Annotated in this window: 104 protein-coding genes (2 of these 104 only partly in view); 65 read left to right on the top strand and 39 right to left on the bottom strand. The window is 58.1% G+C overall.

Annotated features, from left to right (window positions below):
- The 9 genes from AOC04_RS03995 to AOC04_RS04030 all read left to right on the top strand — a co-directional run.
- Positions 1–1,670 carry the 3' portion of a type VI secretion system Vgr family protein gene (locus AOC04_RS03995; RefSeq protein ID WP_060691252.1) on the top strand. The gene continues 415 nt to the left of window position 1, outside the view, so the window shows 1,670 of its 2,085 coding nt (coding positions 416–2,085); the start codon falls outside the window, past its left edge; its stop codon occupies positions 1,668–1,670.
- Entirely contained in the window at positions 1,654–2,190 is a 537-nt protein-coding gene (gene tssJ, locus AOC04_RS04000; RefSeq protein WP_205891782.1) for a type VI secretion system lipoprotein TssJ, read from the top strand. Before AOC04_RS03995 ends, tssJ begins: the two co-directional genes overlap by 17 nt.
- A complete protein-coding gene (gene tssK / locus AOC04_RS04005; protein ID WP_060691254.1) occupies positions 2,177–3,517 on the top strand; it encodes a type VI secretion system baseplate subunit TssK in 1,341 nt (446 codons plus the stop codon). Before tssJ ends, tssK begins: the two co-directional genes overlap by 14 nt.
- A 41-nt stretch (positions 3,518–3,558) precedes the next feature.
- Positions 3,559–4,209: a type IVB secretion system protein IcmH/DotU gene (gene icmH / locus AOC04_RS24015; protein WP_205891784.1), complete on the top strand. Its 651-nt coding sequence runs from the start codon at positions 3,559–3,561 to the stop codon at positions 4,207–4,209.
- Positions 4,191–4,718, top strand: a complete 528-nt coding sequence (locus AOC04_RS24020; protein WP_237178921.1) for an OmpA/MotB family protein — start codon at positions 4,191–4,193, stop codon at positions 4,716–4,718. The genes icmH and AOC04_RS24020 overlap by 19 nt, the downstream gene beginning before the upstream one ends.
- 45 nt (positions 4,719–4,763) lie before the next feature.
- Positions 4,764–8,036 carry a type VI secretion system membrane subunit TssM gene (gene tssM / locus AOC04_RS04015; RefSeq protein WP_060691255.1) on the top strand — a complete coding sequence of 1,091 codons (3,273 nt, stop codon included), beginning with the start codon at positions 4,764–4,766 and terminating at the stop codon, positions 8,034–8,036.
- 607 nt (positions 8,037–8,643) lie between these two features.
- On the top strand, positions 8,644–9,342 hold the full coding sequence (locus AOC04_RS04020; RefSeq protein WP_060691256.1) for a response regulator: 699 nt from the start codon (positions 8,644–8,646) through the stop codon (positions 9,340–9,342).
- 205 nt (positions 9,343–9,547) lie between these two features.
- Positions 9,548–9,766: a hypothetical protein gene (locus AOC04_RS04025; RefSeq protein ID WP_171970600.1), complete on the top strand. Its 219-nt coding sequence runs from the start codon at positions 9,548–9,550 to the stop codon at positions 9,764–9,766.
- Positions 9,767–9,874: 108 nt separating this feature from the next.
- Positions 9,875–12,232, top strand: coding sequence for an ATP-binding protein (locus AOC04_RS04030; RefSeq protein ID WP_237178891.1), 2,358 nt, complete (start codon positions 9,875–9,877; stop codon positions 12,230–12,232).
- 5 nt (positions 12,233–12,237) lie between these two features.
- On the opposite strand, the gene AOC04_RS04035 is transcribed toward AOC04_RS04030, so the two are convergent.
- Together AOC04_RS04035 and AOC04_RS04040 are read right to left on the bottom strand one after the other, a co-directional pair.
- On the bottom strand, positions 12,238–14,610 hold the full coding sequence (locus tag AOC04_RS04035) for an ATP-binding protein (protein WP_060691258.1): 2,373 nt from the start codon (positions 14,608–14,610) through the stop codon (positions 12,238–12,240).
- Between the two features lies 1 nt (position 14,611).
- Positions 14,612–15,307, bottom strand: coding sequence for a response regulator (locus tag AOC04_RS04040; RefSeq protein WP_060691259.1), 696 nt, complete (start codon positions 15,305–15,307; stop codon positions 14,612–14,614).
- Between the two features lie 575 nt (positions 15,308–15,882).
- Here AOC04_RS04040 and AOC04_RS04045 point away from each other — a divergent pair.
- The gene (locus tag AOC04_RS04045; protein WP_060691260.1) at positions 15,883–16,578 is read left to right on the top strand and encodes a response regulator transcription factor; all 696 of its coding nucleotides are present in this window, start codon (positions 15,883–15,885) and stop codon (positions 16,576–16,578) included.
- Positions 16,579–16,704: 126 nt separating this feature from the next.
- Here the strand turns inward: AOC04_RS04045 and map are convergent, their stop codons facing one another.
- Positions 16,705–17,493, bottom strand: a complete 789-nt coding sequence (map, locus tag AOC04_RS04050; protein WP_060691261.1) for a type I methionyl aminopeptidase — start codon at positions 17,491–17,493, stop codon at positions 16,705–16,707.
- Positions 17,490–17,732, bottom strand: a complete 243-nt coding sequence (locus tag AOC04_RS04055; protein ID WP_060691262.1) for a ParD-like family protein — start codon at positions 17,730–17,732, stop codon at positions 17,490–17,492. Before AOC04_RS04055 ends, map begins: the two co-directional genes overlap by 4 nt.
- Positions 17,733–17,959: 227 nt before the next feature.
- Here AOC04_RS04055 and AOC04_RS04060 point away from each other — a divergent pair, with 227 nt between their 5' ends.
- Genes AOC04_RS04060 through AOC04_RS04070 form a run of 3 tightly spaced genes read left to right on the top strand, consistent with a single transcriptional unit; the run spans position 17,960 to position 21,561 of the window.
- Positions 17,960–18,496 carry a sugar dehydrogenase complex small subunit gene (locus tag AOC04_RS04060; RefSeq protein WP_171970601.1) on the top strand — a complete coding sequence of 179 codons (537 nt, stop codon included), beginning with the start codon at positions 17,960–17,962 and terminating at the stop codon, positions 18,494–18,496.
- 14 nt (positions 18,497–18,510) lie between these two features.
- Positions 18,511–20,100: a GMC family oxidoreductase gene (locus AOC04_RS04065; RefSeq protein WP_060691264.1), complete on the top strand. Its 1,590-nt coding sequence runs from the start codon at positions 18,511–18,513 to the stop codon at positions 20,098–20,100.
- A gap of 3 nt (positions 20,101–20,103) precedes the next feature.
- Positions 20,104–21,561 carry a cytochrome c gene (locus tag AOC04_RS04070; RefSeq protein WP_060691265.1) on the top strand — a complete coding sequence of 486 codons (1,458 nt, stop codon included), beginning with the start codon at positions 20,104–20,106 and terminating at the stop codon, positions 21,559–21,561.
- Between the two features lie 100 nt (positions 21,562–21,661).
- Here the strand turns inward: AOC04_RS04070 and poxB are convergent, their stop codons facing one another.
- Positions 21,662–23,383, bottom strand: coding sequence for a ubiquinone-dependent pyruvate dehydrogenase (gene poxB, locus AOC04_RS04075; RefSeq protein ID WP_060691266.1), 1,722 nt, complete (start codon positions 23,381–23,383; stop codon positions 21,662–21,664).
- Between the two features lie 166 nt (positions 23,384–23,549).
- On the opposite strand from poxB, the gene AOC04_RS04080 reads away from it, so the two are divergent.
- The 3 genes from AOC04_RS04080 (at position 23,550) to AOC04_RS04090 (ending at position 27,341) form a co-directional block, all read left to right on the top strand.
- The gene (locus AOC04_RS04080; RefSeq protein WP_060691267.1) at positions 23,550–24,737 is read left to right on the top strand and encodes a low temperature requirement protein A; all 1,188 of its coding nucleotides are present in this window, start codon (positions 23,550–23,552) and stop codon (positions 24,735–24,737) included.
- 363 nt (positions 24,738–25,100) lie between these two features.
- On the top strand, positions 25,101–26,480 hold the full coding sequence (locus AOC04_RS04085; protein ID WP_060691268.1) for a glutamine synthetase family protein: 1,380 nt from the start codon (positions 25,101–25,103) through the stop codon (positions 26,478–26,480).
- Between the two features lie 213 nt (positions 26,481–26,693).
- Positions 26,694–27,341: a class I SAM-dependent methyltransferase gene (locus AOC04_RS04090; RefSeq protein ID WP_060691269.1), complete on the top strand. Its 648-nt coding sequence runs from the start codon at positions 26,694–26,696 to the stop codon at positions 27,339–27,341.
- A 12-nt stretch (positions 27,342–27,353) separates the two neighbouring features.
- Here the strand turns inward: AOC04_RS04090 and ampC are convergent, their stop codons facing one another.
- Positions 27,354–28,514 carry a class C beta-lactamase gene (gene ampC, locus AOC04_RS04095; RefSeq protein ID WP_060691270.1) on the bottom strand — a complete coding sequence of 387 codons (1,161 nt, stop codon included), beginning with the start codon at positions 28,512–28,514 and terminating at the stop codon, positions 27,354–27,356.
- A gap of 288 nt (positions 28,515–28,802) precedes the next feature.
- Between ampC and rnd the strand changes: the two genes are divergently transcribed.
- From rnd to AOC04_RS04110, 3 genes are all read left to right on the top strand, one after another.
- Positions 28,803–29,936 (top strand): ribonuclease D, encoded by a 1,134-nt coding sequence (gene rnd, locus AOC04_RS04100; protein ID WP_060691271.1) that lies wholly within the window; start codon positions 28,803–28,805, stop codon positions 29,934–29,936.
- Positions 29,933–30,226 carry a YcgL domain-containing protein gene (locus AOC04_RS04105; RefSeq protein WP_060691272.1) on the top strand — a complete coding sequence of 98 codons (294 nt, stop codon included), beginning with the start codon at positions 29,933–29,935 and terminating at the stop codon, positions 30,224–30,226. Before rnd ends, AOC04_RS04105 begins: the two co-directional genes overlap by 4 nt.
- Positions 30,227–30,344: 118 nt before the next feature.
- Positions 30,345–31,277: a D-2-hydroxyacid dehydrogenase gene (locus AOC04_RS04110; protein ID WP_060691273.1), complete on the top strand. Its 933-nt coding sequence runs from the start codon at positions 30,345–30,347 to the stop codon at positions 31,275–31,277.
- Positions 31,278–31,389: 112 nt separating this feature from the next.
- Here the strand turns inward: AOC04_RS04110 and AOC04_RS04115 are convergent, their stop codons facing one another.
- Positions 31,390–31,983 (bottom strand): nitroreductase family protein, encoded by a 594-nt coding sequence (locus AOC04_RS04115; protein ID WP_060691274.1) that lies wholly within the window; start codon positions 31,981–31,983, stop codon positions 31,390–31,392.
- Between the two features lie 155 nt (positions 31,984–32,138).
- Between AOC04_RS04115 and AOC04_RS04120 the strand changes: the two genes are divergently transcribed.
- From AOC04_RS04120 to AOC04_RS04155, 8 genes are all read left to right on the top strand, one after another.
- Positions 32,139–32,588 (top strand): YcgN family cysteine cluster protein, encoded by a 450-nt coding sequence (locus AOC04_RS04120; protein ID WP_060691275.1) that lies wholly within the window; start codon positions 32,139–32,141, stop codon positions 32,586–32,588.
- Positions 32,589–32,616: 28 nt separating this feature from the next.
- Positions 32,617–33,846: a hypothetical protein gene (locus tag AOC04_RS04125; protein ID WP_060691276.1), complete on the top strand. Its 1,230-nt coding sequence runs from the start codon at positions 32,617–32,619 to the stop codon at positions 33,844–33,846.
- A 210-nt stretch (positions 33,847–34,056) separates the two neighbouring features.
- A complete protein-coding gene (gene kdpF / locus AOC04_RS04130; RefSeq protein ID WP_060691277.1) occupies positions 34,057–34,146 on the top strand; it encodes a K(+)-transporting ATPase subunit F in 90 nt (29 codons plus the stop codon).
- 8 nt (positions 34,147–34,154) lie between these two features.
- Entirely contained in the window at positions 34,155–35,849 is a 1,695-nt protein-coding gene (gene kdpA, locus AOC04_RS04135; RefSeq protein ID WP_060691278.1) for a potassium-transporting ATPase subunit KdpA, read from the top strand.
- A 10-nt stretch (positions 35,850–35,859) separates the two neighbouring features.
- Entirely contained in the window at positions 35,860–37,932 is a 2,073-nt protein-coding gene (gene kdpB / locus AOC04_RS04140) for a potassium-transporting ATPase subunit KdpB (RefSeq protein WP_060691279.1), read from the top strand.
- Between the two features lie 21 nt (positions 37,933–37,953).
- Positions 37,954–38,505: a potassium-transporting ATPase subunit KdpC gene (gene kdpC / locus AOC04_RS04145; RefSeq protein ID WP_060691280.1), complete on the top strand. Its 552-nt coding sequence runs from the start codon at positions 37,954–37,956 to the stop codon at positions 38,503–38,505.
- A 71-nt stretch (positions 38,506–38,576) separates the two neighbouring features.
- A complete protein-coding gene (locus AOC04_RS04150) occupies positions 38,577–41,243 on the top strand; it encodes a sensor histidine kinase (RefSeq protein WP_060691281.1) in 2,667 nt (888 codons plus the stop codon).
- Between the two features lie 36 nt (positions 41,244–41,279).
- Positions 41,280–41,966: a response regulator gene (locus AOC04_RS04155; protein WP_060691282.1), complete on the top strand. Its 687-nt coding sequence runs from the start codon at positions 41,280–41,282 to the stop codon at positions 41,964–41,966.
- Between the two features lie 6 nt (positions 41,967–41,972).
- Here the strand turns inward: AOC04_RS04155 and AOC04_RS04160 are convergent, their stop codons facing one another.
- Positions 41,973–43,010 carry a patatin-like phospholipase family protein gene (locus AOC04_RS04160; protein ID WP_060691283.1) on the bottom strand — a complete coding sequence of 346 codons (1,038 nt, stop codon included), beginning with the start codon at positions 43,008–43,010 and terminating at the stop codon, positions 41,973–41,975.
- Positions 43,011–43,261: 251 nt separating this feature from the next.
- Between AOC04_RS04160 and AOC04_RS04165 the strand changes: the two genes are divergently transcribed.
- The 3 genes from AOC04_RS04165 (at position 43,262) to AOC04_RS04175 (ending at position 45,225) form a co-directional block, all read left to right on the top strand.
- Positions 43,262–43,543 carry a hypothetical protein gene (locus tag AOC04_RS04165; RefSeq protein WP_003446784.1) on the top strand — a complete coding sequence of 94 codons (282 nt, stop codon included), beginning with the start codon at positions 43,262–43,264 and terminating at the stop codon, positions 43,541–43,543.
- A 28-nt stretch (positions 43,544–43,571) separates the two neighbouring features.
- Entirely contained in the window at positions 43,572–44,336 is a 765-nt protein-coding gene (locus tag AOC04_RS04170) for a CHAD domain-containing protein (RefSeq protein ID WP_060691284.1), read from the top strand.
- 91 nt (positions 44,337–44,427) lie between these two features.
- Positions 44,428–45,225, top strand: coding sequence for an acyl-CoA thioesterase (locus AOC04_RS04175; protein WP_060691285.1), 798 nt, complete (start codon positions 44,428–44,430; stop codon positions 45,223–45,225).
- On the opposite strand, the gene AOC04_RS04180 is transcribed toward AOC04_RS04175, so the two are convergent.
- The 3 genes from AOC04_RS04180 to AOC04_RS04190 form a co-directional block, all read right to left on the bottom strand.
- Positions 45,226–45,486, bottom strand: coding sequence for a hypothetical protein (locus AOC04_RS04180; RefSeq protein ID WP_060691286.1), 261 nt, complete (start codon positions 45,484–45,486; stop codon positions 45,226–45,228).
- 118 nt (positions 45,487–45,604) lie between these two features.
- Positions 45,605–47,062, bottom strand: a complete 1,458-nt coding sequence (locus AOC04_RS04185) for a methyl-accepting chemotaxis protein (RefSeq protein ID WP_060691287.1) — start codon at positions 47,060–47,062, stop codon at positions 45,605–45,607.
- Between the two features lie 262 nt (positions 47,063–47,324).
- Entirely contained in the window at positions 47,325–48,125 is an 801-nt protein-coding gene (locus AOC04_RS04190; RefSeq protein ID WP_060691288.1) for a TatD family hydrolase, read from the bottom strand.
- A gap of 237 nt (positions 48,126–48,362) precedes the next feature.
- Between AOC04_RS04190 and AOC04_RS04195 the strand changes: the two genes are divergently transcribed.
- The 3 genes from AOC04_RS04195 (at position 48,363) to AOC04_RS04205 (ending at position 50,870) form a co-directional block, all read left to right on the top strand.
- Positions 48,363–49,781, top strand: a complete 1,419-nt coding sequence (locus tag AOC04_RS04195) for an MltF family protein (RefSeq protein ID WP_060691289.1) — start codon at positions 48,363–48,365, stop codon at positions 49,779–49,781.
- Positions 49,782–49,883: 102 nt separating this feature from the next.
- Positions 49,884–50,318: a DoxX family protein gene (locus AOC04_RS04200; protein ID WP_060691290.1), complete on the top strand. Its 435-nt coding sequence runs from the start codon at positions 49,884–49,886 to the stop codon at positions 50,316–50,318.
- Positions 50,319–50,561: 243 nt separating this feature from the next.
- On the top strand, positions 50,562–50,870 hold the full coding sequence (locus tag AOC04_RS04205; RefSeq protein WP_060691291.1) for a hypothetical protein: 309 nt from the start codon (positions 50,562–50,564) through the stop codon (positions 50,868–50,870).
- A 2-nt stretch (positions 50,871–50,872) separates the two neighbouring features.
- Here AOC04_RS04205 and greB read toward each other — a convergent pair whose 3' ends face one another.
- The 3 genes from greB to AOC04_RS04220 are packed head-to-tail and all read right to left on the bottom strand — an operon-like array spanning position 50,873 to position 54,592.
- Entirely contained in the window at positions 50,873–51,370 is a 498-nt protein-coding gene (gene greB / locus AOC04_RS04210) for a transcription elongation factor GreB (RefSeq protein ID WP_060691292.1), read from the bottom strand.
- Between the two features lie 34 nt (positions 51,371–51,404).
- Positions 51,405–53,909 carry an ABC transporter permease gene (locus tag AOC04_RS04215; protein ID WP_060691293.1) on the bottom strand — a complete coding sequence of 835 codons (2,505 nt, stop codon included), beginning with the start codon at positions 53,907–53,909 and terminating at the stop codon, positions 51,405–51,407.
- A complete protein-coding gene (locus AOC04_RS04220) occupies positions 53,909–54,592 on the bottom strand; it encodes an ABC transporter ATP-binding protein (RefSeq protein WP_060691294.1) in 684 nt (227 codons plus the stop codon). The genes AOC04_RS04215 and AOC04_RS04220 overlap by 1 nt, the downstream gene beginning before the upstream one ends.
- Positions 54,593–54,602: 10 nt before the next feature.
- On the opposite strand from AOC04_RS04220, the gene AOC04_RS04225 reads away from it, so the two are divergent.
- The 3 genes from AOC04_RS04225 to AOC04_RS04235 all read left to right on the top strand — a co-directional run bounded on the left by AOC04_RS04225 (position 54,603) and on the right by AOC04_RS04235 (position 56,685).
- Positions 54,603–55,208 (top strand): arylesterase, encoded by a 606-nt coding sequence (locus AOC04_RS04225; RefSeq protein ID WP_060691295.1) that lies wholly within the window; start codon positions 54,603–54,605, stop codon positions 55,206–55,208.
- Between the two features lie 58 nt (positions 55,209–55,266).
- On the top strand, positions 55,267–55,560 hold the full coding sequence (locus tag AOC04_RS04230) for a hypothetical protein (RefSeq protein WP_003446817.1): 294 nt from the start codon (positions 55,267–55,269) through the stop codon (positions 55,558–55,560).
- 96 nt (positions 55,561–55,656) lie between these two features.
- Complete coding sequence (locus AOC04_RS04235; protein ID WP_060691296.1) at positions 55,657–56,685, top strand: L,D-transpeptidase family protein; 1,029 nt, start codon at positions 55,657–55,659, stop codon at positions 56,683–56,685.
- 121 nt (positions 56,686–56,806) lie between these two features.
- Here AOC04_RS04235 and oprI read toward each other — a convergent pair whose 3' ends face one another.
- On the bottom strand, positions 56,807–57,058 hold the full coding sequence (oprI, locus tag AOC04_RS04240) for an outer membrane lipoprotei OprI (protein WP_003172710.1): 252 nt from the start codon (positions 57,056–57,058) through the stop codon (positions 56,807–56,809).
- A 405-nt stretch (positions 57,059–57,463) separates the two neighbouring features.
- Here oprI and AOC04_RS04245 point away from each other — a divergent pair, with 405 nt between their 5' ends.
- A complete protein-coding gene (locus tag AOC04_RS04245) occupies positions 57,464–57,745 on the top strand; it encodes a GNAT family N-acetyltransferase (protein ID WP_060691297.1) in 282 nt (93 codons plus the stop codon).
- 111 nt (positions 57,746–57,856) lie between these two features.
- On the opposite strand, the gene AOC04_RS04250 is transcribed toward AOC04_RS04245, so the two are convergent.
- The 3 genes from AOC04_RS04250 to AOC04_RS04260 form a co-directional block, all read right to left on the bottom strand.
- Entirely contained in the window at positions 57,857–58,966 is a 1,110-nt protein-coding gene (locus AOC04_RS04250; RefSeq protein WP_060691298.1) for a DUF2817 domain-containing protein, read from the bottom strand.
- A gap of 199 nt (positions 58,967–59,165) precedes the next feature.
- Positions 59,166–60,242, bottom strand: a complete 1,077-nt coding sequence (locus AOC04_RS04255) for a 3-deoxy-7-phosphoheptulonate synthase (protein ID WP_060696869.1) — start codon at positions 60,240–60,242, stop codon at positions 59,166–59,168.
- A 131-nt stretch (positions 60,243–60,373) separates the two neighbouring features.
- Entirely contained in the window at positions 60,374–60,820 is a 447-nt protein-coding gene (locus AOC04_RS04260; RefSeq protein ID WP_060691299.1) for a PilZ domain-containing protein, read from the bottom strand.
- Here AOC04_RS04260 and AOC04_RS04265 point away from each other — a divergent pair.
- The 4 genes from AOC04_RS04265 to cysB all read left to right on the top strand — a co-directional run bounded on the left by AOC04_RS04265 (position 60,819) and on the right by cysB (position 63,843).
- Positions 60,819–61,205 (top strand): YbbN family protein, encoded by a 387-nt coding sequence (locus AOC04_RS04265; RefSeq protein WP_060691300.1) that lies wholly within the window; start codon positions 60,819–60,821, stop codon positions 61,203–61,205. The two genes, AOC04_RS04260 and AOC04_RS04265, sit on opposite strands and share 2 nt — an antisense overlap.
- A gap of 38 nt (positions 61,206–61,243) precedes the next feature.
- On the top strand, positions 61,244–62,161 hold the full coding sequence (locus AOC04_RS04270) for a 5'-nucleotidase (protein WP_060691301.1): 918 nt from the start codon (positions 61,244–61,246) through the stop codon (positions 62,159–62,161).
- Between the two features lie 94 nt (positions 62,162–62,255).
- Complete coding sequence (locus AOC04_RS04275; RefSeq protein WP_060691302.1) at positions 62,256–62,756, top strand: universal stress protein; 501 nt, start codon at positions 62,256–62,258, stop codon at positions 62,754–62,756.
- Between the two features lie 112 nt (positions 62,757–62,868).
- Positions 62,869–63,843 carry an HTH-type transcriptional regulator CysB gene (cysB, locus tag AOC04_RS04280; RefSeq protein ID WP_060691303.1) on the top strand — a complete coding sequence of 325 codons (975 nt, stop codon included), beginning with the start codon at positions 62,869–62,871 and terminating at the stop codon, positions 63,841–63,843.
- Between the two features lie 62 nt (positions 63,844–63,905).
- On the opposite strand, the gene AOC04_RS04285 is transcribed toward cysB, so the two are convergent.
- Positions 63,906–65,042, bottom strand: a complete 1,137-nt coding sequence (locus AOC04_RS04285; RefSeq protein ID WP_060691304.1) for a catalase family protein — start codon at positions 65,040–65,042, stop codon at positions 63,906–63,908.
- Positions 65,043–65,085: 43 nt separating this feature from the next.
- On the bottom strand, positions 65,086–66,900 hold the full coding sequence (locus tag AOC04_RS04290; RefSeq protein WP_060691305.1) for a c-type cytochrome: 1,815 nt from the start codon (positions 66,898–66,900) through the stop codon (positions 65,086–65,088).
- Positions 66,901–67,179: 279 nt separating this feature from the next.
- On the opposite strand from AOC04_RS04290, the gene AOC04_RS04295 reads away from it, so the two are divergent.
- The 4 genes from AOC04_RS04295 to AOC04_RS04310 all read left to right on the top strand — a co-directional run bounded on the left by AOC04_RS04295 (position 67,180) and on the right by AOC04_RS04310 (position 69,486).
- Positions 67,180–67,899 (top strand): FKBP-type peptidyl-prolyl cis-trans isomerase, encoded by a 720-nt coding sequence (locus AOC04_RS04295; protein ID WP_060691306.1) that lies wholly within the window; start codon positions 67,180–67,182, stop codon positions 67,897–67,899.
- A 415-nt stretch (positions 67,900–68,314) separates the two neighbouring features.
- On the top strand, positions 68,315–68,674 hold the full coding sequence (locus AOC04_RS04300) for a helix-turn-helix domain-containing protein (RefSeq protein WP_060691307.1): 360 nt from the start codon (positions 68,315–68,317) through the stop codon (positions 68,672–68,674).
- Positions 68,671–69,039 carry a hypothetical protein gene (locus AOC04_RS04305; RefSeq protein ID WP_060691308.1) on the top strand — a complete coding sequence of 123 codons (369 nt, stop codon included), beginning with the start codon at positions 68,671–68,673 and terminating at the stop codon, positions 69,037–69,039. Before AOC04_RS04300 ends, AOC04_RS04305 begins: the two co-directional genes overlap by 4 nt.
- Complete coding sequence (locus AOC04_RS04310) at positions 69,040–69,486, top strand: tetratricopeptide repeat protein (protein ID WP_060691309.1); 447 nt, start codon at positions 69,040–69,042, stop codon at positions 69,484–69,486. It begins immediately after the preceding gene.
- A 136-nt stretch (positions 69,487–69,622) separates the two neighbouring features.
- Here the strand turns inward: AOC04_RS04310 and AOC04_RS04315 are convergent, their stop codons facing one another.
- On the bottom strand, positions 69,623–71,704 hold the full coding sequence (locus AOC04_RS04315) for a carboxy terminal-processing peptidase (protein WP_171970602.1): 2,082 nt from the start codon (positions 71,702–71,704) through the stop codon (positions 69,623–69,625).
- 139 nt (positions 71,705–71,843) lie between these two features.
- Here AOC04_RS04315 and AOC04_RS04320 point away from each other — a divergent pair, with 139 nt between their 5' ends.
- Positions 71,844–72,806 (top strand): NAD(P)H-quinone oxidoreductase, encoded by a 963-nt coding sequence (locus AOC04_RS04320; RefSeq protein WP_060691311.1) that lies wholly within the window; start codon positions 71,844–71,846, stop codon positions 72,804–72,806.
- Positions 72,807–72,924: 118 nt separating this feature from the next.
- On the opposite strand, the gene AOC04_RS04325 is transcribed toward AOC04_RS04320, so the two are convergent.
- The 6 genes from AOC04_RS04325 to AOC04_RS04350 all read right to left on the bottom strand — a co-directional run bounded on the left by AOC04_RS04325 (position 72,925) and on the right by AOC04_RS04350 (position 78,227).
- The gene (locus AOC04_RS04325) at positions 72,925–73,578 is read right to left on the bottom strand and encodes an HAD family hydrolase (protein ID WP_060691312.1); all 654 of its coding nucleotides are present in this window, start codon (positions 73,576–73,578) and stop codon (positions 72,925–72,927) included.
- Between the two features lie 34 nt (positions 73,579–73,612).
- A complete protein-coding gene (locus tag AOC04_RS04330; protein WP_060691313.1) occupies positions 73,613–74,602 on the bottom strand; it encodes an ABC transporter ATP-binding protein in 990 nt (329 codons plus the stop codon).
- The gene (locus AOC04_RS04335; protein ID WP_060691314.1) at positions 74,599–75,399 is read right to left on the bottom strand and encodes an ABC transporter permease; all 801 of its coding nucleotides are present in this window, start codon (positions 75,397–75,399) and stop codon (positions 74,599–74,601) included. The genes AOC04_RS04330 and AOC04_RS04335 overlap by 4 nt, the downstream gene beginning before the upstream one ends.
- Positions 75,386–76,222, bottom strand: a complete 837-nt coding sequence (locus AOC04_RS04340; RefSeq protein ID WP_060691315.1) for an ABC transporter permease — start codon at positions 76,220–76,222, stop codon at positions 75,386–75,388. Before AOC04_RS04340 ends, AOC04_RS04335 begins: the two co-directional genes overlap by 14 nt.
- Positions 76,219–77,034, bottom strand: a complete 816-nt coding sequence (locus tag AOC04_RS04345; RefSeq protein WP_060691316.1) for an alkaline phosphatase family protein — start codon at positions 77,032–77,034, stop codon at positions 76,219–76,221. Before AOC04_RS04345 ends, AOC04_RS04340 begins: the two co-directional genes overlap by 4 nt.
- A gap of 125 nt (positions 77,035–77,159) precedes the next feature.
- Positions 77,160–78,227, bottom strand: coding sequence for an ABC transporter substrate-binding protein (locus AOC04_RS04350; protein ID WP_060691317.1), 1,068 nt, complete (start codon positions 78,225–78,227; stop codon positions 77,160–77,162).
- A gap of 335 nt (positions 78,228–78,562) precedes the next feature.
- Here AOC04_RS04350 and AOC04_RS04355 point away from each other — a divergent pair, with 335 nt between their 5' ends.
- A complete protein-coding gene (locus AOC04_RS04355) occupies positions 78,563–79,282 on the top strand; it encodes a UTRA domain-containing protein (RefSeq protein ID WP_060691318.1) in 720 nt (239 codons plus the stop codon).
- Between the two features lie 121 nt (positions 79,283–79,403).
- Here the strand turns inward: AOC04_RS04355 and AOC04_RS04360 are convergent, their stop codons facing one another.
- The 7 genes from AOC04_RS04360 to minC form a co-directional block, all read right to left on the bottom strand.
- Positions 79,404–81,563 (bottom strand): mechanosensitive ion channel family protein, encoded by a 2,160-nt coding sequence (locus tag AOC04_RS04360; protein WP_060691319.1) that lies wholly within the window; start codon positions 81,561–81,563, stop codon positions 79,404–79,406.
- 99 nt (positions 81,564–81,662) lie between these two features.
- Positions 81,663–81,854, bottom strand: coding sequence for a hypothetical protein (locus tag AOC04_RS04365; protein ID WP_003446877.1), 192 nt, complete (start codon positions 81,852–81,854; stop codon positions 81,663–81,665).
- A 157-nt stretch (positions 81,855–82,011) separates the two neighbouring features.
- Complete coding sequence (locus tag AOC04_RS04370; protein WP_060691320.1) at positions 82,012–83,301, bottom strand: M18 family aminopeptidase; 1,290 nt, start codon at positions 83,299–83,301, stop codon at positions 82,012–82,014.
- A 237-nt stretch (positions 83,302–83,538) separates the two neighbouring features.
- A complete protein-coding gene (locus AOC04_RS04375; protein WP_003446879.1) occupies positions 83,539–84,174 on the bottom strand; it encodes an RluA family pseudouridine synthase in 636 nt (211 codons plus the stop codon).
- 90 nt (positions 84,175–84,264) lie between these two features.
- Complete coding sequence (gene minE / locus AOC04_RS04380; protein WP_003446880.1) at positions 84,265–84,519, bottom strand: cell division topological specificity factor MinE; 255 nt, start codon at positions 84,517–84,519, stop codon at positions 84,265–84,267.
- 3 nt (positions 84,520–84,522) lie between these two features.
- Entirely contained in the window at positions 84,523–85,335 is an 813-nt protein-coding gene (gene minD, locus AOC04_RS04385) for a septum site-determining protein MinD (protein ID WP_060691321.1), read from the bottom strand.
- Positions 85,336–85,535: 200 nt separating this feature from the next.
- Positions 85,536–86,273: a septum site-determining protein MinC gene (minC, locus tag AOC04_RS04390; protein WP_060691322.1), complete on the bottom strand. Its 738-nt coding sequence runs from the start codon at positions 86,271–86,273 to the stop codon at positions 85,536–85,538.
- Positions 86,274–86,392: 119 nt separating this feature from the next.
- Here minC and AOC04_RS04395 point away from each other — a divergent pair, with 119 nt between their 5' ends.
- Positions 86,393–87,325, top strand: coding sequence for a lipid A biosynthesis lauroyl acyltransferase (locus tag AOC04_RS04395; RefSeq protein WP_060691323.1), 933 nt, complete (start codon positions 86,393–86,395; stop codon positions 87,323–87,325).
- Positions 87,326–87,352: 27 nt separating this feature from the next.
- The gene (locus tag AOC04_RS04400) at positions 87,353–88,495 is read left to right on the top strand and encodes a patatin-like phospholipase family protein (RefSeq protein WP_060691324.1); all 1,143 of its coding nucleotides are present in this window, start codon (positions 87,353–87,355) and stop codon (positions 88,493–88,495) included.
- Positions 88,496–88,540: 45 nt separating this feature from the next.
- Here the strand turns inward: AOC04_RS04400 and AOC04_RS04405 are convergent, their stop codons facing one another.
- Positions 88,541–89,329, bottom strand: coding sequence for an MlaA family lipoprotein (locus tag AOC04_RS04405; protein WP_060691325.1), 789 nt, complete (start codon positions 89,327–89,329; stop codon positions 88,541–88,543).
- Positions 89,322–90,620: a serine/threonine protein kinase gene (locus AOC04_RS04410; protein WP_060691326.1), complete on the bottom strand. Its 1,299-nt coding sequence runs from the start codon at positions 90,618–90,620 to the stop codon at positions 89,322–89,324. The genes AOC04_RS04405 and AOC04_RS04410 overlap by 8 nt, the downstream gene beginning before the upstream one ends.
- 231 nt (positions 90,621–90,851) lie before the next feature.
- On the opposite strand from AOC04_RS04410, the gene AOC04_RS04415 reads away from it, so the two are divergent.
- Positions 90,852–91,211, top strand: a complete 360-nt coding sequence (locus tag AOC04_RS04415) for a hypothetical protein (RefSeq protein ID WP_060691327.1) — start codon at positions 90,852–90,854, stop codon at positions 91,209–91,211.
- A gap of 67 nt (positions 91,212–91,278) precedes the next feature.
- On the opposite strand, the gene AOC04_RS04420 is transcribed toward AOC04_RS04415, so the two are convergent.
- The gene (locus AOC04_RS04420) at positions 91,279–92,826 is read right to left on the bottom strand and encodes a glycoside hydrolase family 17 protein (protein ID WP_060691328.1); all 1,548 of its coding nucleotides are present in this window, start codon (positions 92,824–92,826) and stop codon (positions 91,279–91,281) included.
- Between the two features lie 294 nt (positions 92,827–93,120).
- On the opposite strand from AOC04_RS04420, the gene AOC04_RS04425 reads away from it, so the two are divergent.
- The 3 genes from AOC04_RS04425 (at position 93,121) to AOC04_RS04435 (ending at position 96,165) form a co-directional block, all read left to right on the top strand.
- Positions 93,121–93,975, top strand: a complete 855-nt coding sequence (locus AOC04_RS04425; RefSeq protein ID WP_060691329.1) for a glycine betaine ABC transporter substrate-binding protein — start codon at positions 93,121–93,123, stop codon at positions 93,973–93,975.
- A 223-nt stretch (positions 93,976–94,198) separates the two neighbouring features.
- Positions 94,199–94,510 (top strand): DUF485 domain-containing protein, encoded by a 312-nt coding sequence (locus AOC04_RS04430; protein ID WP_060691330.1) that lies wholly within the window; start codon positions 94,199–94,201, stop codon positions 94,508–94,510.
- Positions 94,507–96,165 carry a cation acetate symporter gene (locus AOC04_RS04435; protein WP_060691331.1) on the top strand — a complete coding sequence of 553 codons (1,659 nt, stop codon included), beginning with the start codon at positions 94,507–94,509 and terminating at the stop codon, positions 96,163–96,165. The genes AOC04_RS04430 and AOC04_RS04435 overlap by 4 nt, the downstream gene beginning before the upstream one ends.
- Positions 96,166–96,415: 250 nt before the next feature.
- Here the strand turns inward: AOC04_RS04435 and gltA are convergent, their stop codons facing one another.
- Positions 96,416–97,705, bottom strand: coding sequence for a citrate synthase (gene gltA / locus AOC04_RS04440; protein WP_060691332.1), 1,290 nt, complete (start codon positions 97,703–97,705; stop codon positions 96,416–96,418).
- A gap of 350 nt (positions 97,706–98,055) precedes the next feature.
- Between gltA and sdhC the strand changes: the two genes are divergently transcribed.
- From sdhC to brnQ, 10 genes are all read left to right on the top strand, one after another.
- On the top strand, positions 98,056–98,442 hold the full coding sequence (gene sdhC / locus AOC04_RS04445) for a succinate dehydrogenase, cytochrome b556 subunit (protein ID WP_085985560.1): 387 nt from the start codon (positions 98,056–98,058) through the stop codon (positions 98,440–98,442).
- Positions 98,436–98,804 carry a succinate dehydrogenase, hydrophobic membrane anchor protein gene (gene sdhD / locus AOC04_RS04450; RefSeq protein WP_003446906.1) on the top strand — a complete coding sequence of 123 codons (369 nt, stop codon included), beginning with the start codon at positions 98,436–98,438 and terminating at the stop codon, positions 98,802–98,804. Before sdhC ends, sdhD begins: the two co-directional genes overlap by 7 nt.
- Before the next feature lie 3 nt (positions 98,805–98,807).
- Positions 98,808–100,583, top strand: coding sequence for a succinate dehydrogenase flavoprotein subunit (sdhA, locus tag AOC04_RS04455; protein WP_060691333.1), 1,776 nt, complete (start codon positions 98,808–98,810; stop codon positions 100,581–100,583).
- A gap of 11 nt (positions 100,584–100,594) precedes the next feature.
- The gene (locus AOC04_RS04460; RefSeq protein ID WP_060691334.1) at positions 100,595–101,299 is read left to right on the top strand and encodes a succinate dehydrogenase iron-sulfur subunit; all 705 of its coding nucleotides are present in this window, start codon (positions 100,595–100,597) and stop codon (positions 101,297–101,299) included.
- A gap of 260 nt (positions 101,300–101,559) precedes the next feature.
- Complete coding sequence (locus AOC04_RS04465) at positions 101,560–104,391, top strand: 2-oxoglutarate dehydrogenase E1 component (RefSeq protein ID WP_060691335.1); 2,832 nt, start codon at positions 101,560–101,562, stop codon at positions 104,389–104,391.
- A 40-nt stretch (positions 104,392–104,431) separates the two neighbouring features.
- Positions 104,432–105,646, top strand: a complete 1,215-nt coding sequence (odhB, locus tag AOC04_RS04470; RefSeq protein WP_060691336.1) for a 2-oxoglutarate dehydrogenase complex dihydrolipoyllysine-residue succinyltransferase — start codon at positions 104,432–104,434, stop codon at positions 105,644–105,646.
- Positions 105,647–105,740: 94 nt separating this feature from the next.
- Positions 105,741–107,177 carry a dihydrolipoyl dehydrogenase gene (gene lpdA, locus AOC04_RS04475; RefSeq protein WP_060691337.1) on the top strand — a complete coding sequence of 479 codons (1,437 nt, stop codon included), beginning with the start codon at positions 105,741–105,743 and terminating at the stop codon, positions 107,175–107,177.
- A gap of 226 nt (positions 107,178–107,403) precedes the next feature.
- Entirely contained in the window at positions 107,404–108,570 is a 1,167-nt protein-coding gene (sucC, locus tag AOC04_RS04480; RefSeq protein WP_003446919.1) for an ADP-forming succinate--CoA ligase subunit beta, read from the top strand.
- Positions 108,570–109,451 carry a succinate--CoA ligase subunit alpha gene (gene sucD, locus AOC04_RS04485; RefSeq protein WP_060691338.1) on the top strand — a complete coding sequence of 294 codons (882 nt, stop codon included), beginning with the start codon at positions 108,570–108,572 and terminating at the stop codon, positions 109,449–109,451. Before sucC ends, sucD begins: the two co-directional genes overlap by 1 nt.
- A gap of 441 nt (positions 109,452–109,892) precedes the next feature.
- Positions 109,893–111,206: a branched-chain amino acid transport system II carrier protein gene (brnQ, locus tag AOC04_RS04490; protein WP_060691339.1), complete on the top strand. Its 1,314-nt coding sequence runs from the start codon at positions 109,893–109,895 to the stop codon at positions 111,204–111,206.
- 185 nt (positions 111,207–111,391) lie between these two features.
- On the opposite strand, the gene AOC04_RS04495 is transcribed toward brnQ, so the two are convergent.
- Positions 111,392–111,652, bottom strand: coding sequence for a hypothetical protein (locus AOC04_RS04495; RefSeq protein WP_003446926.1), 261 nt, complete (start codon positions 111,650–111,652; stop codon positions 111,392–111,394).
- Positions 111,653–111,887: 235 nt separating this feature from the next.
- On the opposite strand from AOC04_RS04495, the gene htpG reads away from it, so the two are divergent.
- Both htpG and AOC04_RS04505 read left to right on the top strand, forming a co-directional pair.
- The gene (gene htpG / locus AOC04_RS04500) at positions 111,888–113,792 is read left to right on the top strand and encodes a molecular chaperone HtpG (protein WP_060691340.1); all 1,905 of its coding nucleotides are present in this window, start codon (positions 111,888–111,890) and stop codon (positions 113,790–113,792) included.
- Positions 113,793–113,851: 59 nt separating this feature from the next.
- Positions 113,852–114,040: the 5' portion of a dienelactone hydrolase family protein gene (locus AOC04_RS04505; protein WP_060691341.1), read on the top strand. Its footprint extends 540 nt past the window's final position; 189 of the gene's 729 nt are visible here — the first part of the coding sequence; it begins with the start codon at positions 113,852–113,854; its stop codon lies beyond the right edge, outside the window.

Raw genomic sequence — 114,040 nt, forward strand, 5'->3', positions numbered from 1 at the left:
CGGAAAACTACCCGGTGCTGGAGTATTGCGTGCAGTTCGGCGAGACCGACTATGCGTTTGTCAGTCGTTTGATGGAGGAGGCCGGTCTCTACTACTTCTATCGGCATGACGCCGACGGGCACACCCTGGTGATGACTGATTCGATGAGCGAGCACCGTGCGCTTGAAGCGGGTGATCAATTGCTCTGGCGGGGCGTGCAAGACAACAATTTCCAAAGCCTCTGGGGCTGGCAGGTGCAGCATGCCTTGTGCAGCGGCCGGGTGAGTGCGGTTGATTTTGATTTCAGCAAAGCCAATACCCGCGATGCCAGTGTGCTGCGGGCCGATGCTTCGATTGCCAAGGGCCATGAACAGTCTGCATTCGAGCATTACCACTATCCGGGGCATTTCAATCTCAGCGCCGCCGGTGAGACCGCGGCCAAGGTCCGGGTGCAGGCGCTGCACGCGCAACAGCAACGGGTCGTGGCAAACGGCTGCGCGCCTTATCTGATGCCGGGCGCCACTTTCAAATTGTCTGAGCATCCCGAAGCCAGCCAGAACGCTGAGCACCTGATTGTTCGTTCCCAGCTGTCGGCGACCTGCACGGCTTCGACCTATGGCGTCAGCACGCCGTACTTCAGTTGCACCCTTGAGGCCATTCGCAGCGATGGCCGCTACCGCGCCGAAATCAAGACTCCACGCCCAAGCATGCCGGGCCCGCAAACTGCCTTTGTGGTGGGCAAGGAAGGGGAGCCGTTGTGGGTCGATGAGTTTGGCCGGATCAAGGTGCAGTTCCACTGGGATCGTGGCGAGCAGACCAACGAGAACTGTTCATGCTGGGTGCGGGTCGCACAACCACTGGCGGGGCAAGGCTGGGGGGCGATTTTCCTGCCGCGCACTGGTCAGGAGGTCATCGTCGAGTTTCTCGACGGTAACCCGGACCGGCCGCTGGTCACCGGCAGCCTGTACAACGGCGGCATGCGCCCGCCCCACGAGCTGCCGAAGCAGGTGGCGCGCAGCGGGATCAAAAGCCAGTCGCTGGGCGCGCGGGATGTCTATAACGAGCTGCGCTTTGAAGACAAGGACGGTGCCGAGCAACTGCTGTTTTACGCCGGTCGCAACCAGGACATCACGGTGCGCAACGATGCTCTGGAGCATGTCGGCAATGACCGCCATTTAAAGGTCGGCGGCAATTGCTTTGAGCAAGTGGCCAAGGATGTTCATCAGCATCTGGGCGGCGAATGCAATGCCTACATCGCGGGCGGCCATTCGCTGGAGGTCGGCGCTGACCGCAGCATCAAAGTCGGCGCTGGTTACTCGCTGGAGGTCGGGGCCGATCATCGCCTTAAAGTGGCGGGCGCTCATTCACTGGAGGTTGCTGCAGACAGCGATACCAAGGTCGGCGGCAAGTTCAGGCTCGGCGCCAGCAGCCTTGATCTCAAGGGCGCGCAGACAATTACCCTCGAAGCCGGCCAGACCCTCACCCTCAAGGCCGGTTCAAGCACTCTGGTATTGGGCCCCAAAGGCGTGGCGATTAACGGCGCGCTGGTGACCATTGATGCCAAGGGCAAGGTTGACATCAATGGTGGCGGCGACAGCAGTGCCGACTCCGCCGAGGCGCCGAAACCGATCCAGACCCAAAAACCGCAAAAAGCCCAGCAATCCAGGGAGGCCGATGATGGCCGTGGTTGACCCCCGTAACCCTGTCCGTCGAGCGGGGCAGTACGCTGCATCCGGGCTGCTGCTGTGCCTGTTGCAAGGCTGCCAGATATTCGGTTTGTTTGAGGATCCGCCGCCGCCCGATCCCCATCGAACGCTGCAGATTGAAGCGGCGCTGGATGTGAATCCGGACCTCTATGGTCGACCTTCGCCGGTGGTGCTGACGATTTACCAGCTCAGCGACGCCAAGGCCTTTCTCGCGGCTGATTCAGCCAGCCTTATGGATGCCCCACCTTCCAACCCTGCCTGGTTGAAGCACGACAGCTTCCAGTTAAGGCCGGGCGAGCACCTCACCCGGCGTTTTGTGCCGGAGCCGGGCGTGCGTTTGTTCGGCGCCGTGGCGCAGTATCGCGACCTGGACAATGCCCAGTGGCGCACGGTCGAGGTGTTTCAAGCGCAAACCCCGGAGGCGCTGCAGATCGATCTGGAGCGGGCGCGGGTATCTATCCGGCTGATTCCACTCCAAGGAGAACCGTCCAGTGTTCAGCAATGACAGGGTTGTGTGGTCGGAAGGCATGTTCCTCCAGCCACAGCATTTTCAACAGCAACAACGCTACCAGCAGGCACAGCTGGTACAGGGCTTAGAGGCTTTGCAAAGCCATGTGTGGGGCTTTACCGCGCTGAAAGTCGACCCGGCGCAATTGGCCCTGGGCTGCATTCAGTTAGTGGAATGCGCCGGTATTCTGCCCGACGGCACGCTGTTCAATCTGGATACCCAGGCCCTGGCCCTTGCGCGCTTTGTGGTGCCAGAGGGAGCGCGGCAGCTGGAGGTGGTTCTGGCCTTGCCCATGAGCGGTATCTGCGCCAGCGAAGTGAGCCGTGAAAGCGCTGTGCACAGCCTGTCGCGCTATCACCTGGTCGAGGCGACGGCCCGAGACAACTCGGCCGATGACAGCGGCGAAGCCACCTTGCAGTTGTCCAGGCTTAACCTGCTGCTGGCAGCCAAACAGGATGTGCAGCGCTCCCACGTTTACCTGGATGTGCTCAGGGTTGCCGAACGCAGCCCCGGTGGCCATGTCAGTCTGGATCAGGGGTTTGTGGCGCCGGTGCTGAACTGGCGTCTGGCGCAGCCATTGGTGAGCTTTGTGGATGACTTCCTGAGCCGGGTCAAGCAGCGCGGCTACATGCTGGCCACCAATATGGGGGTGCCCGGACTGGGGGGCGTGGCGGAGGTGCAGCACTTTCTGATGCTGCAAACCATCAACCGCGCTGAATCCATCCTCGGTCACCTGGCGAGTTATCCGGGCTTGCACCCTGAAGTGCTGTACCGCGAGCTGCTGGGGCTGGCGGGGGAGCTGGCGATATTTTCCGAGAGCAGTAAGCGTCCAAAAACCTACCCCGTTTATCGCCACGACCGGCTTGGCGATTGCTTCGCGCCGATCATGGCCGACCTGGCCTATACCCTCAGCGCCCAGGCCGGTACTGATGTGATACCGCTGGTTTTGCAGGAGCGTGAGCATGGTATCCGCTTTGCCGGGGTGCTGGATTGCGCGCTCTATGCTACGGCCCGCTTTGTGCTCGCGGTGCGTGCCCAGGTGCCGGACGATGAACTGCGCAAGGTGTTCCCGACCCGTCTTAAAATTGGCCCCGCAGAGCGTGTCGCCGACCTGGTGGACCTGCAGTTGCCCGGGCTCAGTGTCAGCGTATTGCCGGCCGCGCCACGGGAACTGCCTTACTACGCGGGGTTCAGCTATTTCGAGCTGCAAAGCGATCATCCGCTGTGGCAAGAGCTCAATACCAGTACCGGTTTCGGACTCCATCTGGCCGGTGATTTCCCCGGCCTGCAACTGGCCTTCTGGGCGATCAAGGACCCTCAATGATCCGTCGTTTTTTATCTCCCTTAGCCCGTATCAGAGCGCGTTTGCGTCCGTCTCCACTGCCCGGCAACCCGGCTCAGGCCTTACCCCCGCTGAGCAGCGACGGGCTTGGCCAGCGCGCCAGTGACTTGCTGTATGAAGTGGTGCTGCTGCGCGGTCTGGAACGTGCGCCGGATCTGGATGAGCTGCGGGCCCGGCTGGTGACCAAGGTGCGCACATTTCATCGCCAGGCCCTGGATGACGGGTCTTCGCTGGATACGGTCGAACGCGCCCAGTACGCCATCTGTACCTTGCTCGATGAAATCATTTCGAGCTCCGAATGGGGTCGCGGCGGTTGGTCCAGGCACAGTCTGTTGATGATTTTTCATGGCCAGACTTCCGGTGGCGACGGGTTTTTCGCCTACCTCGATGCCGCGGAACTCAAGCCCCAGGAAAACCTGGCCCTGCTGGAGGTCATGTACCTGTGCCTGGCCCTGGGGCTGGAAGGCCGCTACCGGATCCAGAGTGAAGGGCGTGCGGCACTGGCATTGCGCCGTAACCAGCTCTTCGAAACGATCCGCATGCAACGCGGCTACCTGCCCAAGGCTCGCCTGGACGAGCATTTGCGTACCTGGAGTCGCGGTTACTTCAGTCGTCGTCACCGCCTTGTTTGGGGGGGTGTGGCGCCTTGTTGCTGGTGCTGGCTGCGGGCCTGACCTGGCATCTGGAAAACCGCGCCTATCAGACCCTTTTGCGTCTGCAGGCACTGGAGCAGGGCCCGCTGATCACCCTGACCCAGTCACTGGCCGAGACGCTGTCGGCGGATTTGCGTGCGGGGCGTCTGAACCTGCTCGAGGACGGGCAGGGGGTGCGCATTATCATCAGTTCCTCGGGATTGTTCGCCACCGGCGGCAGTGAAGTGGCCGCGCCCTATCAGCCGGTATTGTCGCGCATTGCTGCGGCCCTGGAGCTGTGGCCGGTGCAGATCAAGGTGATTGGGCACAGCGATGACACGCCGGTCGCCAGGGGCATGGGGTCCAATCAGGCGTTGTCGCTGGCCCGTGCCGAAGCGGTATTGCACGGGTTGCAGGGCAATCAGATCGACCCGGCGCGGTTCAGCGCTGAGGGGCGTGGCGAATTCGAACCCTTGTTCGCCAATGACAGCCCGGACAACCGTGCCCGTAACCGTCGTGTCGAAATTTTTGTGTACCCCGCCGAGCTGTAATCCGGGCGCCTTCCCTCAACCTTCTACCTTGCGGATGTTGCTGCCATGCTCCTGCGTGTTTTGAAAACCCTGCTGCGGGCTTCGCCCTGGCTGCTGGGGCTGATATTGACGATGTATCTGATAGTGATCCACGGCCCGCGCCTGGCGATTGACGGCCACGCGCCGCTGGCTGGCGCGGGTGCGCGGGTGCTGCTGTGCGCGGTGCTGGCAGCGCTGGTGCTGGGGGTTGTGTGGTTCCGGCGGCGGGGCAACAAGCCGGATGAGGGCCAGCCTGCCCGCCCGCAAGTCATCCTCGATGAATCCTCGGAGCGTGAACTGGCGTTGCGTGAACGGCTAGGTGCATGGCGCCGGCGCACGGGCGGTCAATTGCCGGGGTTCTTGCTGATCGGTCCGGCGGGTGTCGACAAGGGCCCGTTGCTGGGTTTACCGGCCAATACCGAGGAGGACTTGCGGTGCAGCAGCGTCGGCGGCTTTGCCCTGTTTGACATCGGCGCCAACCTGATAAATCAGCGTCAGCCGCAAGAGGCCCGGTTGTGGCGGCGCTTGCTTGATGATCTTGACCCGTCCACTGGCCTGCATCTGCGCGGGCTGATTCTGGTGCTCTCGGCAGCCCGGCTGCACAGCGCGGCACCGCAGGAGCTTGATCAGATTGCGTTGACCTTGCGTGCACGCCTTGAAGAGTTGGCCAATCGCTTTGGCAAGGGCCTGACGGTGCAGTTAATTGTCAGTGATTGCGAGCAATTGCCCGGTTACACCGAGTCCCTCGCGTGGCTGGCGGCGGACCGTCGAGAGTTTAGCCTGGAGTTCGCGCCGGCCAGCGCTAACCGGCAATTGCTCGACGGCCTTGAGCAGCGTATGGGCGCGTTGGTCGAGGGTCTCGACAGCAGCGAGCTTGAACGCCTGCAGCGCGAGCCGGATGTTCAGGTGCGTGCCCGTCTGTTCGGCTTCATGCCGATGTGGCGCGGGTTTGCCGGCACCTTGCAAGGCGTGCTGAATACGGCGCTGGCCCAGGAGCGTGGCATCGCTCAGGTGGCCTTGCAGTCGGTCCGTTTCAGTGCTCATTCGGCGGTCCTGGAAGCCCCGGCGCCTGCCTTGCTTAGGGCTTTGCAGACATGCCGCAGGCCGGGCCGGTTACGTATTTTTGTACGCCAGAGCGGTGCCTGGATACGGCCGCGAGCGCACTATCTGGTATTGCTCATCAGCCTGTTGGCCACGGTTTTATTGCTCAACATGTACCGTGACCAAGATCGGCGCCTGGACCAGGTTGACCAGCACATCGCAGCGGTGCAGCAAGCGAGGCAGCATCAATTGCCCGCCATGCTGGGCGCCGGCGCATTGCTTCGGCTGGACCGGTTCGCCGGAATTGCCCGGCTGCTCAGTCAGCGCTGGACGCCCTGGGGCACTGATCGTCAGTTACGTCGGCTATCCGGCGAGTTATATGCCCGGGAACTGCAGCAGGTGCTGCTGGTTGACGTGATGCAGCGCTTGCAAGACAGTCTGCGTCCGCAAGCCATGACCGGTGACGAGGCGCTGCGCCAGAACCTGGCGTTGTATTTGATGCTCAGTGGCGAGACAGGCATGGATACCTCGGCCATGCGAGATTGGTACATGGGGGTGGCGGGTGGACAGGGTGAGGTGCAGCGCCTGCGTCTGGACAGCCATATGCAACGTCTGCTCGCCCTGTTGGCCAAGTCCGGTCCGCAGCCGCTGGACCGCAGCTTGATCGAGCAGGCACGACAGCGGCTGGCAGCACAACCGTTGGCCCAGCGTTTGTACCAACAATTGCTCGAGCGAATGCAGGGCCCAAGCCTGGCCGAGTTCAGTATTACCTCTGTACTGGGCGCAGAGGGCATGCTGCTTTTTACCCGGCGCAGTGGCGAAAGCCTGGTTGAAGGTGTCCCGGGCCTGTACACCCTGGAGGGTTATCGGCGCTTTGAAACCTTGCTCGAGCCCTTGTTGACGGCCGGGCTGGTGCAGGAGGGGCGACTGATGGGCCGGTCAGGCATGCTGGCATCGGCGCCTGTCGAACGGGAGATACTCGCGCTTTACCATCAGGACTACATCGCTCACTGGGATGTCTTTTTTGATGATTTGCAAATCGCCGGCCTGGACCAGCATGAGCACCTGCCAAGGCGCCTGATGCAGCTGGCTCGGGCGGACTCGCCGTTGCTGGTGCTGCTCCGGGAGGTCGCCAGGCACACCGAGCTGGCACCGGCCTTCGCGCCCGAGGGCTGGCTTGAGCTGGCGCAAAAGCAGGCGCAGCGTCTTCAGCCTGCCAGTGAAATCACCGGCGTACAGCCTGACGTCGCGGCACACCCGGTTGCGCTACATTTCCAGCCTTTGCATCGCTGGCTCGGTGCTTCGGCACCTGAGTCACCGGCCCGGGCATTGCACGCAGCCGTCAAGGGTGCCGCCTTATTGATGCAGGCCAACCAGAAGGCTGCCTCCCTCAAAGTTACGGTGCCGCCAAGTGAGGTGCTGCAGCGCTTGAACGAAGAAATCGAGCAGCTACCCGGCCTGCTGCAGCCGGTGTACATGGATATCGCGCAACTGGGTCAGCAACAGGTGCAGCAGCAAGCCCTGGCTTCGTTGGCCAATGCCTGGGCCAGCGAGGTGGCGCCATTGTGTGAACGAGCAGTGAGCGGACTCTATCCTTTTGCGGGCGATTCAACAGTAGATGCAACCCTTGAAGACTTCAGCCGGATGTTTGCCGCCGACGGGGCAGTGCAAGGCTTTATCGAGCAACACTTTGGCGCTCAACTGGACACCGTTTCCCGACCATGGCGCCTGAACCAGAACGACGCGGGCGAGACGCTGGACGCGTCGTTACTGCAGACCCTTGAGCAGGTGGCACAGGTGCGCGAAGGGTTTTTCTCGCCGGGGCAGGCGCAGGCACATTTCGAGTTTGAGCTCAGCCCGCTGACCATGAGTGCCGGTATCGCCAGTTTTACCCTGAGCGTCGATGACCGGCGTCTGGACTATCGCCACGGACCTTTGCGTGCCGCCACTTTTGAGTTCCCGGGTAAAGCACTTGGCACTGAACTGCGTGCCTCCGTCACATTGCTCGATGGTCGCACCCTGACCCGGCGTGCCGAAGGCGCCTGGGCATGGTTACGGTTGCTCGATGGCATTGAACAAATACCCACCGCAGACTCTCGGGTCCGGCACCTGATACTGGACTTCGAGGGTGAAGAAGTGCGCTTGCAACTAAGGACGCAACGATCCGCCATGCCGTTTAATCGTGAAGTACTGAGTCGCATTCGCTGTACATCAACGGCTGTTTCGGCTGAAGCGATTCAGCTTTCAGAGTTTTCTTAAATACGAAAAGTGCCTGCCCTGATAGTGTCCGCCTCGCATCGAAACGAGTGATGCCTCCTGGACCAGGTTAAGTCCTGGTGCGGACGAAAAAACTATATATAGGGAATTACCTACATGAACTTCAAGAACGCTCTTGTTGCTGCAAACTTGGGTGCCATCGCACTGCTCGCCTCTCTTTGATCACAACACGTCGATGTCGGTCGGGATCAATGCCATGGCGGATTGCGGCGCTGTTTTTTTTGTGCGCCGGGCGACTGTCCGCTTTGGTAGCCAAATCAATAACAGCGCAGTTCGTTGCACACTAAAAAACACTGGCAATCGCACTGTCTGCAGCACAACTTTCAGGATTGCCCGGCAAAAATGGGATGGGGCCAGTGCGAGTATGCTTGGAACTATTATGTGTTGCCGATCAAGACTTCACCCTGGAAACGGCTTGCGGGCGTGAATATAGCGTTGACTTGATTGAATACACCGCCAAAAAATCCATTGTCGTGGAATAGCGCCAACTCTTCGAAGCATTTGAGGGGGGGAATACTTTGCGTATTACTAAATCTCGCGGCATGTAAAAGGGATTTGCAGCGGCCAATAGTTATAACGGGGGTTTCTCATGGCATCATTATTTCGGCCGATCCGGTTGATGTTGCTGGATGATCATGATCTGGTTCTGCAGGGTATCTTGCAATTAGTGAGGCCCGAGCAGGATATGGAGGTGGCCGGTTTTTTTACCCAAAGCCGGGAATTGATCGATGCATTGAGCCAGCCGGGCGCCGAGGTCGATATTGTCATCCTCGACTATACCCTCAGCCCTGGCGAGGTTGACGGTCTGAACCTGATTCGCGCTTTGCGGTTGCGGTTTCCCGGTATTCCCTTGCTGGTGATTTCGGCCTCCCACAGCCCTGCAACCGTGTCGCTGGCCCTGCGTTGCGGTGCCAAGGGCTTCGTTGGCAAGGAAATGTGTTCCAGTCAATTGCTGGTTGCCGTGCGCCGACTCGCCGGCGGGCGCACTTATCTGCACCCGAAGATGCAGGCCGATCTGCAAGACAGCGGGGTGTCGACTGATCAAGTTAAGCGGGGTGGCCCGGCCCAACCTCCCGGGGTGGACATGCTGGTGAAAAACGTCGAGTTGTCATTTCGTGAGCGTGAGGTACTACGTTGCTTTCTGGCGGGCATGTCGGTCACGCAAATCGCCCTGAAGTTTGAACGCAGTATCAAGACCATCAGCACACAAAAACAGGCGGCCTACAAAAAACTGGGGGTGCGCAATGATAATGAGATATTCAAGATTCGCTCGCAGTTTGAAAGTTGACTGCCCGGGGGCAGGTTTGCCATATATCTGGGTGTAATAGTGTGTTTTTTTTCCCGTTTTTAAGAACTATCTTATTTTCTGAGTTTGACAGCTCTGTTAATTTTATCTGGGCACAAACTTTAGTTGAAGCGTACCGATTAGAAGTCTGTAGTTGCTCTGAATGGAAAGGAATTCCGGTTGGTCTATCTGCTATAGGGACATATATATGATGGATAATGCTATTGCTTTGTCGCACGCAGTTCTCCGGTTGAGCGAAAATCAAACGGTGTTGGCAATCATGATTTCTGAGCTTTCGCAAGTTATGAGTTCCCATGCCCCTTGCGCGAGTGCCGAGGCCCTGTCGGGCTATACCTCTTTACTGGATAAAAATCATCTGTTGCTTATGGATGCCATCTGCCAGTTCAGCTCGCAGAACTCGGTCTAGCTCATCACGACTGGCTATCATCAAACTCGTGTCGATAGCTGTCGAATTCACTGCCAGTCGGCCGGCCACGAGCGCGTTGCGGCGGTGATGAATTTCCGGGATTTGTCTTTGCAAGTTTTATTACTTGCCGGTCTCTGTTTTCAGGCCCTGGCCGAGGGTAAACCCGCGCAACTGTTTACTGAGCAGGAGCGGGCCTGGATCGCGGCCAACCCCGTTGTCAATATTGCACTCGATCCCGACTGGCGGCCGCTGGAGTACATAGAAGACGGGGTCTACAAAGGGCTCAGTGCCGAGTACCTGAATGTCATTTCCAGAGTGTCGGGCTTGCAGTTCAGCTGGAAGGAGGGCATGGACTGGACCATGGCCAAGGCTGCGATCCTTGATGGCAGCGCTGATCTGCTACCTGCCTCTTCGCAACAAATGGCTTCGCCGCAAATGCGTGAGCGTATCGCCTACAGCAAACCCTACTTTGTCGGTTCAACCCTGATTGTGACCAGGGCCAGCACGCCCGTGATGTTCGACCCGCGTCAATTGGAGGGCCAGAAAGTTGCAGTCAAGGCCGGCGGGGCATATGAACGCAACCTGCGATGGCGTTATCCGAAGATCCAGCTGGTGGCGGTAAAAGGCCCCCAGGAGGCTCTGGCGCGTGTGGCCAGCGGCGAGCTGTATGCTGCGGTGGATGTTGACGCGGTGTTCATCCCGATTATGCAACATCGCTATTTCGATACCTTGCATGTCGCGGGCTCGATTGCCGATTTACCGGCGGTGGTCACGATCGGGGTGCGTATTGACCAGCCGTTACTGGTCTCGATCATTAACAAGTCACTCGACTCGCTGACCGCGCGCCAGACTGATCAAATGATGGCGCAATGGGTCGACGCCAACAGCTACGGCCCGCCCGCGTTGTCCGAACTGCTGGATTACTATTTGCGCGAACTGCTGGTGCTGGTGCTGTTCCTGATCATCTTTGCGTACCTGCTGTACCGCGCGCATCAGGCCCAGCGTCAGGCCCGGCGCAGCGAGCGGGACAAGGCCATGTTGCTGGCGGTCATGAGTCATGAAATCCGCACGCCGATGAATGCAATCCTTTCCAGCGTGGAACTGCTGGGGCGCGCCAGGCTCCAGCCCGAGAATGCCGAGCTGGCGCGCGTTGCTGTCACAAGTGCCAACACGCTGCTGGAGTTGCTTGACGGGGTGCTGGACTTTTCCAAACTCGAAGCCGAACACATGCAACTCAAATGCCGGCCGGCCAATATCGGAACCCTGATCGGTGAGGCCATCAGCATCTCGGAACTTCGGGCGCAGGAGAAAAACCTGCCATTGAAAATGGATTTGCACTGGGACGCGCCGCTCTGGTTAAGCGTCGATGCCCTGCGCCTGCGGCAAGTGCTGATTAACCTGCTCTGCAACGCCATCAAGTTCACCGAAACCGGTGAAGTCAGGCTGGTCGCCGAGTTTCATTGCGCTGGCGAAGACTCAGGCCAGGGCACATTGCAGTTGAGCATTATCGATACCGGTATTGGCGTCTCCAAGCGTGACCAGCAGCGGCTATTTCAGGCTTTTACCCAGGCCGACGAGTCGATTACCCGCAAGTTTGGCGGTACCGGTCTGGGGCTCATCATCTGCCGCCGTCTTTTAAGCTTGATGGGCGGCACTATCACGCTGCACAGCGTGTCCGGCCAGGGCACCACCTTCGAGGTGCGGCTGCCTGCTTTGCTGGCGCAGGCGCAGGAAAGCTCGGAACCACAGCCTGATGCTGCAATCCCCTTAGCCTTGGACTCAGGCCTGGCGACACTACCGGGATTGAAAGTGCTGGTGGTCGAGGATCACCCGGAAAATCAGTTTGTAATCAAGCGCCAGTTGCTGAGTATGGGGCACGAAAGTGTCCCGGCACTGACCGGGCAGGCGGGCCTGGACACCTTCGCCAGGGAGCGTTTCGATGTGGTTTTGCTGGACTGCAACCTGCCGGATATTGACGGCTACGCCGTAGCCCGGGGTATGCGGATGCTGGAAGCCGAAGGCAGGGTGCATACGCCGATCATTGGCATTTCCGCGATGGTAGGGGTTGAGCACAGTGAGGCCTGTTTCGATGCCGGTATCGATGGCTTGCTGATCAAACCACTGAGGGTTGACCAGTTGCGGGAAATTATCGACCTGTGGTGTGGCGTCTGTACCCCGGTAGAAACCGACACGACGCCGTTCCAGGGGTTTGATGGCGATCTGCAAAGTGCATTCTTCAACACCTGCCGCCTGGACCTTGAACAATTGCTCGGCTGCGCTGAAAGCCTTGACTGGCCTCAAGTCGCCCATAGGGCCCATCGGATTGCCGGTGCCGCGATGATGCTCGAGCAGCAGCATGTCGTTACGGCTGCGCGCAGTCTGGAAGAGCTCACTAACCAGCCGCTCGACATTGAGGCAATTGATCGGGCTATCGCCCATTTGCAACAGGCCCTGCACGACCAATAACAGGGTCACCCCCCGGGCCTGCCCCGGTAGAAACTCTTTAACGCCTCTTCAATAGCTTGCTGCATCGCACTCCAGTCGTTATCCCCGGTGGACGGGTTACGCAGGGCTGTTTCCAGTTCCTTGGCCCGCTTCGCCAGCTCGTTGGCCTGCATCGCCAGTGCCGAGCCATGAAGGCGATGGGCGTAGTGCAGGGCCAGCACCAGATTGTGTTTGTCAAAAGCATCACGCAGGCAGGCGAGGTCCTCGCCGCTGGTGGTGGAAAACAAATCTTCCATGGATACGCTGCTAATCGGGGTTGGCGCTGTTACGGGCCGGGCGTCGGAGGTGGGCAGCCATAACCCGAAGATTTGCTTCAACGCCTTCAGACTCAAGGGTTTGGACAGATTGCCGTCAATGTCACTGTCCATGCATTTGAGTTGATGTTGCTCATCGGTCGAGGCCGAGATCGCGATGATTGGCATGGCGGCCAAGCCTTGTTCCTGTTCCTGCTGGCGTATCCTGCGGGCCACTTCGTAACCGTCCATACCGGGCAGGTGACAGTCGAGCAGGATCAGGGAAATGTTCTGCCGATGCTCCTGCATCGCCGCCAGGGCCGCCATGCCGTCTTCGACTATCAGCGCGCGATAGCCCAGCTCAGTGAGTTGCAGCTCGATGGTCTGGCGGTTGATCGGATGGTCTTCGACCACCAGAATCTGTTGCCCGGTTGTGACCGGCTCGACGGGTAGCGGCTCTTCGATGTCGGTGGTCGGGGCGGCGGGGTCTTTGTGCCTGAACTCGACAGTCAGGTTGAACCCCACAGTAGTGCCTTGGCCGGGCGCACTCTGCAGGTCGATCTGAGCGCCCATTAACTCCACCAGCTGCTTGCAGATGGACAGCCCCAGGCCGCTGCCGCCGTAACGCCGGGTGATTGAGTTGTCGGCCTGGACAAACGCCTGGAATAAATGCCGTTGCTGCTCTGCGTCGATCCCGATACCGGTGTCGCTGACCTGTATTTCCAGACGTCCCGAATCAGGGGTGGAGGCTTCAAAGTGCAGGCTCAGCATGACCTCGCCATGCTCAGTGAACTTGACTGCATTGGACAGCAGGTTGGCAATCACCTGACGGATGCGCACCGGATCGAGGATCAGCAGCACATCATCCAGGCCCGTAGCCGCCAGGGTCAGCGTGGTGTTGTGCTTTCGGGCGGCGAGCTGGTGAATGTCGGCAAGGGCCTGGGCCAGTTGCTGCAGATCGGTGGGAACGGATTCCAGATGGATTTTGCTGGCTTCGAGCTTGGACACATCCAGAACGTCGTCAAGCAACTCCAGCAGGTTGCGCGCCGAGACGTTGGCCAGCGTGGCCAGCTCCTGTTGCGGCGGGCTCATCGGCGTGCCCTTGAGCAGCTCGATGGAGGACAGTACGCCATTCATCGGGGTGCGGATTTCATGGCTCATCATGGCCAGGAAACTTGACTTGGCCGCCTCGCTTTTCTGCGCAGCTTTTTGCGCCAGCATTGCGCGTCGGGTCATGAAGGCCAGCGCCGAAAGCAGTAGCGCAAAACAAATCAGCTCTATCTGGTAGTAGCGGAAGATCATCCCCCATGAAGGGGCGCCGTAGTCGGTGCGATCTAGCCAGCGGTCAAAGATTTCGTCGATGGTCGAGGGCGGTAACCGGGCCAGTGACTTGTTGATGATGGACAACAGTTCCGGCGACTTTGGGCTGACCCCCATGCTGCTGACAATCGGCATGTCGGACAGCACCCCGGACATGTGCAGGGTGCCGAAAAACTTGCGCGAGATGATCATCTGCAAAACGCTGTCCATGCCAATCGCCGCATCGGCATCACCTTCGGCCAACGCCTGCAAAGCATCTTCCGGGTCGTTTATCAGTAGAAGTTTGACCTCGGGAAACTCTTTGCGCAGGTAGTGCTCGTAGCCGCCACCGCCTTTGACCGCCACCACTTTGCCGTTGAGTTTGTGGGGCGAAAACAGCACCGGTTCACCTGTGCGCGTCACCACGATGGTGGAACCGACGAAAAACACATCGGAGAGCAGCAGTTTTCTGGCTTGATCCTTATCGATCAGGGCTTTGGAAACAGCGGTGGTCAGGTCGATTTTCCCCTCGGCGATGAGGTCGAGGGTTTGCTTCCAGTTTTTTGTCGGGACCCGTTCGAATTGCAGCCCGCTGATTTGTGAGATCTCACGCAGATAGTCACGGGTCAGGCCTTTGTGTTCCCCATTCTCGATGTACTCGAGCGGCCAGTAGGAATCGATGGCATAGCGCACCACCGGATGCTCATGTATCCATTGCTTCTCTGCCTCGGTAAAGGCGTAGGGGGAATCAGCGTAAGCCCGGCAACTGATCAGCAGTGCCATCCCGAGAAGCATCAGCCTTCGCATATCAACGGCCTTCCAGTAGGTAGCGGACCTTGTACAGTTCGTTGTCGTTACTCAGTCCGAGTTTTTTGTACGCGGCTTGTTTCTGGGTGCTGATGGTCTTGATGCTGCGCGAAAACTTCTCGGCGATCTGCGTCACCGACATGCCCTCCAGACAGCAGCGCAACACTTCGTGCTCGCGCACGCTCAGCGCTGCATTGGTGGCAAGCATTCGTAAACTGTCGTTGTCGTCTGCCATGGCAGCGGTCGAGGGGGCACCGGTGGAGATTTCCTGTTCACGAAACTGTTCGCTCATGGTTTCGGCCAGGTAGGTCTTGCCCGATGCCACGCGGCGAATGGCAATCGGTAATTGCGCCGGGTCCACTTCCTTGCCGATAAAGCCGTCGGCGCCGCTGCGCATCACCATGGCCACGGTGGCGGGTGTATGCAGCGCCGAGACCACCAGCAAACGCATGGTGGGGAAGCGTTTTTTCAGACCCCGCGCCAGGCTCAAACCATCGATTTCATCCGGCCCCAGTGAGTAGTCCAGCAGCACCACGTCGACGCTGTCTTGTTGCAGCGCGGCCAGCAGTGACTGACTGGTGCTGAAACTGCCTACAACCTCAATATCGGGCTGTGCCCTCAGGCTCAATTCCAGACCGTGCAACATAAGCAGGTGATCATCCAGGAGCATGATTCGAATCATTTTTTTAGTGGACATGACCTGCCTCGAAGAGATTTGTCGTCACCGCGCAGCATAGCTGTTGCGAGTGTCGACGCGTCGTTGTTTGATGTGATCAACATGGCTCTATACATCCGCCTGCAGGGCTTCAGAGTAATAGATTATGTCCCGTGGAGTGTGCAAGGATAGGAATATGTGTACGGATCGTGAAAGCGCTAACGGTGTTGAACTTGGCGAGTGTCGTACGGTTTGCCGATAGGGTAAAAAGTCCATCCTTTAACAGGCGGTGAGTAGCCCTCACCGGTAGTTGTCTTGCACTTGGCAAAATACCTGGCGAAGCGAAGTCAGCGGCGGTCGCAATATCAGGTGGCCATAAGCGTTATAAGCTTTTGTTTTTTGAGATGATTCTTATTTTTGTGGTGAGGTGCCGACATATCATGTTCTGCACTCTTGGGGGAGGTGGGGTAATGATGATGGTGCTGGTTTGAACTCTTTGAACTTTGGCCTTCAGTAGATTGATAGTGATGAAAGTGCTTGTATAGAACGTCCCTGATAAAGGGTCATACGCAGTAATACCTGGATCAGCAACGCTGAGAGGTAAAGAGGATCTAGCCATGGCATCCATGTTGAACCCGATTCGTTTGATGCTGCTTGATGATCATGCGCTGATCCTGCAAGGCATATCTCTGTTACTCACCCCTCATAAAGATATGCACATTGTCGGCTGCTTCACCCGCAGCCGTCAGTTGCTCGAAGCCTTGCGCGCCAAGAGTGTGGACCTGGTTGTGATGGACTACTCCCTGAGCCCCGGCGAAGTTGACGGCCTGAACCTGATTCGGGGTCTGCGGCTCAGATATCCCGATACGCGACTGCTGGTGGTTTCGGCCATGCATACACCGGCGACCGTTGCCCTGGCGATGCGTTGTGGTGCGAGTGGCTTTCTGGGCAAGGATATGAGCACCGATGAAATTGTCGTCGCCATCAGAAAAGTCGCAGCCGGCCAGGTTTATTTGCACCCTGCGATGGCAATCGAACTCAAACACAACGAGGTTTCGACCCGCAGCGCCGTGGAAATATCGGCCGACAGTTGGTCTGACCAGGGTGAGCTGACCGGCTTGAGCACACTCTCCATACGCGAGCGAGAAGTGCTGCGCTGTTGTCTGGAGGGTTTGTCGGTGACCAAAATTGCAGAGAAATTCTCTCGCAGCATCAAAACCATCAGCACGCAGAAGCAATCCGCCTATAAAAAACTTGGCATCACCAGCGACAACGAATTGTTCAAGATCCGTTCGCAGTTCGAGCACGGCTGATACCAGCCATCCATTTTTGTGGGAGCCTGGCTTGCCAGCGATACGGGCGCCGCGTTCCCTGTACCTGTGCGGCGCTCTATCGCGGGCAAGCCCGCTCCCACATTGGCTTGCACACTCAGGCAGGCATCAGATGGCGGGATACTCATCGCAGGTGTCAGGCCAGGGGCTGAGTACTTCGAAGCCGTCATCCGTCACTGCAACCATATGCTCCCACTGCGCCGACAGTGACTGGTCCTTGGTCACCACAGTCCACTGGTCCGCCAGGGTTTTTACATGGCGTTTACCGGCGTTGAGCATGGGTTCGATGGTGAAGATCATGCCGGTCTTAAGCTTCATGCCCTGTCCCGGATAACCGTAGTGCAGGACTTGCGGCTCATCGTGGTAGACCTTGCCGATGCCATGGCCGCAGTACTCGCGTACCACGCTTAAGCCTTCTTTTTCGGCCAGCGACTGGATCGCATGGCCAATGTCACCCAGGGTTGCGCCCGGGCGCACCACGCGAATTGCGGCGCACATGGCGTCGTAGGTGGTTTTCACCAAGTGACGTGCTTGCGGATCGGGCTCGCCGACGAAGTACATGCGGCTGGTATCGCCATACCAGCCATCCTTGACCACGGCGATGTCGATATTAACGATATCGCCGTCCTTGAGCGGCACGGCATTGGGGATGCCATGGCAGACAACTTCATTGACCGAGGTACAGACAGTTTTCGGAAAGCCGTGATAGCCGACGTTGCCGGGGATGGCCTTCTGCACATTGACGATGTAGTCGTGGCAGATCTGGTCCAGCTGGTCGGTGGTCACGCCCGCTTTCACGTGCGCGCCGATCATGGCCAGCACTTCGGCGGCCAGCTTGCCGGCATTTTTTGACTGGGCGATCTGTTGCGGGCTGTTGATGACGACGTTGGCTCTCATTGATCAGCTCCTGCAGTGGCTTCAGTGCGCAGGCACAACTGTTTCAAATCAAGCCCTCCATTGAGTTCGGCGCCAATCAGCAGGCGGCAGATCTGGTGGTGATCCAGGTCGGGGTGCAGTTCGGTCAGCATGCCGATACGCATCCAGTGTTCCGCTTGCGCGTTGATCGAGCGGCTCAGTGCGTTGCTGGCCACCCGCAGGTTCTCATGCATGGCGTCCGAGATTTTTACAATACCCATCTAAATGCTCAATATGAAATGTATATGAAACGTATATTAGGCGAGGTCGGGTCCAAATCGCAACCTTGAGCCGGGCCCAAGTTCTCCAGTGCGCTCCTACAGGGGGGGCCGGTATTCATGAAGCTCGATAACCAATCTCTGTAGGATGTTTACTCATTCTTTGTAACAACCTGATTTATCGAAGGTCTAGGTGTCAGCCTTTATTTTTGATGATCAAGGAGATTTATGTGATATCCCGCAGAAAGTTACTGTCTTCTGGCGCTGCTTTGACCGGTGCCGGGCTTCTTTCTTCATCCTGGGCGGGTTCGGTTCTGGCACAAGGCATCAATAATGCCGCCACTAATGATGTCGAACTTTTGCACCAACTTTCCCTGTTCCTCACCGAGCGCGATGCGCTGGACCCAAGCCTCACGCTGCGCGTGCTGGCACGCTGTACCGAGGCCGATCCGCTGTTCCCGGAAAAAATCAGGGGGCTGTGGGGCAGCATCCGCCAGCAAGGTCTGAGCCGGGTCGCGATGTTGAGCACCAGCCCGGTTTATCAGAACCCGCAGTACAAGGACACGGTGCAAAAAATCGTCCGCGCCTGGTACCTGGGCTACACCGGCACCCCGGTCAGCATGCGGGCCGTGGACGACACCCGGCTGGTGACTTTCACCGGCGCGCTGGCGTATACGCCGACCCTGGATGCCACCGTGATCCCCACCTATTCGCGGGGGCATACCAACTATTGGGTGGATCCGCCGTCCACCGTCGCTAACGATTAAAACAAGGGGTACCCATGAGTCAGGTCTTTGATGCTGATGTCATTGTTGTTGGGTCCGGAGCCTTGGGCAGCAACGCAGCTTTTGAATTGGCCAAACATGGCAAGTCAGTGATTATTCTGGAAGCCGGTGAGTCCATTCCCCGCTGGAAAATCGTTGAGAATTTCCGCAACTCTTCGAATAAAAGTAATTACAACTCGCCGTACCCGAATGAGCCATGGGCGCGTCATTCCTATGACGAGCAATACATAGAAAACATCGGCTCGTTCGAGTTTCGTCCGGGCATGTTGAAACTGGTCGGCGGCACCACCTGGCATTGGGCGGCAGCCTGCTGGCGCTACCTGCCAAACGACATGAAACTCAACACCCTGTACGGGGTTGGCCGCGACTGGCCGATGGAGTACAGCGAGCTGGAACCCTATTACGCCCGGGCCGAAGTGGCGCTGGGCGTATGTGGCAGTGATACCCAGGATCAAAGCGGGCATAACGGTGAAGCATTCCCGCCGCGTTCGACGCCTTACCCCATGCCGCCAGAAGGCGATACTTACCTGTTTCAGCGTCTTCGCGCACGTCTGGCCCCGGCCGGCTATGTGTTCCTGCATGAGCCCAATGGTCGCGCCACCACGCCTTATGACGGTCGCCCTGCGTGCAGCGGCAACAACAACTGCATGCCGGTGTGCCCGATTGGCGCCATGTATAGCGGTGATGTTCACGCCCGGCATGCGCAGCAAGCGGGCGCCAGGTTGCTGACCGATGCAACGGCTTACAAGCTGGAAAAAGGTGAGGGCGGCAAGATCACTGCAGTGCATTACCGCAGCTCAAAGGGCGACAACGTGCGGCTCACCGCCAAGTACTTTGTGGTCGCCGCCAACGGTCTGGAAACCCCCAAGCTGTTGTTGATTTCCGACGTGGCCAACTCCTCGGACCAGGTGGGTCGCAACCTGATGGACCACACTGGCCAGGGGCTGCAGTTTTTGGCCGATGAGCCGGTATGGCCGGGGCGCGGTGCGGTGCAGCAAGGCGGGATTTTCAACCGTCGCGATGGCGCATTCCGCAAGGAGCGGGCGTCGGTCAAACATGCCTTTGCCAACAACGTGCCGAACATGGCCGTGGCCAATCGTCTGATCGAGCAGGGCGTTTTCGGCAAGGAGCTGGACGAGCGGATCCGCCACGATGCGGCGCGCTGGGTGGATGTGTCGACGGTGTACGAAACCTTGCCGCTGGCGAGCAACACCATCCGCCCGAGTACCACCCGCACTGATGCCCTGGGCATTCCGATGATGGTGATCAATTACCAAGTGGGTGATTACGTCAAAGCTGCCAAGCCCGGAGTAGACGCCGATTACGCCGATTTCGTGAAAGTCATGGGCGGTACCGTGGTCGAGGACAACACCGGCTGGCAGAACCGCGACCACCTGATGGGCACCGTGATCATGGGCAGTGATGCCAAGGACTCGGTGGTCAACCACGAGTGCCGTACGTTCGATCATCCAAACCTGTTCCTGGCCACCACCGGGGTGATTCCGGCGTCGGGCACCATCAACCCGACATTGACCGGGGTGGCCTTGAGCATTCGCCTGGCCGACATCATTGCGCGGGAGGTCTGAGCCATGAATCCATATTTCTGTGGGCTACGCCCGCTGGTTGCCCTGTGCAGCCTGTTTGCTTCGCTGTCCGTGTGGGCGGCTGAAGACAATGCCGCGCTGCTCCGCCAGGGTGAATACGTGGCCCGTGCTGCCGACTGCGCTGCCTGTCACCGTACAGTGGAAAAAGGCGGCCCGGCGCTGGCCGGTGGTTATGCCATCGACTCGCCCATGGGCAAGATCATTGCCAGCAACATCACCCCGTCCAAGACCCACGGCATCGGCGATTACACCGAGCAGCAGCTGGCCGATTCCTTGCGCAAAGGGGTTAACGCCAAGGGGCAGCGGTTGTACCCGGCCATGCCCTATACCTCGTATCAGGGCATGAGCGATGAAGACATTCATGCGCTGTATGTGTACCTGCAACAGGGGGTCAAACCGGTAGACAGCGCCGTGGCGCCGACCCGACTGGCATTCCCGTTCAATATCCGGGCGTTGATGTTTGGCTGGAACCTGCTGTTTCTCGACGGCCAGGGCTTTGTTTCCAAAAAACCGGGCGATGCACAACTGACTCGCGGGCAATATCTGGTCGATAGCCTGGCCCACTGCGGTGCCTGCCACACCCCGCGTAATGCGCTGATGGCTGAAGACCCCGAGCGCTATTTGTCGGGCGCTGCACTGGGCGGCTGGATCGCGCCAAACATCACCCCGGACAAAGCCACCGGCCTGGGCGGCTGGAGCAATGACGAGGTGGTGGCGTTCCTGAAAAACGGCCACGTCACCAACAAGGCGCAAGCGGCGGGCGGCATGGCCGAAGCGGTGGAGAACAGCCTGCGGTTCTTGACCGACGATGACTTGCACGCCATGGCCGGCTACCTGAAAACCGTCCCGGCGATTGCCACCGGCAATCATGTCGCCAGCAACCCGCGCAACGTAACGCCGATCGACATGACCACCCTGGAAACCGGCCAGCTCGATCAGGCAACGCTGGCCGATGCCAATGAAACCGACGGCGCGCGACTCTACAACTCGGCTTGCGCCAGTTGTCACGGGCGTGACGGGCAGGGCACCGGCGACGCGTTTTATCCTTCCTTGAGCCAGAACAGCGCGTTGACCGGGCTGCATCCGAATAACCTGGTGATGGCAATCATTCAGGGCATAGAGCGCAAAGGCGCCGATCTGCAAGTCAGCATGCCGGCCCTGGGGAGTGACCTGAATGATCTGCAGATTGCCGCGATTGCCAATTACAGCCTGCAACGCTTCGGTAACCCGTTGCTCAGTGTTGACGAGCAGACCGTGGCCAGCCTGCGACGCGGTGGCGATGCGCCGTTGTTGGTGGTGGCGATGCCTTACGTGATCTGGGGTGGGGGCGGGTTGTTGCTGTGCATGATCGTCTGGGGGCTGGTGGTACACCGCCAGCGCAAGCGCGAGCGTGAAATCCGGGCCAAAAGGATAGCGTTGAACCGGCGTTTCCATTCGCGGTAACACCATGATTCTGTAGGAGCGAGCTTGCTCGCGAGCATGTCGTTGTTTGGTTGAACAGCTCGCGAGGCAAGCTCGCTCCTACGGTTATCGGGTGGTGTTTTCAGCGCGTCAAATTGACCTTGGCCAGATCAATCAGCTCCCGGGCTCGACCATCCATCACGGTTTTGAGCATGAACAAGCTGAAACCCTTGGCCTGTTCGAAGGTTTTGCTCGGCGGCATCACCAGTTCCTGACGGGCGCTGACTACGTCGACCAATACCGGGCCGTCATGGCTCAGCGCTTCACGCAGGGCCGCTTCCAGCTCGTGCGGATGCTCGACACGGATCCCTTTGACCCCCATCGCTTCGGCCATGGCAGCAAAGTTCGGGTTTTTCAGTTCGCAGCCCACATCCGGGAAACCCGCCGCTTTCATTTCCATCTCTACAAAGCCCAGGGTGCCGTTGTTCAGCACTATGACTTTGATCGGTAAACCGACCTGATTCAGGGTCAGAAAATCGCCCATCATCATGGTGAAACCACCATCGCCAGACATGGAGATCACCTGCCGGTCAGGGAAGGCCGCTTGCGCGCCGATGGCCTGCAGCATCGCATTGGCCATTGAACCGTGGTTGAACGAGCCGACCAGTCTGCGCTTGCCGTTCATTTTCAAGTACCGCGCAGCCCAGGCTGTGGGCGTACCCACATCACAGGTGAAGATCGCGTCTTCATCCGCCAGTTCGTTGACCAGGCGGTTGAGGTACTGCGGGTGGATGATTGAGCTGTCAGGGCCGCTTTCGGCCAGGGCATCGAGGTCTTCGCGGGCTTTTTTGTAGTCCTTGAGTGCGATATCCAGGTGCTGGCGCTCAGGGTTTTGCTGCACTTTTGGCAGCACCGCCTGCAACGTCAGTTTCACATCCCCGATCAGCCCCAGCTCCAGCGGGCAGCGATTGCCCAGTGCTTCGGAGCGCAGGTCGATTTGCGCGATATAGCCGTGCTCCGGATAAAACTGGCGATACGGGAAATTGGTACCCAGCATCAGCAGGGTGTCACAGCTCATCATGGCCTTGTAACCCGATGCAAAACCGATCAGCCCGGTCATGCCGACGTCATACGGGTTGTCGTACTCGACATGTTCCTTGCCGCGCAGTGCGTGCACGATCGGGGCGTTCAGGCGCTCGGCCAGGGCCAGAATTTCCGGGTGGGCACCGGCGCAGCCTGCGCCGCAGAGCAAGGTGATTTTTTTGCCGTCATTGAGAAATGAGGCCAGGCGCTCGATGTCGGTATCGTGCGGACGAACCATGGGCAGGCTGGGTGTGAGCCAGTTGGGCACTTTGGCCTCGGTGGTTTGCAGCGCCACGTCTCCCGGAATCACCACGACCGCCACCCCGCGTTTGGCGATGGCCATGCGCATGGCGCGTTCGAGCACTTGCGGCAACTGCTCGGCCCGCGAGACCAGTTCGACGTAATGACTGCATTCCTTGAACAGGCTTTCCGGGTGGGTGGCCTGAAAGTAATCAATACCGATCTCGCTGCCAGGAATATGCGCGGCCAGTGCCAGCACCGGCACGCCGCTGCGATGGGCGTCGAACAGGCCATTGATCAAATGCAGATTGCCCGGGCCGCAACTGCCGGCACAGACTGCCAGCTCGCCGGTCAAATGCGCTTCGGCACCGGCGGCAAAGGCTGCGGACTCTTCGTTGCGCATGTGGATCCACTGGATCTGTTCCTGGCGCCGCAGTGAGTCAGTGAAAGCATTCAAGGAATCCCCCACCACCCCGAACACACGTTTGACGCCGGCTTGCTGCAGGGCTTGGGTGATGAAATCGGCAACCGTTCTGGCCATGAGAGGCTCCTTGAAGTAAGAATGCGGACGAAAGCAGGATAGACACAGCATCCGACCTCGCAGGTTTTTAAAACGTTCGATGAACAAGAATTCATGCGCATAAGGCGCGCTTTTGCAGGAGCCGTCTTGCCGGCTCCTGCAGTCAATGCTTCCCGGAGGATCCGACATGACCCGCTCCCTTTCCTTGCTGCGCGGCCGAGGCAGTCATGACAGTGGCAAGGTCGGTATGGTCGAGCTGTTTTTCGACCTGGTCTTCGTGTTTGCCGTGACCCAGCTGTCCCATTCACTGCTGGCCAATTTAACGGCGTTGGGTGCCGTGCATGTGGGCTTGCTGCTGGTTGCCGTATGGTGGGTGTGGATCTTTACTTCGTGGGTGACCAACTGGCTCGACCCCGAGCGCATCCCGATTCGTATTGGCCTGTTTGTACTGATGGTGGCCGGGTTACTGCTGTCGGTGTCGATCCCTCACGCTTTCACGGATCGCGGGCTGCTGTTTGCGGGGGCCTTTGTGTTCATGCAGGTCGCACGTTCGGCGTTCGCCATGTGGCTGGTGCGCACCGAGTCGCCCAGCCTGGCGCGAAACTTTCAGCGCATCTTGATCTGGATGCTGTTGTCGGGGGTGTTCTGGATTGCGGGGGGAGTGCTCGAAGGCAATCTGCGCCTGGCTTGCTGGGCCCTGGCGCTGGCAATCGAACTGGTGTCGCCTTCATTGTTCTTTTGGGTGCCGGGGCTGGGGGCCTCGACCCTGGACGACTGGAACGTTGAAGGTAATCACATGGCCGAGCGATGCGGGCTGTTTGTGATTATTGCCCTCGGCGAGTCCTTGCTGGTGACGGGGGCCACCTTTGCCCAGCTGAGCTGGAGCATTGCAGGTCTTGCAGCCTTTGTGGTGGCGGTGCTGGGCAGCATTGCCATGTGGTGGATCTACTTCGACAGCGGCGCCGAGCGGGCCCATGAGCGCATTGCCCACGCCAGTGATCCCGGGCGCCATGCGCGTCTGGCCTACACCTACATTCATGTGTTGATGATTGCCGGGGTGATCGTCAGCGCGGTGGCCGACGAGTTGGTGTTGATGCACCCGGGGCACGCAACGAATGGTGCAGTGATCACCATAATGGCCGGGCCTTTCCTGTTTTTGCTGGGATGTGCGCTGTTTAAATGGGTGATGTCGGACCGACCGCTACCACCGTTTTCCCATCTTGGCGGTATGGGGCTGTTGTTGATGCTGCTGCCGGCGGCATTGGCGCAGGTCTTTTCAGCGTTGATTCTGGGGGCACTGACCACCCTGATTTTGATCATCGTCGCGGGGTGGGAGGCGGTGTCCTTGAGTCGCGGTCCGCTACCCAATGTTTAGCGGCGCTGCAACCAAAGGTATAAAAGTCTGTATTTGACCTGCCTGGGCTGCCGTGTGAGGCTGGCGTTTCTTTGCAGGCAATGGTTTTAGCTATGAGGCTTGGCCCCACCAGAATCAGGTACCACTGGCTGTCGCACGTTTTAACGTCAAGCGGTGGGCCTTGCTCCGGTTTTTTTGCCTGTTCAACCGTGTCTGCCTGTTCTCTCCCTTCAAAACTGGCCTTCTGGGCCTTGTTTCACTGCCGGCATGCCCGCCCGCCGGATGCTCGTAGTGCCCGTTGAGTCTGTGGCTGGCGCCCTGTAGCGGGCGCTGCCGAATTGGCGCGCCTGTGCGCCTGTCTTATACGAACTTACGAGTATTGCCATGAGTGCCGCCCCTGCGTTTGCCCCGCTGCAAGAAGCCCTGGATTTTCTGGAACTGAACCCGGATGTCGAGATGTTCGAGCTGTTCATCCTCGACAATAACGGCGTGCCCCGGGGCAAGTTGTTGCACCGCGATGAGTTGCTGGAGGTTTATAAAAACGGCCGCCCGCTGCCGAGTACGATCCTGGGGCTGAGCATTAATGGCGATGACGTTGAAAATACCGGGCTGGTGTGGGACGTGGGCGATATCGACTGCCGCGCCTTCCCAATCAGTGGCAGCTTGCAGCGCATGCCGTGGCGTCTGATTCCAATGGCGGCGGTGCAAGTCAGCATGCACCCGCAGTCGGGGATGCCGGCGACAGTGGCCGATCCCCGGCACTTGTTGTCCAAGGTGATCGATGGCTTGAAGGCCGATGGCTATTACCCGGTGATGGCTGCCGAGCTGGAGTTTTATTTGCTCGACCAGCAGCGTGACAGCACCGGTCGCCCGCAACCTGCACGCGATGCTGACGGTCAGCGTCCGCGTGCCACTCAGGTATACGGGTTGCGGGAGCTGGAGCAGATCGAGCCGTTTCTGGCTGACCTGTATAGCGCCTGCAAGCTGCAAGGGATTCCGGCGCGCACGGCGATTTCCGAATACGCACCGGGGCAGGTGGAAATCACCCTCGAACACCGCAATGACGCGTTGCAGGCAATGGATGAAGCGGTGCGCTACAAGCGCTTGGTCAAAGGTGTGGCGCACAAGCACGGGATGGTGGCCTGTTTTATGGCTAAGCCGTTTGATGACCTGGCGGGCACCGGCATGCATATGCATGTGAGCCTGGCCGACAAGGACGGCAACAACCTGTTCGCCAGCGAAGCGCCGGACGGCACGCCGTTGCTCAGGCAGGCCGTGGGCGGCATGCTCGACACCTTGCTCGACTCGCTGTTGATGTTTTGCCCGAATGCCAACTCCTACCGCCGCTTTCAGAGCAACAGCTACGCACCGCTGGCCGCGACCTGGGGAGTGGACAACCGCACCGTCAGCTTGCGTGTGCCGGGCGGTCCGGCGTATTCGCGCCATATCGAGCACCGTATTTGTGGCGCTGATGCCAACCCGTACCTGGCCGCGGCGGCGATTCTGGCCGGGATCCATCGCGGAATTCGTGAGCAGCGTGATCCGGGGGCTCCGGTTGAGGGCAACGGTTATGCCCAGGCGACTGAGATGCTGCCGACCGACTGGCTGACCACATTGCGTGCGCTGGAAGGCTCGGCGTGGGCCAAAGAGGCGTTCGGGCCCGACTTTCTGAAGGTCTATCTGGCCGTCAAAAATGCCGAGTACCGTCAGTTCATGGGCGAAGTCGGCGAGCAGGACTGGCGCTGGTATTTGCAGCAGGCGTGATTCGGCACAGCACCCTCTGTGTGGGAGTCGAGCTTGCTCGCGATGGCATCAGCACGCCGTATCAGGCCAGTCCTGACGCCTGCATCGCGAGCAAGCCCGCTCCTGCAGAATTGATGAGGTTTGTGCGACTTTTTATGGTTTTCTGACAATTTTTTCACTGGTGCCCCGATAGTCTCTGTGTCGAACATAACCAAACACTAGAGTTCGCGGGCCATGTCATCGCAGCTACCTACCACCGTTGAGCTTGAGTTCGCCGAACGCTATGACCGCGAGCATGCACAAGTGTGCAGCGAAGTGCGGCCCAAAGGCTTTGTCCGGCGGTTGGCATTGTGGCGTGAACAGCGTCTGGTTCGCCGGGCGCTCAAGGTCGCGGGCGAGCCGGGGCTGGTGCTGGATCTGGCATGCGGGGCCGGGCGTTTCTGGCCATTGCTGGCAGAGCACGGCAATCGGGTAATTCTGGCCGCCGATTCGTCCCAGGGCATGCTCGATCATGCCCAGACTCACCATCCCGTCAGTTTGCTGGCGCGTATCAAGCTGTTTAAAAGCTCGGTATTTTCCATCGACATGTCTGAAAACGCGGTGGACAGCATTTTCTGCATGCAGCTGTTTCACCATGTACGCGACAGCGAGCATCGCCTGGCCATCCTGCGCGAGTTGCATCGCGTGAGCCGTGACAGCCTGATCCTGTCGTTATGTGTGGGGCGCTCGGCGCATCAGTGCGAGGACATGCAACGGATTGTCGTGTCCAAGGAAGAAATCGAATCCCAGTTTGCCCTGGCAGGTTTCAGCATCCTCAAGCATTACGATGTGCTGCCCGGCTATGCGCTGGGCAGCATCTATGTCGTGCGTAAAGAGGCCTAGCGCCAACAGACCCTAGTCCAGAGCGTTGAAGATTTTATACGCCAGCTCGATGCGGGCACTGTTGGGGTAGTTCTTGTTGGCCAGAATGACCACGGCCTGTTTTTTAGCCGGCACCAACGCTATATAGCCGCCAAAGCCACCGGTAGAGCCTGTCTTGTTGAGCCACACGGCCTCTTGTGGCGCCAGGGGCGGGTGCAGGGCAATCACGTCATTGTTGTTGTAGACCATCTTGTCCGAGTTGCCGACCAGCAGATTCTTCAGCGTGACCGGGTAGGCGTATTGCTCCCAGATCAAATCCTGGGTCATAGGCCCGACCCGGAAATAGCCCGTGTGAGTGTCGCGAATGGCCCGCCCGACTTTTGCGGGAGGCTCGCCCAGCCCGGCATTTAACTCGGCAAAGTGAATCAGGTCGCGGCTACTGGTTTTAACCCCGTAGGCTTCGTTGCCCAGCATGCCGGAGTTGAGCCTGACCGGTTGATCCTGCTTGTCATAGCCCTGGGCATACAGGGCCATCTTGCTCTTTGGCACCTCGATATAAGTGCTGTGCAGGCCCAGTGCGGGGAATAACGTGTTTTCCATGGCCTGGACAAAAGGCAGGTTCATGCTTCTGGCCGTAATCAGGCCCAGCATGCCGATGCTCGGGTTGGCGTAGCTTCTCTGGGTGCCCGTCGGGTAAACCGGTTTCCAGTCCTTGAAGTAGTCCATTAGCTGGCTTTCGTTCTGCACGGCGTCAGGGACCTGCAACGGGAACCCGCCAGCGGTGTGAGTGGCCAGGTGGCTCAGTTGCACTTTGCCAAAAGCGCTGCCTTGAAGTTCGGGTACGTACCTGGAGACCGGGTCGCTCAGTGATAGCTGGCCATTGACCTGAGCGTAGGTGGCCAGGGTGGCCGTAAGGGTTTTACTGATCGAGCCGACCTCGAACAGGGTGTCAGGGGTGATGTGCGCCTGAGTCGCCCTAGATGCCACGCCGAAATTGTAGAAGTGCTGCCTGCCATTGACGCTGACGGCAATGCTCAGGCCCGGTACGCCGTAGGTCTGCATGACCTGCCTGGCACCTTCGGTTACGGCGGCATCGAGTTGGGGATCAAGGTTTTGCGCCAGTGCTGGCGTGCCAAAGGCGCAAAAGCCTGCCAGCACTAAAGTAAGACCGGACAGCTTGCGGGGGACAGACATGGGGTTAATCCTCGGCTTTTGTGTGCGTGGACACTGACGTGTGTGCTGGCCCGACTCCACGCTGGCGGTGTCACGCAATGTTCGCAGCGGGGCGAGGGGCATGAGCGTTTTGCAGGTTCCAGAGCGCCGTACCTTACAGGTTTCGGAAAACAATGCAGGTCAGGAACCAAAGATGTGATGGTAATTGCCTAAAATTGTGTAGGTTTTTCGTCGCCAAGAGCGTCAGTCAATGCCCGGAAATCCCTGGCGTCGATATATACTGCGCGCCATTCTTCAAGGGAGAGCCGTGTGGCCATCGATATTCACTGGATTCGCGACAACGATAGCCTCGGCCAGCATTGCGCCGAATGGCAGAGCCTGCCATTCGTAGCCCTCGACACCGAATTCATGCGGGTCGACACCTTTTACCCGATTGCCGGCCTGATCCAGATTGGCGACGGCGAGCGGGCTTACCTGATTGACCCCCTGACCATCGACAACTGGCAGCCTTTGTCCGCCCTGTTGGAAAACCCTGCCGTGGTCAAAGTGCTGCACGCCTGCAGCGAAGACCTCGAAGTTCTGTTACGCCTGACCGGCAGCCTGCCGGCGCCATTGTTCGATACCCAACTGGCAGCGGCTTACCTGAACCTGGGCTTTTCCATGGGCTATTCGCGCCTGGTCAAGGAGGTGCTTGACCTCGACCTGCCCAAGGGTGAAACCCGTTCTGACTGGTTGCAGCGTCCGCTGTCGGAAACCCAGATCAGCTATGCCGCCGAAGATGCCCTGCATCTGGCTGAGGTGTATGTGCTGCTGCGTCCGCGCCTGTCGGATGAGAAGTACGCCTGGGTGCTGGAGGATGGCGCCGAACTGGTGGCCAATCTGCGCCGTGAAGTGGACCCTTACGAGGTGTACCGCGAGGCCAAGCTGGCCTGGAAGCTGTCACCCGCACAGCTGGCTGTACTGCGTGAAATCTGCGCCTGGCGCGAGCATGAAGCGCGGGCCCGTGATCTGCCGCGCAATCGTGTCGTGCGCGAGCATGCCTTGTGGCCCTTGGCCAAAACCCAGCCCGATAATCTGGTGGCGCTGGCGCGTATTGAAGATATGCACCCGCGTACCGTGCGTCAGGATGGCGAGTTTTTGCTTGATCTGATCAAGCGCGCTGCCAGTCTGCCCCCGGAACAATGGCCGCCGGCCGTGCCTGAGCCGTTGCCGGTGGAAGCCGCCGCGTTGATCAAGCGACTGCGAGCCATCGGTCAGGCTGAAGCCGAACGCCTGAACATTGCGCCGGAACTGATGCTGCGCAAGAAAACCCTGGAAGCCCTGCTTAAAAGTGGCTTTCCCAATGGCCCTTATCAATTGCCGGACTCACTGCGCGGATGGCGCCGTGAGCTGATGGGCCAGGCTTTGCTCGATTGCCTGGCCACTGCTGGAGAACCGTCTTGAAACGTATTTGCTCTATCTACCGCAGCCTCAAACGCAACGAAATGTACCTGTACGTGCTCAAGGCCGATGCCCTGGAGCGAGTGCCGGAATCCTTGCTCAGCGCTTTTGGCAAGCCGCACCATGCGTTTGATCTGGTACTGAGCCCTGAGCGCGCCTTGTCGCGCGAAGACATTCATAAAGTGCTGGAAAACCTGGACACCCAGGGCTACCACCTGCAAATGCCGCCGGCCGAAGACGAATATATCGAGCACTTGCCCGAAGAACTGTTGCGTCGTAACGACCCGATGTAAATGCAGGGCGCCCGGTTCCGGGCGCCTGTCTAAAAGGCTCAATTTGATTGGCGGTGGCCGGACGCTACGGGGTTAACCCCGGCGGCGGACGCTGCAGTGTTTTAGGAAGGTTAGAAGCATGCGCGTCCTGATTGCCGAGCACGATTACCCGCTTTACGCCCAACTCTTGCAGCAGGCAGCTCCCGACCTGGAGGTGCAGACCAGTGGCGATTCGGCGCAATTGGCGCAGATGGCTGCAGATTGCCCGGTGTGGCTGGGGCAGCCGGATTTGATGGCAACCCTGTTGCGTCAAGGGCACAAGCCGCAGTGGCTGCAATCAACCTGGGCCGGAATCACACCGTTGCTGGCCGACGGCCTGAAGCGCGATTACCGGCTAAGCCGGGCAGTCGGCATCTTTGGTCAGGTGATGGCCGAATATGTGCTCACTTATATGCTCGGTCATGAGCGCGAAGTCATCGCGCGGCTGCTGAGCCAGGTCGAGCGCAAGTGGGACAACCGTACCGGCCAGAGTCTGGTCGGGCGCAAGGTGTTGATTGTCGGGGCAGGGGATATTGGCCAGACCGTGGCGCAGTTTCTTGCACCGTTCGGGGTTGAGCTGTACGCCATTGCCAGCGCTGCCCGGGAACAGGCGCCGTTCAAGGAAGTTGCGACGTTGAGCGACTTGCCGCGTCTGGTCGGGCAGATGGATTACGTGGTCAACCTGCTGCCAAACACCCCGCAAACCCATGACCTGTACGACGCTGAACTGTTTGCGCTGTTCAATCCCGAGGGTGTGTTCATCAATGCCGGGCGCGGTGTGGCCGTGGTGGATGCCGACCTGGTTGAAGCCTTGCGTGTGGGGCATCTGGCGGGCGCGATCATTGATGTGTGCCGTCAGGAGCCGTTACCGGCCAAGCATCCATTCTGGACGGCCTGGGGCTTGCTGCTGACCGGTCATAGCTCGGCACCGACCTCGCCGTCGTTGATGGTGCAACTGTTTGTCGACAACCTGCGGGCGTTCCAGGCGGGTGAGGCACTGCGCGGCGAAGTGGATTTCGCTCGCGGGTATTGATGAAGTAGTCACCCTTGTGGGAGCTGGCTTGCCAGCGATGCAGGCCACGCGGTTTTTCTAATACACCGCACCGATACCATCGCCAGCAAGCTGGCTCCCACAGTGTTGGGGGTTACAGACTGAAATCGCCTTCGGCTACCAGTTTGCTCAACGGCTCACGCTGGCTCGGGACTTCCTTGGCCTGCAGGTAATCCACCAGGCTGGCCTTGTCGCCCAGTTTGCCGATGGCCACCATCGCCTGAATGGCATAGCCCTCAGGGATTTTCAGTTCCTGGCGCGCGCGTTCGTAATCCAGACCGCTCATGCCGTGGGTGTGCCAGCCGCTCAAATGCGCTTGCAGCGCCAGATGGCCCCAGGCTGCACCGGTATCAAAGGCGTGGGTCGGTGCAGGCTTTTCTTCAGTAGTCCCCGGCGGGGCGAATGTGGTTTTCGACACGATCACCACCAGCGCGGCAGCATGCTTGGCCCAACCCTGGTTGAATTCCACCAGCAGGCTCAGGTAACGCTCGAAATCAGGGGTGCCGCGCAGGGCAAACAGAAAGCGCCAAGGCTGCGAGTTGTAGGCCGAAGGTGCCCAGCGGGCGGCTTCGAAAAAACTCAGCAGGGTGGTCTTGTCGATGGTTTCGTCGGTGAAGGCACGGGGCGACCAGCGTTGGGTGAACTGCTCATGGATCTGGTGTTCGGCAATGCGATTGGAAGCAGGCATTCGATTTTCCTGAGTTGATTTACCGGGTACGAAGCTACTTTTACCCCATCCTCCTGACAAGTCCAGTTACACCGTCAGTCACAAGCGCTTGGCCCGGGGAGCGCGGGGCACTAGACTGGCGGCCTTTTCCACTCCCTGATGTTGATGTTTGAACCATGGCCGCAATCGTTGAACCGTTCTGGATCCGCAAAACCCTCGATCAACTTGATCAAGAGGAATGGGAGTCGCTGTGCGACGGATGCGGCCTGTGCTGCTTGCAGAAGCTCGAGGATGAAGACGACAACAGCGTCTACTACACGCGCATTGCCTGCAAATTGCTCGACCTGAAAACCTGTCAGTGCACCGACTACGCCAAGCGTCGCGACACTGTTGCGGACTGCATTCAGCTGTCGCCCGGCAAGGCTGAAGAGTTCAAGTGGCTGCCGCCGACCTGTGGGTACCGGTTGGTCAGTGAGCGTAAAGACTTGCCGCTCTGGCACCACCTTGTGTGTGGCGACCGGGACGCGGTGCACCATGAACGCATTTCGCAATCCGGGCGCATGCTTGCCGAGGGCAGCGTGCCGGAAGACGACTGGGAAGATCATCTGATTTTTCGCGCCGGTTAAGTGCCGGAGCGGTTGCCATGGAGTGTGTATGCCGCTGCGTTACAAATGGCCTCTGGGGCTGCTGCTACTGATCGCTTGCGGACCTCTGTGGGCCGCCAAAAAAGTTGATTTTGACTACCACGTGCGCCTGCTGCCGCAAAGCGATCAGGCGCAGGTGCGCTTGACCCTGGCCGAGGGGACGGCGGTGCGCAGCCTGAATTTCGATCTTGGGCCGCCGGGCAGTTACAGCGATTTCAAGGCTGACGGCCAGTGGCAGTTGACCCCCGATGCCCTTCACAGCCGTGGCCTGTGGCACCCGGCACCGGGCAAGGCCAGCCTGAGCTACCGCGTGCGTTTGAACCATCAGCGCAAGAACGGCAGTTTTGACACGCGCATGACCCCGCAGTGGGCGCTGTTTCGCGGTGAGGACCTGGTCCCGGCGGCCAGTCTCGATGCGCAAGACGGCAGCGAACTGGTGTCGCGTCTGGAATTTGAGCTGCCACCGGGCTGGAAGAGTGTCGAAACCCCATGGCCACGGATCGGCAAAAACCGTTTCCGGATCGACGATGTATCGCGTCTGTTCGACCGCCCGACCGGCTGGATGCTCGCCGGCACGCTGGGCACCCGCCGCACCATCCTGAGCGAAACCGAAGTCACCGTGTCCGCGCCTAAAGGGCAGGGCATGCGGCGCATGGATGTGCTGACCCTGCTGACGTTCGTTTGGCCCCAGGTGCAAGCAGTATTCCCGCGTAACCCGCCCAAGCTGTTGATTGTCGGTGCGGGCAGCCCGATGTGGAAAGGCAGTGCGGCGGCAGGCAACTCGATCTACCTCTACAGCGGCCTGCCTCTGGTCAATGAGGCGGGTAGCAGCCCGTTGTTGCGTGAACTGGTGCAGTTGTTCAGCGGGATCAATGACGAGCCGGAGCATGACTGGATTGGCGAAGGGTTGAGCGAGTATTACGCCATTGAGTTGATGCGCCGTGCCGGCGGCATGAGTGAGGAGCGTTACCAGACCCTGCAACACAGGCTCAATGCTGCCGGCAAAGGCGTGACCCGTCTGCGCGGCCAGGCCAGCCCGGCGATGGTTGCACGGGCTGTGACGCTGCTGCAGGCGCTGGACCGCGAGATCCGTCTGCAAACCCGCAGCAAGCGTTCACTGGATGACGTCAGCCAGGCCCTGATGCGTCTGGACAAGGTCAACACCCAAGTGTTTATCCAGCTCAGCGAAAGTGTGCTGGGCGGGCCATCCGAGGTCCTGGACACACCGCTGCTGCACTAAAACCTCTCTGCAGGGGGTAGGAGCGAGCTTGTCTCGCGATCTCTTGAATACGGCCGCGAAGAGCTCGCGAGGCAAGCTCGCTCCTACAGGTCAGACTGTCTTCTTTACGCCTTCTTTACGCCCCCGCATCCCCTTCGATCTCGATCCTTTACGCCCTTGTTGCACACACTCTTCCCACACACGGCAATGGCCGTTTCGGGGAGATTTGTCATGGGCGTTCTGGATGGAGTGTCGCTGCTGCTGGCAGTGGGGCTGTTCGTTTATCTGCTGATTGCGCTGTTGCGCGCAGATCGGAACTAGGAGCGGGTATGCACAGTTATGACTATGCGCTGATTCTTGCGTTCTTTGCGTTTGTGCTGGTGCCGGCGCCCTTTCTCGGGCGGTTTTACTACAAGGTGATGGAGGGCCAGCGCACCTGGCTGACACCGGTCTTCGGGCCGGTGGAGAAGGTCTGCTACCGCGTCGCCGGGGTTGACCCGGACACCGAGCAAAGTTGGCAGAAATACACCCTGGCCCTGCTGGCGTTCAACCTGGCGGGCTTTGTGCTGTTGTTCGCCATTTTGTTGCTGCAACAGTATCTGCCGCTCAACCCGCAGCAGCTGCCCGGGCAAGAGTGGACCCAGGCGTTCAATACCGCGGTGAGTTTTGTCACCAATACCAACTGGCAGAGCTACAGCGGTGAGGCGAGCCTCAGTTACTTTAGCCAGATGGCCGGCCTGACCGTGCAGAACTTCGTCAGCGCGGCCACCGGGCTGGCGGTGCTGGTAGCGCTGTGCCGCGGTATCAGCCGCCGCTCTGCGCAAACCCTCGGTAATTTCTGGGTCGACATGACGCGTGCCACGCTCTATGGCCTGTTGCCGTTGTGCCTGGTGCTGGCGTTGTTTCTGGTCTGGCAGGGCGTACCGCAAACCTTCGCCCATTACGTAAATGCCGTGACCCTGCAAGGCGTGGATCAGGTGATTCCGCTGGGGCCGGCGGCCAGCCAGATTGCGATCAAGCAATTGGGTACCAACGGCGGTGGCTTCTTCGGCGTGAACTCGGCGCACCCGTTCGAGAACCCGAGCGCCTGGAGCAACCTGTTCGAGATGGCCTCGATCATCCTGATCCCGGTCGCGCTGGTGTTCACCTTTGGCCATTACGTCAAGGATCTGCGTCAGAGCCGGGCCATCATCGCCTGCATGCTGGCATTGTTCCTGATCGGCGGCGGTACGGCGCTGTACGCCGAATACCAGCCCAACCCGACTTTGAACAGCCCGCTGGTCGAGCAAACCGCGCCGCTGGAAGGCAAGGAAGTGCGCTTCGGCACCACGGGCACCGTGCTCTGGACCGTCACCACCACCGCCGCCTCCAACGGTTCGGTGAACGGCATGCACGACAGCCTCAACCCGATCAGCGGCATGGTGGCACTGGTCAACATGATGGTCGGTGAGGTGATCTTCGGCGGCGTCGGTGCCGGGCTCTACGGCATGTTGCTCAACGTGTTGATTGCAGTGTTTCTGGCCGGCCTGATGATTGGTCGCACTCCGGAATACCTCGGTAAAAAACTGCAGGCCAAAGAGGTTCAGTTATTGGTGGTGACCTTGCTGGTGATGCCGGTGGGGGTGCTGGTGCTGGGGGCTATCGCAGCCGTGCTGCCAAGTGCCGTGGCGTCGGTGAGCAACCCTGGAGCCCATGGCTTCAGCCAGATTCTGTACGCCTTCACGTCGGCCAGTGCCAACAACGGATCGGCATTTGCCGGGCTCAACGCCAATACGCCGTTCTACAACCTGATGCTGGGGCTGGGCATGTTGCTCGGGCGCTTCGGCTACATCCTCCCGGTACTGGCCCTGGCCGGCAGCCTGGCGCTAAAGAAAACCGCGCCGATTGGCCAGGACAGTTTTCCGACCCATGGCCCGCTGTTTGTGGCGCTGTTGACCGTGACCATCCTGCTGGTAGGCGGCCTGACGTTCTTGCCGACCCTGGCCCTTGGCCCAATCGCTGAACAACTGACTCTGGGCTTCTGAGGAGACGATGATGACTATGCCTGCTCCTGTTTCCAAGTTGACACCTACGCCTGAAGCCAAGGCGAGCGAATCACCGAAAACCTCGTTTGCCGATATTTGGCGCCCGGCCTTGCTGCAAGCCTTCGTCAAGCTCGACCCGCGTCAGCTCAAGCGCTCACCGGTGATGCTGGTGGTGGAACTGACGGCGATTTTCACCACCGTGCTGTGCTTTATGCCAGAGCCTGCGGTGCCCACCGGGGTGGCGGTGCAAATCGCCCTGTGGCTGTGGTTTACCGTGCTGTTTGCCAACTTTGCCGAAGCCTTGGCCGAAGGCCGCGGCAAAGCCCGCGCCGACAGCCTCAAAGCGGGCAGCGTCGGCTTGAGTGCGCGGCGGCGTACGGCCACGGGCGGCTTTGAAGTGGTGCCCGCGACCCGCTTGCGCAAGGGTGATGTGGTGCGCGTCGAAGCCGGGGAGATGATTCCCGGTGATGGCGAGGTAATTGAAGGGATTGCCGCGGTCAACGAAGCGGCCATCACCGGCGAATCGGCACCGGTGATTCGCGAGTCCGGCGGTGATCGCTCGGCAGTGACCGGCAACACCCGGCTGGTGTCGGACTGGCTGCTGGTGCAAATCAGCGCCAACCCCGGCGAGTCGACCCTGGACCGTATGATCGCGCTGGTCGAAGGTGCCAAACGCCAGAAAACCCCTAACGAAGTGGCGCTGGATATCCTGCTGATCGGTCTGACCCTGATCTTTCTGATTGTCGTGGTGACCTTGCAGCCGTTCGCCTACTACGCCGGTGGCAGCTTGCCGCTGGTGTTTCTGGTGGCGCTGCTGGTGACCCTGATTCCGACCACCATTGGCGGTTTGCTGTCGGCCATCGGGATTGCGGGCATGGACCGGCTGGTGCGGCTCAATGTGATCGCCAAATCCGGGCGTGCGGTGGAAGCCGCAGGCGACGTGCATGTGTTGATGCTGGATAAAACCGGCACCATCACCTTCGGTAACCGTCGCTGCACGGCGCTCTATGCGTCCCCCGGCGTGACTGCCAAAGAGCTGGCTGAAGGTGCTTTGCTGGCCTCGCTGGCGGACGAAACGGCAGAGGGCAAGTCCATCGTCGAGTTCATTCGCGGCCTGCATACCCTGGCGGAACCTGCGGCAGCTGATTTCACCGCGGTGCCGTTTACTGCCGAAACTCGCTTGTCGGGTATCGACTGTCACGGGCGGATTTATCGCAAGGGTGCAGTGGACTCCGTACTGGCGTTTGTCGGCCTCAAACGCAGCGAAGTACTGCCGGCGTTGTCACGCGAGATCGACAAGATCGCCCAGAGCGGTGGCACTCCGTTGCTGGTTTGCGCCCAGGGCCGGTTGCTTGGCGCGATCCACCTCAAGGACGTGGTCAAACCCGGTATCCGCGAACGCTTTGCCCAATTGCGCAAGCTGGGGATACGCACCGTGATGGTCACCGGTGACAACCCGCTGACCGCTGCTGCCATTGCGGCCGAAGCCGGTGTGGATGACGTGCTGGCCGAGGCCACGCCCGAGAAAAAACTGGCGCGCATCCGCCATGAGCAAAATGACGGGCGGCTGGTGGCCATGTGTGGCGACGGTGCCAACGACGCACCGGCACTGGCCCAGGCTGACGTCGGCATGGCGATGAACGACGGCACTCAGGCCGCGCGGGAAGCGGCCAACATGGTCGATCTGGACAGCGACCCGACCAAGCTGCTGGATGTGGTGCAAATCGGCAAGGAACTGCTGGTGACCCGTGGCGCCCTGACCACGTTCTCGATTGCCAACGACGTGGCCAAGTACTTCGCGATCCTGCCGGCTCTGTTTGCCACCATCTACCCGCAGTTGGGCGTGCTCAACATCATGGGGCTGAGCAGCCCGCAGAGCGCGATTTTGTCGGCCATCGTGTTTAACGCACTGATCATCGTGGTGCTGATCCCGCTGGCCTTGCGTGGCGTGCGGGTCCAGGCGGCGAGTGCCGCGCATTTGTTGCGTCGCAACTTGTTGATCTATGGCGTGGGCGGGCTGGTGGTGCCGTTTGCAGGCATCAAGCTGATCGACATGCTGCTCACCGCCCTGCACCTGGTTTAACCACCTTTAGAGGAATCGATCATGGCTACTCTTTTACGTCCGGCCCTGAGCCTGATGGTGTTGATGACGGCGATCACCGGGGTGATCTACCCGCTGACCGTTACCGGGATTGCGCAGTTGGCGTTCCCGCAGCAGGCCAACGGCAGCCTGATACGCGACAGTGCAGGCCAGGTGCAGGGTTCGGCACTGATCGCACAGGCTTTCACGGGTGATGGCTGGTTCCACCCGCGGCCGTCGGCGGGGGCCTTTGCCACGGTGTCCAGTGCCGCGAGCAACCTGGCGCCGAGCAACCCGGCCCTGGCCACGCGGGTCAAGGACAGCGCGGCACAGTTGGTGGTAGCCGATCAGGGCCCGGTGCCTCTGGCATTGCTGACGACTTCGGGCAGTGGCCTGGACCCGCACTTGCCTCCTGAGGCAATACGCTATCAACTGGCACGGGTAGCCGCCGCGCGTAATTTGCCGGTGCAGACGCTCGAGCAATTGCTTGAAAAACATACCGAGCAGCCGCTGGTGGGGCCGCCGGTAGTGAACGTATTACTGCTGAACCAGGCGTTGGCGCAGCTTGAAAACTGACAGCACCCCGCAGGAGCGAGCTCTATGAACAGCTCGCTCCTGCGGGGTTTATGTATTCAATAGGTAATTCCATGACAGATTCTGGTCGCGCCGATGCGCTCTTGGCAGATCTACCTCGCGCAGGCCGTGGCCGGCTCAAGGTGTTTCTTGGTGCAGCGCCCGGCGTGGGCAAGACCTACGCCATGCTGCAAGCGGCTCATACCCAGGTCCGCCAAGGCGTAACGGTGTTGGCGGGGGTGGTCGAGACCCATGGTCGGGCCGAGACCGAAGCACTGCTCAACGGGTTGCCTCAGCAACCCATGCTGCGCTCGGAGTATCGCGGCGTGCAGCTCGAAGAGATGGACCTCGACGGGTTGCTGGCGGCAGCCGCCAAGCTGGTGCTGGTGGACGAACTGGCCCACAGCAACGCTCCCGGCAGCCGCCATGCCAAGCGCTGGCAGGATGTCCAGGAATTGCTGGCAGCGGGGATCGATGTCTACACCACGGTCAACGTCCAGCATCTGGAAAGCCTCAACGATCAGGTGCGTGGCATTACCGGGGTGCAGGTGCGCGAAACCGTGCCCGACTGGATCGTTCAGGAAGCCTACGAACTGCTGTTGATCGACCTGCCGCCGCGTGAACTGCTGGAGCGTCTGCGTGAGGGCAAGGTGTACGTGCCCGAGCAGGCGCGGGCAGCGATCGATGCCTTCTTCTCCCAGACCAACCTCAACGCCCTGCGCGAACTGGCGATGCAGACCGCGGCGGTGTATGTCGACGATGAGCTGGATAAAGGCTATCGCCAGCAGGGGCAATCGGCTCCCGCGTTGCGTGGCCGGTTGCTGGTGGGGATTGATGGCGACGTGCATGCCGAGCGCCTGGTACGCCACGCCAGCCGCGTCGCAGAACGCAGGCATCTGCCCTGGAGTCTGGTGCATGTGGACAACGGTACGGTGCGTGACGAGCAATCGCGGCTGCGTCTGCAAAACGCTCAGCAACTGGCTGAGCGCCTGGGTGGCGAAGTGGTGTTGCTGCGCGCCGGTGAAGTGGCGAAGACCCTGATTCAACACGCCAGTGAGCGCCGTGCCAGCCTGTTGCTGGTCGGCCAGTCGCGCCTGACCTGGCGTCGGCGGGTCTTCGGTGGCGGTCTGGCTTCGCGGTTGCTGCGCGATGCCCATGGTCTGGAAATCAACGTGCTCGACAATGAGCAGTCGCCCACCCCCACTTCCAGTCGTGGAGCACGCACGCTGGTGTGGTTTGATTACGGCCTGGCGCTGGTGGCGACCGTTCTGGCCAGTGCCCTGGCCTGGGGCGTTTCCAGTGTGCTGGCATTGCCCAATATCTCGCTGGTGTTTTTGGCGGCCGTATTGCTGGTTGCCGTGCGCAGTAGCCTGGGGCCCTCACTGGCCTGCGCCGCGCTGTCGTTTCTGGCCTATGACTTCCTGTTCATTCCGCCCAACTTCTCGTTCAGCATCCAGCGTGAAGAAGACGTGCTGACTTTGCTGTTCTTTTTGCTCATGGCAGCCCTCACCGGCAACCTGGCGGCCCGGCAACGGCGGCAGTTGCAGGCACTGCGCGACACTCAGGAGGAAACCACGCAATTGCTCGACCTGTCGCGCAAACTGACCGCCGCCACCGATCGCCAGGCCGTGATCAATGCCGCGGCCCAGCACTTGAGCAGCTGGAAGGAACTCGAAGTGTGTTTGCTCAATCGTGAAGCCGGCGGTGGCTGGAAGGTTGAGACGGGTGGCCCGTTGCAGTTCAGTGAGGCCGAACGCGTCGCGGCGGATTGGGCCTGGGCCCACGATCAGCCCGCAGGCAAGGGCACCGGAACCCTGCCGATGGGGCGCTGGTGGTGGTGGCCGTTAAGCGCTGAAGAGGGGCCGCTGGCCTTGCTTGGCGTGTGCCCCAAAGAAGGCCAGCAGCTCAGCGGCCAGCGGCGCCGTTTGCTGATGGCGCTGAGTCAGCCTCTGGCCCAGGCGCTGGCGCGCGCCCGTTTGGCCCAGGACCTTGAGGCTGCGCGTTTGCATGGTGAAACCGAGCAGTTGCGCAGCGCCTTGCTGGCGTCCGTGTCCCATGACCTGCGCACGCCCCTGACCACGATGCGGGGCAGTATCGACACCTTGCTGGCACTGGGTGAGGCGATCCCTTTGGCGGATCGTCGCGAACTGCTGGAGGGCACCCGTGATGAAGCCGAGCGGCTGGACCGCTACATTCAGAACTTGCTGGACATGACCCGGCTGGGGCACGGCGCGCTGAAACTGGCCCGTGACTGGGTGTCCCCGGCCGACATTGTGGGCAGTGCCCTGAATCGACTGCATGCCGTGCTGGCACCTTTGCAGGTGCAGGTGGATGTGCCGGCGCAATTGCCGTTGCTGCATATCCACGCAGCGTTGATCGAGCAGGCGCTGATCAATGTGCTGGAGAACGCCGCGCGCTTCTCGCCGCCTGCCGGGCGACTGGTGCTGGAGGCCGGTGCCGATGAACAGGAGCTGTGGTTTGCGGTCAGCGACCAGGGCCCGGGGATTCCGGAAGATGAGCGGGCGAAGATTTTCGACATGTTCTACACCGCCGCCCGCGGTGATCGCGGCGGGCAGGGCACCGGGCTGGGGCTGGCGATCTGTCAAGGCATGGTCGGCGCCCATGGCGGGCGAATTACCGTCGGTGACGGCATTGATGGCACGGGTACATGCATCACCTTGTATCTGCCGTTACCTGAGCAGCCGCCCCTGGATCAAGAAGAGCCCGAGCATGAACACTGATACTCTTTGGCCATTCTTTTGCTGCGATGAGATGCCATGAGCCAGTGCGCAACTATTTTGGTCATCGACGACGAGCCGCAGATCCGCAAGTTTTTGCGCATCAGTCTGGTTTCCCAGGGCTACAACGTGCTGGAAGCTGCCACGGGGGCCGACGGCTTGAGCCAGGCTGCGTTAAAGCAGCCGGACATGCTGGTGCTCGACCTGGGCCTGCCCGACATGGATGGCCAGCAGGTGTTGCGTGAATTTCGCGAGTGGTCGAACGTGCCGGTACTGGTGCTTTCGGTACGCGCCAGCGAAGTGCAAAAGGTCCAGGCGCTGGACGCCGGGGCCAACGACTATGTGACCAAGCCCTTCGGGATTCAGGAGTTTCTGGCCCGGGTGCGTGCCTTATTGCGCCAGGCACCCGCTGGCGAGACGCAAGCGGCGGCGGTTGAACTTGGCCCTCTGGTGGTTGATCTGGCATTTCGCCGGGTGTTGCTGGATGGCGTGGAAGTGGCACTGACCCGCAAGGAATACGCGGTGCTCGCGCAGTTGGCACGCCACCCGGGGCGGGTGATCACCCAGCAGCAATTGCTCAAGGATATCTGGGGCCCGACCCACATTGAAAACTGTCATTACCTGCGCATCGTGATTGGTCATCTGCGGCAAAAGCTGGCGGATGATCCGACGCATCCGCGATTCATTGCCACTGAAGCGGGCGTCGGGTATCGGTTGTTGACCTGACAAGCGTCACTGCCCCTGATGATCTTCGCTTTCGTAGCGGTCCAGCGTGTCTTTGGCTATTTGCCGGCCGAGGGCGATCAGTTCCGGGGCTTTGTAAAACTCAAAGAAACGGCACACCCGTTTGGGCACGTTGATCAGGATATCCGGCGGGTAACCGGCAATCTTGTATTGCGCCAGGGAGGTTTGCATCACCTCGAAACTCTGGTTGATCAAGTCCAGCAGCGAGGCGGGGCCGACGTTGTCGATGATAAAAGAGCCGGTGGCGGACTTGGGGGTTCCTTCGCTGGCAGGTGGCCGGGTTTTGGGGTAGGCCGATTCCAGCCAGGGGTTGGGCTGCTCCTCGACCAGGGGGTTGAGCATTTCCTGTTCCAGGTTCAACAGGTGTTCGGCCTGTTTGGTGCGAAACGGGATGTGCGACCCCAGCGAGCTCATCAAACTGTCAAAGCGGCCTTTAAACGCCGGGGGGCGTTCGATGACGGGCAATTGATAATTATTGTGGTGGGTGGAGTTCAGGTTGACGGCGATGATCAGATCGCAATGGCTGGAGACGACCGGCACGATGGGTAGCGGGTTGAGCAGGCCACCGTCGACCAGCATGCGGTTGCCCTGCATCACGGGGGTGAACAGGCTGGGGATTGCCGCCGATGCACGCATGGCCTGGTGCAGACAACCTTCCTGAAACCAGATTTCTTGCTGGTGGGTCAGGTCGGTTGCGACGGCGGTGTAGGGGATACGCAAGTCTTCAATGTTGATTTCGCCGACGATATTGCGGATCTGGCCGAAGACTTTTTCGCCGCGGATGGCGCCTAGTCGAAAGCTGACGTCTACCAGGCGCAATACATCGAGGTAATCCAGGCTTTGAATCCAGTCGCGGTACTGATCAAGTTTGCCGGCGGCATAAATGCCGCCCACCACCGCGCCCATCGAGCAACCTGCTACACAGGCAATGTCGTAGCCGCGACGCTCAAGCTCCTCAATGACGCCGATATGGGCGTAACCACGGGCCCCCCCGGAACCTAATACCAGTGCAATACGTTTTTTCATGACCCGAACCTTCGTCTGACAGGTGTTCACAATGCCTTTTTGTTCAGTGTAGCGACAGCGGTTGGCATAAATCGGCGTCTGCCAGCTAGGATGTAAGAGCATTGACTCGCCGCTCGATCTGCGTGCATCACCCGTCAGCGTGGCTGGGCTGAAAAGCGCAGTACTGCGACACGAGTTGAGACCGTTAAGGCACTTTTACGCCGCTTGCCCGTCTGAGCTTGCACTGACTATAAATTTTTGAGGGAAACATCATGAAAGCATGGCTTTGTGTACCGTTGATTGCACTGGCGTTGGCGGGTTGTGCGGGTAATAAAGCGGCTTATCGAGACAGTTGCGCAACCCAGCTGGATGCTGCCTGGCATGAGCTGGATCTGGCCAAGGCTGAAGGTTTTGCAGGTACTGTCAGTTACTCCAAAGCCCTGTCGCTGCTGACTGGGGCCAAAACCCAGCAGCAATTCGAAGCGTTTGAAGGTTGCACCACTAAGGCCGAGAAAGCGCGTTTCTATATTCGTGAATCCCGCGCAGGACGTTAAACCGTTGCGGTGATGGGGGAGGGTGAGGATGTCTGAGCTGGTTGACCGGATAATCGCGAACATTGTGCGTCTGGAGGTCAGGTTGCTGGCTTGTCAGGCGCGTTTGCAGGCTGATACGGATCCCGAGGCCCTGCACGATTTGCGTACTACGGTGCGGCGCTTGCGCAGTCTGTTACGCCCGTTGCGGGGGTTGCCAGGTGTGGTGCAACTGGAAATGTCCGCCTCCCAGGTGGGCATTTTGACTACGCCGCTGCGAGACCTCGAAGTACTGGCCGCGCACTTGCAGCAGCAAGGCTATCGCGTGCAGGCCGCGCGGCGTTTTGAGCAGTTGTCGGGCAGTTACGCGGCGGTGGCCGACAGTGCACAACTGGCTCAATTGCTGATGATCCTCGATGTCTTCCCCCGTTTTATCCGTGCTGCCCAGCGCGAAGGCATGCTGCGAGGTTTGCGTCAGCGGATCGAGGGCGTTCTGGACAAACAGTGGCAGACCCTGGAAAAGGCCCTGAATGATCCGGGGCATGACCGGCATCGTGTCCGGCTACTCATCAAGCGTGTGCGTTACGCAGCCGAAGCCTATCCGCAGCTGGATCGTTTGCCGGTGCTGGTGCTGGGCCGCTTGAAGGCGGCGCAAAAAGCCTTGGGTGAGTGGCATGACGCCTGGCAGTGGCTGGTCCAGGCTGAGCATCAACCTGATTTACAGCCTTGCGTGGAGCAATGGCAGGCAGCGCTGGAGCGCGGTGAAAAACACGCTGACCGTGCTTTGGTCAAATTGAGCGCGGCCTGTTTTCATTAGCAGGATCAGCAGGGGTTTTGGCGGATACAGCGCTGTGCCGAATCAGGTGGGTGAGTAGTATCGCGTCATATTTTTCTGTCTTGAGGTGCTCATGCAGTTTTTCGAATTGATCGAAGCGGTTCGGCGCAATCCATTGGACGTCACCATTACCCCGGACTGGGCTCAGGGCCGTGCCAGTTTTGGCGGTTTGATGGTGGCTTTGCAGTACCAAGCCATGCGCGCTCAGGTCCCGGCCGAGCGCGCTTTGCGTTCGTTGGCAGTGACCTTTGTCGGCCCTGCCGAGCCGGATGTGTCGATCAGTTTTGAAGTCGAAGTACTGCGTGAAGGCAAGGCCGTTAGCCAGGTACTGGGCCGCGCGGTGCAGAATGGCCAGGTAGTGACCCTGGTTCAGGGCAGTTTCGGCAGTGCACGTGAGTCTGTCATCAATCTGTCAGGGGGCACCGCGCCGCAGGTCAAGGCCCCGGAGGACAGCCCGCTACTGCCCTACATCAAGGGCGTGACCCCGGAGTTCATGCGCCACATGTCCATGGCCTGGGCTGTCGGCGCGCTGCCTTTCACCGGGCGTGGCACACGCGAAATCGGTGGCTGGGTGCGGTTTGCCGGTGATGTCAAAGACGAGCCGCTGACTGAAACCCATTTGCTGGCGCTGGTCGATACCTGGCCACCTGCGCTGTTGCCGCTGTTGAACAAACCGACAGCGGGCAGCACGCTGACCTGGACGATCGAGTTTGTGCAGCCTTTGCCACAAGCCAGCACGCTTAAGTGGTGCCAGTACCTTGCGGTGATCGAACATGCCCGCGACGGCTACGGTCATGTGGCGGCTAATCTGTGGGCACCGAATGGCGAATTGATCGCGATCAGCCGCCAGACCGTAGCGGTCTTTGGTTAATCAAAATGTCTGGCTGCGCTGCGCGGTTCTGTCTTCGAGCTTGCGGCCCTGGTGTTGCAAAGCCATGCCTGCGAACAGGGCCAGCAGACCGATGCAGGCAGTCACGGCGTTCTCACTGAATACGCCCCAGGCCAGCAGCAGAAAAGCCAGCACCATCATGGGAATTGCGATCAGGTTCAGTGCCTGATGCGCAGGGCTCAGATGGCTCTGCGGGTTGGAGCGCCATTGCCAGGCTGGCAGGTTTGGATGACGTTTGCCCATGATTGCTCTCCTTGTTTTGTTCAAGTGTTCAGCCTGGGCTGAACCGTATGGACAAAGCATATGCCGGGGTTGCGGGCTGGGCGAATCAACTGTGGCTATTGGCCCGATAGGGTCTTTTCTATAGTTTCAACTGGCCGATAGCCCGATTCAGTTCACCTGCCAGCGTCGCCAGCTGGTTGCTGGTCGTGGCGGAGTCGACGGTCTGCTGCACAGTGTTTTCGGTGACGTCACGGATGCTGACCACGGCCCGGTTCATTTCTTCTGCGACTTGGCTTTGCTGCTCGGCGGCCACAGCGATCTGGGTGTTGCTTTCGCGCATTTGCGCCACCGCGCGGGTGATCTCGGCCAGGGCGGCCCCGGCTTCCTGGGCCTGCTGTACACAGTCGTCGGCCTTGAATGAGCTTTCTTGCATAAAGTCCACGGCGTCCCGGGTACCTGCCTGCAAGGCCGAGACCATCGAAGTGATCTCGTCTGTGGACGTTTGTACGCGCTTGGCCAGATGTCGCACTTCATCGGCCACAACCGCAAAGCCCCGGCCCATCTCCCCGGCCCGGGCCGCTTCAATGGCGGCGTTTAACGCCAGCAGGTTGGTTTGTTCGGCAATGCTGTGAATCACGCTGACCACGCTATTGATTTTCTGACTGTCCTGGGCGAGTTGCTGAATCATCTCGGCGGTTGTTTGCACCCCTGTGGACAGGCTGGCGATGGATTGCTGCACGCGGCTGACCACTTGCTGTCCGCTGCCGGCCAGGTCATCTGCAGTTTGCGACAGGTCGCGGGTAGCACCGGCGTGCTGGGCGATGTGGTGGACAGTGGCTGACATCTGGTTGATCGCAGTGGCTGCCTGATCGGTTTCGCTCTGCTGGCCGAGCATGCCATGGCGTACTTCGTCCATGCTGCTGGCCAGGCGCGCGGCGCCGGCGTCAAGCTGCGCGGCAGTGTCGGCGACGGTATTCACCACTCGCTGGTAACCGGCCTGCATGGCATTAAAGGCACTGGCCATTTGTCCTACCTCATCGGTACAGGCCAGTGGTACGCGAGCTGACAAGTCGCCTGTTTGCTCGACATGCAGCATCACATCCTTGAGGGTATTGAGTTGGCTGAGCAAAAATCGGATCAACAGTTGCGAGGCTCCGAGCATGGCCAGCATCAGAACCAGCACGGCGACTGCATAGTTAGGCAGGCGCTCCATGAACACCTGAGCCAGGCTGGGGGCGTAAGCCAGTACCGCGATTTTTTGATCGTCGCCGCGAGTCAGCACCTGGGCACCGAGCAACGGGTTTTGCCCGAACAGTGGCATAGAGTTGATAGAAACCCAGCCGTTGGCATTGCTCAGTTGCGGCAGGGACTGGGCAGGTAAGCGCAACAAATGGCTGGCTTCAGGCCAGGCCGTGTCTGCGGGCCAGGCACCGAGCAGCTGCGCCTGCGCCAGGGCGCTGGCCTGAGCGGCATCACTGCGTGATTGCTGTTCAAGCTGCACCGCGTACAGCACCAGCAGCAGCGTGGTGACGAAAGCCACCGCGTTGACGGCCCAGAATTTGTATTTGAGCGAGATGTTGCTAAGCCAGGTACCCATGGAAGGTCTTCTCTGATTTTGCGGAACAATATTGGCAAGGTGCCATCATTGTGCCGCTATTCGAAGAAGGCCCGGTTGATATGGGTCAAGGATGGTGGTTGCTGACGAGGCTCGATGCATCCGACACGCCGGGGGGATGTTCGGCGACGGCTGCGCCGTCGATCGCAGCCTCGCAAAGCTCGTCAGCTGCTACAGGTTCGTTTTTGATCTGCCGGCCCCTTCGGGAGAGCCTTGAGTGGCGGCAGGGAGACGGTTCTAAAAGCTAAGCCGGCAGTCCAAAAAACGCCCGTGCGCAAGCCGTCGTATGCTCGGCCAGATCCTGTTCGCTCTCTTGGCGATGCACCGCCACCTCACGCAAAACTTCGGTCAGATAGGCCGGTTCATTACGGCCACTTTTCGGTTTCGGCCGCAAAGTTCTCGGCAGCAAATATGGCGCATCGCTTTCAAGCATCAGGCGACCCCGGGGAATATCGCGCACCAGCGGATGCAAATGAGTACCGCGCCGCTCGTCGCAAATCCACCCCGTGATACCGATGTGCAAATCCAGGTCCAGATAGCTGAACAGCGCTTTCTTTTCGCCGGTAAAGCAATGCACCACGGCCGCCGGCAAATGGTCGCGATAGTTGCGCAGGATCTCCAAAAGACGCTGATTGGCATCACGTTCGTGCAGGAACACCGGTAATTGCAGTTCAACCGCCACTGCCAAATGTTCTTCCAGCACTTTTTCCTGTTGCGGGCGCGCAGAGAAATCGCGGTTGAAGTCCAGCCCGCATTCACCCACGGCGCGCACTTGGGGCTCTTTGAGCAAGGCCAGTAAACGCTGGGCGCTGTCGCTGTTCCAGTCACTGGCCGAGTGCGGATGAACACCCGCCGTGGCAAACAGCCGTTGTCCGTTTTCGTCATGCTCGCGACACAGTTGCAAGGCCAGTTCACTGCCTTCAACGCTGGTACCCGTCAGGACCAGTTGGGCCACGCCAGCGGCGTAAGCACGTTCTAAAACCGCCTGGTGTTTGCCGTCGAAGCTGGAGTTGGTCAGGTTGACGCCGATATCGATGAGTTGCATGGTGCTACCTCAGGCCACAGGCCGAGAAGCATATCAGAGCTGTAGATTTATAAGAAAAACCAAGAACTACAGACAGTTATGGTTGTCTTTGAATGCCGCAACAACGCAATGCCCGGTCTTCTACAAGACGCATTGACTGTTTTGCGCGCTGTTCCCGGCGCTTAAAACCCCCAAAAGGGGCAACCGGTTGTCGGTTAATCCGACACGGCGCCGGGCTGTATTCTTTCCGGAGAACGGATGACAAGACCCACACTATTGATTGCGCTGTGCCTGCTGCTGTTGCCCTTGCCGGCACTGGCACGCCTGGCCGGACCGTTACAGGTCGGGCAGCCCGGTCAGGTCCGCGATCTGGCGCAGATCCGCAGCAGTCAGGTGTTGCGGGTGCTGGTCAACCAAAGCCGCAATAGTTCGGGAGAGGTGCAGGGCCAGGCGATTGGTGTTGAATATCACCGCTTGCGCGCATTCGAGCATTACCTCAATGGCCACGCCCGTGATGGCCAGGAAATCACCCTCAAAATCATTCCCAAATCCAAGGATCAACTGCTGGGTGCCTTGTCGCGCGGTGAAGGTGATCTGGTGGCCCCTGGGGAGTTGCTCGACTTCAAGCCCAGCCATGCCATCAGCCCCAGTGATCCGATCGTCGATGACGTGCCTTTGTTGCTGGTGGGGATTAAAGGTGAGCGCAGGTTCAGCCGTTTTGAGCAGTTGTCGGGGCGTACCGTGGCACTTACCACCGGCAGCGCAGCCGGTGCAGCGGTCAATATGATCAATCAGAAGCTGGCCCTGCGAAAATTGCCCGCGGTAAAAATCGAATGGGTGGACCCCAGTCTGGCCGTCGAAGACGTGCTGGAGATGGTTCAGGCCGGTATTTTCCATCTGACTATTGTTGAGCGACCGATTGCCGAGCGTTGGGCAACCTTGATGCCCAAGTTGCGTTTTGACCGTAAGGTTCTGGTCAGCGAGCCTGCTGCCATGCGCTGGTATGTACGGCGTGATGCCTCAATGCTACGGGCCAGCATCGACCGGTTTTTGCTCAGCTATAAAGCTCCCTCCGACCAGGACGTCGCTTTTGAGCGGGTGTACCGGCGGCTATACCGCGTGCATTACCCGTTGGCCCGGGCCGATCGCCAGAAGCTTGAAAAACTGCGGCCGATCCTGCAGAAACATGCGCGTCAGCAGGGTATGGACTGGCTGAATCTGGCAGCTTTGGCGTTCAAGGAGTCAACCCTTGACCCTGATGCCCGGGGTACTGGCGGCGCGACGGGGTTGCTGCAAATTACCCCGTCGGCAGCCCAGAGAGTGGGGGTCAATAATATTCAGAACGTGGATAACAATGTTCAAGCCGGGGCCAAGTATCTGGCGATGATCCGTCGCAAGTTCTTTTCCAGCCCCAAACTCAATGAGCGTGAACGCATGGCCTTTGTTCTGGCGGCCTACAACATGGGTCCGGAACGGGTACAGGGCATGCGGGCCGAGGCCAGGAGGCGCGGCCTGAATCCTGATCAATGGTTCTTCCAGGTGGAGCGTATTGCCATGGAGCAGGTGGGAATGGGGGCCGTCAGCTATGTTAATAGTGTGAATAAATACTATTTGGCCTTTGACCGGGAGCGTGACTCGCTGGAGCCAGTGAAGCCTAAGCTGGTCTCTCGCAAATAATCGAATAATTTGATTGTTATGTCGGGTTTATTCGACTTTTAACATTATGAAAACTGATTAATATGGCGAGAATTCCCCCCTGATGATCTAAAGGACTACACCATGAGCAAATTGATCCAAACCGTTCTGGGCACCCGTGCAGGCTATGGCCTGACAGTTTTACGGGTTTTCGTGGGCATCATTTTTGCTGCTCATGGCTCACAAAAACTCTTCGGCTGGTTCGGTGGTGGTGGACTTGCGGGGACTGCGCAATGGATGGAAAGCATTGGTCTGACGCCGGGCACCTTGATGGCACTGTTGTCTGGCGGTACTGAGTTTTTTGCTGGCCTGGCCCTGATTATCGGCTTGCTGGCCCGTCCTGCTGCATTGGGGCTGTCATTCACCTTGCTGGTGGCGATTTTCTCGGTGCATATCCATAACGGTTTGTTTATGGCCAACAATGGCTATGAGTTTGCGCTGGCGCTGTTGGGCGGTACGGTTGCGGTGTTGCTTGAAGGCGCAGGCAAGTTGTCCATCGATGGTGCTATCGCCAAATAAAGTGCAACGCTCTCTAAAAGGCCCGCCTGAAGCGGGCCTTTTTCGTTGTACGCGATTGTTGACAGTTGTAAGCAGGTTTATCTAGGATGTTTTCTTGCGCCGATTTAAACAGCTACTTGCGGGGCGCCAGAGGGTTCAAAGACCTTCTAAGAGGCTTAAAGCAGGCCTCGAAATACCGCTAAAGCGCTGGTTCGGTGTTGCCTCTCACCTGCCACGCAGAACCTTGAGGCGGAGAACCGAAACATGAGTCAAACACGTCCCCTTGTGCGTCTTGAGCCGATCACGGCCAACTTGAACCTGCGCAATCCAAAAATCCTTCTTGGCGGTAAACATCAGCCCACGCTGTTGCGTTATCTGGACGGCTGGCCGCGTCGCAAAGGTCGTGCTTCGGCATTTCTGATTCAGTTTGTTGAAGAGGGCGACAACCTGGCCCGCTTTGCCAGCAACAGCTTTGATCTGGCGGTGATTCAATCCCCCAGTGCCGAAAAAGCCGAAGTGGTGATCCGTAACCTGACACGTGTTTCGCGTCAGGGCCTGATCACCCTGCGCTGAAACTAGGGATACTCAATCGCTACGATGTACACCCATTGCTCTCCAGTGGGTGTCTGAACCTGTACTTCGGCATCCAGTGATTTTCCGATCAGCGACCGGGCCAGGGGCGAGTCGATGCTGATCAGGCCTTGTTTAAGGTCCAGTTCGTCGGGACCGACGATGCGGTAGCGCGACTGTTTGGCGTCTTCATCTTCAATTGTGACCCATGCCCCGAAGTAGACCTTGTTCGGGTCGCTGGGCTTTTCGCTGACGACCTTGAGGCTTTCCAGACGCTTGGTCAGAAAACGCACGCGACTGTCGATCTCGCGCAGCATTTTTTTGCCATAGGTGTATTCGGCATTTTCCGAGCGGTCGCCCTGGGCCGCAGCCTCACTGACCGACTGTGTCACTTGCGGTCTGCGCACGTGCCACAACTCGTGCAGCTCGGCACGCATCCGCGCTTCACCTTCGGGGGTGATCAGCGCGGTGCCGGCAGGGCGGGGAGGGCGATAGCGGCTCATGGGCATCCATTGGCATATGAAAAGCGCGAGTCTATCAGCCCTCGCGCAACACGGTTAGCGGGCTGGCATTGAGCGCCCTGCGGGTGCCAAACACACCTGCACCGCCGACCATTACTGCACCCAGTACGGGCAGAACCAGCAACCACGGGTGCGGGTGCCATGGCAAGTCGAAGGCAAATCGATACAGCACCAGACTCACCAGTTCGGTGCCCAGGGCTGCCAGTAAGCCGCTGGTAGCTCCCAGCAGGCCGAATTCTATACGCCGGGTCTTGATCAACAGTCGCCGCTCGGCGCCCAGTGCCCGAAGCAAGGCACCTTGACGGATGCGTTCGTCCAGGGTCGATTGCAAGCCGGAAAACAGCACCGCCATGCCTGCGGCCAGGACAAACAGCAGCACGTATTCAACGGCAATGGTGACTTGTGCAAGGATGCTGCGCAGCTGCGCCAGCAGAGCTTCGATAGGCAGAATGGTCACGGCCGGAAAGCTGCGCGACAGATCGATGATCTGCTGGTCATGGCCCGGGGCCAGGTAAAAACTGGTGAGGTAGGTGGCGGGCAAGTCCTGCAAGGTCCCTGGCTGGAAGATCATGAAGAAGTTGGGCTGGAAATTGTCCCAGTTGATGCTGCGTAAACTGGTGACCTGCGCCTCCCGATTGACCCCGGCTACGGTGAAGATCAGGTGATCGCCCAATTTGAGTTTAAGGCTTTCGGCAACTTTGGTTTCAACCGACACACCGGGTATGTCGTCGCCCGGTTGGGCTGTCCACCATGTGCCCGCCGTCAGTTTGTTTCCGGCCGGCAGGTCGGCGGCCCAGGTCAGGCTAAGGTCGCGCTGCACTGCTTTGTCGCCTGCCGAGTCTTTGCTGACGATCTCTTGTACAGGTTCGCCATTGATACTGATCAGGCGTCCGGGGACTACCGGGTACAGTGGCGCGGCCTGAGCTTGCAGCTCGTGCAGGCGGGCGCCAAAAGCCTCTTTGTCGGCCGGCAGGATATTCAGGGCGAAGTAGTTGGGCGCATCTTTGGGCAACTGATTTTGCCAGGTGTCGAGCAGCTCGCCACGCAGCAAGGCAATCAAGGCCATCGACAGCAGAATCAGGCCAAAGGCCAGTGCCTGCCCAGCCGCTGCCAACGGATGGCGCAGTAACTGGCCAAGCCCCAGACGCCAGGGCAGCGAAGCCCGGGCCAACAGGCGGCGAAGGCTCTGCAGGCCCAGCAGTAAAAGACCGCCGAGTACCAGCGCGGCAATGATACCGCCGCCAAGTAGGGCGAAAGTGAGCACCAGGTCGAGGCTCATGCGCCACATGATCAGCCCCAGTGCCAGTAACGCGGCGCCGTAAACTGTCCAGGTGCTGGCCGGGGTCGGCAATATGTCACGGCGCAGTACGCGCAGCGGCGGTACGCGCCCCAGCGCGGCCAATGGCGGCAAGGCGAAGCCGGCCAGTGCCACCAGCCCGGTGCCCATCCCGGCAATGGCCGGCATCAGACCGCCGGCGGGCACATCCGAGGGCAATAAATCATGCAGCAACGCAAACAGCCCCAGCTGGGCCACCCAGCCGAGCAGGGCTCCCATGAGGCTGGCCAGCAGCCCCAGCACTGCGAGCTGCAGGGTAAACAGCCAGAGGGTTTCTCGCCGAGACAGGCCCAGGCAGCGCAGCAGGGCGCTGGCATCAAGACGGCGATTGGCGAAGCGGGTTGCAGACAGTGCCACTGCGACACCTGACAGCAGCACCGCCACCAGGCTGGCCATGTTCAGGTAACGTTCGGCCTTGCCAAGCGCGCCGCCAATCTGCTGGTTGCCATCACGTCCGTCCAGCAGGCGCTGGTTGGCATCGAGTCCGGGCTTGATTACCAGGCGATAGGACTCAAGTGCCGGGGCGTCACCGCGCCACAGTTCGCGAAAGCTGACCCGGCTGCCGGGCTGCACGATACCGGTGGCGGCGAGGTCGTCCAGGTTGATGAGTACGCGTGGGGTGAGGCTGTAGAAGTTGCCAGCGCGGTCGGGCTCGTAGGTCAGGACACGGGCGATACGCACGGTTTTGGAGCCGACATCGATTTCGTCACCGACTTTCAAGTCCAGCGCTGTCAGCAGTCTGGCTTCGACCCAGGCCTCGCCTGGCTTGGGGCCACCACCGGGTTGCTCCTCTGCGTAGGGTTGCGCTGCGCTTTTTAGCTCGCCACGCAAGGGGTAAGCGCTGTCCGCCGCCTTGATACTGGACAGCTGAATGCCGTTGTCGGTGGCGATGACGCTGGAAAACTCCACGACCCGGGCGTGTTGCAGGCCCAGCTCGTTACCGACCTTGATTTGTTCTTCACGTGCCGGTGAGCTGCCATCCAGCACCAGGTCGGCACCAAGGAATTCGGTGGCGCGCAGCAACATTGCGCCATTCAGGCGGGCACCGAAGTAACCGATGGCCGTACTGGCAGCGACGGCGACCAGCAGTGCAAAGAACAGCACACGCAACTCACCGGCGCGGGCATCGCGCAGGAGCTGGCGCACGGCGAGGCTGAACAGGCGCAACATCGGCAAGCGTGCCATCAAGGCTCCAGGGGGCCGACCAAATGGCCGGCTTCAAGACGGATCAGGCGCCTGCAACGATGGGCCAGGCGTTCGTCGTGGGTCACCAGCACCAGCGTAGTGCCGCGTTCCTTGTTTAATTCAAAGAGCAATTCGGTAATGCGCTCACCGGTGTGACTGTCCAGATTGCCGGTGGGTTCATCGGCAAACAGTACATCCGGATTGGCCGCAAACGCCCGGGCAATCGCTACCCGTTGTTGTTCGCCACCGGAAAGCTGGCGCGGCGAATGGCTCAGGCGTTGCCCCAGGCCGACCCGTTCCAGCAGGTGACGGGCGTGTTCGCGAGCGTCTTTGCGGCCTTCAAGTTCCAGCGGCAACATGACGTTTTCCAGCGCGTTGAGGCTGTCGAGCAACTGGAATGACTGGAACACAAACCCCACGTGTTCAGCTCTGACACGTGCGCGCTGATCCTCGTCCAGACTGCTCAGAGCACGTCCGGCGAGGATCACTTCACCCTGGCTTGGCAAATCGAGGCCGGCCAGCAAACCCAGCAGAGTGGATTTTCCGGAACCGGATGCACCAACAATCGCCAGGCTGTCGCCCTTGTTCAGCTCAAGGCTCAAAGGGTGCAGGATGGTCAACTCGCCTTCCGCGCTAGGAACCACTTTGCTAAGGTTCTGCGCGGTGAGAATACTTTCGCCCATGGAGAATCCAATGCGTGTGTGGTTTTTAAGTGCTGCTCTGGCCCTGATGTGTATGGCGCAGAATGCAGCGGCAGGAACAATCTTGATTGTTGGCGATAGTATCAGCGCCGCTTTCGGCCTGGATACCCGTCTAGGGTGGGTGTCGTTGCTGGAGCAGCGGCTCCGGCAGCAAGGCTACGACGATCAGGTGATCAATGCCTCGGTCAGCGGTGACACCAGTGCTGGAGGGCTGGCGCGGCTGCCTGCACTGCTTGCAGAGCATAAACCCGATGTGGTGATTGTCGAGTTGGGCGGTAATGATGGCCTGCGCGGTCAGTTGCCGGCGCAATTGAAACAAAATCTTGGGAGCATGATTGATCAGTCCCTGGAGGCGGGGGCGAAGGTGCTGCTGCTAGGCATGCAGATACCGCCCAATTATGGTGCGCGCTACACGACGGCTTTTGCCGCGGTTTACAGCGAGCTGGGTCAGGAGAAAAAGGTCAGTCTGGTGCCTTTTTTCCTCGAAGGTATTGGTGGTCATCCTGAGCTGATGCAGGCCGATGGCATACATCCGGCGGTCGGAGCGCAGGGCCGTTTGCTGGATAATGTGTGGCCAGCGCTAAAACCGCTGCTTTGATGCTTTTCTAGTGCCGGTGTTTCGGCTAAGGTGGCGCCCCCCCGATTTGGAGCCCCTGATGTCGCGTCCTGCCTGGTCTTTATATGCCTATCAACTGATCGAGCCCGATGAGCAGCTCGATTTGTTCGCCTGCCAGGAGGTACGGGTGCATCTGGTGACGCGCCAACTCGAGCTGGGAGGCACCATTGACCGCACGCTGTGCGGCTCGTTGCTGCCTGCGCAGCCGCGCTGGTCTGATGTCACGCGCAAGGTCTTCCAGGATCATCGACTGTGCCCCTTGTGTCGGGCAATTATCGAGTCGCAACGCCGTGGCACCGAGCCGATCTGGCCTGAGTTACGCTTTGAACTATGATGTAACCTGTCTAACGCCCAGCCCGCTCACGATCAACGTGGGCGCGGTGTACACTCCCTTTTTTATCCCCCGTTGTTTATGCGAAGGATGTTCCGGATGTTGTCGCGCCTACCTGCAGTCACCCGCTACCTGTCTGTTGCCGCACTCTGTGTTGCGGGTCCCGTTTCTGCGCTCGAATTCCCGCTGCCGCCGCCTGGCGAAGATGTAGTCGGGCAGGTGCAGGTGATCAAGGGCAAGTACGAAGACTCCTTCGCTGACCTGGGCAACCAGTACGAACTGGGCTACTCGGAAATGATCGCAGCCAACCCGGGGGTGGACGCCTGGTTGCCGGTCAAAAAGAATCCCGATGGCACGGTAGTCGACACCGATATCGTATTGCCGACCCAGTTCATCTTGCCGCCGGGCAAGCGTGAAGGGATCGTGATCAACCTGGCCGAATACCGCCTGTACTACTTCCCCAAGGATCAGAACAAGGTTTACACCTTTCCGCTGGGGATTGGTCGTGAAGGGTGGGGCTCACCTTTGGGGCTCACCAAGGTCACTGCCAAGACGCCTAACCCGACCTGGACTCCACCGGCTTCGATCAAGGCCGAGCACGCCAAGAATGGAGACCCGTTGCCCAATGTGGTGCCGGCCGGTCCGGATAACCCGTTGGGCCCCTTCAAGTTCACGCTTGGCATGCCGGGTTACCTGATACACGGTTCGAACGCGAAGTTTGGCATCGGTACAGGAACCAGCCATGGCTGTTTCCGCATGCTTAACAAGAACGTGCTGGAAATGGCGCAAATGGTGCCGGTAGGCACGCCGGTAAGAATCATCAACGAACCCTACAAACTGGGTTTGAGCGACGGCAAGGTCTACCTTGAGGTTCATGAGCCCTTGAATGTGAAGGATGGTTCTTTGTTGGCCGTCAGTGACAAGTCGCATTTGACGCCGGAAGACTTGCAGAACAAGTACGCTGCGTTTATCAACTTTCTGCTTAAGCACAAAGATCTGGAGAACAGCATCCAGATCGACAAGGACAAGGCATTTCCTGTCGTGGGGGCCGAGACTGGAATCCCGGAAGAAATAGGCGTTGCCAACTCAGTTGAGCCTGTTGGTCAGTCGCTCGATTACGTGCAGTAAACCCACGTAAAAAAACCGCCACGGTTGATGCCGTGGCGGTTTTTTATTGCCCGCTTAAGTTGCAGGCAATAAAAAGCCGACCCGAAAAAAGGGTCGGCTTGATAATAACCCCGAAGGATTATTACTTGCGGCTTGCTTTTTCAAGCATGCGCAGAGCGCGTTCGTTAGCTTCATCAGCAGTCTGCTGTGCTTTTTGAGCAGCAGCCAGAGCTTCGTCAGCTTTACGGTATGCTTCGTCAGCACGAGCCTGGGAGCGAGCTGCTGCATCTTCAGTTGCAGTCAGGCGAGCTTCAGTTTCTTTAGATACGCTGCTGCAACCGGTAGCCAGAACTGCGGCCAATGCCAGAGCAGAGAATTTCAGAACGTTGTTCATCGTGTTCCCCTTCAAGGACTTTCTATTTGAAGCTGCTCCTTCAAAGTGAGGAAACAGCCGGCGTACATACTACCCATTACTTGTAGTAAGTAAACTGACCCAGCGCAAGAACCAAAAAAAATATTTGGGAATCAATGCTGATGGACTAGCTTTAACTGATTGTGCCTAAAAAACAGCCAGCTTAGAGCACTTGGGGCAGGGCAAGCTCGAAGCGCAATGGCGTGACTTTAAGTTCGGTAGTACGTCATAGGCTTAACTTTCAGAAAAATCATAAGGGTGCTGGCAAGTTATCGCGCTGTCCCCCCGTGGGAGTTGATAGCGCGTCCCTGATGGCGAAGTGGTTCCCTCCACACAAAAACAACAGTAATGTAGAGGTCACGGTTCGAGACCCGCTAAGGAGCAATGATGAGCGAGGCGCTGTCTATCCACCATGACCAGGCAGGTCACCAGTTTGAGACCACTGTCGACGGTCATCGTGCTTACCTGACCTACATGGATCTGGGCAAGCAGACTCTGGATATCTACCGCACCTTTGTACCCAATGCCTTGCGTGGTCGGGGAATTGCGGCAGCATTGACGGAACAGGCGCTCGATTACGCCGAAAAGATGGGATACGAAGTGATTCCTTCTTGCTCTTATGTAGAGCGTTATATGGAACGCCACAAGCGCGTCCAGGCGAAAACCTGAAACCAGAGACACATAAACGCCGGGCATGCCCCGGCGTTTTTGCGTGTGCTTTAAAATCCAGATCAACCCCCTGCTGCCGCCAGCCCCGCCCGTGGCTCCAGGTGTCGCTCTTCAGCCCTGCATCTTGATCAAGGCCCCCAGCGCCCGATCCCATATCTGTCGCGTGCGCACCCACACCAGCTCTTGCCAGTCGCTGTCGGCCGGAAAAAACTGTTCGAGCAATTGCTGCTTGATCTGGTGCGCCTGCGGGCTGTCCAGGTTGCCGTACAGATGCAGCCACTGGTCATCGCGCAGAACGTTGTGAATCTGCTCGCCGGGATAGGTGCCGCACTCGATTACAAATGGCATGAGGCGTACGTGGGGCAGGGCATTAATGATCGCTTGAGAGGCGTATCCGGTGGCAGTTGCGGCAACCCCCGTATCGCTATGGCTATTGGCCCCGGTGATCAGGGTGAACAACCACGGGCCAAACAGCTGTTGTGCATCTGCAAGGGCCGGGTAGGCGGCCTGAGTAATAGTCAGCAGCATTGGATGGCCATAATCGCCCGCGCCGGTATGCAGGTCGAAGCACATTGCAACGCTGGCAGCGCCAAGGTGCTCCTGCAGAATCCGGTGCAGGGTGCGGTTCGACCAGCAGGCCCTGTTACCGCCATAAAACAGTCCGTCGGGATGGTGATACTGGCCTGCCTCGACAATCGACATGACTGCCGGCCAACCCTGGCTCTGAACTCGTTCATTGAGCAGGGCATCGGCCTGATCGCGGTGCGGTCCGCGTAATTGATCGCAGGTGTAGATGGCATGCAGCGCATCATAAGCCTGGTTGTCCGGCAGTGCCTGGCTGAAGTCCAGGTAATTACGATTGAGGTCGATTTTGTCCTCGTTGACCCGACGTATCCAGGCAGTGCCCCACGGGTTGATCAGGTGAATCATCAACACCGCAACGTCGTCAGGCAGGGTTTGCGGGTTGAATGTCTGCAGCCACTGGCGTTGGCAGTCCGAGCCATAAAAGCCTTCCACACCATGAGTGCCGCTCACCGCGATCAATACGCGCTTTGCCTGGGGGTTGCCGATCAGGGCGACATCGGTGCTCAGTGCTTCGCCAAATGGACCGCAGAGAGGGTGCGGGTAGTGGTAAAGACGCGCATTTGCCGCAGTGGCCGCGGCCAAAAACTGTTCACGCTGGCGGGTAAAGTTGCGGTGTGACGGGAAACCTGTGCTCATGCTTCTCTCCTGTCGATAAACGCACCATGGCATTCAAGCATTCGGAAATAAACGGGGTAAGGCCGCAAGCCCCATAGCTGCGATTTTGAGCGGTGGTTGGTGGCTCGGGGGAAGAGAGCAGATATCTGCAGCCCGATTGCCGGAATTTCGCGTCTATCCCTTGCTGGAGCAGGTGCGCTCCGGCAAGGGATGTTATCGATTAACCGCGGGTACGTTTTGGCAGTACATCCTTGAGTTTGGCGTGCATGCTGCGCAAGGTGGTTTCAGTGCTGGCCCAGTCGATGCAGGCATCAGTGATGGAGACACCGTACTGCAAGTCTTCAAGGTTCTTGGGAATCGCCTGGCAGCCCCAGTTCAGATTGCTCTCGACCATCAGGCCGATAATCGACTGGTTGCCTTCGACGATCTGGTTGGCCACGTTTTCCATCACCAGCGGTTGCAGGGCCGGGTCCTTGTTGGAGTTGGCGTGGCTGCAATCGACCATGATATTGGGGCTGATTTTTGCCTTGTTCAGCGCTTGCTCGCATAGAGCGACGCTGACCGAGTCATAGTTCGGCTTGCCGTTGCCGCCGCGCAACACCACGTGCCCGTAAGCGTTGCCCTTGGTGGTGACGATCGACACACCACCTTCCTGGTTGATACCCAGAAAGCGATGCGGGCTGGAAACCGACTGCAGGGCGTTGATTGCAACGGTCAGGCCGCCGTCAGTACCGTTTTTGAAGCCTACAGCCGAGGACAGGCCGGAAGCCATTTCGCGGTGAGTCTGCGATTCGGTGGTACGCGCACCAATGGCCGACCAACTGATGAGGTCCTGCAGGTACTGCGGAGAAATCGGATCAAGGGCTTCAGTTGCAGTGGGCAGGCCCATTTCGGCCAGGTCCAGCAGCAGTTTGCGACCGATATGCAGGCCGTCTTCGATCTTGAACGAGTCATCCAGGTAGGGGTCGTTGATCAGGCCTTTCCAGCCGACCGTTGTCCGTGGTTTTTCGAAATAGACGCGCATCACCAGATACAGCGTGTCGCTGACTTCTGCGGCGAGTACCTTGAGGCGCTCGGCATACTCGTGGGCAGCCTTGATATCGTGAATCGAGCAAGGCCCGATGACAACGAACAGTCGATGGTCTTTGCCATCCAGGATATTGCGAATTACCTCACGCCCTTTGGTCACGGTCTGCAGCGCTGCTGCACGCAAAGGCATCTCGCGCTTGAGCTGCTCCGGGGTGATAAGGGTTTCGTTGGAGGCAACGTTTAGGTCGTCAATCGGTAAATCAGCCATCGTGTTACTCGTCAGGTCACGGGTGCCGGCCGCCAGCGATCCCCGAGCGGCGGAGCACAGCATGATTGAGCGCACCGGGGAGCCGAACCTTAACGCGTTATCCGCTTATTCGACAATGGGCAGGCGCAGCTTTAATCCTGTGCTGTATGGGCCAGGGCACGGTCAAGTGTGGCCTGAGAGAACTCCACGGCGTGACGATTGACCCACTCCAGGGCCAGAGTTTCAATATTTGCCTGGGGCAGGGCCTGTTGGTGCTGGAGGCGGCAGTAGTGCTCGATCTGACATACCTGTTCGCCCATTCGCGCGCCAAACAGAGTCTGATCATCAGTGAACGCGACCCCGACCCTGTAGCCCTCGGGCTGTTTCTTGCACCAGGCTATGTACCCTGGATAGCGTGCGTTCTCCCCCAGGGTCGGCATGCACATGTCTACAGCCGCACCGCGTCGCCAGCCTCTATCGCTATTGCATGACACGCCGCCGAGGCTGATAGAGTGCAGCTTCTGGCGTGAAAGAGAAGGTTGTTTGCGGGGTGTTATCTCAACAGGAACATCATCTGGGTGAGGTAAGAAACGACCCATGTACACACACTCCAAGTGCCAGCACTTTGATATTGTTTTCCTGAGTATAGTGAGTGAAATGGATCTGACTGATTTTGATGCGGATCAGCGTCTGCTGGCGTTGCCCGGTACCTCGCTGGTGGTGTTTACCAGCGCCGGATGCGCGGCCTGCCGCACGGCGCGCAAAATGTTGCCTCATATGCAGTTACCCATCGATCAACTGTGCTGGATCGACGCAGGTGATAACGGTGGTCTGGTCGAGCGCTATGAGATTTTTCATCTGCCAAGCCTGTTCGTTGTGCATAACGGAGCCTTTTACGGTGAATTGAAATCACGTTTGAGCGAGGGTGAACTGGCGCACCACATTCGCCTGGCTTTGCTGCTTGAGCCTGACGAACTACCTTGAATCGGTATTGAAAGCTGGATTGAACCTGCGGAGGCGACATGAGCAAAGGCTTAAAGGGCAAGCTGGTGCTGGCCATTTCTTCCCGGGCATTGTTCGATTTGAGCATCAGCCATCAGGTGTATCTGACACAAGGAATCGAGGCTTACCGCCAGTACCAGATCGAACATGAAGATGAGGTGCTGGCGCCCGGGGATGCATTTGCGCTGGTAAAAAAACTGCTCAGTTTCAATGCCAGCCTCGGCCATGAACGGGTCGAGGTGGTGCTGGTGTCGCGTAACAGTGCGGATACCGGGTTGCGGGTGTTCAATTCTATCCAGCACTACGGCCTGGGCATCTCCCGGGCGGCATTTTCGGGTGGCCGCAACCCCCACGCGTATCTCAGTGCATTTGGCTGCGACCTGTTTTTGTCGACCCATGCACAAGACGTGCGTAGTGCGCTGGACGCCGGTTTTGCGGCGGCGACGATCCTCTCCGGTGGTGCGCGGCGTGCCGAAAGCAACGAATTGCGTATCGCGTTCGACGGTGACGCGGTGTTGTTTTCGGATGAGTCCGAGCGTGTTTTCCAGGCAGGCGGTCTTGAGGCATTTCAATCTCTGGAGCGTGAATCAGCCCGCAGTCCGTTGCTGGGCGGCCCGTTCAAGGGCTTTCTGGAGGCCCTCAACCTGTTACAGAGAGAGTTTGCTGACGACACGTGCCCGATTCGTACCGCACTGGTGACGGCGCGATCGGCGCCTGCCCATGAACGGGTGATCCGCACGTTGCGCGACTGGGATATTCGTCTGGACGAATCCCTGTTTCTCGGTGGGCTGGATAAATCAGCATTTCTTGAAGCCTTTGCGGCCGATGTGTTTTTTGATGATCAGGCCGGCCATTGTGAAAGGGCGCGTCAAGTTGTGGCCACCGGTCATGTACCTCATGGCATAAGCAATGAGACCAGGGACCTCGCGTCCGATTAAGTGCTATGTGTAAGTCATCGTGCGGGTCATCGTACTTGGCAGGGCGCTGCTAAGCTGAATCCATCTCGGCCATTCAGGCAGTCGGAGAGGTCGCATGATTCGCTCGATACTGTATGCCACAGACCTCGGAATTTACGCTCCGGTTGTAATGCAGCATGCATTGGGGATGGCCCTGAGCTTCCGTGCCGACTTGTATGTTGTGCATGTAGTTGAGCCCATGGGCCTGTTTGCCGAGTCGGTATTGCAAAGCTATCTCGATGAGCGGGCTCTGAACGAACTGCAGCAGCAAGGCATCAGCACCATGCTGTCCAATATCGAGCAACGTGTACTTGACAGTCTTCGCGAGGAGTTTGCCGAGAGACTGCAAGATCTGGCTTTGATTCGCTCGGTCAAGGTTATCCAGGGAGAGCCTACACAGGTCATTCTGGAGCAGTCGCTAAAGCTTGCCGTGGATCTGCTGATTTTAGGTGGCCATAGCCAGCCAGTGGGGGGGGGTACCCGGTTAGGGCGCACGGCCGCCCGGGTTATCGAGTTGGCGCAGATGCCTGTGTACCTGGTACCGCTATTGCAGCGTCGCCGTCGCGCAGACGGATGAAAGTGTAGAGCGGCAAAAATGATAAAAAAGTTCTAGATTTATTGTTCTTACCTTCCATATAGTTATATATCGCCGCCGATACCCTGGCGCCTATCTGCTTTGAGGGATGCATATGAAGCTTCAACAATTGCGCTACATCTGGGAAGTGGCGCACCACGACCTCAACGTTTCGGCTACCGCGCAGAGCCTTTACACCTCACAGCCGGGTATCAGCAAACAGATCCGCTTGCTTGAAGATGAATTGGGTGTCGAGGTATTTGCCCGTAGCGGCAAACATTTGACCCGTGTAACGCCCGCAGGTGAACGCATCATCACTACCGCTGGCGAGATTCTGCGCAAGGTCGAAAGCATCAAGCAAATCGCCCAGGAATTTTCCAACGAGAAAAAAGGCACCCTGTCGATTGCCACAACCCACACCCAGGCGCGCTATGCATTGCCGCCGGTAATCAGCAATTTCATCAAGCAGTACCCGGATGTTGCGTTGCACATGCATCAGGGGTCGCCAATGCAAATTGCCGAAATGGCCGCCGATGGTACCGTCGATTTTGCAATTGCCACCGAGGCACTGGAACTGTTCGGCGATCTGGTAATGATGCCTTGCTATCGCTGGAATCGCTGCGTGGTCGTGCCCCAGGGTCACCCGCTGGCCAAGCTGCCGAAGCTGACTCTGGAGGCGTTGGCCGAGTATCCGATCGTGACCTACGTATTTGGCTTCACCGGCCGCTCCAAACTCGATGAAGCGTTCAGTCATCGCGGCTTGACTCCCAAAGTGGTGTTTACCGCAGCTGACGCTGACGTGATCAAAACCTATGTGCGCCTGGGGCTGGGCGTTGGCATCGTGGCCAAAATGGCCGTGGACACCAACCTCGACAAGGATCTGGTAGTGCTGGATGCCAGCGAACTGTTTGAGTCCAGTATCACCAAGATCGGCTTCCGTCGGGGCACGTTCCTGCGCGGCTTCATGTGCGACTTTATTGAAAAGTTCGCGCCGCATCTGACCCGCGAAGTAATGGCCAAGGCCATCCAGTGCCACAACAAACAAGAACTCGAAGATTTGTTTGAAGGCGTTGAACTGCCGGTTCACTGAGGCCGTTATCAGTCGCTGGCCCAGGGCTTGTGGAAGCCCCCGGCCGCGGTTGCATCCTGAGGTTATTGTTCGGCGTTACGGGTGTGCCGGTATTGGCTCACTGCGTCATATACCGCCTTGCGCAGGCGGTTGATGCCACCAATTGGCCGATGTTCTTCGATGCCATGCCAGGGGCTGAAAGACAGATTGTCACAGGCAAGGTTCTGAGCCGGTGTATCGAAGTCCTGCGCAGGCACCTTGACCCTGGCCACAGTCTCGAAAGGAGCATCTGACTCTTGCCATTGAATGCTGGTGTCTTCGATTGGCATAAAACGGTTGGCATTCTGGCGCTGGATTTGCAGCACGAAACACGCCGGTACCCGATCGGTCGATAATTGCTGGTTCAGTGCATTGCGCAAAAAGTTGGGCAGCGCCTGATTTTGTTCTGCCAGGGCATAAGCCGGGCAGCTGTCAGGATCAGGGGCTACGCGGTATTTGGCATTTGCACTGCCGAACTTGTAGGGCGAGACCGAAAAGTAGGTGGTTTGCGCGGGGCTGACCGGCGCAGGCGCCAGCGTAGCCAACGCGATAAACAGATGACGGACCTGCCAACTGCGCGGGTCCCATGAAGGGAAGAACGCCAGAACCTTTTTCCCATCCGCCTGGGCGGCAATGTTTTGACGATACTCGGCGACATCGCTAACGAAGAAGTTGGGATGGTTAAACATCACAAAGTCTTGTTCGCCACGGCCTTGCTGGCTTGGTAATAGCTGAGCCCCCGGTACGTCCTGCAGCTTGAGGGCCATGCCCCGCGCATCGCGGATACTGTCGAATTGCGGGTAGGCGTTGCCATTGGACAGGCGCATGACCGCTTGCCAGGTATGACCCGGGGTGGCGAATACCCCTTGGCGCAATGCCGGGTCCAGATCATCCAGTACCTGCACTTGCGCCTTGACGCAGCCATGGGCCTTGGCGTGGGCATCGCGCAAATACCGTGTGTTTTCGCGGTGCTGATCGACAATCTTGATCGCAGTCTGGATCGTGTCCTGTGTCATCGCGGCTTCACCCGCCGGGATCTGCTCCTGAGCCGCTACCGGACCCCGGTGCTGCCAGGCGAACCAGCCGCTGGCCAGTGCCCAGCCGAGCAATCCCAGCGTTATTACAATCAGCAGCAGCTTGCCCAGCCAGGAGCCGAGTCGCAGCCAGAATGTGGTCAGCATGCAAACATCCTTTTAGTTAAGTCCGGGGTGCGTTGAAGGCCCGTCATTCGTTGGGCAACTGTTGTTCGAGCGGGCTGCCGAGGACTTTCAAGTACTCCAGCAATGCCCAGCGTTCTTGCGGTTGCAGTAGACGGCCAATCACCCCGTTACCACGGGGGCCGGCGCGGAACTCGTGCCCACTGTTGTGGTTGCCGCTGATGCGCGTGTCGAGCACAAACCCGCCCTCAAATGCTTCTGTGCGGTAGCCAAGGTGGCGAGGGTCGTAATCGAAACTGCCGCGATAGAAGGTTTCGTCGCGCTCTGATTGGGGTGAAAGCAACTGATACACCGTGGGTACCGAGCCATTGTGCAGATACGGTGCCGTAGCCCAGATCCCGTCCAGCGGCCGCGCCTTGTAGGCGCGCAGTTCCATCACGCCAATCGGCAGACCAAAGCCATTGAGGCGGTCCTGTTCCTCAGGGCTGACCCCGGCCTCGTGATAAGCATGCTTTTCAACAAAGGCCGTAACGTAAGCCAGCCCTTTTGCCACTGACATTTTGCTCATGTCCAGCGGCGTGTCGCTCTTGGGGTACAGGTCCACATTCATCCTGGCCAACTCGGCCGGGTCCCATTGCAGGGCGCTCAGGTCGTAGCGATTGTCGGCAATGTTGTTGGCGGTATTGGGATCGGTGCCGATTACTTCAACGGGCAGCATTTTCAGTTGCTTGACCCTTCGGCCATTCTCTACAACCAGAGGAGGGACATGGCAGCCGGAGCAATTTTCAGCGAACAGCGCGCGCCCTTTGGCCGCCAACGGGCGATCAACCTTGCCAAACAACTCTTCGGGCCAGGCCGGGGGCTTGAGCTTTTGCAGGGTTTGTTCGATCAGATGCAAGTCCTGAACCCTGACACTCGATGGATAACGCGCATCGCCCTGCAGGGGCTGGCCATGGTTGTCGAAGAAGTTCAGGGTCGCGCCCACCCCCAGTGCTTCGCCGATATTACGTGCCATCGGTTGCTTGGCCGAGCCGTTCCACTGTACCCAGTCGAACGTCCACATGTCCCACAGGTGCGGGTAGTCCACCGGAGCGTTGGCAACCCGGTAGTTGTCGGGGGTAATGGCATCGCCGAAGCTGGCATTGGCGATCCGGCCGAAGGCATCGGTGCGCCCCGGGCCTTCGAGGGTTGGATAGAGCCCGCGATGGGTGTCATTCCAGGCCACCGTCAGGAAGTTATCCAGCGACACCTTGAAATCTTTGCGCAGCTGTTTGTGCTGCGCCTCGTACTGGTCGCCCAGAACCCTGCGGGCGAAACGCTCAAATTTCCATGGGTTGTAGTAGGTCGCAGCCAGGCTGGCAACCAGCGCCTGACCGAAACTTCCGCCCCGCAAAGTCGGTACGCTTGAGGGCAATACGTGTTGTGCGGGCGCGCCGTCAATGCGCAGGGCCTGACCTTTGAAGCGCAGTTCACCGGTGTGGCAGGCCGCGCAGGTGATATCCAGATAATTCACGTTGCTGCCCGGGTTTTGATGGCGGGTGAAACCTACTGGCAGGTTGCCCGGGTTGGCGGCGCTGGCCTGTTGCCCGGGATTGACCAGGAAGCCGAAACGCGCCAAGTACTCGGGTGCGGCGAAAGGTTGCCTGGAAAAGGGCAGCTCAAGTGCGCTGAACCAGTCGTAATGCAGACCTTTAACTTGCGTGCCCTGAGGCGTGTAGTAATAGGTTTGACGATCAGCCGGGCTCCACTGATCCATAAAGTGCAACTGCTGCGGGGCTTGGTAGGTAGGTAGTTTCGGGTTGGCGATGAAGTAAAGGACTACGCCAAGACCCAGAGCCAGCGCCAAGAACAGCACCAGCAGAACACGGTAAAACAAACGCACAGTAACGCTCCTTGTAAATTTTTTCACAGTCTTATGCCCTAGCTGCCGTTTTGCAGCAAGCAGTCATGTGATTCAGTGCCTATGATCAGAGCGCGGTTTGGCAGGATCTCTGATGTGCAGGCAAAAGAAGCGGTAAATATGAATTGTGATGAGAGTGACCTTCAGCCGTGAACTAATCCACGATTAGGCCCTCTCATGCCGGTAGCCATTGGTCGCGGCCGCCTGATAAGCTCGCGGCTTTATTCGATTGCCCATTTGGCGCATGAACAAGGAAATAGCATGAAACAGCATAGGTTGGCGGCAGCTGTGGCCCTGGTAAGCCTGGTACTGGCGGGTTGTGATTCGCAGACCAGCGTAGAGCTGAAAACCCCGGCGCAAAAAGCCTCTTACGGCATTGGCCTGAACATGGGCAAAAGCCTGGCTCAAGAAGGCATGGACGATCTGGATTCCAAGGCTGTCGCCCTGGGTATTGAAGACGCCGTTGGCAAGAAAGAGCAAAAGCTCAAGGATGACGAGCTGATCGAAGCGTTCGCAGCGCTGCAAAAGCGTTCTGAAGAACGTCTGACCAAAATGAGTGAAGAAGCCTCTACAGCAGGCAAAAAATTCCTCGAAGAAAATGGCAAGAAAGCCGGTGTTGTTACTACCGCTTCGGGCCTGCAGTACGAAGTGATCAAAAAGGCCGATGGCCCGCAACCTAAAGCTACCGACGTGGTAACTGTCCACTACGAAGGCAAGCTGATTGATGGCAAGGTTTTCGACAGCTCGGTTGAGCGCGGCAGCCCGATCGATCTCCCAGTCAGCGGCGTGATTCCGGGTTGGGTTGAAGGTCTGCAATTGATGCATGTGGGCGAGAAGTACAAGCTCTACATCCCTAGCGAGCTGGCTTACGGCGCGCAAAGCCCAAGCCCGGCGATCCCGGCCAACTCGGTGCTGGTATTCGATCTGGAACTGTTGGGTATCAAAGACCCTGCAAAAGCTGAGCAAGACGCAGCCAAGTAATCTGCAGCTTGCCCACACAACGCCCCGTCTCGACGGGGCGTTGTTGTTTGTGCAGTACCGTTTGTGGTCTATCGGGCCTTGATCGGTACGCGACAAATTGCCCCAGACGCTCGCTGGCTAATAGTTGCTGACTGCCAAGTCAATGAATTTATGGGTTTTTTTATGTGTGTAAAAAATGCCCGATCTGAGCGCAGCCCTTATAGAACGGGGCTTTCAGCGATGAAAATCAGCTCTGTTCACAAGGTTATCCACAATTTGTGTGGATAACATTTGCCGGACATCGCCCGGTTTTGCCGGTTCTACATGAAATTGGCACTCCAGATCAAAAACCCGAGAGACCTTGGCGGCTGTTAGGATTAAGCTTCTTAGGAAAGTTCCGACTCGATTTATGTAAAAGTCTGACGGGGTTTGGAAAATGGATGTTCAAGTAATCAAGCGAAATGGCGAACCTGAATACGCAGTCCTGTCATGGGAAAACTATCAGACGCTGCTCAAAGCCGCAGGTCTCAATGATCAGGCGGTCCCCCCTGCAGCATTGCAAACACCTGAGGCCGAACCACAGCCACCTGAGCTAAAGCAGGTGTTGCCCGGGCTCGATCAGCTGCGTGGTCTGCGCGAGAGCAAGGGGCTGCCCCTTGAAGTGCTGGCACGTACTGTAGGCATTAGCCCTTCATATCTGGGAATGATTGAAACCGGTGAGCGTCAACCCGATCTCGCCATTCGTCGCAGCTTGGCCTGGGAGCTGGGTGTCCCGGGCTGGAGGGAAACATCATGAATGTACGCATCAGTCGTCAACACTGGGATGGGTTACTGGCTGAGCTTGATAAAGCGCGTCAACAACGACACTTGCTGACATACCGTGCGTTGCTGGAGCGTTTGCAGTTACCTAGCCCGGCGATGCAAACACTGACCGCGGCCCTTGAGCATCTGGCGGCAATGGATGCCAGGGCCGACCAACCGTTACGCAGTTCGCTGGTAATCAGCCAGGGAGCGAGTCGCTTGCCACGCACCGGCTTTTTTGAATGCGTGGAAAGGCTGGGTCGCTTTCCCGGCCCGCCTGATGGTGTTGCTGCAGCATCGTGGCACGCTTCTGAAGTGGTTCGGGTGTTTGAGTATTCTTACGAGCATGAGGAGGCTTGAATGCCCGGGCGGCTTAAAGCACGTCTGGGCTACTTAGTGGCGCGCAAGCTGTTCCACCAGTCCTGGTGTATGCGTCAGCCGCGCATTTGGGGCTGGATGGAAGGGCAGTTTTCACGCATGGCCAACCTGGGTGATACCCGCGCCCAAAGCTTCTATGGGCACATCCTGGCCTTTCGCGGTCAAGGTCTGGGTGCTCGTGAGGAAGGTGTGCGTTTGTTGCGCCTGGCGGCTCTGGGCGGCGACGCCAAGGCGGCGTACCAGTTGGGGGTTTTCAGCCTGGCAGGTACGTCCCTAAAAACCCCGGATGCAGCAGAGGCTGCGCGCTGGTGGGCGATGGCAGCCAAGGCCGGGCATCCACTGGCCACACTCAAGCTGGCCGAGTTGTATCAGCAGGGCGGACCTGGCTTGTTGCCTGATCCGCAATTGGCCAGTCACTACCAGCCTTAGAGTTATATTTTTGCCAATAAAAAGGGCGGGCCGTGTTATGCGGCTCGCCCTTTTTTACATCGTTGTCCCTAGCCTGCAGGAGCGAGCTTTTCATTACCGCATCCAACAGCTCGCTCCTACAGGTGTTTGGCGGGTTTTATTTCTTGGCTACCTGTGAGCTGAGCTTGAGGTAGTCCAGCAAAACGCGCCCGGTTTCGCTCAGGTAGGCGTCGTCTTCCGGTTTGGTCTTTTCAGGTTCAACCGGCAATGCATCTTCGTCTTCTTTCTTCATTTCCTTGAGCGGTGCTTCACCTTTGGCCTGGCGGCGGGCATTTTCCATCACCAACTGCTTGGCATCGATGTCGGCATGTTGGGCGCGACGCTCTGCTTCGTTGAGGCTGACGGTTTTCTCGGCCATCAATTTATCGGCCAGGGCCAGCTTGTCGCGAATAAAGATGAACTCGGCATCTTTAGCCACCCGCGCATCATGCTCGGCTTTAAGCTGATCAATGTAGGGCTTGAACGGGTCAACGGCAGGCTTGATCGCAGGCCGGATGGTGTCCCACGGCATGGCTTCAGGCAGTGCGCTTTCGCCAATTTCCTTGGTGTCGATTATCGACGGGAAGGCAACGTCAGGCAGTACGCCCTGATGCTGGGTGCTCTGGCCGGAAACCCGGTAGAACTTGGCCAGTGTCAGTTTCAGCTCGCCATGGTTCAGCGGCTGGATGGTTTGCACCGTCCCTTTGCCGAACGTCTGGCCGCCGACAATCAGCGCACGATGGTAGTCCTGCATGGCACCGGCGAAAATCTCCGAGGCCGAAGCCGACAGGCGATTGACCAGCAATGCCATCGGGCCTTTGTAGAACGCGCCCGGGTTTTCGTCTTCAAGCACGTCGACTTTACCGTCAGCGTTACGCACCAGCACCGTTGGCCCTTTGTCGATGAACAGACTGGTCAGCTCGGTAGCTTCCTGCAACGAACCGCCGCCGTTGTTGCGCAGATCGATGATCACGCCATCGACTTTTTCTTTCTGCAACTCGGTCAGCAGTTTTTTAACGTCGCGGGTAGTGCTCTTGTAGTTCGGGTCGCCAGCGCGGAACGCTTTGAAATCCAAGTAGAAGGCCGGGATTTCAATAACGCCCAGCTTGTAGTTCTTGCCATCCTGCTTGAGGTTCAGGATCGACTTTTTCGCCGCCTGTTCTTCAAGCTTCACCGCTTCGCGGGTAATGGACACAATTTTGCTGGTCTGGTCGTTCGGCGCGTTGCTCGCCGGAATCACTTCCAGGCGGACTACGGAGCCTTTAGGCCCACGGATCAGCTTGACCACTTCGTCCAGACGCCAGCCGATGACATCGACCATCTCTTTATCGCCCTGGGCGACACCGATGATCTTGTCGGCCGGAGCCACCTGCTTGGTCTTGTCGGCAGGGCCGGCCGGCACCAGGCGCACGATTTTCACCTGGTCGTTATCGCTCTGCAACACGGCGCCTATGCCTTCCAGCGACAGGCTCATGTTGATGTCGAAGTTTTCCGCGTTATCCGGTGACAGATAGTTGGTATGCGGATCGTAAGACATGGCGAAGGTGTTGATGTAGGCCTGGAAGATGTCTTCGCTGCGGGTCTGATCAAGACGCGCGAGCTGGTTTTTGTAGCGCTTAGTCAGCAGTTCCTGAATTTTCGCAGGCTCTTTGCCGGCGATTTTCAGGCGCAGGACTTCGTCCTTGATGCGTTTGCGCCACAGGTCATTGAGTTCGGCTTCGCTCTTGAGCCATGGAGCGTCCTTGCGGTCGATCTGCAAGGTTTCCTTGGCGTTGAAGTCGAACGAATCAACCCCTTTGTTCAGCTCGGCAAGGGCGAAATCCAGACGCGATTTAACACGATCCAGGTAGCGCTTGTAGATGGTGAAACCGGGGTTCAGATCGCCGCTTTTAAGGAAGTCGTCAAACTGGAATTTCCATTTGTCGAATTCGGCAATGTCGCTGGCCAGGAAGTAACTGCGTGAAGGGTCGAGCAGCTTCAAATAGCTGTCATAGATAATCGCTGAACGCGCATCATCCAGTGGCGGCTTGCTGTAGTGATGGCGTTTGAGCAGCTCAACGATGTTAAGACTGGCAATTACCTCATCACGATCGGGCTGAAGGTTATCCCAACTGTTAGCGGCGAACGTATTGGCCGAAAACGGCAATACGCCCAGGCCAATGAATAGGGCAAGTGCGGTGCTAGGGAATAAATGCTTCATGCTGATTCGACGCGGGGGCAATTGATAACGCATATTAGGCCGTCTTTGAAGTCGCCGGTTCCGTTAAGGACCGACCGCATAATGCAAGAAGCCCGGTGCAACAGCGCCGGGCTCAGTCCAGACTCACTATGGAGGCACTGTGAAAGCATTGCAAGGCGTTGAAGGTCAAGTGAAGTGGGTTGAAGAGCCAAGCCCCACCTGTGATGTAGGGCAAATTCGGATTCGCGTAGCCGCGGCCGGCCTCAATCGGGCCGACCTGTTGCAAAGCGCGGGCATGTATCCGCCGCCGCCTGGAGCCAGTCAGTTTCTGGGCCTTGAGTGTTCGGGCGTAGTCAGTGAAGTCGGCCCCGGCTCTTCGTGGCAAGTCGGTGACCGGGTTTGCGCGCTGTTGGCTGGCGGTGGCATGGCGCAAGAGGTAGTGGTAGATGCCCGTCATGCCTTGCCGGTACCGGAAGGGCTGTCACTGGCACAAGCGGCTGCTCTGCCCGAGGTGTACAGCACGGCGTGGCTGAACCTGTTTCAGCTGGCGGGTCTCAAACCCGGGGAAAAAGTATTGCTGCATGCCGGGGCCAGTGGTGTTGGTTCAGCCGCCATTCAGCTGTGCAAGGCGTTTGGCAGCCCGTGTTGGGTCAGCGTAGGGTCAGCCGAGCGATTGGCCTACTGCCAGGGGCTTGGTGCCCAGGGCGGTGTGTTGCGGGCTGAGGGGCTGGAGGGGTTGAAGCCCTTTGGGCCGTTCGATGTGGTACTGGACCCGGTGGGTGCCAACTACGCCGAGTCCAACCTCAAGCTGCTGGCACTGGACGGGCGTTGGGTGCTGATCGGCTTGATGGGCGGTCGCAAGGCTGAACTGGATATGGCGCTGATTCTGGGCAAGCGCATCCAGTTGTTGGGTTCGACCCTGCGCACTCGAAACGACCAGTTCAAGGCCGACTTGCTCAGCGATCTTAACCAGCAGGTATGGCCACTGTTCAACGAGGGGCGCTTAAGCCCGCAATTGGCCAGGGCTTACCCGATGGAAGAGGCTCAGGAGGCCTATGCCGAATTGGCCAGCAATCAAGTATCGGGCAAGCTGGTGGTGGTCATAGACCCGAGTTTGGTCTAAACCGCCTGGATACTTTGGGGGTTGGCTTGCCAGCGATGGTCTCAACCGGGTTTTAGCTGTAGATCCGGTTGCTTGCATCGCCAGCAAGCTGGCTCCCACAAAGCAGGCGTGAGGGGGGTTATTTCCAGTGATGAATCGGCCATCCGGCCTTTTCTGCGTGCTCACGCAGTACCGGGTCGGGGTTGACCACATGCGGGTGATCGACCTTTAGCAACAGCGGCAAGTCGTTGCGTGAGTCGGAGTAAAAGCTCGCGCCCTCCAGGTTTTCTTCTTCGGCGTCCAGCCACTCAAGCAAGCGGGTGATCTTGCCTTCGCGGTAAGTCAAAGTGCCCACAGTCTTGCCCGTGTAGATGCCACCTTTAACTTCAAGCTCGATCCCCAGTACTTCATCGACCCCCAGCCGCTCGGCAATCGGTTTGACCAGGTGCGTGCCCGAGGCCGAGATCACCAGAATCCGGTCCCCGGCTTTACGATGCGCGGCTATGGTTTTGGTCGCGTCGCTGAAGATGATCGGCTCGATGTAGTCCTCAACCCACGGCCCCACCAAATGCGCCACTTCTTCGGGTGTGCGGCCTATCAACGGCTCCAGGCTAAAGTCCATGAAGACTTCCATCGCCAGTTCGCCCTTGCTATAGGCCGCCATCAGTTCGTTGTTACGTTGCATGAACGACTGCGGATCGACCCAGCCCAGGCGGCCCATCTGCTCGCTCCACAAAGTGGCGCAGTCGCCGTGAATCAGGGTCTCGTCCAGATCAAAAATTGCCAAGGCCATCAGCGCAGCTCTCTCTTTAATGGGTTCAAAGGCATCAGGCTACCTCACAAAGGGTGCTGGTATCGATGGACAACGCCACGCGCTGGCCATCCGGATACAAATCGTCGGGAGAGCGGTTGAGCACGTCGACGATCAGTTCCACACCACGTACCTCGACGCGATAGCGAATCACATTGCCCAGCAGGCTGTGGTTGCGGATAAGGGTGTCGGGCTCGCCTTGAAGGCTCAGGCCCAGGGTTTCCGGGCGAATCGCGATGCGACTGGTGACCGGCCGTTGCAGCAAACGGCTGGCGGTGTCGGCGTCCAGCAGGTTGTAGTTGCCGATAAAACCGGCGGCGAATACATCCACCGGCGCGGCATACAGCGTCTGCGCATTGCCACTCTGCACAATGCGACCCTGGTTCATCAAAAAGATGCGGTCACTCATCACCAGGGCTTCTTCCTGGTCGTGGGTCACGAAGATTGTGGTCAGGCCCAGCTCGCGCTGAATATTGCGGATCTGCTCGCGCAGGTGCTTGCGAATACGGGCATCCAGCGCTGACAGCGGTTCATCCAGAAGCAACAGGCGAGGACGAGTGACCAGCGAACGGGCCAGGGCTACACGCTGGCACTGGCCACCGGACAACTGATGCGGGTAGCGCTTGGCGAAGTCATTGAGCTCAACCAGTTGCAACACCTCGGCCACGCGTTTTTGGCTGTCATCGGGTTTGACCTTTTGCATGCGCAGGCCAAACGCTACGTTTTGCTCGACGGTCATGTTGGGGAACAGGGCGTAGCTTTGGAACACCATGCCGATGCCACGCTTTTGCGGGCTCAGCGGCACAATGTCCTCGCCATCGAGGAGGATTTTACCGCCGTCTACCGGCGTAAGCCCGGCAATGCAGCGCAGCAATGTGGACTTGCCGCAGCCCGAGGGGCCGAGCAGGGTGACGAACTCGCCTTTGGCGATGCTGCAGTTGATATCGCTGAAAACCGGGGTGCCGGAATAGGATTTCTGCAGGTGTTCAACGCTGACGAAGCTCATTGGCTTTTGTCCTTGTTCAGGAAGGTGGCAACCCAGGTCAGCACCAGTACAAAGAGGAAGTAGGAGATCACCAGCGCACTGGTGAAGTGACCGCTGCTGTTGCGCATATTGTTCAAGAACACCTGCAAGGTTTCGTAGCGGGTGCCCACCAGAATGTTGGCAAACACAAACTCGCCGAACAGGAACGAGAACGACAGCAGCAGTGCCACCATCAAGCCTTTACGTAAATTGGGCAGTACCACCAGAAATGCTGCCTGCCAGGTGCTGGCGCCGAGCAGTTGGGCCGCATCCATCAGGTCGCGCAGGTTAATGGCCTGCAGGTTGTTGGTGATTGCCCGGTACATGAACGGCAGCGCCACGGTGAAGTAGCAACCGATCAGGATCCACGGCGTTCCGACCATCTGCAACGGCCCTGAACCATAGAGTTGCAGCAGGCCCACCGATGACACCACTGGCGGTACGGCGAAGGGCAGCAGGATCAGGATATTCATCAGCGCGTCGAGTTTGGGGAAGTGGTAATGCACCACAAACAGCAACGGCAAAATCAGGATCACCGACAGCGCCAGTGCAGCAACGCAGACCAGTAATGACTGGCCGAAGGCGGCCAGAAAACGTGGGTCGCCCCACAGCTGGCTGTACCACTTGAAGGTGAAACCGCTGGGCAAAATGGTTGCCGACCAACTGCTGGCGATGGAGTAAATCAGGGTGCCGGCCAGAGGCAGTAACAGAATGATCAGCAGCACAAATACCACGCTGCGGTGGTAAAGGCTGGCGGATGCAGATTCAGCGCGCGACATGGTAGCTCCTCTTTAACAGCCACTGATGCACCAGCGTTACCAGGGTCATCAAGCCCACCAGAATCACCGCCAGGGCGCTGGCCATGTTGGGATCAAGACTGATGTCGCCCGAGACCATTGCCGCAATCCGGATTGGCAACACGTTGAAGTTACCGGTGGTCAGCGCATAGACCGTGGCATAGGCGCCCAGGGCATTGGCCAGCAAAATCACAAAGGTGCCGAGCAGGGCCGGGGTGAGTACCGGCAGGCCGATATGCCGCCAGAATTGCCAGCTGCTGGCGCCCAGCAATGAAGCCGATTCGCGCCAGTCTTCACGCAGGGCGTCAAATGCCGGATACAGCAGCAGTACGCCGAGGGGGATCTGGAAGTAGGTGTACAGAATGATCAGGCCGGTTTTGGAGTAGAGGTTGAAATCCTCGATGATCCCCGCCTGTTTGAGCATGATCGTAATGCTGCCGTTAAAGCCCAGCAAAATGATGAACGCGAAAGCCAGCGGCACCCCGGAGAAGTTGCTGGTCATGTTGGCGAATGCGTTGACGAAGTTGCGCAACCGCGAGTCCACCTTGCGTAGCGAGTAACTGCCCAGTACTGCGATCACGATGCCGAACAGGCTGGACCAAAAACTGATTTCCAGGCTGTGCTGGATCGCTTGCAAGTAGAACTTGGAGTTGAAGATTTTGCTGAAGTTGGCCAGGCCCCAGCCGCTCTCCTCTGATTGCACGCTGTGAACCAGTACCCACAACAGCGGGGCGATTTGAAAGACGAAAAAAAATACTGCGAAGGGCACCAGACACAACAGTGCCAGCCATTTACCCCGGCTCATGGTGCGGGTCTCAGCAAGTCTCGGCAGACCGGTTTGTCGTGGGCAACCCCCAGCAGGTCGCAGATGGTTCCGCACAGCTCTGTCTGTCCGGGCGTGGCATCCGGGTTCAGGCTGAACGCCTCGCCCAGCACAAACAGCGGTACTTCCCTTTCTTCGGGCAGGATGCCGTTGTGCGAACGGTCGTTGTTCATGCCGTGATCGGCAGTCACCAGTACCTGATACCCGGCCTCAAGCCAGCCCTGCAGGTAGTTGGCCAGAATGATGTCGGCCGAGCGTGCACTGTTGCGGTATTGCGGGGTTTCGAGGCCGTGCTTGTGCCCGGCGTCGTCGATATTCATGGGGTGGACCAGTAGAAAGTTGGGAGCACAGGCAAGGCGCAGGCTTTCGGCGTCGGCGAACAGATGGGAGTCGGGGTAATGGTCACTCCAGTAGAAATGCCCGTGCTGGATCGGTAAATCGGTGGCCCGGGTATGACGGTCACGAGCAACCACAAAGGGCGAGCGGTTATACAGTTCACTGACCCAGTGATAAGCCGCGGCAGCCGTACTCAGGCCGCCTTCGCGGGCGTAATGGAATACGCTGCGCTGATTGGACAGGCGCGACACATTGTTGTGCACAATGCCGCTTTCAATCGGTGGCACACCGGTGAGGATGCACTCATAGAGGGGGCGCGAAAGCGCAGGCAGTTCACAGATGAGTTTATACAGTGCGGCGCGTCCTGCCCCGACGTAGGCCTGCAAATGCCCCATGGCCTGGCGGGCGACCTCATAGTTCAGTCCGTCGAGTACAACCAGGATAACGTTGTGTTTCATGTACGACGACTCCACAAGCAGAAGTAGCGTGCCAACCTCCGTAGTCGCTGCCGAGGAACGAGGGCTGCGAGCTTTTCGCAATCAAAAGCTCGCAGCCTTCGGCAGCGACTACGGGGGGTAGCCCGTTACTGCATATTGATAATGACTTCTTCCTGCCACTTCTGCGGCAGCGCCTTGGAGGTTTTTTCCCAGGCGGCGGCGTCTTTGATCGGGGTCACGGTCTTGTACTGCTCATTAGGCAGCAGCTTGGCTTGAACCTCAGCCGGCAGCTTCAGATGCTCGGCACGAATCGGCCGTGCATTGCCTCGCGCCAGGTTGGTCTGGCCAGCATCGCTGAAAATGAATTCACGGGTCAGTTTGGCGGCATTCGGGTGCTTGGCGTACTTGTTGATGATTGTGGTGTAGCCGGAAATCACCGAGCCATCAGAAGGGATCAGCACAATGTAGTCATCTGGCTTGACCATCTTGTCGCGATAGCTCAGACCGTTGAAGTCCCAGACCACGCCCACTTCAACTTCGCCTTTTTCCATGGTTGCGATGGTCGGGTTGGCCAGTGACAGACGACCTTGCTTGGCAATGTCGGCAAACATCAGCAAGGCAGGCTGAATGTTCTTTTCATCCCCGCCGTTGGCCAGGGCTGCTGCCAGTACGCCGTTTGCTGCCTGGGCTGCGGTGCTTACGTCACCGATGGAGACTTTATATTTGCCGGTCTTCAGGTCAGACCACTTGGTGGGGGCTTCGGAGCCATGCAGCAGTTTTTTGTTGATGATGAACGCGATGGTGCCGGTATACGCCAGAGCCCAGTTGCCGTCCTTGTCCTTGGCCCACTCGGGGATCTGGTCCCAGGTGGTCGGCTTGTAGGGTTGGGTCACGCCCTTGGCCACCGCAATCGGGCCAAAGGCGGCGCCGACGTCACCGATATCGGCGCTGGCATTGTCTTTTTCAGCATCGAACTTGGCCACTTCCTGCGCCGAACTCATGTCGGTGTCGATGTGCTTGAGGCCGTACAGCTTGTTCAAGTCCGCCCAAGTGCCTTTCCAGTTGGCCCAGTCATCGGGCATGCCGACACTGTTGACCGCGCCTTCTGCCTTTGCAGCGGCTTCGAGGGTTTTCAAGTCCACATCGCCGGCCATGGCCGAGGTGCAAAGGGCGATGCTGGTGCCTAACAGTGATGCCAGGAAAAACTGTTTCATCCGAAGCTCCTTGGGCGTTTTCAACGCTGGGTTTTATTGCTCTTTTGCGGTGGGTTGGTCTAGGTCAGCAATACCTGAGCCAAGTTAAGCTGCACTCATGACACTTTGATGTCGGCATTGATTGTGCAACTCGGTTTGCTGACCGTTTCTGACACTCCGGCTTAGCGTAGACCATGGCTTAAGCCCCGACGGGTATGGGATTGGCGGGTAAATCGAGGGCGTGTGTCATCCAACAGTCATCTGCACTGCCTAGGCTGACAGCCTCAAGAATTGATAGTTTTGCAGGCCTGACCTGCCCACATTTGGTGCTGGACTAGTCCAGATAGGTAACATTGATGCGAGAAGGTGCACTCAAGGCGGTGACAGCGATCGGACGCGCACTGCAAGAACAGATTGAGCACGGCTTGCTGGCGTGCGGCAGCCAGTTGCCGGCAGAGCGCAAACTCAGTGAATTGTTTACCACCACCCGAGTCACCGTGCGCGAGGCCCTGTTACAGCTCGAATCCCAGGGGCTGGTCTATCGCGAAGAACGGCGTGGCTGGTTTGTTTCGCCGCCGCGCCTGGCCTACAACCTTATGCAGCGCAGCCACTTTCACGCCATGGTTAGTGCCCAGGGCAGGGTGCCGACCACCGAGGTGATTTCGGCGCGCCTGCAACCGGCCTCCGCCGCGGTGTGTGAACGCTTGCAACTGCCGGCACTGTCCAGCGTGATCCGGATTTGCCGCGGGCGGCGGATTGACGGGCGTCTGGTGCTGTATGTCGAGCACTACCTGAACCCGCAATACTTCCCGCAAATCCTGGACTTTGACCTTACGCAGTCGATCACCGAGCTGTATGCCCGGCATTACGATTTGCATTACGGTCGGGTGCGTTTTGAGATCGTGCCCACCGCATTGCCGCTGGAGGCAGCTGCCACGCTAAAAGTGTCTGCGGGGAGCCCGGGCCTGAGAATTGCCCGGATCAATTACGACCAGCACGAGCGGCTGATCGACTGTGACCTGGAGTACTGGCGACACGATGCGATTCATGTCGCAGTGGATATCTCCGAACGCTGAACCCCAAACCCTGTAGGAGCGAACTTGCTCGCGAGCTCTACCCAGAGATGTTGGCGATCTCGTAGAAGAGCTCGCGAGCACTCGAGCGTCCACCGGCTGCTCCTGCGAGTCGGTGAGTGGATCAATCCTTCTGCAATATGCCGCTGCCTGCCGTCACCACCTGTACGCTCAGGCGCGGTGTGGCCAGGTCCAGCCCGGCTTCGTCCAGATGGCGTTTGAGTGACAGGTTGAACGCCCGTGACACTTCCCACTGCTTGATCGGTGCAGTCTTGAAGCGGGCGCGCAGAATCGCGCTGCCTGACTCAAAGCTCTCGACCCCCTGGATTTCAAGTGGCGACCAGATGTTGCGGCGCTGCAGCGGATCTGTGCGCATCTTTTGCCCGACCTCGCGCATCAGTTTGATCGCGTCGTCGATTTCCATGTTGTAGGGGATCGCCACACGGAAGATCGCGTAGCCAAACTCACGGGAGTAGTTCTTGATGCTTTTGATTTCACTGAACGGAATCGTGTGCACGATGCCGTCGATGTCCCGCAGGCGCACGGTGCGAATCGTCAGGCCTTCAACCGTGCCCAGGTGCCCGCCGACATCCACGTAATCGTCGATGGCCAGCGAGTCCTCAATGATGATGAACAGCCCGGTAATCAAGTCGGCAACCAGTGACTGTGCACCGAAACCAATGGCCAGACCGATCACGCCCGCACCGGCCAGCAGGGGGGTAACGTTCATGCCCATGTTGGCCAGGGCAACGATCAGGGCAATGATGAAAATCGCCGCAAACAGGACGTTGCGAATCAGCGGCATCATGGTTTGCGCACGCGCATTGGCCAGGCCTTTGCGCGAGCGGGTCAAGGCGTGGTGGATCGCGGTGTCGGCGAGAATCCAGATCAGCCAGGCAAACAGTAGCGTGCCGCCAAGGCCGAACAGCTTGACGCTGATCTCATGCCCGTCACCTTCGGTAAAACTGATCAGCGACAAGCCCCAGACCCGCAGCCCCAGCTCGATAAAGACCAGCCACACCACCAGGTGCGCCAGGGTATAGATGAAGCTTTTCAGACGCTCGGAATACAGCGCGTGGCGCTTGTGCCCGCGTTGCGGCCGTTGCGAATGACGTCGCACCAGCCCGTTGATGACCATGCACAACACCACCAGCACCGTACAGATCAGTGACTGACGTAATGCGGTACTGGTATCGCCGGCCGAAAGAAACGTCGCGAACAGCGAGATGCCCACCAGAATCAGCGCCGCGATATACCAGTAAGTGCCGAGGATCTCGATGCTGTCGCTCAAGGCACGACGGGTCAGGCGGCGGGACAAGGGCTGGTTGCGGATCAAGTGGGCAATGGGCCGGCGGAAACGGATGATGAACAAGCCGGTGGACAGTGCCGCCATCACATTGGCAAAAGTGGCCGCCGTGTGGGCCAGGTGCACGCCGAGGGTGGCGACCAGTCGCGGGTCGCTCAAGGCCTCGCCAAAGGCGGCGAAACTGCCGATCCACCACAGCGGGCGGAAGGCCTGGTGGCGCAGGATATGCAGGGCGCGATGGCGGTGTGGCCCGTCGAGCAACGAGAAGGCGATGACGCAAATGGCCGAGAAGCAGGTACCGATCACTAGCGCGTAGGCCAGCACCATGGCCAGGTCTTTGCCCAGGGAGGACGGCAGGGCGTAACTGCCATACACCGTGATCACCAGCGCCACCAGCCACGGTCCCAGTTTGCGCAGGGCAAAGCGCAGCATGTCGACAGCCTTGGGATGTTGCGGCAGCTCTTCGCTCAGGCCAAAGCGCAGACGTACGCGGTGGCTAACCCAGATCAGCAGCGCCGCCAGCAAGCTCCAGACCATGATGATCAAGGCGAAGGCAAAAATGATTGGCAGCCACTGACTGGCCGGCAACATCAGGGCAACCAGTTCGTCTTTGGCCTGGCCTATTTCCTTGGACCAGCGGTAGGTGGGGCTATCGGTGCCCGAGAACTGCTTCTCGAGGTCGGCCAGGGTGCTGCCGATCAGGCCCAGAACGCCGATTTCGGCTTCGGGCTGGGCCTTTTTGGTGGCGTCGCGCAGCTTTTTCAGGTCGGTCAGTAACTTGCTGCGCTGCTGGTCGTTTTCGAGGTTTTTGATCACCTCGTCCAGCGACTGGCCCAGCGGCTCTGTCGGTTGCGCCTGGGTTTTATCTGAATTGCCGAGCAGGCTGGTGATGCCGACAGCCTGTGCCGAAGTCATGGGCAGCAGGGTCAGCAAGCAAACAAGCAGGCAATAGGGCAGGGCGAAAAGACGAAGAAACACTGGGCAATCAACCTCGAGGGGAGCGGATTTGCCGAGTGTACGCTAGGGCCCGCAATCATTCATTTGTATAAATCAGTGATCGCGGTTCCTGCACAAACGTCAGAGTGAGGATTCGTTCAGCTTGGCAACGATCTTGAAGATGATGGTGCCGAAAATCAGCAGCATGCCGCACCAGATCATCAATACGCCGACACCGCTGGGGCGGTCACGAAGGGTGAAGCCAATGGTCAGAAGCAACATGCCGCAGACAATCGGAATCATCATGGAGTGAAACGCTGACAGCTCAATCATGGGTAATGACCTGAAGGAATTAATGCCCAACAGTCTAGGTCGCTTTCCCGGAAAGTGCGGTGACATGCATCAAAAATGAATCAACTGCCCCCGCAGGGCGAACTTGCTTGCGAGCCTTTAAGATCTCGCGAGCAAACTCGCTCCTACGGGGCACCTCTTATGGCAGTTCGTTGCTGGCGTAGAACGCGCTCAGCACCTTGACCAGGTGCGCCAGGTCATGGCTGCCTGCCAGTTCGCGGATGGAGTGCATGGCGAACGTCGGCAGGCCGATGTCCACAGTGCGAACACCCAAATGGCTGGCGGTGATCGGGCCAATGGTGGAGCCACAACCCATGTCGCTGCGCACGACAAAACTCTGTACCGGCACTTCTTCAGCCATGCACAGATGACGGAAGAACCCGGCCGTTTCGCTGTTGGTGGCGTAGCGCTGGTTGCTGTTGACCTTGATCACGGGGCCGGCATTGAGTTTCGGACCGTGATTGGCGTCGTGTTTGTCTGCGTAGTTAGGGTGTACGCCGTGGGCGTTGTCAGCCGAAACCAGCAGCGACTTCTGAATGGTGCGTACGTACTCGTCACCTTCAGGTAGCAGGCGCTGCAGGATTTGCTCCAGCATCGGGCCGTCGGCGCCGCAGGCCGAGCACGAGCCGACTTCTTCGTGGTCGTTGGCCACAAACAGGCAGCTTTCTTCGGTTTCGGTGTTGAGCAGGGCCTGCAGTCCGGCATAGCAGGACAACAGGTTGTCGAGGCGCGCACCGGCAATGAAGTCGCCGTTGAGGCCGATGACGGCAGCGCTTTGGGTGTCGTAGAAGCTAAGCTCGTAATCCAGTACCACGTCAGCGTTGAGGCCGTGTTCGCGGGCCAGCTGATCAGTGAGCAGGGCGCGGAAGTCTACGCGCTCATCACCTGCGACCTGGGCCAGGATCGGCGGCAGTTCGGTCTGCGGGTTGATCGCCCAGCCTTCGTTGGCCGTGCGATTAAGGTGGATGGCCAGGTTGGGGATGGTGGCGATAGGTGCCCGAAAGTCGATCAGCTGGCTTTCGACCTTGCCATCGCGGCGGAAGGTCACCCGGCCGGCCAAAGACAGGTCGCGGTCGAACCAGGGGGCCAGCAGGGCGCCACCGTAGACTTCGACGCCCAGTTGCCAGAAACCCTGACGTTGCAATTCCGGCTGTGGCTTGACCCGCAGGCACGGGCTGTCTGTATGTGCACCCACCATGCGAATGCCGCCCAGCAGGGGCGAGTGGCGACCCAGCTTGAAGGCAACAATGGAAGAGTCATTGCGGGTGACGTAATAGCGACCGTTGGCTTCGGTGAACCAGGTCTCGCGTTCGTCGAGGCGCTGAAAACCGGCGGCCTCCAGACGCTGGACAAGACTGGCAGTGGCATGGAACGGGGTAGGGGAGGCCTTCAGAAAGTCGATCAGGCCTTGGTTCAACTCTTCGCGCATAAGTTACTCCAGACAGCAAGGCCGCGAGTTTAGCGCATTGATCGCAAGAATTGTTGAGGTGTAAGAGCGTGGCCCGGGGCTCTTTGGGAGCTGGCTTGGGTTCGATGGCATTACCTTGTTTTCTGATAGGCCATGCCGTCTGAATCGCTGGCAAGCCAGCTCCCACAATGAGTTGTCTTTGATCTCGGGCCAGCACAAAACCTGTGGGAGCCGGCTTGCCGACGATTGCATCCTCTATCAGAAAGGTGCCGGGCACTCAAAACGCAGACGCTCGCCCGTTTGCGGGTGGGTAAAGCTGAGCATGCTTGCGTGCAGGCAAAGGCGCGGCCAGGCAGCCAGCGCCTGAGGATGTGCGTACAGGCCATCTCCCAACAGCGGGTGGCCGATAGACAACATGTGCACGCGTAACTGGTGCGAACGCCCGGTGATCGGCGTCAGTTCAACCCGGCAGTAATCGCCGCAGCGCTCCAGCACTTTCCAGAAGGTCAGGGCGTTTTTGCCGAACTCGTGGTCGACCACATGCCGAGGCTTGGTCGGCGGGTCGTACCGCAGTGGCAAGTCAATACTGCCGCTGTCCAGTTCGGGCTGACCCCAGGCCAGTGCGGTGTAAGCCTTTTCGGTTTCGCGGTCATGAAACTGTCGTGACAACTCGCGGTGAGTATCGGCATCACGGGCCAGCAGAATGATCCCGGAGGTTTCCCAGTCCAGGCGATGGACGATACGCGCCTCGGGATAGCCGTTCTCTTGCAGGCGGGTAATCAGGCAATCCTTGTTGTCTTCAGCCCGGCCCGGCACTGAGAGCAGCAGCGTCGGCTTGTTAACGACCAGAACGCCGGCGTCCTGATGGATGATGTGGATGTTCGACAACGGCATTAAAACAGCCTCTTAACAAACGCCAACGGCGAGCTGGATGTTTCCCTTTGTAGAGAAACATCCAGCTCGCCGTGGTTTCAGCCGGATTGATTAACGATCTGGCAGCGTGATGTTGAGTTCCAGAATCGAGCAGCTGCCCTGGTTTTCCAGCGCAACTTGTACTTGATCGGATTCGATATTGACGTACTTGCGGATTACTTCCACCAGCTCTTTTTGCAAAGCAGGCAAGTAGTCCGGGGTGCTGCGTTGGCCGCGTTCGTGCGCCACGATGATCTGTAGACGCTCTTTCGCGACCGACGCGGTACTTACCTTTTTGTTGGCACGAAAGAAGTCAAAAATATTCATTGCTTAGTTGCCTCCAAACAGGCGCTCGAAGAATCCCTTCTTCTGTGCATCGAGGAACCGATGCTCCACGGTTTTGCCCAGCAAGCGATCAACAGCATCGCTGTAGGCCTGACCGGCGTCACTCTGATCGTCGAGGATCACGGGCACACCCTGGTTGGATGCCTTGAGTACGGCCTGGGATTCAGGAATGACACCCAGCAGGGCCACGGCCAGAATTTCTTTAACGTCTTCAACACCGAGCATTTCGCCTTTGCTTACGCGCTCAGGGTTGTAGCGGGTCAGCAGCAGGTGTTCCTTGATCGGCTCTTCGCCCAGTTCGGCGCGGCGCGATTTGCTTGCCAGAAGGCCCAGCATACGGTCGGAGTCACGTACCGAGGAGACTTCCGGGTTGGTCACGACAATCGCTTCATCGGCGAAGTACATGGCCAGGTGGGCGCCGGTTTCGATACCTGCCGGGGAGTCGCAGACCACGAATTCGAAGGTCTCCTTGAGTTCCATCAGAACTTTTTCGACGCCTTCCTTGGTCAGGGCATCCTTGTCACGTGTCTGGCTGGCGGCCAGTACGTACAGGTTTTCCAGACGCTTGTCCTTGATCAGGGCCTGCTGCAGATTGGCTTCGCCGTTGACTACGTTAACGAAGTCATAAACCACGCGGCGCTCACAACCCATGATCAGGTCGAGGTTACGCAGGCCAACGTCGAAGTCGACGATCACTGTTTTGTGGCCGCGCAGAGCGAGGCCGGTACCGATAGCGGCGCTGGTGGTGGTCTTACCCACACCACCCTTGCCGGATGTAACCACTAGAATCTTGGCCAAGGTGTTTCACCCCTAAGGAAAAAGGACTTTTTAGCCCCTGAATAACATCTCTATAAACGACGGCAGGTGAACAGCCCTGGTGGGTCATCTTTGCAGGTCCGGCTTACACAACATAAGCACAGTCTGAGTATTGATTTCCTACAAGGTTGAATCTTTATCCCTACGCTTTGGAGATGGTTGGAAAATGGCGAGAGTATCCGTTAAAGACGGGTGATGTTCAACATGTCACTTGACAGACTGATTTGCACCCCAGAGCCCCACAAGGGGTCGCGACGCAGATCTTCAGAAACCTTGTACTTGCCGGCAATGGACACGAGTTCGGCACTCAATTGCTGGCAAAAAATCCGTGCCTTGGTGTTGCCTTTATGTCCGGCCAGCGCACGACCGCGCATTGGCCCGTAAACATGGATGTTGCCATCGGCCATAAGTTCCGCACCGGGGCTGACGGAGGCGATCACCACCAGGTCGCAGCCTTCTGCGTACACGGTCTGCCCCCCGCGTACCGGGCTGGTGATAATTTTGGTCGGCTTGATCACTGGCTCAGGCGGTTTTTCGGGTTTTTTCGGCTCTACGGCTTCTACCGGTTCGATCGGTCGTTCGCGGGCGCCAGAGGGCGGAAGTACTGGCAGATCGATGGCGATGGCGGCGGCAATGTCTTCGATGCGGTTGGCCCGAATGGCCAGAGTGCGAAGGCCATGCTGGCGGCAAACGCGCATCAGCCCGGGCAAATCGATCGCGCCCTCACCGGCGGGCAGCTTGTCCAGCGCCAGCACCAGTGGTGTGTTGCTGAAAAAATTCGGCGCTTGAGCCACTTTGGCGGCCAGTTGGCGGTCAAGGGCTTGAAGGTTGTTTTTGGCCAGTTCCAGCACCGTAATGGCGAGCATACTGCCCTTTAGCTGGAACACAGGGGCTTGGTCTAGCGATTCGGTTGGGCTCATGGTCTGTTTAACGCGGCTTGTCACTTAAAGTGCTGAGACTTATAGCGAGATCGTCCGCGGGCCGCAAGCGGGGTCGAACGATGTAGAATGGCCGGCCATGTGACTGTCCGGAATCATTAATGGATCGCCCGCGTTTTCGTGCTGCTTTTTTTCATCCGCGTTTTTGGCTGCTGTGGCTAGGTTTAGGCCTGCTGTGGCTGGTCGTCCAACTGCCTTATAAAGCCCAATTGTGTATCGGTCGCGTGCTCGGAGCCTTGATGTATCGGGTGGCCGGCGATCGTCGACGCATTGCGGCGCGCAACCTCGAGCTGTGTTTCCCTGAAAAGTCCGGTGCCGAGCGCGAGCAATTGCTCAAAGACAACTTCGCCTCAACCGGTATCGCCTTCTTTGAAATGGCCATGAGCTGGTGGTGGTCCAAGCCGCGTCTGGCCAGGCTGGCACATATTGAAGGGCTGGAGCACCTCAAGCAGGCGCAACGTGAAGGCAAGGGCGTTATTTTAATGGCCTTCCACTTCACGACCCTGGAAATTGGTGCCGCCTTGCTTGGCCAGCAACACACCATTGACGGCATGTACCGCGAGCACAACAACCCGCTGTTCGATTTTATCCAGCGTCGCGGCCGTGAGCGTCATAACGTCGATTCGCTGGCTGTGGAGCGCGATGATGTACGCGGGATGCTCAAGCTGCTGCGCTCAGGACGGGCCATCTGGTACGCGCCTGACCAGGACTACGGCGCCAGGCAAAGTATTTTTGTGCCGCTGTTCGGGATTGAGGCCGCGACGGTGACCGCTACCAGCAAGTTCGCCAGGCTGGGCAAAGCGCAGGTTGTGCCCTTTACTCAGCAGAGACTGGCGGATGGCAGTGGTTACAAACTGGTGATTCATCCGCCCCTGAGCAATTTCCCCGGAGAAAGCGATGAGGTTGACTGCCTGCGAATCAATCAATGGGTCGAGCGAGCGATACGCGAATGCCCGGAACAATACCTGTGGGCCCATCGACGTTTCAAAACCCGTCCGCCGGGTGAGCCCAAGCTCTACGACAAGCGCCGTTGAGCCTGTCTGTGGCAAGGTCGAGCTGCCTTGAGGCAGGTGGCGCCGGTTACGGGCCTCATCCTGTCCGGTGGCGGTGCGCGGGCGGCCTATCAGGTCGGTGTCCTGGGGGCTATTGCCGAGTTGCTGCCAGCAGGCGCCGCTAACCCGTTCCCGGTCATTGTCGGCACCTCGGCCGGGGCAATAAATGCGGTCAGTCTGGCGAGCCGGGCGATGGATTTTGCCAGGGCAGTCGAACACCTGACTGAGTTCTGGCAAGGCTTCGAAAGCCATCTGGTGTTGCGCAGCGACTGGCCGGGTGTCATCCATCAGGCTTCACGCTTTTTGAGTCACAGCTTGCTCGGGCTGGGCTCACATGTCCCCGTGGCCTTGCTTAACAGTTCGCCATTACGCAATTTACTTGCCGATAAAATCAATTTTTCCGGGATTGATCAGGCAATTGCCGAGCAACGGCTGCGCGCTGTGGCGGTGACTGCCTTTGGTTACTCCACAGGCCAGGCGGTGACTTTTTATCAAGGACAGGTGGCAATCGAAGGCTGGTTGCGCCACCGGCGCATAGGTGTGCCCGCGTCATTGACGGTCGAACATTTGCTGGCCAGCTCTGCGATCCCGCTGTTGTTTGCTCCGGTCAAGGTGGGGCAGGAGTACTTTGGCGACGGTGCGGTCCGTCAGCCGGCTCCCATTAGCCCCGCGCTGCATCTGGGGGCCAATCGGGTATTGGTGGTGGGCGTGAGCGGCAATCCCCGCGGGCCTGACCTGCGTGTCGTGCAACAGGACAACAACGCTCAACAACCCACGCTGGCACAGATTGGCGGGCACATGCTCAACAGTACGTTTATTGACAGTCTGGAGAGTGACATTGAACTGCTCGAGCGCATGAACCACTTTGCCCGCTTGTTGCCGCATCAATCTGACAATCTGGGCTTGGCACCGGTAGAGGTGCTGATCATCGCCCCGAGTCAGCCGATCGACGAAATAGCTGCCCGTCACCGGCATGAATTGCCTTCGGCGCTGCGCATGTTTTTGCGCGGTCCGGGTGCAACCAAGACCAGCGGAGCAGGGGTGCTCAGCTATCTGTTGTTTGAATCAGGCTATTGTCGGGAATTGATCGAACTAGGGAGGCGTGATGCGATGGCTAAACGCGAAGTGTTATCCCGGTTTCTGGGCGTTTAGCGGTGCAGGCAGGGCTGCCTGCGGGCAGCCCTGTGAGCATCCGGATTACTCGGCGATTTGCAGCTTGCGCGCTTCGGTATAGATGTAGCGCAGCTTGTCGTACTCAAAGGGTGAGTCAAACTGCCCATAGCGGAAGCTGGTGTTGTAGCGCTTGTCGATAGCGCCCAGCACCCAGATTTCCGGGTGGCGCGTACTTTCGTGAGGCACGTTGAGGAAGTTGATTTCCTGGGCGGCACCATAGTCGACCACCAAACCCGTGGTGTCTCGCAGGTTTGAAGGGCCGAGGATCGGCAGCATCAGGTAAGCGCCGCCGGGTACGCCGTAAAAGCCCAGCGTCTGACCAAAGTCTTCGCTCTGGCGTGGCAGGCCCATAGAGGTTGCCGGGTCCCACAAACCGCCCACCCCCAGCGTAGTGTTCAACAGCAATCGGCCTGTGGTCTCCAAAGAGCGATGCCCCTTGAGTTGCAGCAGGCTGTTGAACAGGTTGGGCACATCACCCAGGTTATTGAAGAAGTTGCTCACCCCGGTGCGCAGAAAGCTCGGCGTGACATAGCGGTAACCGTCAACCACCGGCAGGAAGACCCACTGGTCGAAGCGGTAGTTGAAGTGGTAGATCCGGCGGTTAATCGATTCCAGCGGGTCATACACGCTCAATGCGTTCATGGTCGCGCGCTCAAACTCACGCTGGTCAAGACCGGGGTTGAACTTCAGGAGTTTCAGCGGCTGGGTAAAGCCGTCGATGTCTTGAGTGCGCTCTGTCTGAGTCTTTCCGTCGTCTGCCTGGGCATAGCCGGCACTGAGTAAGGCGGCGAGAAGCAAAATATGTTTAGCCACGGAAGAACTCCAGCATAGCGTCAGCGTTGACACGGTAGTTGAGGTTGCCGCAATGGCCACCATACGGGTAGACCGTCAGGCGATTGCCGAAGGTTTTACGCAGAAATCCAAGATCGCCAGGACCCAGGATGATGTCGTCGGCGTTGTGCATAACGGCAATCTTGGGGCTGTTTTGCAGGTAATCCTTAAGCGCATACAGGCTGACCTGATCAATAAGCTGCAAAAGGGTGCCGCCATCAGTCCTGGCGCGCCACATCGGGATCACCTGCTCGGTGAGATAGCAGTCAAAGTCACATTGCAGCGAGCGCTTGAGGAACGGCGTGAGGCTGGTGCCTTCGGTGATCGGGTAGTTCGGCGGGGTAATCAGTCCGCGGCGGTTGATCAGGTCCGAGGTGAACACGATATCGGCTGAAGAGAAGCGGAACATGGTGCCGATTAGCATCGCCATTTGCTCGTTGGTCAGGCGCTCCTTGGAGTTCTGTATGTCGTAGACCAGGGCCGCATTAATGTCGACATAGCCTTTTTGCTTGAAGTAGCGGGTCAGTTTTTCCAGCACCAGTTCGTAGAACGTTGTGCTGTTATTGATGCCCTTCACCTCGGTCTGTACCAGCTTGTCGAGGTTGCTGATGGAGGTATAGAGGTTGACGGGCGGGTTTAGCATCAGGACTTTTTTGAAGTTGAAGCTTTTACGGGTTTCATCCAGGTGGCTGACGAACGCAGCGTCCAGTGCCCCCAGGCTGTAACCCGCCAGGTAGTAGTCGGTGACCGGGACGTCCGCCTGTTGCGCGCGCACTGCCTGCATTACCCGATACAAATCTTCTGCATCGTACTGACTGACGCCGGGTGTGGCATAGCGCGAGGCGGCGCTCATAAAGTCATAGCTGGTCGGCGATGACAGTTGCACCACGTGGTAGCCCGCCTTGTAGAAGAGTTTTTTCAGGAACTCGTTGAGGCTGCTGTCATAAGGCGCGCCGGTGCCTGCAATCAGAAACATCAGGGGGGCCGGATGGTCTTGTCTGGCTATGCGGTAGGTGAGCTTTTTAACTGCCCAGAAGTTGGCGGGCAGTGTGAACTCACGTTCAGGGCGCAGCTTGAGGCTGTAATCCGACTGCCTGATATCGTCGTCGTCGGGAAGCAGCGGGCGCATCTCCGGAGGAGTGGTCGCAATTGTTGCTTCAAACGGGTTGGTCAGCGGGTAGCCATAGGTGGCGGGGTCAATATCAACCGCCTGTGCGGACGCACTCAATAAAAGGCCGCATAGCAAGGCGGCGAGAGGCAGAGAACGAAGCATGAAGACTATCCCTAAGAAGGTGCGCAGAAGATTCGCAGGCTATGACCACAGGGCTACCGTCAAAGTGCCATTGAGCAGCACGATTAAATCCCCCGGTTTTGTTTCGAGCAGGCAAAAAGCTACCAGACGATACACGTTGAATGACTTTAGTGAACAGATATCTGATTGCAAGGCTTGCATACCCAAGAGGGGGGATTAAGCTGGGCGCCGTTTTGCCTTTTGGAGTTTCTTATGCGTGCGCGTATGCCGTTGATCTTGCTGCTTCTCGTCCTGGCCCTGTGGCTGGCTGCCAGTTACGGCCTGCGTTACGGCTTGATGGAAGATTCGCAATGGGTGGGGACGTGTGTTGCAGAGGCGGCGCGCTGGGAGTGCCAGTTGCGGGCGAATCTGGGTTGGTTGATCCACTTCAGGGTGCTGGGCTGGGTGGCAGTGGCCACCTCGGTGATCGCATTTTTTGTGCGCGGGCGGGTTGGCAGTGCGCTGGCAGTCCTGGCGTTGTTGTTCGGTTTTCCTGCTCTGGCGCTGTATAACGCCAGCCTGGCGGTGTTCGCAGTGGTGATCGCGGGGTTGCGGTTAGTCAGGGCGGGCTAAGTGTATTAACCATCGCGGGCAAGCTCGACCCTCAGGAGCGAGCTTGCCCGCGATCAGTTAAAGCCTTTCAGCGAACCCTGAGGCTACGCCAGAGCGCCGCCACCATCAGTACGCAAACCAGTGCCCATGTCCAGGCCTGTTCATTGTGAAGGCCTTCACGGTATAGCTGCAGCGGTATCCCGGCACCAATGATTATTGCCAGCAGTCCGAATTCCCGGCGCGGTCCCCGTGCCGGGCGTAGCAGGTAAACCAGTGCGGGCAGTAGCAGAGCTGCGCTGGGGAAGCTGCGATAGCGCGGTTCGAAAACCAGCCCCAGCATCATCACGGCACCGGCAAAGCCTGCCGCGGCCAGCCACCATCCAGCCCGACTATCCAGTGCATTGAACAGTCGCTCGCGCCAGCCATTGTTTTGGCCCAGGGCCAAAGCGCCATGCGCCAACACAATGAAGTTCAAGGCGATCAGAATGCCGGCCCACAGCCATTCCCCGGCAAAACGGCTGGTGACCGAAGCCAGCTCGGCCCATGCCACGATGCTGCAACCCGCCACCGCGCCAAGCGCAGGCAATAGCAGGGCTGAGCGAGTGGTGCGAACGCGTCCGCCAATCAGCAGCGTGCTTACAAACAACGCAACGCCAAGCCCCAGCCAGACTGGCCAGTGAGGCAGGTTGGTGACAGGTCCGGCGAGGATGCCCTTGTCCTGGCGATCGGCATCAAACAACCCCCAGTAGCCGCCTACAGCCCCTTCGCTGCCGCGTTTCCAGGGCTGGTCGAAGGCTTCGATCAGGTTGTACTTCCAGCCATTTTGTTCGGCCAGGTTGACAAAACCACGGATGAATTTTGCTTCGTTGACCCGGCTGGGCAGGGCTGTTTCACGCTGGCGGCCCTCGCTTGGCCAGCCGGTTTCGCCAATCAGAATGTCTTTAGGTGCGAACTTGTTGCCGAATACCTGGCGAACTTGCGCCACATGGTTCACTGCCTGGTCGATGCCCGCAGGATCATCTTCCCAATAAGGCAGGAGGTGGATGGTCAGGAAGTCCACGGCCGGGGCAATTTCCGGATGCTGCAACCAGAACTCCCAGACGTCGGCGTAGGTGACAGGCTGCTTGATCCGGCTTTTGACTTGATTGATCAGCTTGACCAGTTGAGGCGCTGTGATCTCCTTGCGCAGCAAGGCCTCGTTGCCCACGATCACCGACGTGACCACGTCCGGGTTGGCATTGGCCGAAGCAATCAGTGCGTCCACTTCTTCAGCAGTGGTCTGCGTATTGCTGCTCACCCAGGCGCCGATCATCAGCTTCAGGCCGTGCTTGCGAGCCAGTTCGGGCAGTTGTTCAAGGCCCGCCTGCGAGTAAGTACGAATACATTCGAAGCGTGTGGCAAGCAGCGCCAGATCCGCGTCCATCCGCTCAAGCCGGGGTACGAAAGGCTGGTCGAACGGTGACTGATCCTTGTCGAACGGCGTATATGACGCACATTGCAGCTTGTGGGTCGGGGTGGCAGCGTCGGGCAAAATCACCGGTTTGCCAAGGCCGTACCAGAAGCCGGCAATGGTAAATACGCCCAGTAAACAGGCGAACAGATAAGGCAGGACGGGGAAGCGTGCAGTCGCGGACATGGTCAGGCCGTATGTGAGCAAAGCCGCGCATCTTACCTGCTATTGGAGGCCCCGGCGCGCCCGGTAAAATTTGGACATGTAACCTTTGATTGATTGTGTGATTGCAATACAGGTTGCTGTTACGCCATTGCAGTGCATGTCGTTGGTGGTTGCCTGGGCGTCGTCGTCAGAGCAGGCCTGTGGGCGGGCGGGGTTGATGATCAGGTGCGTACTGTGTCGGGGTGCCTGGCCGGCTCCGAAATGATCTTGATGTGGCCCGGCACTCGTCGGGCCCTGCACTGTGGGGAATCATTAATGAAGATGCGACGAATTTTGAGCGCGGGAGTTGCCTTGGTGCTGGCGATGAGTGCGGGGTTGGCGAGCGCCCAGAGCAAGCCGACGCTGAATATTGGCTATGTCGATGGCTGGTCCGATAGCGTAGCGACCACCCATGTGGCTGCTGAAGTGATCAAGCAGAAGCTGGGCTATGACGTGAAACTGATGCCGGTCGCCACCGGCATCATGTGGCAGGGTGTGGCGACCGGTAAGCTCGATGCCATGTTGTCAGCCTGGTTGCCGGTTACCCACGGCGAATACTGGGCCAAGAACAAGGACAAGGTTGTCGATTACGGGCCTAATTTCAAAGACGCAAAAATTGGCCTGATCGTGCCTGACTATGTAGCCGTCAAGTCCATAGCCGACTTGAAGGACGATGCCGGTTTCAAAAAGAAAATCGTCGGCATTGACGCCGGATCGGGCGTCATGCTGAAAACTGACGAAGCGATCAAGGACTATGGGCTGGACTATAAACTGCAAGCCAGTTCCGGAGCGGCCATGACCTCGGAACTGGGGCGTGCTTACGCTAAAAACGAGCCGATCGTCGTCACTGGCTGGGTGCCGCACTGGATGTTTGCCAAGTGGAAACTGCGTTTCCTGGATGATCCGAAAGGTGTTTATGGGGCCGCAGAAACTGTTAACAGTATCGGCAGCAAAGAGTTGGGCAAGAAAGCCCCTGAAGTTGCTGCCTTTTTGAAAAAGTTTTCGTGGAACTCCAAAGATGAGATTGGCGAGGTAATGTTGGCCATTCAGGAGGGTGCAAAACCTGAAGTTGCGGCAAAAGAGTGGGTTGCCAAGCACCCCGAGCGTGTTGCCCAGTGGACCGCTAACTAATCGCGAAGTGTCTAGCTCGCAGTACACAAGACCGTTTGGTGTTAACGCCAAACGGTTTTTGCGTTTACGGGGGTTGGTGCGGGTGCACATCGTCCTTGCAGACTAGAGAAACCGGGGGGTTGAGCGCAGTTGAGGCTCTACTACTAAAGTCGTCTGGAATTGAATTTGAAGCCCCCTAATAGTGAAAACGTTACATCTCATCTGTGCTGCGAGGACAAAAATAATGAACGACAGCATTTACCTCTCTATTCAAAACAGTCCCCTCTTCAAGGAACTGGTCAGAAAAAGAGAACGCTTCGCCTGGATACTCTCGGCAATCATGCTCGGGTTGTATGCCGCCTTTATTCTTTTGATTGCTTATGGGTCACACATCATGGGGGCCAAGTTAACCCCTGATTCGTCCATTACCTGGGGCATACCCATCGGAGTGGGGCTGATTGTTTCGGCTTTTATTCTGACGGCCATTTATGTACACCGGGCCAATGGCGAGTTTGATGACCTGAACAATGCAATTCTCAAGGAGGCGGGGCAATGATTAGGCGTCTATTGGCAACACTGGGAATTGCAGCCCTGGCTCCGAGTGTCTGGGCAGCAGAAGCCCTGACCGGAGAAGTTCAAAAACAGCCGCTTAACGTTTCGGCGATCATTATGTTTGTCCTGTTTGTCGGGGCAACTTTGTGCATTACGTATTGGGCTTCAAAGCGCAATAAATCGGCAGCGGACTATTACGCTGCGGGCGGCAAAATCACCGGTTTTCAGAATGGCCTGGCTATTGCGGGCGACTACATGTCTGCCGCGTCTTTTCTGGGTATTTCCGCGCTGGTGTACACCTCTGGCTACGACGGCCTGATCTACTCGATCGGCTTCCTTGTAGGCTGGCCAATCATTCTGTTTCTGATCGCAGAGCGTCTGCGTAACCTGGGCAAATACACCTTTGCCGATGTGGCGTCCTATCGATTGGGCCAGGCCCAGATTCGCTCGCTGTCTGCCTGCGGCTCGCTGGTAGTGGTGGCGTTTTATCTGATTGCGCAAATGGTGGGGGCGGGCAAGCTGATTCAGCTTCTGTTCGGTCTGGACTACCACGTTGCAGTGATTCTGGTGGGCATTCTCATGTGTCTGTACGTGTTGTTCGGCGGCATGCTGGCGACCACCTGGGTACAGATCATCAAGGCGGTTCTGCTGTTGTCGGGCGCTACGTTCATGGCCGTAATGGTGATGAAGCACGTTAACTTCGACTTCAACTCGCTGTTTGCCGAAGCCATCAAGGTCCACCCAAAGGGCGAGGCCATCATGAGCCCCGGTGGTTTGGTGAAGGATCCGATTTCGGCATTCTCCCTCGGGCTGGCGCTGATGTTCGGTACTGCGGGTCTGCCTCACATCCTGATGCGCTTCTTTACCGTAAGTGATGCAAAAGAAGCCCGTAAGAGTGTGCTCTACGCGACCGGCTTTATTGGCTACTTCTATATCCTGACGTTCATTATCGGTTTTGGCGCGATCCTGCTGGTGAGCACCAATCCTGCGTTCAAGGATGCTGCCGGTGCCTTGCTGGGCGGTAATAACATGGCGGCAGTGCATCTGGCCGATGCGGTCGGCGGCAGTATTTTCCTGGGCTTTATCTCGGCAGTGGCCTTTGCCACCATCCTGGCGGTGGTTGCAGGTTTGACCCTGGCGGGTGCTTCGGCTGTGTCCCATGACCTGTATGCCAGCGTGATCAAGAAAGGCAAAGCCAACGACAAGGATGAAATCCGCGTCTCGAAGATCACTACTGTGATCCTGGGCGTGCTGGCGATTGGTCTTGGCATTCTGTTTGAAAGCCAGAACATTGCGTTCATGGTTGGCCTGGCGTTCTCGATTGCTGCCAGCTGTAACTTCCCGGTCTTGCTGCTTTCCATGTACTGGAAAAACCTGACCACTCGCGGTGCGATGATTGGCGGCTGGATGGGGTTGATCAGTGCTGTTGGCCTGATGATCCTTGGCCCGACCATTTGGGTGCAGATCCTGCACCATGAAAAAGCCATCTTCCCTTACGAGTACCCGGCGTTGTTTTCGATGATCATCGCGTTTGCGGGTATCTGGTTCTTCTCCATCACTGACAAGTCCAAGGCTGCGGAGAAAGAGCGGGCACTGTTCTTTCCTCAGTTTGTGCGTTCTCAGACCGGCCTGGGGGCGAGCGGGGCGGTGGATCATTAATCGGCTGTAAAGGGTAGGTGCAAAAGAATCCCCCTGTCGCAAGGCAGGGGGATTTTTGTTTGTATCGCTGCTCAATAATGTGTAGGCGCGTGCTTGGTCGCGAGCTATTGGTTGGCGCTACAAGAGCTCGCGATCAAGCTCGCTCCTGCAGGCAGGCAGTTGTATTCGGCACAAACTAATACGGCCCCTGCTCTTGTTAAGAGGCAGGGGCCGTATTGGCTGCAATCAGGACTCTATCGTGGGACAGGCCTTACTTGCGGTCTTCCAGTTTGGTGATGTCACGCTGCTCGTAGCCGGTGTACAACTGGCGCGGGCGGCCGATCTTGTACGGGCTGGAGAGCATTTCTTTCCAGTGCGAGATCCAGCCGACTGTACGCGACAGGGCGAAGATCACGGTGAACATGCTGGTTGGAATGCCGATCGCCTTGAGGATGATCCCCGAGTAGAAGTCGACGTTCGGGTACAGCGAGCGCTCGATGAAGTACGGGTCGGTCAGGGCGATCTCTTCCAGGCGCATGGCCAGTTCGAGTTGCGGATCGTTCTTGATCCCCAGTTCCTTGAGTACTTCGTCGCAGGTCTTTTTCATGACCGTGGCGCGCGGGTCGCGGTTTTTGTAAACCCGGTGACCGAAGCCCATCAGTTTGAACGGATCGTTCTTGTCCTTGGCCTTGGCGATGAATTTGTCGATGTTGGACACATCGCCAATTTCGTCGAGCATGGTCAGCACGGCTTCGTTGGCGCCGCCGTGGGCAGGGCCCCACAGTGCAGCGATACCGGCAGCAATACAGGCAAACGGGTTGGCACCCGAAGAGCCTGCCAGGCGTACGGTGGAGGTCGAAGCATTCTGTTCATGGTCAGCGTGCAGGATAAAGATCTTATCCATTGCCTTGGCCAGTACCGGGCTGATCGGTTTTATCTCGCACGGCGTGTTGAACATCATGTGCAGGAAGTTTTCGGCGTAGGTCAGGTCGTTACGCGGGTACATCATGGGTTGACCCATGGAGTACTTGTAAACCATCGCAGCCAGGGTAGGCATCTTGGCAACCAGACGTATCGCGGAGATTTCGCGATGCTGCGGGTTATTGATGTCCAGGGAGTCGTGGTAGAAGGCCGAGAGGGCGCCGACTACACCGCACATGACCGCCATCGGGTGGGCGTCACGACGGAAGCCGTTGAAGAAGGTCTTCAACTGCTCGTGAACCATGGTGTGGTTCTTCACGGTGCTGACAAATTGAGCCTTCTGCTCTGCGGTCGGCAGTTCGCCGTTCAGCAGCAGGTAAGCGGTTTCAAGATAGTCAGAGTGTTCGGCCAGCTGTTCGATCGGGTAGCCGCGGTGCAGCAGGATACCGTTGTCACCATCAATATAGGTGATCTTCGACTCGCAAGATGCGGTCGACATGAAGCCAGGGTCAAATGTGAACCGGCCCGTGGCCGTAAGGCCTCGCACATCGATTACATCGGGACCCACGGTGCCAGTTAAAATGGGCAGCTCGACGGGGGCTGCGCCCTCGATGATCAACTGCGCTTTTTTGTCAGCCATGTGGCCTCCTATTTATGCTTGAAATCATCAGACAGACCCCCCACGCAGGGCCCGCACCACTATAGTGAGATAAATTCGAATGTCAATTTGCCTAAAGTCTTGCTGTACAAGGCTTTGAACAGCGATTTTTAGCGAATATCCCGGCCGTTTACGCCTTTTATGCCCGAAGCGCAATGCGCTATTAGGGGAAGGTGATTGCGTTGTCATTAGCGACCTAACTGTCTATACTCGGCAGCCGACCGCCAGGGGCTTTTGGGCCTGTTTAGATGGGGGTCGTCACTCCCGGGTGGTGGGTACCTGACCAGTGCGCATCCCAACAAACTTGCCCTGATTGTTAGGGGCTCTTCAGTGTGAAAAAAGCCGTGAATAGCCAACGACCTGTAAACCTAGACCTAAGGACCATCAAACTCCCCATCACCGGCGTTACGTCATTTCTGCACCGTGTATCGGGCATCATTCTTTTTCTCGGCCTGGGCTTCATGCTTTATGCATTGAGCAAATCCCTGGGTTCCGAAGAAGGTTTTGCCGAGGTGAAGGCATGCTTGACCAGCCCGCTGGCCAAATTCGTTGCGTGGGGCCTGCTCTCTGCCTTGCTGTATCACCTGGTTGCCGGTGTGCGCCACTTGATCATGGACATGGGCATCGGTGAGACGCTTGAAGGCGGCCGACTGGGCTCGAAAATCGTAATCGTCATTTCTGTGGTGATGATTGTTCTGGCGGGAGTTTGGATATGGTAACCAGCGTTACGAACCTGTCGCGTTCGGGCCTCTATGACTGGATGGCACAGCGTGTGTCTGCGGTTGTTCTAGCGGCTTATTTCATCTTCCTGATCGGATACCTCGTTGCGAACCCAGGCATTGGCTACGCCCAATGGCATGAGCTGTTCGCAAGCAACTGGATGCGTATCTTCAGCCTGCTGGCCCTTGTTGCTCTGGGCGCACACGCCTGGGTCGGCATGTGGACCATCGCGACCGACTACCTGACGCCAATGGCGCTGGGCAAGTCCGCGACAGCAGTACGTTTCCTCTTCCAGGCAGTCTGCGGCGTTGCAATGTTCGCTTACTTCGTCTGGGGTGTGCAGATTCTTTGGGGTATCTGATTCATGGCTAACACAGTTAATACACTCTCGTTCGACGCCATCATCATTGGCGGCGGCGGTGCAGGCATGCGCGCTGCTCTGCAGCTGGCACAAGGCGGTCACAAGACTGCCGTAGTCACCAAGGTTTTCCCGACTCGTTCCCACACCGTATCGGCTCAGGGTGGCATTACCTGCGCGATCGCGTCTGCGGATCCAAACGATGACTGGCGCTGGCACATGTACGATACCGTCAAGGGCTCCGACTATATCGGTGACCAGGACGCTATCGAGTACATGTGTTCCGTAGGCCCGGAAGCCGTTTTCGAGCTGGAACACATGGGTTTGCCGTTCTCCCGTACCGAACAGGGCCGTATCTATCAGCGTCCTTTCGGTGGTCAGTCCAAGGACTTCGGCAAGGGTGGCCAGGCTGCCCGTACTTGCGCTGCAGCCGACCGTACAGGTCACGCGCTGTTGCACACCCTGTACCAGGCCAACCTGAAGGCCGGCACTGTATTCCTTAACGAATACTACGGTGTCGACCTGGTGAAGAACGAAGATGGTGCCTTTGTAGGCATGATCGTGATCTGCATCGAAACCGGTGAAACCTCTTACGTTCGCGCTAACGCGACCGTGCTGGCCACTGGTGGTGCAGGCCGTATCTACTCCTCTACTACCAACGCCCTAATCAATACCGGTGACGGTATCGGCATGGCGCTGCGTGCAGGCGTACCGGTTCAGGACATCGAAATGTGGCAGTTCCACCCGACCGGTATTGCCGGCGCCGGTGTACTGGTTACAGAAGGTTGCCGTGGTGAAGGTGGATACCTGATCAACAAGCACGGTGAGCGTTTCATGGAGCGTTATGCTCCGAACGCCAAAGACCTTGCCGGTCGTGACGTTGTAGCTCGCTCGATGGTTAAAGAAATCATCGCGGGCAACGGTTGCGGTCCGGACGGTGACCACGTAATGCTGAAACTTGATCACCTGGGTGAAGAAGTTCTGCACAGTCGTCTGCCAGGCATCATGGAGCTGTCCAAGACCTTCGCTCACGTCGATCCAGCCGTAGCGCCGATCCCGGTAGTTCCAACTTGCCACTATATGATGGGCGGCGTTGCCACCAACATTCATGGTCAGGCCATCACTCAGGACGCTGAAGGCGTCGACCAGATCATCCCTGGCCTGTTTGCAGTGGGTGAAGTGGCTTGCGTATCGGTTCACGGTGCCAACCGTCTGGGCGGCAACTCGTTGCTCGACCTGGTGGTATTCGGTCGTGCTGCCGGCCTGTTCCTTGAACAGACCCTGAAAGAAGGCGTTGATTACGCTCGTCCGCGCCAGTCCGACATCGACGCTGCCCTGGCACGTCTGGACGGCCTGAACGCACGTACTGACGGCGAAGACGTAGCAACCCTGCGTAAAGAGCTGCAAAGCTGCATGCAGAACTACTTCGGTGTATTCCGTACTGGCGAATACATGCAGAAGGGTATTGCCCAGCTGGCTGATCTGCGCGCGCGCATTGCCAACGTGAAAATCAACGATAAGAGCCAGGCGTTCAACACTGCTCGTATCGAAGCCCTCGAGCTGCAAAACCTGCTCGAAGTGGCTGAAGCGACTGCAATCGCTGCTGAAGTTCGTAAAGAGTCGCGCGGTGCTCACGCCCGTGAAGATTTCGAAGATCGTGACGACGTTAACTGGCTGTGCCACACCCTGTATTTCCCGGGTGAAAAGCGCGTAGCCAAACGTGCGGTGAACTTCTCGCCAAAAACCGTTCCGACCTTTGAACCTATGATTCGGACTTACTAAGGGTGGCCGATATGTTGAAAGTCAGTGTTTATCGCTACAACCCGGATCAGGATGCCGCGCCGTTCATGCAGGAGTTTCAGGTCAATACCAATGGTAAAGACTTGATGGTGCTGGACGTGCTGGCCTTGATCAAAGAGCAGGACGAAGGTTTTTCCTATCGTCGCTCTTGCCGTGAGGGCGTTTGCGGCTCCGACGGCATGAACATCAACGGCAAAAACGGCCTGGCTTGCGTCACGCCGCTGTCTGCTGTTGTAAAAGGTAACAAGCTGATCGTTCGCCCTCTGCCAGGTTTGCCGGTTATCCGTGACCTGGTCGTCGATATGAGCATCTTCTACAAGCAATACGAGAAAGTGAAGCCGTTCCTGCAGAACGATACTCCGGCCCCGGCCATCGAGCGTCTGCAGTCTCCTGAAGAGCGTGAGAAGCTCGACGGTCTGTACGAGTGCATCCTGTGCGCTTGCTGCTCGACTTCGTGCCCGTCCTTCTGGTGGAACCCGGACAAGTTCCTGGGCCCTGCTGCACTGCTGCAAGCCTACCGTTTCCTGGCTGACAGCCGTGACACCAGAACCAGCGAGCGCCTGGCTTCACTGGATGATCCGTTCAGCGTATTCCGCTGCCGCGGGATCATGAACTGCGTAAACGTGTGTCCGAAGGGCCTGAACCCGACTAAGGCCATCGGTCACGTGCGTAGCATGCTGCTGCAGAGCGGCGTGTGATTCAAGGCTGTACTGCAAGACCGTTTTAACCGTAGATGCTACGGCGCAGGCTTCAACCGGCGCCGTAGTTTTAACCTGAGCAACAGCTCAAAAAGCTGCGGCTCTTATTTTGAAGAAATGAGACCAGCAGGGGCATCCGGGCTGGTACCCGGACTATCAGCGTGATCCTAAGTGGCTTGTTTTAGTCGCTGTATTCGGACTTTCTCAAGCGTGCTCTGGTGTTCTCGTCGATGGTGTCCCCTAACCGAGGGTGACCAAGCATGCAAGAAAGCGTGATGCAGCGCATGTGGAACAGCGGCTATCTTTCAGGTGGTAACGCTGCCTATGTGGAAGAGCTCTATGAGCTCTACCTGCACGACCCTAACGCTGTGCCAGAAGAATGGCGCACCTACTTTCAGACGTTGCCCAATGACGGCAACTCTGCCAACGATGTTTCGCACTCTACAATCCGCGACCATTTCGTGCTGCTGGCAAAGAACCAGCGCCGCGCCCAACCGGTTTCTGCCGGGAGCGTGAGCAGTGAGCATGAGAAGAAGCAAGTTGAAGTGCTGCGATTGATCCAGGCCTATCGGATGCGCGGCCACCAGGCAGCCCAGCTTGATCCGCTGGGGCTGTGGCAGCGTCCTGCACCTGCAGACCTGTCGATCAATCATTACGGCTTGACCAATGCCGATCTTGATACGACCTTCCGTGCCGGCGACCTGTACATCGGCAAAGAGGAAGCGAGCCTACGCGAAATTCTCGAAGCTTTGCAGCAGACATATTGCCGCACCATTGGCGCCGAGTTCACGCACATCGTCGATTCCGAGCAGCGCCACTGGTTTGAACAGCGCCTCGAAAGCGTACGTGGCCGCCCAACGTATTCGGCTGAAATCAAGAGCCATTTGCTTGAGCGCGTGACTGCTGCTGAAGGTCTGGAAAAATACCTGGGCACCAAATACCCGGGCACCAAGCGTTTCGGCCTGGAAGGCGGCGAAAGCCTGATTCCTTTGCTGGACGAGCTGATCCAGCGTTCGGGTAACTACGGCACCAAAGAAATCGTTATCGGCATGGCTCACCGTGGCCGCCTGAACGTTTTGGTCAACACCTTCGGTAAAAACCCGCGCGACCTGTTCGACGAGTTTGAAGGCAAGAAGAAAATCGAGCTGGGTTCCGGTGACGTTAAATACCACCAGGGCTTCTCCTCCAACGTCATGACTTCCGGTGGCGAAGTCCACCTGGCGATGGCGTTTAACCCTTCCCACCTGGAAATCGTTTCCCCGGTGGTTGAAGGCTCGGTACGTGCCCGCCAGGATCGTCGTAACGACAAGACCGGCGAGAAAGTGCTGCCGATTTCCATCCACGGTGACGCTGCATTTGCAGGTCAGGGCGTGGTCATGGAAACCTTCCAGATGTCGCAGACCCGCGGCTTCAAGACTGGCGGTACCGTTCACCTGGTCATCAACAACCAGGTTGGCTTCACCATCAGCAACCCTGAAGACTCGCGTTCCACCGAGTACTGCACTGACGTCGCGAAAATGATTCAGGCACCGATCCTCCATGTAAATGGTGATGATCCGGAAGCCGTGTTGTTCGTAACCCAGCTGGCAATCGACTACCGCATGCAGTTCAAGCGCGACGTCGTGATCGACCTGTTCTGCTACCGCCGCCGCGGTCACAACGAGGCCGATGAGCCAAACGGCACTCAGCCGTTGATGTATCAGCAAATCGCCAAACAGCGCACTACCCGTGAACTGTATGCCGAGCGTCTGACTCAGGAAAACGTGGTTGACGCAGAGCGCGTTCAGTCCAAGATCGACGAATACCGCAACGCGCTGGACAACGGTCTGCATGTTGTGAAAAGTCTGGTCAAAGAGCCGAACAAAGAGCTGTTCGTTGACTGGCGTCCGTATCTGGGCCACGCCTGGACTGCGCGTCACGACACGCGTTTTGATCTGAAAACCCTGCAAGAACTGTCGGCCAAGCTGCTGGAAATTCCGGAAGGCTTCGTGGTTCAGCGCCAGGTTGCGAAGATCTACGAAGATCGTCAAAAAATGCAAGCCGGCGGCCTGCCGATCAACTGGGGTTATGCCGAAACCATGGCGTACGCGACCCTGGCGTTCGAAGGTCACCCGATTCGCATGACCGGTCAGGACATCGGCCGCGGTACGTTCTCGCACCGTCATGCCGTACTGCATAACCAGAAAGATGCTGGTACCTATATCCCGCTGCAGCACCTGTATCAGGGTCAGCCACGTTTTGACCTGTACGACTCGTTGCTGTCGGAAGAAGCGGTACTGGCGTTCGAATACGGCTATTCGACCACCACGCCGGATGCTCTGGTTATCTGGGAAGCCCAGTTCGGCGACTTCGCCAACGGCGCTCAGGTTGTAATTGACCAGTTCATCACCAGCGGTGAACACAAGTGGGGCCGTCTGTGCGGTCTGACCATGTTGTTGCCGCACGGCTACGAAGGTCAGGGCCCGGAGCACTCCTCTGCACGTCTTGAGCGTTACCTGCAATTGTGCGCCGAGCACAACATTCAGGTGTGCGTGCCAACGACTCCAGCGCAGATTTACCACCTGCTGCGCCGTCAGGTTATCCGTCCGCTGCGCAAGCCGCTGATCGTACTGACACCCAAGTCGTTGCTGCGTCACAAATTGGCAGTCTCGACCCTGGAAGATCTGGCCGAAGGTTCGTTCCAGACCGTTATTCCAGAGATCGATGCACAAGATCCGGCGAAAGTCGGTCGCATCGTGCTGTGTAGCGGCAAGGTCTACTACGACCTGTTGGAAAAACGCCGTGCCGAAGGTCGTGATGACATCGCCATCGTGCGTCTTGAGCAGCTGTACCCGTTCCCTGAGGACGACTTGATTGAAGTCCTGGCTCCGTACAAAAACGCCAAACATATTGTCTGGTGTCAGGAAGAGCCGATGAACCAGGGTGCTTGGTACTGCAGCCAGCATCACATGCGTCGCATCATTGGCGGTCACGATAAATCTCTCGTACTTGAGTACGCGGGCCGTGACGCTTCTGCTGCACCTGCTTGTGGTTATGCATCGATGCACGCTGAGCAACAGGCAAAACTGTTGCAAGACGCGTTTACTGTTTAACGCCTTCGCGCACTGAAACCGAATTTAAGGAACCACGAACATGGCTATCGAGATTAAAGCCCCTACTTTCCCGGAATCGGTTGCCGATGGCACCGTTGCCACCTGGCACAAGCAACCAGGCGACGCTGTAAAGCGCGACGACCTGATTGTTGACATCGAAACCGACAAAGTTGTGCTGGAAGTATTGGCTACAGCTGACGGCGTGCTGGGCGCAATCGTCAAGAATGAAGGCGACACCGTTCTGTCCGACGAAGTTCTGGGCTCCATCGTTGAAGGCGGCGCCAGCGCTGCTCCAGCCGCCGCTGCACCTGCTGCTTCGGCTGCTGCTGCCCCGGCTGCTGAAGGCGAAGACGATCCTGTAGCAGCTCCGGCTGCTCGCAAGATCGCTGAAGAAAACGGTATCAACATCGCCTCCGTTGCCGGCACCGGCAAAGGCGGCCGTGTGACCAAGGAAGACGTGGTAGCTGCTGTTGCTGCCAAGAAAGCCGCTCCGGCTGCTGCTCCGGCCAAAGCCGCTGCTGCACCGGCTGCTCCTGTTCTGGCTGCGGGCGACCGTGTCGAGAAGCGTGTTCCGATGACCCGCGTTCGCGCTACCGTAGCCAAGCGCCTGGTAGAAGCTCAATCGAACATGGCGATGCTGACCACTTTCAACGAAGTAGACATGACCGAAGTCATGGCGCTGCGTTCGAAGTACAAGGACCTGTTCGAGAAGTCCCACAACGGCGTACGTCTGGGCTTCATGTCGTTCTTCGTGAAAGCTACCACCGAGGCGCTGAAACGCTTCCCGGCTGTTAACGCTTCGATCGACGGCTCCGACATCGTTTACCACGGCTATGCAGACATCGGTGTTGCTGTTTCCAGCGACCGTGGTCTGGTGGTACCGGTTCTGCGTAACGCCGAACTGATGAGCCTGGCTGAAATCGAAGGCGGCATTGCTGCCTACGGCAAAAAAGCCCGCGACGGCAAGCTGTCGATGGACGAAATGACCGGTGGTACTTTCACTATCACCAACGGTGGTACTTTCGGTTCGATGATGTCGACTCCGATCGTTAACCCGCCGCAAGCCGCAATCCTGGGCATGCACAACATTCTTCAGCGTCCAATGGCTATCAACGGTCAGGTTGTAATCCGTCCGATGATGTATTTGGCTCTGTCCTACGATCACCGCTTGATCGATGGCAAAGAAGCTGTAAGTTTCCTGGTAGCAATCAAAAACCTGCTGGAAGATCCGGCTCGTCTGCTGCTGGATATCTGATAGAAGCAGCCATGAGCTGCAAGCCGCAATCCTCAAAAGGGGTTCGACTTGCAGCTCGCGGCTTGAAGCTTGTCGCTAAAGAGGATTCTTTTACATGTCTCAGAAATTTGACGTTGTAGTGATTGGTGCGGGCCCTGGCGGCTATGTGGCCGCCATCAAGGCCGCACAACTGGGTCTTTCGACTGCTTGCATCGAAAAGTACACCGACAAGGAAGGCAAACTGGCACTGGGCGGTACTTGCCTGAACGTCGGTTGCATTCCATCCAAGGCGCTGCTGGACAGCACCTGGAAGTATCACGAAGCCAAGGATGGTTTTGCCATCCACGGCATCACCACCGGTGAAGTGAAGATGGACGTTGCTGCGATGATCGGCCGTAAAGCCAACATCGTCAAAGGTCTGACTTCCGGCGTTGCTACCTTGTTCAAGGCCAACGGTGTGACTTCCCTGCAAGGCCACGGCAAGCTGCTGGCCGGCAAGAAAGTTGAACTGACCAAGCCTGACGGCAGCGTTGAAATCATCGAAGCCGAGAACGTGATTCTGGCTTCGGGCTCGCGTCCGATCGACATTCCACCTGCACCGGTCGACAACAACATCATCGTCGACTCGACTGGCGCACTGGAATTCCAGTCCGTACCCAAGCGTCTGGGCGTGATCGGCGCTGGCGTAATCGGTCTGGAACTGGGCTCGGTATGGTCCCGTCTGGGTGCTCAGGTAACTGTTCTGGAAGCTCTGGACACGTTCTTGATGGCCGCTGATGCTGCCGTATCCAAAGAAGCCTACAAAACCCTGACCAAACAGGGTCTGGACATCAAGCTGGGCGCTCGCGTCACCGGTTCCAAGGTTAACGGCGAAGAAGTCGTTGTGACCTACACCGACGCCAACGGCGAACAGACCATCACCTTTGACAAGCTGATCGTAGCCGTTGGTCGCCGTCCGGTGACCACCGAGTTGCTGGCAGCTGACAGCGGTGTGACCATCGATGAGCGCGGTTTCGTGTTTGTAGACGATCATTGCGCCACCAGCGTTCCTGGCGTATTCGCCATCGGTGACGTGGTTCGCGGCATGATGCTGGCACACAAGGCTTCTGAAGAAGGTGTCATGGTTGTCGAGCGCATCAAGGGTCACAAGACCGAGATGAACTACGACCTGATTCCATCGGTTATTTACACTCACCCGGAGATCGCGTGGGTCGGTAAAACCGAACAGGCCTTGAAAGCTGAAGGCGTTGAAGTTAACGTCGGCACCTTCCCGTTCGCAGCCAGTGGCCGTGCCATGGCAGCAAACGACACCGGTGGCTTTGTTAAAGTCATTGCCGATGCCAAAACTGACCGCGTACTGGGCGTCCACGTGATTGGCCCGAGCGCTGCAGAGCTGGTTCAGCAGGGCGCTATCGGTATGGAATTCGGCACCAGCGCCGAGGATCTGGGCATGATGGTTTTCTCCCATCCGACCCTCTCCGAAGCGTTGCACGAAGCAGCACTGGCAGTGAATGGCGGCGCCATCCACATTGCCAACCGCAAAAAACGTTAATACCAGACAATAAGAAACCACGGCGGTTTGCCCGTCGTGAGCCTTGTACGCAAGCCTCACCGCGGAATTTCCGCCGGACGCAGTCTTATGTCGCTTGAGCCAGATCCGGCCCCGCCTGTGCGGGAGTCGGGTTTGTCCGGGCAGCACAAGCAGCAGTCACAGGTGGTGCGGCACTAATTAAAGTGCAGCGCCGAATGCGCAGTACCTAACGAAGACGGTAAAAAGCATGAATCTTCACGAGTATCAGGGTAAGCAGCTGTTCGCTGAATACGGCCTGCCAGTATCCAAGGGTTATGCAGTAGATACCCCGGAAGCAGCCGCAGAAGCTTGCGATAAAATCGGCGGAACTGAATGGGTTGTCAAAGCCCAGGTTCACGCAGGTGGTCGCGGTAAAGCGGGCGGCGTTAAGCTGGTTCGCAGCAAAGAAGACGCTAAAGCATTCGCACAACAGTGGTTGGGCAAGCGTCTGGTGACTTACCAGACTGATGCCAATGGTCAGCCGGTCACCAAGATCCTGGTTGAATCGTGCACTGATATCGCTAAAGAGCTGTACCTGGGCGCTGTCGTTGACCGTTCGAGCCGCCGCATCGTGTTCATGGCTTCCACCGAAGGTGGCGTGGACATCGAGAAAATCGCTCACGACACTCCAGAAAAAATCCTGAAAGCCACTATCGATCCGCTGGTTGGCGCTCAGCCATTCCAGGGTCGCGAGCTGGCATTCCAGTTGGGTCTGGAAGGCAAGCAAGTTGCTCAGTTCGCCAAGATCTTCGTCGGTCTGGCCAAGCTGTTCAAGGATCACGACCTGGCTCTGCTGGAAGTGAACCCGCTGGTAATCAAGACTGACGGCGATCTGCACTGCCTCGATGCGAAAATCAACATCGACGCAAACGCCATGTATCGTCAGCCAAAGCTGAAAACTTTCCACGATCCGTCGCAAGACGATCCGCGCGAAGCGCACGCTGCCAAGTTCGAACTGAACTACGTAGCACTGGAAGGCAACATCGGTTGCATGGTCAACGGTGCTGGCCTGGCCATGGGTACCATGGACATCGTCAACCTGCATGGCGGCAAGCCAGCCAACTTCCTTGACGTTGGTGGCGGCGCAACCAAAGAACGCGTAACCGAAGCGTTCAAGATCATCCTGTCCGACAGCAATGTCGCTGCAGTACTGGTCAACATCTTCGGCGGCATCGTTCGTTGCGACATGATTGCCGAAGGCATCATCGGCGCAGTGAAAGAAGTCGGCGTGAAAATCCCGGTGGTTGTTCGTCTTGAAGGCAACAACGCTGAACTGGGCGCTAAAGTACTGGCAGAAAGCGGCTTGAACATCATCGCTGCTACCAGCTTGACCGACGCTGCTCAACAAGTTGTTAAAGCTGCGGAGGGCAAGTAATGAGCGTCCTGATCAATAAAGACACCAAAGTTATCTGCCAGGGCATCACTGGTTCGCAGGGCAGCTTCCACACCCAGCAAGCCATTGAATACGGCACCAAGATGGTTGGTGGCGTAACTCCGGGTAAAGGCGGCACCGAGCACCTGGGTCTGCCAGTGTTCAACACCGTGAAAGAAGCCGTAGCAGCCACTGGCGCAACCGCCAGCGTCATCTACGTTCCAGCTCCTTTCTGCAAGGACTCGATCCTTGAAGCAGCGTTCGGCGGCATCAAGCTGATCGTTTGCATCACTGAAGGCATTCCTACCCTGGACATGCTTGACGCTAAAGTTAAGTGCGACGAGCTGGGTGTTACCTTGATCGGCCCTAACTGCCCTGGCGTTATCACTCCAGGCGAATGCAAGATCGGCATCATGCCAGGTCACATTCACTTGCCAGGCAAAGTAGGCATCGTGTCGCGTTCCGGCACCCTGACTTACGAAGCTGTCAAGCAAACTACTGACGCCGGTTTTGGTCAGTCGACTTGCGTTGGTATCGGTGGTGACCCGATCCCAGGCTCCAACTTCATCGACATCCTGAAGTTGTTCCAGGAAGACCCTAAGACCGAAGCGATCGTAATGATCGGTGAGATCGGCGGTTCGGCTGAAGAAGAAGCGGCTGCCTACATCAAGGCACACGTGACCAAGCCGGTTGTTTCCTACATCGCTGGTGTGACTGCCCCTGCTGGCAAGCGCATGGGCCATGCTGGCGCAATCATCTCTGGCGGCAAGGGTACTGCAGACGAGAAGTTTGCTGCTCTGGAAGACGCAGGCGTTAAAACCGTGCGTTCGCTGGCAGACATCGGCAAGGCTCTGTCCGAGCTGACTGGCTGGGCAATCAAATAAGCCACGTGCTTAGCTGACTGTTACACCAGACAAAGGCCACCTTCGGGTGGCCTTTGTGCATTCCGGGATAAAGCATTTATTGCAGGTGCTCGCGATGCAGACATCTGATATGCCGGAAGTAATGGAGTTGAGAGAAAGTTATCTCCAGCAGCTATTACATATGTAGGAAAGTTCTGATTGCGAAATAAGGAAATCACAGGAAAACGATTTTCGATGTCACTTAAGCGACAACTGCGTTCGTTCATCGGACAGTCCGCCCTATAACAGTGCGTTTCAGGAAAAAAATCGGTAACCTTGCCACCAACTCTGCATTTTTGCGTATGCATCCCAAAAGGAAGCCGCGCGCTAGACGGGTCAACCTTATTCAGGCTGACAGCATTTCCCACATCCGCACGGGAAATTCCCCTCTAAATTCCGATTCAGTAGTGTGGTATTTCCGTAATGAAAGTTTTGAAAGGCCAGGACATTCTGGCACTTGGGTTTATGACATTTGCCCTGTTTGTCGGGGCTGGCAATATTATTTTTCCACCTATCGTGGGCTTGCAGTCCGGACCTCATGTCTGGTTGGCCGCATTGGGCTTCCTGCTCACTGCTGTAGGCCTGCCGGTCGTCACCGTCATTGCACTGGCCAAGGTCGGCGGCGGCATGGATGCCCTGAGCAGCCCGATCGGCAAAGTGGCTGGCGGCATACTGGCAGCGGTGTGCTACCTGGCCGTTGGCCCGCTGTTCGCCACCCCGCGTACGGCTACCGTTTCATTTGAGGTCGGTCTGGCCCCATTGACCGGTGAAAGCCCGCTGGCGCTATTCCTGTACAGCTCCGTGTACTTCCTGATCGTGTTCTTTGTGTCGCTGTACCCAGGACGCTTGCTGGATACTGTTGGCCGGTTCCTGGCGCCGCTGAAAATCATTGCGCTGGCGATTCTGGGCATTGCAGCCTTTGCCTTGCCTGCCGGTGATGTTGGCGTTGCGACCCCGGAATATGTGGCAGCACCGTTCTCCCAGGGGTTTATCAATGGCTACCTGACCATGGATACCCTCGGAGCACTGGTATTCGGCATCGTGATCGTCAACGCGATTCGTTCGCGCGGTGTTGAATCGCCAAAGCTGATTACCCGCTACGCAATCATTGCCGGCCTCATCGCCGGTGTCGGTCTGGCGCTGGTGTATGTCAGCCTGTTCCGTCTGGGGTCGGGCAGCCACGAAGTGGCCGCCGGTGCAACCAACGGTGCTGCAGTCCTGCACGCCTATGTCCAGCACACCTTCGGTTCGCTTGGCAGTGGCTTCCTGGCAGTGCTGATTGCTTTGGCCTGTCTGGTTACGGCGGTGGGGTTGACCTGTGCCTGTGCTGAATACTTCAGCAAGGTTTTGCCGCTGTCCTACAAGACGTTGGTAGTTATCCTCGCCGTGTTCTCGCTGTTCGTATCTAACCTTGGCCTGACCAAGTTGATTGCGTTCTCGATCCCGCTGCTGACGGCTATTTACCCGCCGTGTATCGTCCTTGTGGCCTTGAGCTTCTGCAAAGGCTTGTGGCATGCGCAGGCGCGGATTGTTGGCCCGGTGATGCTGGTGTCGTTTATTTTCGGCACCATCGATGCACTTAAAGGTGCAGGCTTGGGTGAGTGGATTCCTGCCCAGCTGGCTAACATGCCGTTCAGCAGCCAGGGTTTGGCGTGGCTGGTGCCATGCCTGGTTACCTTGCTGGGTGCGGTAATTTGCGACCGCATGTTGGGTAAGCGTCAAGAAGCTATCGCGTAATGACCCTGCACGGCAAAAGCGTGCACTGAGTCAATCAAAAAGCCCTGCATCTAATTAGATGCAGGGCTTTTTTTATGGGCGTACTTCCTGGCAGGGGATTGAAGGTTGTGAGTTTCAATCCCTAACAGCCAGATACAACAAAGCCTGCACTTGGCAGGCTTTGTGTTGCAGCTCACAAAAGCGGATTACTTGCTTTCTGGAGTTGCCACAGGTGCAGCCGGAGCAGCTTCTTTAGCTGCAGCTTCATTCGACTCAGCCTGGGCTTTAGCCGCTTCAGCGTTCTCTTTGGCCGCATCGTTTACTTTGTCTTGGGCTTCATTCATTTTTTCTTGAGATTGCTCGGTGTGTTGAGCCGCTTCCTGGGCCTTGTCTTCGGATTTTTTGTCGCAAGCAGCGAGACCGAGGGTGGCAGCAAGCATCAGGGCAACAGCAAAAGTATTACGCATGGGGTGTTTCTCCTTATGAGTAGATCTACTGGGCGTTTGAGCACGTGCTGTGCGCTTAAGTTCCATGGCCGTTCAGATATATAAACGAGGGGTTATATGCAGCTGTCACGGAGTGAAAAGTGCGGCATTGATTGTGCGGGCCTTGAAATTTGAACCTTAGCCCCCAACTTTCATGACATCCCGCCGCCAACCCTCTCGGGCGTGGCTCATGCCATCTAATCGGAGTTTGATAACAATGAGCGTGGAAACTCAAAAAGAAACCCTGGGCTTCCAGACCGAGGTCAAGCAACTGCTACACCTCATGATCCATTCGCTGTATTCCAACAAGGAAATCTTCCTTCGCGAATTGATCTCGAACGCCTCTGATGCTGTCGATAAATTACGTTTCGAAGCGCTTTCCAAGCCTGAGCTGCTGGAAGGCGGTGCTGACCTGAAAATCCGTGTGAGCTTCGACAAGGACGCCAATACCGTCACCCTCGAAGACAACGGTATCGGTATGAACCGTGACGACGTGATCACCCACCTGGGTACGATCGCCAAGTCCGGTACTGCTGACTTTATGAAGAACCTGTCAGGCGACCAGAAGAAAGACTCGCACCTGATCGGCCAGTTCGGCGTGGGTTTCTACTCGGCCTTTATCGTGGCTGACAAGGTTGACGTATTCAGCCGCCGTGCCGGTACGCCTGCAAGCGAAGGCGTGCATTGGTCCTCCAAGGGCGAAGGCGAGTTTGAAGTTGCTACCGTCGAGAAAGCTGATCGCGGTACCAAAATCGTGCTGCACCTGAAGAAAGGCGAAGAAGAGTTCGCTGATGGCTGGCGTCTGCGCAACATTATCAAAAAGTATTCCGACCATATCGCCCTGCCAATCGAGCTGCCTAAAGAGCAGACCGTAGCGGAGGGCGAAGAAGCACCGGCTCTGGAGTGGGAAACCGTTAACCGCGCCAGTGCTCTGTGGACCCGTCCTCGTACTGAAGTCAAAGACGAGGAATATCAGGAGTTCTACAAGCACATTGCTCACGACTTTGAGAACCCGCTGGCCTGGAGCCATAACAAAGTAGAAGGCAAGCTGGAATACAGCTCGCTGCTCTACGTGCCGGCCCGTGCTCCGTTCGACCTGTATCAGCGTGAAGCGCCAAAAGGTCTGAAGCTGTACGTGCAGCGTGTATTCGTGATGGATCAGGCAGAGTCGTTCCTGCCGCTGTACCTGCGCTTCATTAAAGGCGTGATCGACTCCAATGATCTGTCGTTGAACGTGTCGCGGGAAATCCTGCAGAAAGACCCGATCATCGATTCCATGAAGTCGGCGCTGACCAAGCGTGTACTCGACATGCTGGAAAAACTGGCGAAGAACGAGCCTGAGAAATATCAGGGCTTCTGGAAGAACTTTGGCCAGGTCATGAAAGAAGGCCCGGCTGAAGATTTCGCCAACAAGGAAAAAATCGCCGGTCTGTTGCGCTTTGCTTCGACCCACGGTGACGACGGCGAGCAAAACGTTGCTCTGGCCGACTACCTGGCCCGTGCCAAAGAAGGTCAGGACAAGATTTACTACCTGACCGGCGAAACCTACGCCCAGGTCAAAAACAGCCCGCACCTTGAAGTCTTCCGCAAGAAAGGCATCGAAGTGCTGCTGCTGACCGATCGTATCGACGAGTGGCTGATGAGCTACCTCAGCGATTTCGACGGCAAGAGCTTTGTTGACGTGGCACGCGGTGATCTCGATCTGGGCAACCTGGACTCGGAAGAGGACAAAAAAGCCGCAGAAGAAGTCGCCAAGTCCAAAGAAGGTCTGGTTGAGCGTATCAAGGCAGCCCTGGGCGAAAGCGTCAGCGAAGTGCGGGTATCGCACCGTCTGACCGATTCTCCAGCCATTCTGGCCATCGGCGAGCAGGACCTGGGCATGCAAATGCGCCAGATCCTGGAAGCCAGCGGTCAGAAAGTGCCGGAATCCAAGCCGATCTTCGAGTTCAACCCGGCTCACCCGCTGATCGAGAAACTCGATGCGGAGCAGAGCGAAGAGCGTTTTGGCGACCTGTCGCACATCCTCTTCGACCAGGCAGCCCTGGCGGCTGGTGACAGTTTGAAAGACCCCGCGGCCTATGTCCGTCGTCTAAATAAACTGTTAGTAGAGTTGTCGGTGTAACTGAGCTATAAAAAACCCGCTTCGGCGGGTTTTTTTTGTTTCGAATTCAGGAGTTTTTAATGAAATCTATTACGGTCAGTTCCGTTGCCTATCAAATTGACGGCCTGTCTTACGAAGGCCGTCTGGCCTTTGACCCGAGTCGAGAAGACCCGCTGCCGGGCTTGCTGATGGCACCAAACTGGATGGGTATTAGCGAAGGCGCTGAAGAGATTGCCAAATCAGTGGCAGAGCAGGGCTATGTGGTGCTG

The organism is Pseudomonas versuta (assembly GCF_001294575.1).
Taxonomy (GTDB): domain Bacteria; phylum Pseudomonadota; class Gammaproteobacteria; order Pseudomonadales; family Pseudomonadaceae; genus Aquipseudomonas; species Aquipseudomonas versuta.

Excerpts from the sequence above, each read along its gene's own strand:
- tssJ (WP_205891782.1), top strand. The coding sequence starts at position 1,654 with ATGATGGCCGTGGTTGACCCCCGTAACCCTGTCCGTCGAGCGGGGCAG.
- tssM (WP_060691255.1), top strand. The coding sequence starts at position 4,764 with ATGCTCCTGCGTGTTTTGAAAACCCTGCTGCGGGCTTCGCCCTGGCTG.
- AOC04_RS04020 (WP_060691256.1), top strand. The coding sequence starts at position 8,644 with ATGGCATCATTATTTCGGCCGATCCGGTTGATGTTGCTGGATGATCAT.
- AOC04_RS04025 (WP_171970600.1), top strand. The coding sequence starts at position 9,548 with ATGATGGATAATGCTATTGCTTTGTCGCACGCAGTTCTCCGGTTGAGC.
- AOC04_RS04035 (WP_060691258.1), bottom strand. The coding sequence starts at position 14,610 with ATGCGAAGGCTGATGCTTCTCGGGATGGCACTGCTGATCAGTTGCCGG.
- AOC04_RS04040 (WP_060691259.1), bottom strand. The coding sequence starts at position 15,307 with ATGTCCACTAAAAAAATGATTCGAATCATGCTCCTGGATGATCACCTG.
- AOC04_RS04045 (WP_060691260.1), top strand. The coding sequence starts at position 15,883 with ATGGCATCCATGTTGAACCCGATTCGTTTGATGCTGCTTGATGATCAT.
- map (WP_060691261.1), bottom strand. The coding sequence starts at position 17,493 with ATGAGAGCCAACGTCGTCATCAACAGCCCGCAACAGATCGCCCAGTCA.
- AOC04_RS04055 (WP_060691262.1), bottom strand. The coding sequence starts at position 17,732 with ATGGGTATTGTAAAAATCTCGGACGCCATGCATGAGAACCTGCGGGTG.
- AOC04_RS04065 (WP_060691264.1), top strand. The coding sequence starts at position 18,511 with ATGAGTCAGGTCTTTGATGCTGATGTCATTGTTGTTGGGTCCGGAGCC.
- AOC04_RS04070 (WP_060691265.1), top strand. The coding sequence starts at position 20,104 with ATGAATCCATATTTCTGTGGGCTACGCCCGCTGGTTGCCCTGTGCAGC.
- poxB (WP_060691266.1), bottom strand. The coding sequence starts at position 23,383 with ATGGCCAGAACGGTTGCCGATTTCATCACCCAAGCCCTGCAGCAAGCC.
- AOC04_RS04080 (WP_060691267.1), top strand. The coding sequence starts at position 23,550 with ATGACCCGCTCCCTTTCCTTGCTGCGCGGCCGAGGCAGTCATGACAGT.
- AOC04_RS04085 (WP_060691268.1), top strand. The coding sequence starts at position 25,101 with ATGAGTGCCGCCCCTGCGTTTGCCCCGCTGCAAGAAGCCCTGGATTTT.
- AOC04_RS04090 (WP_060691269.1), top strand. The coding sequence starts at position 26,694 with ATGTCATCGCAGCTACCTACCACCGTTGAGCTTGAGTTCGCCGAACGC.
- ampC (WP_060691270.1), bottom strand. The coding sequence starts at position 28,514 with ATGTCTGTCCCCCGCAAGCTGTCCGGTCTTACTTTAGTGCTGGCAGGC.
- AOC04_RS04110 (WP_060691273.1), top strand. The coding sequence starts at position 30,345 with ATGCGCGTCCTGATTGCCGAGCACGATTACCCGCTTTACGCCCAACTC.
- AOC04_RS04115 (WP_060691274.1), bottom strand. The coding sequence starts at position 31,983 with ATGCCTGCTTCCAATCGCATTGCCGAACACCAGATCCATGAGCAGTTC.
- AOC04_RS04120 (WP_060691275.1), top strand. The coding sequence starts at position 32,139 with ATGGCCGCAATCGTTGAACCGTTCTGGATCCGCAAAACCCTCGATCAA.
- AOC04_RS04125 (WP_060691276.1), top strand. The coding sequence starts at position 32,617 with ATGCCGCTGCGTTACAAATGGCCTCTGGGGCTGCTGCTACTGATCGCT.
- kdpF (WP_060691277.1), top strand. The coding sequence starts at position 34,057 with ATGGGCGTTCTGGATGGAGTGTCGCTGCTGCTGGCAGTGGGGCTGTTC.
- kdpA (WP_060691278.1), top strand. The coding sequence starts at position 34,155 with ATGCACAGTTATGACTATGCGCTGATTCTTGCGTTCTTTGCGTTTGTG.
- kdpB (WP_060691279.1), top strand. The coding sequence starts at position 35,860 with ATGACTATGCCTGCTCCTGTTTCCAAGTTGACACCTACGCCTGAAGCC.
- kdpC (WP_060691280.1), top strand. The coding sequence starts at position 37,954 with ATGGCTACTCTTTTACGTCCGGCCCTGAGCCTGATGGTGTTGATGACG.
- AOC04_RS04150 (WP_060691281.1), top strand. The coding sequence starts at position 38,577 with ATGACAGATTCTGGTCGCGCCGATGCGCTCTTGGCAGATCTACCTCGC.
- AOC04_RS04155 (WP_060691282.1), top strand. The coding sequence starts at position 41,280 with ATGAGCCAGTGCGCAACTATTTTGGTCATCGACGACGAGCCGCAGATC.
- AOC04_RS04160 (WP_060691283.1), bottom strand. The coding sequence starts at position 43,010 with ATGAAAAAACGTATTGCACTGGTATTAGGTTCCGGGGGGGCCCGTGGT.
- AOC04_RS04165 (WP_003446784.1), top strand. The coding sequence starts at position 43,262 with ATGAAAGCATGGCTTTGTGTACCGTTGATTGCACTGGCGTTGGCGGGT.
- AOC04_RS04170 (WP_060691284.1), top strand. The coding sequence starts at position 43,572 with ATGTCTGAGCTGGTTGACCGGATAATCGCGAACATTGTGCGTCTGGAG.
- AOC04_RS04175 (WP_060691285.1), top strand. The coding sequence starts at position 44,428 with ATGCAGTTTTTCGAATTGATCGAAGCGGTTCGGCGCAATCCATTGGAC.
- AOC04_RS04180 (WP_060691286.1), bottom strand. The coding sequence starts at position 45,486 with ATGGGCAAACGTCATCCAAACCTGCCAGCCTGGCAATGGCGCTCCAAC.
- AOC04_RS04185 (WP_060691287.1), bottom strand. The coding sequence starts at position 47,062 with ATGGGTACCTGGCTTAGCAACATCTCGCTCAAATACAAATTCTGGGCC.
- AOC04_RS04190 (WP_060691288.1), bottom strand. The coding sequence starts at position 48,125 with ATGCAACTCATCGATATCGGCGTCAACCTGACCAACTCCAGCTTCGAC.
- AOC04_RS04195 (WP_060691289.1), top strand. The coding sequence starts at position 48,363 with ATGACAAGACCCACACTATTGATTGCGCTGTGCCTGCTGCTGTTGCCC.
- AOC04_RS04200 (WP_060691290.1), top strand. The coding sequence starts at position 49,884 with ATGAGCAAATTGATCCAAACCGTTCTGGGCACCCGTGCAGGCTATGGC.
- AOC04_RS04205 (WP_060691291.1), top strand. The coding sequence starts at position 50,562 with ATGAGTCAAACACGTCCCCTTGTGCGTCTTGAGCCGATCACGGCCAAC.
- greB (WP_060691292.1), bottom strand. The coding sequence starts at position 51,370 with ATGAGCCGCTATCGCCCTCCCCGCCCTGCCGGCACCGCGCTGATCACC.
- AOC04_RS04215 (WP_060691293.1), bottom strand. The coding sequence starts at position 53,909 with ATGGCACGCTTGCCGATGTTGCGCCTGTTCAGCCTCGCCGTGCGCCAG.
- AOC04_RS04220 (WP_060691294.1), bottom strand. The coding sequence starts at position 54,592 with ATGGGCGAAAGTATTCTCACCGCGCAGAACCTTAGCAAAGTGGTTCCT.
- AOC04_RS04225 (WP_060691295.1), top strand. The coding sequence starts at position 54,603 with ATGCGTGTGTGGTTTTTAAGTGCTGCTCTGGCCCTGATGTGTATGGCG.
- AOC04_RS04230 (WP_003446817.1), top strand. The coding sequence starts at position 55,267 with ATGTCGCGTCCTGCCTGGTCTTTATATGCCTATCAACTGATCGAGCCC.
- AOC04_RS04235 (WP_060691296.1), top strand. The coding sequence starts at position 55,657 with ATGTTGTCGCGCCTACCTGCAGTCACCCGCTACCTGTCTGTTGCCGCA.
- oprI (WP_003172710.1), bottom strand. The coding sequence starts at position 57,058 with ATGAACAACGTTCTGAAATTCTCTGCTCTGGCATTGGCCGCAGTTCTG.
- AOC04_RS04245 (WP_060691297.1), top strand. The coding sequence starts at position 57,464 with ATGAGCGAGGCGCTGTCTATCCACCATGACCAGGCAGGTCACCAGTTT.
- AOC04_RS04250 (WP_060691298.1), bottom strand. The coding sequence starts at position 58,966 with ATGAGCACAGGTTTCCCGTCACACCGCAACTTTACCCGCCAGCGTGAA.
- AOC04_RS04255 (WP_060696869.1), bottom strand. The coding sequence starts at position 60,242 with ATGGCTGATTTACCGATTGACGACCTAAACGTTGCCTCCAACGAAACC.
- AOC04_RS04265 (WP_060691300.1), top strand. The coding sequence starts at position 60,819 with ATGTACACACACTCCAAGTGCCAGCACTTTGATATTGTTTTCCTGAGT.
- AOC04_RS04260 (WP_060691299.1), bottom strand. The coding sequence starts at position 60,820 with ATGGGTCGTTTCTTACCTCACCCAGATGATGTTCCTGTTGAGATAACA.
- AOC04_RS04270 (WP_060691301.1), top strand. The coding sequence starts at position 61,244 with ATGAGCAAAGGCTTAAAGGGCAAGCTGGTGCTGGCCATTTCTTCCCGG.
- AOC04_RS04275 (WP_060691302.1), top strand. The coding sequence starts at position 62,256 with ATGATTCGCTCGATACTGTATGCCACAGACCTCGGAATTTACGCTCCG.
- cysB (WP_060691303.1), top strand. The coding sequence starts at position 62,869 with ATGAAGCTTCAACAATTGCGCTACATCTGGGAAGTGGCGCACCACGAC.
- AOC04_RS04285 (WP_060691304.1), bottom strand. The coding sequence starts at position 65,042 with ATGCTGACCACATTCTGGCTGCGACTCGGCTCCTGGCTGGGCAAGCTG.
- AOC04_RS04295 (WP_060691306.1), top strand. The coding sequence starts at position 67,180 with ATGAAACAGCATAGGTTGGCGGCAGCTGTGGCCCTGGTAAGCCTGGTA.
- AOC04_RS04300 (WP_060691307.1), top strand. The coding sequence starts at position 68,315 with ATGGATGTTCAAGTAATCAAGCGAAATGGCGAACCTGAATACGCAGTC.
- AOC04_RS04305 (WP_060691308.1), top strand. The coding sequence starts at position 68,671 with ATGAATGTACGCATCAGTCGTCAACACTGGGATGGGTTACTGGCTGAG.
- AOC04_RS04310 (WP_060691309.1), top strand. The coding sequence starts at position 69,040 with ATGCCCGGGCGGCTTAAAGCACGTCTGGGCTACTTAGTGGCGCGCAAG.
- AOC04_RS04315 (WP_171970602.1), bottom strand. The coding sequence starts at position 71,704 with ATGAAGCATTTATTCCCTAGCACCGCACTTGCCCTATTCATTGGCCTG.
- AOC04_RS04325 (WP_060691312.1), bottom strand. The coding sequence starts at position 73,578 with ATGGCCTTGGCAATTTTTGATCTGGACGAGACCCTGATTCACGGCGAC.
- AOC04_RS04330 (WP_060691313.1), bottom strand. The coding sequence starts at position 74,602 with ATGAGCTTCGTCAGCGTTGAACACCTGCAGAAATCCTATTCCGGCACC.
- AOC04_RS04335 (WP_060691314.1), bottom strand. The coding sequence starts at position 75,399 with ATGTCGCGCGCTGAATCTGCATCCGCCAGCCTTTACCACCGCAGCGTG.
- AOC04_RS04340 (WP_060691315.1), bottom strand. The coding sequence starts at position 76,222 with ATGAGCCGGGGTAAATGGCTGGCACTGTTGTGTCTGGTGCCCTTCGCA.
- AOC04_RS04345 (WP_060691316.1), bottom strand. The coding sequence starts at position 77,034 with ATGAAACACAACGTTATCCTGGTTGTACTCGACGGACTGAACTATGAG.
- AOC04_RS04350 (WP_060691317.1), bottom strand. The coding sequence starts at position 78,227 with ATGAAACAGTTTTTCCTGGCATCACTGTTAGGCACCAGCATCGCCCTT.
- AOC04_RS04355 (WP_060691318.1), top strand. The coding sequence starts at position 78,563 with ATGCGAGAAGGTGCACTCAAGGCGGTGACAGCGATCGGACGCGCACTG.
- AOC04_RS04365 (WP_003446877.1), bottom strand. The coding sequence starts at position 81,854 with ATGATTGAGCTGTCAGCGTTTCACTCCATGATGATTCCGATTGTCTGC.
- AOC04_RS04370 (WP_060691320.1), bottom strand. The coding sequence starts at position 83,301 with ATGCGCGAAGAGTTGAACCAAGGCCTGATCGACTTTCTGAAGGCCTCC.
- AOC04_RS04375 (WP_003446879.1), bottom strand. The coding sequence starts at position 84,174 with ATGCCGTTGTCGAACATCCACATCATCCATCAGGACGCCGGCGTTCTG.
- minE (WP_003446880.1), bottom strand. The coding sequence starts at position 84,519 with ATGAATATTTTTGACTTCTTTCGTGCCAACAAAAAGGTAAGTACCGCG.
- minC (WP_060691322.1), bottom strand. The coding sequence starts at position 86,273 with ATGAGCCCAACCGAATCGCTAGACCAAGCCCCTGTGTTCCAGCTAAAG.
- AOC04_RS04395 (WP_060691323.1), top strand. The coding sequence starts at position 86,393 with ATGGATCGCCCGCGTTTTCGTGCTGCTTTTTTTCATCCGCGTTTTTGG.
- AOC04_RS04410 (WP_060691326.1), bottom strand. The coding sequence starts at position 90,620 with ATGCTTCGTTCTCTGCCTCTCGCCGCCTTGCTATGCGGCCTTTTATTG.
- AOC04_RS04415 (WP_060691327.1), top strand. The coding sequence starts at position 90,852 with ATGCGTGCGCGTATGCCGTTGATCTTGCTGCTTCTCGTCCTGGCCCTG.
- AOC04_RS04420 (WP_060691328.1), bottom strand. The coding sequence starts at position 92,826 with ATGTCCGCGACTGCACGCTTCCCCGTCCTGCCTTATCTGTTCGCCTGT.
- AOC04_RS04425 (WP_060691329.1), top strand. The coding sequence starts at position 93,121 with ATGAAGATGCGACGAATTTTGAGCGCGGGAGTTGCCTTGGTGCTGGCG.
- AOC04_RS04430 (WP_060691330.1), top strand. The coding sequence starts at position 94,199 with ATGAACGACAGCATTTACCTCTCTATTCAAAACAGTCCCCTCTTCAAG.
- AOC04_RS04435 (WP_060691331.1), top strand. The coding sequence starts at position 94,507 with ATGATTAGGCGTCTATTGGCAACACTGGGAATTGCAGCCCTGGCTCCG.
- gltA (WP_060691332.1), bottom strand. The coding sequence starts at position 97,705 with ATGGCTGACAAAAAAGCGCAGTTGATCATCGAGGGCGCAGCCCCCGTC.
- sdhD (WP_003446906.1), top strand. The coding sequence starts at position 98,436 with ATGGTAACCAGCGTTACGAACCTGTCGCGTTCGGGCCTCTATGACTGG.
- sdhA (WP_060691333.1), top strand. The coding sequence starts at position 98,808 with ATGGCTAACACAGTTAATACACTCTCGTTCGACGCCATCATCATTGGC.
- AOC04_RS04460 (WP_060691334.1), top strand. The coding sequence starts at position 100,595 with ATGTTGAAAGTCAGTGTTTATCGCTACAACCCGGATCAGGATGCCGCG.
- AOC04_RS04465 (WP_060691335.1), top strand. The coding sequence starts at position 101,560 with ATGCAAGAAAGCGTGATGCAGCGCATGTGGAACAGCGGCTATCTTTCA.
- odhB (WP_060691336.1), top strand. The coding sequence starts at position 104,432 with ATGGCTATCGAGATTAAAGCCCCTACTTTCCCGGAATCGGTTGCCGAT.
- lpdA (WP_060691337.1), top strand. The coding sequence starts at position 105,741 with ATGTCTCAGAAATTTGACGTTGTAGTGATTGGTGCGGGCCCTGGCGGC.
- sucC (WP_003446919.1), top strand. The coding sequence starts at position 107,404 with ATGAATCTTCACGAGTATCAGGGTAAGCAGCTGTTCGCTGAATACGGC.
- sucD (WP_060691338.1), top strand. The coding sequence starts at position 108,570 with ATGAGCGTCCTGATCAATAAAGACACCAAAGTTATCTGCCAGGGCATC.
- brnQ (WP_060691339.1), top strand. The coding sequence starts at position 109,893 with ATGAAAGTTTTGAAAGGCCAGGACATTCTGGCACTTGGGTTTATGACA.
- AOC04_RS04495 (WP_003446926.1), bottom strand. The coding sequence starts at position 111,652 with ATGCGTAATACTTTTGCTGTTGCCCTGATGCTTGCTGCCACCCTCGGT.
- htpG (WP_060691340.1), top strand. The coding sequence starts at position 111,888 with ATGAGCGTGGAAACTCAAAAAGAAACCCTGGGCTTCCAGACCGAGGTC.